Below are 90,537 nucleotides of genomic sequence, written 5' to 3'. Positions count from 1 at the left end.
GTCCTCGCCTCCCCGTATCGGTATTGGTTTCGGTATCCGTTCCCCCCAACCCGTCGAGCACCGCAGGTTGCCTGGAGCGGAGCGGAAGTACCCAGACCATCGGGTCGCCTTTCTTCTGGGTACTTTTCTTTGGCGACGCAAAGAAAAGTGCCTCGCCCGCCGGGGCGAGACCCGGCTTGCCACGCAGACAACAGACTTGACGAGAAACACGAAATGCTAAACGTCAAAAACATCAACCAGTACTACGGCGGCTCCCACATCCTGCGCGACGTGAGCCTGCAAGCCCACCTCGGCAAGGTGACTGTGCTGCTCGGCCGTAACGGCGTCGGCAAGACCACCTTGCTCAAATCGTTGATGGGCCTGGTACCGATCAAGACCGGAACCATCGAGTTCGACGGCAAGGCCATCCAGAATGCCACGCCTTATGAACGCGCGCGTGCCGGCATCGGTTTTGTGCCGCAGGGCCGCGAGATCTTTGCGCGGCTGACGGTGGAGGAAAACCTGCGCATGGGCCTGGCCTACAAAAGCGCGAGTACACCGATCCCGGCGGAGCTGTACGAGTTGTTTCCGGTGCTCAAGCAGATGCTGAACCGGCGCGGCGGCGACCTGTCGGGCGGGCAGCAGCAGCAGCTCGCGATTGCGCGCGCGCTGGCGGCCAAGCCCAAGCTGCTGATCCTGGACGAGCCGACCGAGGGCATCCAGCCCAGCATCATCAAGGACATCGGACGCGTGATCCGCATGCTGGCCGACCGCGGCGACATGGCCATCCTGCTGGTCGAGCAGTACTACGATTTTGCGGAAGAACTGGCCGACGATTACCTGGTGATGGAACGCGGCGAGTTCATCGCGCGCGGCCAGGGCAAGGACATGCAGGCCAACGGCGTGCGGCAGCTGGTGGCGATTTAGGTTTTTGTCATCCCGGACTCGATCCGGGATCCATGCGGCATGAGCCACGGTCGCAAGTGCGCCTGCATGGATGGCGGATCACGTCCGCAATGGCAGATCAGCTACCTACTTCGACCGGAGAATAATCTCCTTCATGCGCTGGAGTTTCGGCGCGACCACCGGCACCGTCAGCATGGTGCTGGCAATCGCCATGAGCAGCAGGGCGGTGAAGGTCTCGTTGGTGATGATGCCTTTGTCCAGCAGGATGTTGACAAAGATGATCATGATCAGCGCCTTGGTTTGCAGCAGCCAGCCGATGATGGAGCTTTCGCCCGGCGCCCACTTGAGCACCTTGCCGGCGATGTGGACGCCGATCAGCTTGCCGGCCACCGAGGCGACCAGCAGCACCGCCGCAGCGATGAACACGGCTTCACCGCCCACCGACCAGTTGGTGCGCAGGCCGGTGCTCAGGAAAAAAACCGGCATCATCACCAGCAACACGTGGTGGCGCAGCAGGTCCATGTGTTCCTGGTTGAACCACTCGCCGTCCATGACCGCGCCCGCCAGGAAGGCGCCCACCATGTAGTGCAGGCCGGCCCAGTCCGCACCAAAGGCGCAGAGGATGAGCCAGACGAGTCCCGCGTACCAGCGGTCGCGTTCGGGCAGCCAGACCATGAGTTTGCGAAACGCGTAAGCAAGGACAGCAAAGGCGGCCAGGAAACCGGCTTGCCGGCCGACGCGCTCCCAGTCCATCAGGATCAGCGCGAGTACGCCCCAGATCGCGATGTCGTCCAGGCTGGCGTAACGCAGGATGCGCTGGCCGATGGGCTGGCGCAGGATGGCGAGCTTTTCCATCAGCAAAATCAGGATGGGCAGGGCGGTGACGGCGCAGGCCATGCCGACACCCATGACAAACTGCCAGCGCATGCCTTGCGGGCCGACCCAACCGTCGTACATCAGCATGCCGGCGGCGGCCACGCAGCCAAACAGCAGCGGTGTGCCCAGCGCCAGGCCTGCGGTGATGGTGCTCTCACGCCGGTGGGCCCAGGCTTTTTTCAGATCCAACTCGATGCCGGCGATCCAGACAAACACCATCACCGCCCACCAGGCGATGCCGTTGAGCGACTGCACAACCGGCGCGCTGAACACGAAGGCGTAGTAGTCGGGGTAGATCTTGCCCAGGATGCCAGGCCCCAGCAGGATGCCGGCAATGATCTGCACTACCACCAGCGGTGCGTAGTAGTCGGTCTTGAAGACGCGCCAGATCAGGTAGGGGACCGTGAAAATGATCGCCATGGCGATCAGGTAGATCTCGGTCGTGGTCATGGCGGCAGGCATGGCTTTCCCCGTGTTGTTGTTGCTGGAGGCGTGCACCGGGCGCGCCGTGCCCGACCTGAAAGCGGTCCCGACGGCGTCAATGTCAGGTCCGGAATGACAAGTTTAGCGGCGCGTCGCCTGGTACAGCGGCATCACCGTGGGCAGCAAGGCCTGGATCTGCTGCACGCGGCTGCTGTCGGTGGGGTGGCTGCTCAGGAAGTCGGCGCCTCCACCGGTGCTGCCTGCACTGGCCATTTTTTGCCACAGGCTGACGCCGGCCTGAGGGTTGTAGCCGGCGCGTGCCGTCAGCTCGAGGCCGATGCGGTCAGCTTCGCTTTCATGCGAACGGCTGAAACGCGTGGCCACCAGCGCTTCATAGGCGGCTTCCGTGAGCTGTGAGGTGCCCCCACCCAGACCCAGCAACTGCGTGCCGATGCCGATGGCGGTCTGTGCGGCCGCGGCCTGGGACACCTGTTCGCGCGAGTGTTCGCGCAGGGCGTGAGCAATTTCGTGGCCCATCACGACGGCAATTTCGTCATCACTGAGGTTGAGTCTGGAAACCAGGCCGGTGTAGAACATGATTTTTCCGCCAGGCATGCAAAAGGCATTGAGCTGGTCGCTGGTGATCAGGTTGACTTCCCACTGCCAGCGCGGCGCATCGGCTCTAAACACCGCGGTTTGCGGCTCGATGCGAGCGGCCACGGCGCGCACGCGGGCCAGCATGGCCGCATTGGTGTTGAGCGTGCCCTTGGCGCTGGCTTCGGCCTTGAGCTTGGCGTAACTTTGGGCCGCCATCTGGTCCAGCTCCGCGGACGACACCAGCAGGAGCTGCGAGCGCGAGGCACCGACGGAGCCGCCCTCGGTGGTGCTGGCGCATCCGGTGAAGAGCAGGGTGATGGCCACCAGGGCAGGGGTCAGGAAGATTTTCATGAGTGTCTCGCAGGTCAATGTTGTAAGGGGCAATGGCGCGTCCGATTTTGCGCCGCTGAGGTTCCGCACCCGGTAGGACGTCCCGCAAACATGGTGTAGGTCGCAGGCGGCAGATGCAGCCTGGCGATCAGGCCGACCAGATGCGCGGGCTGGGTGCGTCTTTTCCCCAGAAGTGCTGGCGCCAGACCTTCCAGACCTGCTTGAGCAGACCCATGGCCGGCTCGACCAGGGGCGCCAGCACCCGCACCACCACCACCTGCGCATCGGGGCTGGTCGCGCCCGCGGCTGCGCTCAGCGGGTGCGCCTCCAGCACCTGCCGCGCCAGATCCAGTGCCAGTTGCCGGCGCCGGCGCTCGAGCTTGCTGCCGGCGGCAAAAAACAGGGTGGCGATACAGCGCTGGCCGGCCAGGCCCAGCGGGCTGTTCAGCAGCAGCAGGTCGTCGGCCCGGATGCGTGCGCGTTCCAGCCAGACGCCGGGCAACTCGATGTGCTGGCAAAAGCTGCCTTGCTCAAAGGGCTGGTTGGCGCTGGGCAGACCCAGTGCGGTGATGTCCCAGCCCAGCAGTTCGGCCCCGGGCGCCAGATCCAGTGTCAGGTGGTTTTCGGCCAGGCAGCCGCTGTAACACAGCGCTTCCATCGGCAGCCACTCGGCGCGGGCCCCGGCCTCCAGGCGCAGGCGCGTGCGCTGCAGGGCGGTGTCGCCCGTCGACCGGTAAAAGCGCGTGGCGCCGGGTGTGGTGATCAGGCCGTGGCTGCCGGCGGCCGCCGTGACCGCGATGTCCAGCGTGTCGCCGCCCACCAGGCCGCCCGGTGGATGCACCAGCACGTTGTGGCACACGGCGTCACCTTCGGGGTACAGGCTTTGCAGAATGCGCAGCGGGCCATCATGGCGGAAGTGGGCGACGGTCTTGCCGGCCTGCAAGGTGTAGTCGAGAGAGAGCGTTGCGTTCCAGGCCATCGATGGAGTTTACCCCGCGGCCCGCGGTGATTCTGCCGCGAGATTGCTACTGAATTTGTAGCTGCTTGCGCCCGTTCTTATTGGGCTGTGGCTATTATTTTCATAAATGCCTGCAGCCTGACGGGCGCGCCTCGATTCAGCTTGGGATGCTGGCCAAGGCGCCAGGGCTGAACCCGCGTTCAGGCCAGCGCGACTTGCTTGAGGTCGCTGTCTTCTTTTACCCGCCTGGCCAGGTGCGCCAGTGCTTCCTGCACCTGGTCCACCAGGATCAGGCACAGGTCGCCCGGCTCCAGGCGGGCCAGGGCGGTGTCGATGGCCAGAAACTCGCCATGGATTTCCTCGATGTGGGTGGTGCGGCTGGCGCCCACCAGGCCTTCGCGCAGCAGGCCCATGACCTCGCCGTCGGCGCGGCCGCGCTGGGCGGCATCCTGGTAAAGAAGCACATCGTCAAAAGCGTGGCCGAGGATGATGGTCTGGTCGCGGATGTCGTTGTCCCGGCGGTCGCCGGCGCCGCTGATGACCACGCTGCGGCGTCTGGCCGGCATTGCTTCCACCGCGCTGACCAGCGCGCGCATGGCGTCGGGGTTGTGGCCGTAGTCGGCAATCACGGTGGCGCCGCGGTAGTCCATCACGTTGAAGCGGCCGGGCGCGTTGTGCGCGTCGTTGACAAAACTGGCGAGCCCGCTTTTGAGGGTTTCCCAGGTCACGCCGACGGCCCAGGCGGCGGCCAGTGCCGCCATGACGTTTTCAACCTGAAAGCCGATGCTGCCGTTGCGCGTCAGCGGGATGTTGTTCAACGGCACACGTTCACGCCACGCGCCTTCGGCCGCGACCAGCGCGTTGCCATCGACGTAGACCGTGCGTTTGCCCTGGGCGCGATGGGTGGCCATCAGCGGGTGGTGCCGGTCGGCGGCGAAAAAGATCACGTTGCCGGGGCAGGTGGGCGCCATGGCCGCGACTATGGGGTCGGCCGCGTTGAGCACGGCGTAGCCGGTCGGTGCGACGTTCTGCACGATCACCCGCTTGAGCACCGCCAGGTCTTCGACCGTGGTGATGTAGTTCAGCCCCAGGTGGTCGCCGGTGCCGACGTTGGTCACCACCGCCACTTCGCAGCGGTCAAAACCCAGGCCCTCACGCAGCACGCCACCGCGCGCCACTTCGAACACGGCCGCATCGACGTCGGGGTGAATCAGCACGTTGCGCGCGCTTTTCGGGCCGCTGCAGTCGCCGCTGTCGGTCTGGCGGCCGTTGACATACACACCGTCGGTGTTGGTCATGCCGCAGCGCAGGCCGCTGGCCGTCAGCAGGTGCGAGATCAGGCGCGTGACGGTGGTCTTGCCGTTGGTACCGGTCACGGCCACCACCGGCACGCGGCCGTCATCGCCAGGCGCAAACAGCTCGTTGATCATCGCGCCACCGACGGCGCGGCCCTTGCCGTAGGACGGCGACAGGTGCATGCGCAGGCCGGGCGCGGCGTTGACTTCGACCACGCCGCCGTTTTGCGCTTCGAGCGGGCGCAGCACGCTTTCGCAGACGATGTCCACGCCGCAGATGTGCAGGCCCACCATCTGCGCGGCGGCCACCGCACGTGCGGCGACGTCGGGGTGCACGTCGCCGGTCACATCAGTGGCGGTGCCGCCGGTGCTGAGGTTGGCGTTGTTGCGCAGGATCACGCGGCGGCCGCGCGCCGGAATCGATTCCGGCGTGAGGTCTTGCGCATGCAGGCGGGCCACGGCGATGTCGTCAAAACGGATCTTGGTCAGCGAGGTGGCATGGCCTTCGCCGCGGCGCGGGTCCTGGTTGACGATGTCGACCAGTTCACGCACCGTGTGCAGGCCATCGCCCAGCACCTGCGGGGGTTCGCGCCGCGAGGCGGCCACCAGCTTGTTGCCGACCACCAGCAGGCGGTAGTCGTTGCCGGGCAGGAATTTTTCCACCATGACGGTGCCGTATTCGGCCGCTGCACGGAAGGCGATGTCGAGGTGGTCACGGTCCACGACGTTGACCGTGACGCCCTTGCCCTGGTTGCCGTCCTGCGGTTTGAGCACCACCGGCAGGCCAATCTGCAGGGCGGCGGCCCAGGCTTCGTCCGGGTCGGCGACAGGCCGGCCCATGGGCACCGGCACACCGGCGGCGAGCAGCAGCTTTTTGGTCAGGTCCTTGTCCTGGGCAATCGATTCGGACACCGCACTCGTGGCATCGAGCTCGGCCGCCTGGATGCGGCGCTGGCGCGAGCCCCAGCCGAACTGCACCAGGCTGCCCTTGGTCAGGCGCTTGTACGGAATGCCGCGGGCGATGGCCGCGTCCACGATGGCGCCGGTGCTGGGTCCGATCCGTTCGTCTTCATCGAGGTCGCGCAACTGGGCAATCGCGGCGTCCATGTCGAAGCCGGTTTCGTGGAGCGCGGCGTGGATCAGCGCCTGGGCCAGCTCCAGCGCCAGGCGGCCGACCGCCTCTTCGCTGTATTCGACCACGGTCTGGTAAACGCCGTCCTCGAGCGTGGCGGCCGTGTGGCTGAAGGTCACCGGGCAACCGGCCTGGGCCTGCAAGGCCAGTGCGGCCGATTCCAGTACATGGGCCAGCGACACGGGCCCCACATAGCCGCCTGGACGCAAGGCGCCGATGGCGGGAAACAGGGAGCGCACGCGCGGCTCAAAGCCGGGCAGGGCGTCGATGGCGCATTCGGCCTGCGTGCAGGTGATGATGGCCTCGAGCGCCGTATGGCGACTCCAGAGGTTGGGGCCGCGCAGCGCACGGATGCGGGTAACTTTCATCGGCGTGTCTTTCCGGGCTGGGGGTCACGGGAGGGACGTGTTGCGAGGGCGTCGGTTTTCAAGGTGTTCAAGGTGTTCATGAGGCGACCTTTTCTTCCCGGGTGGAGCGGTCGGCAGCCGTCTCCAGGTTGAAGGCTTCGATGCCGGCACCGATCAGGTTGAGCGGAATGTCGAGCGCCCACGCCACTGAAATGGCAGCCAGCAGGCTGTCTTCGGCGGTGGGGACATGCCGGCCCTGCCAGACGGCCAGCTTGTCCAGACCGGGCAGGAAGGCTTCGCTGGCGCCGGTGGCCAGCACGACCTGGCCCTGGCGCATGAACACAGCTCGGCCGCCGCCGTCCAGGTGCATGGCGATGGCGGGCAAACCCGGGTCGGCGGCGTAGAAGATCACCTCGCCGTCACACAGGCGGGCCATCTCGACGATGAGCGGATCGGCGGCATGGAGCACGGCCACACCGTCGGACAGCACGACATCGACTTGCGAGCGCATGACCTTGAACATCTGTTCTTCACCTGCCACGTCGAATTCACCCAGCGCCCCGGCACCCCCGAGATCGGTGACCACGCCGACCTGGCAGCGGTCATAGGCCAGGCCGCTGCGCAAAATCGTGGCGGCGCCGTTCTCGAACACGGCGGCCTGCACGGCACGGTTGATCAGCAGGCGCTGGCCGGCCTCCCAGTGTGTGCAGTCACTGGCATCCAGGCGGCGCCCGTCGAGGTACAGGCCGTCGCGACAGGCCAGGCCGGTGTGCCGACCTGACAGCTGCAGCAGCCAGGCCACCAGCCGCGCCACATGGTGCGTGCCGGCCGAACCGGCCACGCCAACCACGGGAATGCGGCCGCTGTGCGTGCCTTCGGGCGCCTCGGGAAACAGGTGGTCGCAGATGGCGCGGCCGACCGGCCGCGGCGCACCTTCGGCCGGCTTCAGGTGCATCAGCAAGCCGGGGCCGGCGTTGACTTCCACAATGGCGCCGCCCTGGGCATGCAGGGGCCTGGAAATATCCTGCGCCACGACATCCACGCCAGCGATGTCCAGACCGACGACGCGGGCAGCCAGCGAGACGATATGGTCGACGTCGGGGTGGATCTCGTCGGTGCAGTCAATCGCCACATTGCCGTTGCGCTGGATCAGCACCTGGCGCCGTGCCTCCGGCACCGAGGCGGGGCTCAGTCCCTGGCGCTGCAGGTCCAGCAGGATGGCTTCGTCCTTGTCGAGTTCGATCAGGCCGAGCGGGAAGTCTTCGGTGGCCCCGCGGCGCGGGTCGGTATTGAGCTGCGCCTCGACCAGTTCGGCCACGCTGGCGCGGCCGTCCCCGCGGACCGTCGCGGTGTCACCGCGTGCCGCGGCGACCACCCGGCCGCCCACCACCAGCAGCCGGTGTTCGTGGCCGCGCACAAAACGCTCGACCATCACTTCGCTGCCCTGCGGCGCCGCCACCTGGAAAGCCGCTTCAACCTGTTCGCGGGTGGTGAGGTCCAGCGACACGCCGCGGCCGTGGTTGCCGTCGGTGGGCTTGACCACCACCGGCAGGCCGATCTCCTGCGCGGCCTCCCAGGCGGCTTCGGCGCTGTCGACGATTTCGCCTTCGGGCACGGGCACGCCGCAGGAAGCCAGCAGGCTTTTGGTCAGGTCCTTGTCGCTGGCGATGCCTTCGGCGATCGCGCTGGTGAGTTCGGTCTCGGCCGTCCAGATGCGGCGCTGGCTGGCGCCGTAGCCCAGCTGGACCAGGTTGCCGTCGTTCAGGCGGATGTGCGGAATGCGGCGCTCGGTGGCGGCTGCGACGATGGAGGCCGTGCTGGGGCCGAGGTAACACTCGTCGACCTTGTCACGCACGCGGCCGACGGCCGCCTGCAGCTCGGCGTCACTGAAGGCCTCGTTGTTGACGGCGGCCATCAGCAGGCGGTGGCCCTCGGCCAGCGCACTGCGCGCCACCTGCTCGTCGCGCGCGCGGACCACCATGCGGTAAATGCCGCGCTTCGAGGTGCTGCGGGTCTGGCCGAAACCGGTGGGCATGCCCGCCAGGTTCAGCAATTCGATGACGACGTGCTCCAGCACATGGCCGGCCCAGGTGCCTTCGTAGAGCCGCTGGATGAAGCCACCGCGCTCGCCGACGCCGCAGTGGTGCTCCAGCAGGGCCGGCAGCAGCGCAACCAGGCGGTCGCTGAAGCCCGGCAACCGGTTGGAGGGGAAGTCCTCCAGGGTGCCGAGGTCCATCCAGACTTCCAGCACAGCGCGGTAAGTCCAGATGTTGGGGCCGCGCAGGTAATTGATGCGCAGAAGCTGGATGTCGTCCTGTTTGCTCATGTTTTTCTGGATTCGGTCAACCGGCCGGGCCGGGGCAACGTTCTTTTCTGAATAAGCGCCCACAACGGGCGTTTCTGTTTGTTCGGGCAGGTTTTCCGGTCCGGTGGCCGAATCTTGCATCAGCCGGCCCGGATTGGGCGAAAATCCCCTATTTGACCCCACTGTTTAGGGGGCACCGGTTTTTACGGCTTCCACATCACAATGCAACATTCTCATCCGGTCGACGCCTCCAGCGAGGCTGGTCCAGCGCAGACAGACCTGCGCGCGCAACTCGCAAACCATGAGAACGTGTTATGTACGGTGCTGGTTGACCTGAATCAGCAACTTCGCTTTTCCCGCGGTTTGCTGGCACTGACCGACCGCCGCCTGATGGCCCGCGACCCGGAAACCGGCCTGTGGGCCAGCTGGCCCTTGCGCCCGGCGGATGCCGCCAGCCAGCTGCCGCCCCTGTCCCTGCGTCATTTCGATCATGCCGGTGTCGGCACGCTGGAACTTCACCAGGGGGCCCAGCGACTGGCCAGCTGGCGCTTTACGCTGGCGGTCAATGTACAGGCGCTGCGGCTGCTGCGCCTGTTCGAGCAGCAATTGGCGCCCGGCGCCGCTGCTGCCGGTGACGACATGGCCCTGTGCCCCTTTTGCGATACCGCGCTGCCGGCGGACAGCGACGAGTGCCCGACCTGTGCCCGCGAACTGCACACGCCGCCGTCCACCTGGGTCTTGCTGCGCCTGTGGCGCTTCGCCCGGCCTTACCAGTGGCAGCTGCTTTCCGGGTTTTTTTTGACCCTGGCCTCCACCGCCGCCACCCTGGTGCCGCCCTACCTGACGATTCCGCTGATGGACGACATCCTGATCCCGTTCCAGAACGGCCAGCAGATCGAGACCTGGAAGGTGCTGGCCATCCTGGGCGGCCTGCTGGCGGCGGCGCTGCTCGGCTGGGCGCTGAACTGGGCGCGCACCTATTTGCTGGCACTGGTGTCCGAACGCATAGGCGCCGACCTGCGTACGGCCACCTTTGACCACCTGCTGGAGCTGTCGCTGGACTATTTCGGCGGCAAACGCACCGGCGACCTGATGAGCCGCATCGGCTCGGAAACCGACCGCATCAATGTCTTCCTGTCGCTGCACGCGCTCGACTTTGCGACCGACGTGCTGATGATCGTGATGACCGCCGCCATCCTGTTCTCGATCAACCCCTGGCTGGCGCTGGTCACCCTCTTGCCGCTGCCCTTCATCGCCTGGATGATCCACACGGTGCGCGACCGCCTGCGCACCGGTTTCGAGAAAATCGACCGGGTCTGGTCCGAGGTGACCAATGTGCTGGCCGACACCATTCCCGGCATCCGCGTGGTCAAGGCCTTTGCCCAGGAAAAGCGTGAAGCCCAGCGCTTTCGGGACGCCAACCGCCACAACCTGCTCGTCAACGACAAGCTCAACAAGGTCTGGTCGCTGTTCACCCCAACGGTGTCGCTGCTGACCGAAATCGGCCTGCTGGTGGTCTGGGCCTTCGGCATCTGGCTGGTGTCCAAGCAGCAGATCACGGTGGGTGTGCTGACGGCGTTTATCGCCTACATCGGCCGTTTTTACACGCGGCTGGACTCCATGAGCCGTATTGTTTCGGTCACGCAGAAAGCGGCGGCCGGCGCCAAGCGCATTTTCGACATTCTCGACCACGCCTCCAATGTGCCGGAGCCGGCCAACCCGGTGCCCATGGCGCCCATGCAGGGCCGCATCGAGATGGCGGGCCTGGGCTTTCGTTACGGCAACCGCGCGGTGATCCGCGGCCTGGACCTGACCATCCAGCCGGGCGAGATGATCGGCCTGGTTGGTCACAGCGGCTCCGGCAAAAGCACCCTGGTCAACCTGATCTGCCGCTTTTACGACGTGACCGACGGCAGCATCAGTGTGGACGGCACCGACATCCGGCGCTTCACCGTGGCCGACTACCGGCGCAACATCGGCCTGGTGCTGCAGGAGCCCTTTCTGTTCTTCGGCACCATCGCCGAAAACATCGCTTACGGCAAGCCGGGCGCCAGCCGCGCCGAGATTGTGGCCGCGGCCCGTGCCGCCCATGCGCACGAGTTCATCCTGCGCCTGCCGCAGGGTTATGACTCGCTGGTCGGCGAGCGCGGCCAGGGCCTGTCGGGCGGCGAACGCCAGCGCATCTCGATTGCGCGGGCGCTGCTGATCGACCCGCGCATCCTGATCCTCGACGAGGCGACCTCCTCGGTGGATACCGAGACCGAGCAGGAAATCCAGAAAGCCCTGGACAACCTGGTGCAGGGCCGCACGACGATTGCCATCGCGCACCGCCTGTCTACCCTGCGCAAGGCCGACCGGCTGGTGGTGATGGACCGCGGCCAGGTGGTCGAGGTCGGACCCCACGACGAACTCATGGCGAAGCAGGGCGCCTACTGGCGGCTCTACGAAGCCCAGGCGCGCCAGGTCGACAGCGAGGGCAATGTCGATGCCGAAGAAGGCCGCATCGCCCTGGCCACCTCGCAGGTGGCCCATACCGCCCAGCACAACGGCCATGTCTGAAGGAGTCCGCATGACCACCACCCCCACTTCAGCCAGCCCCGCCTTTCAGCTGGAGCGGCACGCCTCGGGCCAGCTGCTGCTGGTGGCAGACAACGGTGAGCAGCACCTGGGCGTGGTGCCGGTGCGCGCTTTCCCGATTGCCGCGCCCGATGAAGGCATTTCCCTGATCAGCAGCGAGGGTCATGAACTGGTCTGGCTGGATCGGCTGGAGGAGGTGCCGCAGCCGCAACGCAGCCTGCTCGAGGAAGAACTCGCGCTGCGCGACTTTGTGCCCGAGGTCACGCGACTCATCAGCGTGTCGAGCTTCGGCACACCCAGCACCTGGGTCGTGGACACCGACCGCGGCGAGACCTCGTTTGTGCTCAAGGGCGAGGAAGACATCCGCCGCCTGAACCGCGAGTCGCTGCTGATTGCCGCCGGCCATGGCGTTCACTTCAGTGTGAAGGACATGGGGGCGCTGGACCGGGCGTCGCGGCGGTTGCTGGAACGGTTTCTCTAGGACAGCCCCGGCCTTGGGCTGTCATCCCGGACACGATCCGGGATCCATGTTCGATGACCGCCACCGTTCGGGCTGAGCCTGTCGAAGCCGTGCTTCCTTCAAGCCTTTGGGTCCGCGTATGCCTGTTGGCCGGGGGTTGCCCGGCGGCAAGTAACTTTCTTTTGCTTCGCCAAAAGAAAGTCACCAAAGAAAAGGCGACCCTGCCGTCTGCGTCCCCTTCGCTGCGCTACGGGGCAACCTGCGGTGCTCGTCAAAAGCGGGGTCTTGCTCGAACTCGCTTCGCTCAGACAATCGCAAGCCCTGATCCGCTTTTGCCTGCGCTCCTCGGCGCATACAGAAGGGTGGGGGCTAAAGCCAATACGGGGAACAAAATCCGGAGATGAAGGCGCGTAAAGCGCGCCTTCATCGGGAATTCCAAGAGACGGTCATGTGTTCACACGAGCGCAGCACATGCGGCCAAATGAAGTCCCCCTCCATCGCCCAGCGGGGCGAGGGAGGGGTTAGGGGTGGGAGTGGGGAGTTGGAACTACTGTCCAGAATGACCCGCAGGCACAGCGTGATCCTGACGGCGCTACAAATTCAATAGCTGCTAGCGCAAGCAGGACATGGGCTGGCGACCAATTTGATGCTTAAATTCAGAGGCTGGGCGGCTTCAACCGCCTTGCGTCCCCCGGTGCGCCCAGCCCGTCGTGTGTTTCTCGATGTAGCTGAACAGCTCGTACATGATCATCGCCATCGCGCCGATCACCACCAGCCCGGCAAAAGCCAGCGCCATGCGCTGCTGCGAGCCGGCGCTGAGCATCAGGTAGCCGATGCCGGAGTCGCCAGCGGTCATTTCGGCCAGCACGGTGCCGACAAAGGCCAGCGTGATCGCGATCTTGAGCGAGCCGTAGAAGTAGGGCATGGAGCGCGGCAGGCCGACCTTGACGAGCACGTCCCAGCGCTTGGCGCCGAGCACGCGCAGCACATCTTCCAGCTCCGGCTCCAGCGTGGCCAGGCCGGTCGCCATGTTGACGGTGATCGGGAAAAACGAGATCAGGAAGGCGGTCAGGATGCCGGGGCCGACGCCGATGCCGAACCAGACGATCAGGATGGGCACAATCGCCGCCTTGGGCACGGCATTGAAGGCGACCAGCAGCGGGTACACCGCGGCATAGGCCAGGCGCGAGGAACCGACCAGAAAACCCAGCATCACGCCGACCACGATGGACAGGCCGAAGCCGACCATGGTGACCCAGAAGGTTTTCCAGGCGGCCTGCGCGATCGGGCCGGCGAACTCGGCCATGGACTGGGCGATCGCCAGCGGCGCGGGGAAAATGTATTCGGCGATGCCGAACACCATGACCACCCCTTGCCACAGCGCCAGGATGGCTGCCAGCAGCACAAACGGGGACCAGCGTTCAATCTGTTTTTTGCTCATGCTATGTGCCTTCAGCGGCGGGAACCGGGTTGATGACGGGCGTGCGGATGGCCCCGATGTGGCTGCGCAGCTCGTGCACGATGTCGCCGAAGGCCTGGGTGTAGGTCACCTCGAGGTCGCGCGGGCGCGGCAGGTCGATCTCGCGTTTGACGACAAAACGCCCCGGGCTTTTACTCATCACATACACGGTGTCGGCCAGGAAGACCGACTCGCGCAGGTCGTGTGTGACCAGGATGACGTTGAAACGCTGCTCGGTCCAGAGGTCGCGCAGGATGCACCAGAGCTCCTCGCGTGTAAAGGCGTCGAGTGCGCCGAAGGGCTCGTCGAGCAGCAGCATCTTGGGTTCGTGGATCAGTGCGCGGCAAATGCTCACGCGCTGCTGCATGCCGCCCGACAGCTGCCACGGGAACTTGTCCTCGTAACCACCGAGGCCGACCTTCTGCAGCAGCTTGCGCGCGCGTTCCTCGAATTCCTTGCGTTTGGACTTGAACTGGCTGCGAAAGGGCTCGACGATCTCCAGCGGCAGCAGCACGTTGTCCACCGTGGTTCGCCAGGGCAGCAACGAAGGCGCCTGGAAAGCCATGCCGGAAATCTTCAGCGGGCCGGTGACCGGCTGGCCGTCGATCGTGATGCGGCCTTTCGACGGCATTTTCAGGCCGGTGGTCAGCTTCATGAAGGTGGATTTGCCACAGCCCGAGGGTCCGACGATGGCAATGAACTCGCCCTCGCGCACCTTGAGGTCGATCGCTTCCACGGCGAAGTGGTTTTGCGCCAGCAACTCGTCGTTGTAGGCGAGCCAGACGTCGCTGAAGTCAACAAAATGGCCGTCGGGATGTGCTTGCATGGATCTTTGAATTTTGTGATTCGCTCGGGACACTCAGGAGAACGGCCGGCATTTCAGGGAAACGCCGGCCGTGCCGTTCAAGGTGTCTGCCGGCGCGGGTCGCCGGCAGGCGCCGTACTTTGCAGTTACTTCTTCGCCGCGGGCAGGACGTTGAGTTCGGCCACCGTGGGCAGGAAGGAACCGTTCCACACGCTGTCGGCATTGACGCGCGTCTTGGTGTTGAAGGCGTCGGACACCTGCGAGGCCATCAGTGTCAGGCGCGGGCCCCTGACCTGGCCGAACCCTTCGGCCCGAGCGTCGGGGCTGTTGATCACGGTGTCAATGGCCAGCTGCAGGCGGCGTGTTTCGAGCGCGGTGTTGATGATGCCGTCGCGTGCCTTGACGTCTTCAATGGCGGCCGCCGGTTTGGCGATGACTTCCTTCACGCCCTTGGTGAAGGCCAGCAGGAAGGCTTTCACCGCGGCCGGGTTGTCCTTGATCATTTTCGGCGAGGCGATGATCACGTTGCCGTAGAGCTTGACGCCGTTGTCGGCGTAAGGCAGCACCACCACGTCCTCGGCTTTCACGCCGCGCGCTTCGAGGTTGAGCAGCGAGGTGAAGGTGAAGCCGGTGATGGCATCCACATCGCCGCGCGCCAGCATGGTTTCACGCAGTGGCGGGTCCATGGCGGTCCACTGCACGCCGCTGATGCCGTTGGCCTTGGCAAAAATCGGAAAGGCGCGGCGGCCGGCGTCGAACACCGGGGCGCCGAGTTTTTTGCCGTTCAGGTCGGCGACCGTCTTGATGCCGGACTTTTTCAGCGCCATCACCGAAGCGGGCGTGTTGTTGTAGACCATCATCACCGCGACCGGCTTGTTGGCGGCGTCGGGGTTGTTGGCGTGGAATTCCATCAGCGCGGCCAGGTCGGCAAAACCCATGTCGTAGCTGCCCGACGCGACGCGGGTGACGGTACCGCCCGAGCCGTTGCCGGCGTCAATCGTCACGTCGAGTTTGGCGTCCTTGAAATAACCTTTGGCGGCGGGCGTGACAAACAGCGCGGCCGGGCCCTCGAAGCGCCAGTCCAGCTGGAACTTGATGGGCGTGTTCTGGGCGTAGGCATTGCCGCACACCGCGGTGGCGGCCGTGACGGCCAGGGCGGCGAAGGTCTTGATGAAAGCGCGTTTTGTCATGGGTGCTCCAGGGAATGTTAGGGATGTATCACGTCAAGCAAGAAAAATGCCCGGCTGGTGTCTGGAGGCACCATGTGCACCCCTGATTGTGGGTCGGGTGCACGGCGCAGCCATCGGGATATCCCCTGAACCGGCCCGCACCGTGCAGCATGAGGATGGCTGGCGCGCGCCAGGCGTTCATGGCGGGGGCGCCAGCAGTTCGCGCAGGGTGCGCGCAATCACCTTGGTCGCGCCGCGCAGGTCGTCAAGGACCAGGTGTTCGTCGGCGCGTTTGGCGTTGGACTCGAGCACCGTGCGTGGCCCGGCGCCGTAAATCACGCCGGGTATGCCGGCCTCGGCGTAAAGGCGCACATCGGTGTACAGCGGTGTGCCCATCGCCGGGATGGGTTCACCGAACACGGCCTGGCCATGCTTCTGGATCGCGTCGACCAGCGGCTGGTTGCCCGGCAGGGGCTTGAGCGCGTTGGCCAGCAGCAGGCGCTTGATCTCGACACGGACACCCTCGCACTCTTTAGCGGCCTCGGTGATCACCTTGCGGATCTCGCGTTCCACTTCAACCGGTTTTTCCTCGGGAATCATGCGGCGGTCCAGCTTGAACATCACCTTGCCCGGCACGACGTTGGTGTTGGTGCCGCCTTCGATGCGGCCGACATTCAGATAGGGATGGGTGATGCCCTCGACCCTGGAGCTGATCTTCTGGTACAGCGTGTTCTGCGCATACAGCGCATTGAGGATGTGCACCGCCGCCTGCAGTGCATCCACGCCGGTGTCGGGAATGGCGGCATGGGCCATCTTGCCGTGCACCGCGACTTCCATCTGCAGGCAGCCGTTGTGGGCGGTGACCACTTCATGGCTGAAACCCGCAGCGATCAGCAAGTCCGGCCGGGTGAGCTTGTTCTTGAGCAGCCAGCCGGGACCCATTTCCCCGCCGAACTCCTCGTCGTAGGTGAAATGCAGTTCCACGCTGCCGTGCAGCGGGATGCCCAGTGCCTCCAGCGCGCGGACGGCAAACGTGTAGGTGGCGAAATCGGACTTGCTGACGGCCGAGGCCCGGCCGTAGATCCTGCCGTCCACGACCTTGCCGCCATAGGGTTCCTGGGTCCAGCCTTCACCGGGCGGCACCACGTCGCCGTGGGCGTTCAGGGCGATGGTCCGGCCTTCACCGTAACGGCGGCGCACGATCAGGTTGGTCAGGGACTCCAGGCCATAGGCCTTGACCTCGACCGGCGCAATCTTGTGTTTTTCCGCTTCAAAACCGAAAGCGTGGAGCAGCTCGGCCGTGCGTTCGGCATGCGGGGCATTGTTGCCGGGCGGCGTGGGCGTGGGGACGCGGATCAGTTCCTGCAGAAAACGCACTTCCTCGTCGAAGTGGGCGTCCACCCAGGCATCCAGTTTTTCGTCATCAGTCATGGTGGGGTCCGCACAATTGGTTCAGCAGGTGCTGGAAAGCATGGACGGCCAGGTCGATGTCGTCGCTGGTCGTGCTTTCCAGCGGGTTGTGGCTGATGCCGGAGTTCTGGCCACGCACAAACAGCATGGCCTGCGGCATCACCTCGTGGAGCTTCATCGCGTCGTGGCCCGCGCCGCTGGGCATGCGGTACAGCGGAACGCCCAGGCTGTCCACCGCCTTTTCCCAGAGCTGTTGCCAGTCCGGGGCACTTGGCGCTGCTGCGGCGCGCATGGTTTGTTCGGTGCTGTAGTGGACACCACGGCGGTCGCAGATGGTTTTGAGTTCGGCCAGCACATCGGCCACCATCGCGTCGCGCTGGGCATCGTTGGGCGCGCGCAGGTCCAGCGTGAACTGGCAGCGCCCGGGCACCACGTTGGTCGAGCCGCCGGGTACCGTCCAGATGCCGATGGTGCCGACCGAGTCGCCGTCGCGCGCCGCGCGCTGCTCCACATACAGCGCGAGTTCTGCCACGGCCAAGGCCGCGTCGCGCCGGCGGTTCATGGGGGTGGTGCCGGCGTGGCTGGCCATGCCGGTGACCTCGCAGGTGTAACGCACGCCGCCGTTGATGGAGGTCACGATGCCCAGCGGGATGTCGAGTTCGTTGAGCACCGGGCCCTGCTCGATGTGCACCTCGACAAAACCCAGGTAGTCGGCCGGCTTGCGCTGCAGCGCGCGGATGGCCTCCAGCGTGGCCGGCAGGCCGGCGTGTTGCATGGCTTCGCGCATGCTGATGCCGTCGGCGTCTGTCTGGTCCAGCCAGGCCGGATTGAACTGGCCGATCAATGCGCCGGAGCCGAGAAAAGTGGCCTTGTAGCGCTGGCCTTCTTCTTCGGCAAAGGCAATCACTTCAAAGTCGAAAGGCAGGCGCTTGCCGGCGCGTGAGAGTTCGCCCACACAGGCCACGGGCACAAAAATGCCGAGACGCCCGTCGTACTTGCCGCCGTTGCGCACGGTGTCGTAGTGCGATCCGGTCATCAGGATTTTGGCGCCGGGCACGGCCGCCTTGTAGCGGCCCACCACATTGCCGACCGCGTCCACGTTCACCTCGTCGAAGCCGCTGTCCCGCATGGTCTGTTCAATCAACCGGGCGGCCGCGCGGTGCGCGTCGGTGAGGTAGGTCACCGTGAGCTGGCCTTTTTCCAGGTAGCCCGGGTCGCTGAAAGCGCTCAGTTGTTCCTGCCAGTCCCAGACCTGGTTGCCCAGGCTCGGCTCCACACCGAATTTGTCGTTGAGCCGCAACTCGGCGATGCGGTGGATGTTGCGCAAAGCCTCGGCGAGTTCGAAGTCGGGGTGGTTGGCCAGGCGCTGCTCGAAGGTGGCGATGATCTCCTGCCGGCTCAGCCCGGTGCCGCGCGGGCCCCGCACGGCGAGGATGAAGGGAAAGCCGAACCGCGTGTTGTAGGCGGTGTTAAGCGCCTGGATGCGCGCAAACTCGTCGGGTGTGCAGTCCGTGAGGCCTGCCTTGCCCTGCTCGTTGGTCGACTCGGCGGTCAGTGTTTGGCTGACCATGGCCTTGCCGGCCAGCTCGGGGTGCGCGCAGATCAGCGCGAGCTGGGCCTCGCGGCCGGCTTCGCGGACGATGCCGGCCATCAGATTTTTGAGGTGAGCCAGCGACCGGAAGGGGCGCTGCGCCAGCGCAGCGTCGGCGATCCACGGGGAGTGTTCGTAGAGGCCGGCCAGCCAGACCGCGGCTTCAGGGGCTGGTGCGGCGTTCAGTTGTTCAAGGGTCAGGGACATGGTCATTCTTTGAAGGGGTGGACGTGCTGCCAGTGGCGTGCAATATCGATGCGGCGGCAGATCCAGACATGCTCGTGCTGCTGGACATGGTCGAGAAATTTCTGCAGCGCCACGATGCGGCCGGGCCGGCCCAGCAGGCGGCAGTGCATGCCGATGCTGAGCATCTTGGGCGCGTTCAGGCCGTTCGGGTCACCCTCGGCATACAGCGCATCGAAGCTGTCGCGCAGGTAGGTGAAAAAGTCGTCGCTTTGCGAGAAGCCCTGAGGCAGGGCAAAACGCATGTCGTTGGTGTCCAGCGTGTAGGGCACGACGAGCCGCGGCACCACGGTGCCATCGGTGCGCGCCACTTTCATCCACAGCGGCAGGTCGTCGCCGTAGTAGTCGCTGTCGTAGGCCAGCTGGCCGTCGTCGGCGACCAGCCGCCGCGTGCGCGGGCTGTCGCGGCCGGTGTACCAGCCCAGCGGCCGCTGGCCGGTCATCTGCGTGATGATGTCCAGGCCCAGGCGCATGTGTTCGCGCTCGACCACTTCGTCCACGCCCTGGTAGTTGATCCAGCGCAGGCCGTGGCAGGCGATTTCGTGGCCCAGCTCGACAAACGCGGCGGTCAGCTCGGGGTGGCGCTGCAGGGCCATGCTGACGCCGAACACGGTCAGTGGCAGCTGGCGCTTTTCAAACTCGCGCAGCAGACGCCAGACGCCGGCCCGCGAGCCGTACTCGTAAATGCCTTCCATGCTCAGGTGGCGTTCCGGGTAGCTGGGCGGATTCGCCATCTCGGAGAGAAACTGCTCCGAGCCGGCGTCGCCATGCAGCACGGCGTTTTCGCCGCCCTCCTCGTAGTTCAGCACGAATTGCACGGCAATGCGGGCTTGGCCCGGCCACTGCGCATGCGGCGGCGTGCGGCCGTAGCCCACCAGGTCTCTGGGGTAGGGCAGGGTGGTGTCGTAGGTGGTCATGCTCAGGTTCAGGACAGGGCCATGGAAATATCGTTGGTCGGCATCGGACGGTCAAAGCTGAGGTTTTCCTCGACATGCGTCAGGTGCTCATCCATCAGGCGCACGGCCCGCTCCTCGTCCCTGGCGGCCAGGGCTCTCACGATTTCGGCGTGTTCTTCGTGCGAGTGTTCGGCGGCGCTGGCGCTCTGGTACATGAGTGTGATCAGCGAGCAGCGCGAAATCAGGTCGCCCAGCATCTGCGCCAGCACCTCGTTGCCCATCAGTTCGGCCATGCGCACATGAAAGTCACCCAGCAGTTCGGTACGCCCAGGCGCATCCTGCCGGTCCACCGCCATTTTTTCCTGCGCCACATGTTCTTTCAGGGCCTTGATCCTTGCCGGTGTGACACTGCGCACAAACGCCCGGGTCATCTCGGCCTCCAGCATGCGGCGCACCGCAAACACCTGGCGCGCCTCGTTGACCGAAGGCGCCGCGACAAAGGCGCCGCGCGCGGGTTCTAGCCGGATCAGCTGGTTTTGAGACAGCTGGAACAGGGCCTGGCGCACCAGCGTGCGCGAAACGCCGAAATGGTCGGCCAGTTTCTGTTCGGCCAGCTTGGTGCCCGGGTGCAGCCGGTGCTCCACAATCGCCTTGGTCAGGGCTTCAACAATGGCGCTGGTGGTGGACGATTCCATGGCGCAAATGATAGTCGGAAAGCCCAAAAGTGTATACACTTTCAGTAGACCATCGGGGGGACCGATGCACCGCAAACAAGGAATTGACATGGGCCTGAGCACACACGTGCTGGACACCATGCACGGCACGCCAGCGGCCGGCATGTTCGTCGAGCTGTACACCACCGACGGCGACCAGGCCACGCTGGTGAAAGCCTTCCATTTGAACAGCGACGGCCGCAATCCCGATGGCTTGCTGTATGACAACAGCAGCTTGCAGCGCGGCACTTACCGGCTGGTGTTCGACGTGGCGGGGTATTTTCGAGCCCGCGGCGTGACGCTGCCGGAGCCGAATTTCCTGAACCGGGTAAGCCTGGATTTCGGCGTGGCCGATACCAGCCAGCATTACCACGTGCCGCTGCTGGTCAGCCCCTGGAGTTATTCCACTTACCGCGGGTCCTGAGCCGGCCAATCTCCTCGCCAAGCAGGGGCCGCGGATCCGGCTTTGCCAGTTCGCAGGCGCAGCGCCCCTCGGGGGTCAGCGCAGTACACGCAGCGACAATCGTGGGAGCTTAATCCTGTCCTTCGGTCAGCGTATCGAGCTGGAATTTTCCGCTTTTGTGCCAGAGCCAGGTGTCGGTGTAGACAACCTTGCCAATCCGCACCGGCGCCGGAAAAGGCGATGCAGCCTTGATCATGCGCTCGATCTCGGCAATCACCTCGGGCGCATGGCGCGGGGCCCGCATCCAGTCGAGGCGGGTCACGTTGCCGACCTGGTTGATTTCCACATTCAGCACACCGATGGCGTACAGCAGGGGCGGCATTCTCCCCTTGTAGATGCGGTTGGCATGCAATCCGTAAAGGTGGCTGGCGCCGCTTTGGCGGTAGGCGCGTGCATTCGGTGCCGCCGATTGGCGCGCTGAGCCGGCCGCGCCGGAGATCGGGCCGATCACCGGGGAGGGTGCGGCTGGCTCGGGTGCCGCCGCCGATGGGGGTGCGGACTTGCAGGCCGAAACAAGGGCGCCCGCCACGGTTGAAAGCAAGGCCACAAGCCAGAAGCGGCGGTGTGAAGACTCAGGCATACGTATCCTTGTGTAGTTGCCGGACGGTGGCGGCTGCTATTGTGCAGTCTGGCCGAGGCGCGATGGTGTAACAGAAACCCGCTGCCTCAAAGCTGAATTATGCGTTCTGCGGACCCTCACCGGGGGCCGTGTATCAGAGGGTTTCTACCGTGAGTCAGCTCAAGGATTTGTTTTTGGCCAAGCTGGCGCTGGAGCCGGCCGTGCTGGTCGAGGTGAGCGCCACCGAAGGCTCGGTGCCGCGCGAGGCTGGCACCTGGATGGCGGTTTTTGCCGGCACGGCGGTTGGCACCATAGGCGGCGGCCACCTGGAATACGAAGCGATGGCGAGAGCGCGTGCACGCCTGCAGGGGTTGCCGGGTGAGGCGGTTGGCCGCTTTGTGCTTGGTCCGTCGCTGGGGCAATGCTGCGGCGGGGTGGTCCATCTGCGCTTTGAAGCGGTCGGGGCCGACGACGTGCCGGGCCTGCGCCGCCGGTTGGATACAAATTTACAGCCTGTTGCGCTTTTTGGGGGCGGGCATGTGGGTTTTGCGCTGGTGCAGGTGCTCGCGCGCCTGCCGTTTGCACTGAGCTGGATCGACAGCCGCGACGGCATTTTCCCGGAGGCGCTGCCGGACAACGTGGTGTGTGAACACTCCGACCCGGTGCAGCGCGCAGTGACGGGCCTGGCGCCGCAGTCGCGGGTGCTGATCATGAGTTTCAGCCACGCCGAAGACCTGGACATCGTGGCTGAATGCCTCAGGCGCCAGCGCGAGCGGGGCGACCTGCCTTATATCGGCCTGATCGGCAGCAAGACCAAATGGGCGACCTTCCGGCACCGGCTGGAGGCGCGCGGTTTCAGCGCCGAAGAACTGGGACACGTGACCTGCCCGATCGGCCTGCCCGGCATCCCCGGCAAGGAGCCCGAAGTGATTGCCGTGTCCGTCGCGGCACAGTTGTTGCGTGCCGGCAGGGCATAGATCGCATACACTTTTGCGATTCGGTCGCAGCGGAGCACTTTTTGTTGTTCGTGGCCTTTGTCTGCTTACAGCGCCCGCAGTGGTGAGCAGCTTGCACAAGGCAGCGCCGCGTCGCTGCATAGGTTGAGACATGGAAAGTTACTTTCTCGACTGGGCCAACCTGCTGCTGCGCTGGGTCCACGTCATCACTGCCATCGCCTGGGTCGGCTCCTCGTTTTATTTTGTCTTTCTCGATTCGAGCCTGACGCCGCCGGTTGACGAAGACCTTCAGCGCCAGGGTGTCAGCGGCGAACTCTGGGCCGTGCACGGCGGCGGTTTCTACCACCCGGTCAAGTTTGCGGTCAAGCCGCCCACGCTGCCCGCCCACCTGCACTGGTTTTACTGGGAGAGCTACAGCACCTGGCTCACCGGTTTTGCGCTGTTTACCGTCTCCTACCTCTGGAACGCCGGCACCTACCTGGTCGACAAATCGCTGATGGACTGGTCGCCCGGCGCCGCCATCGGCGTGGCGCTGTCCTTCTTTGTGGTGTTCTGGATGCTTTACGACGGCATCTGCCAGCTGTTCGGCAAACGCAAAAACGGCGATGCCATCGTCGGCGCGCTGGTGTTGCTGCTGGTGTGCGTGGCGTCCTGGCTGGCCTGCCACTGGTTTGCGGGACGCGCCGCTTTTCTGCTGGTGGGCGCCATGATTGCCACCGCCATGAGCGCCAACGTCTTCTTCTGGATCATTCCCGGCCAGCGCAAGGTGGTGGCCAGCATCAAGGCCGGCGAGCCGGTGGACCCGGTGCACGGCCAGCGCGGCAAGCAGCGCAGCGTGCACAACACCTATTTCACCCTGCCGGTGCTGTTTGCGATGCTGAGCAACCACTACAGCTTCACCTGGAGCCACCCGCAGAACTGGCTGGTGCTGATTGTGATGATGCTGGCCGGCGCGCTGATCCGCCAGTTTTTTGTCATGCGCCACGGCTACAAGCTGGGCCGCAACGGCAACCCGCTGCCTTATGCGCTGGTCGGGCTGGCGTTGATCCTCGGCGCCATCGTCTGGATGAAGCCGCCGCCGCAGCCCGCCAGCGCCGGGCTTGCTACGAATTCAATAGCTGGTGGCGCAGGATTGACGGGCGCTGCAGGCCAAAATGACTACATGAATCTGCAGAAAGTGCTGGAACAGCGCTGTTACCTGTGCCACGGTGCGCAGGTGCAGATGAAAAACGTGCGCCTCGACTCGCCGGCGCTGCTCAGGCAGCATGCGCAGGCGGTCTACCAGCAGGTGGTGGTCAGCAAAACCATGCCGATGAACAATTCCACCGGCATCACCGAGGCGGAACGCCTGCTCGTCAAGCAGTGGTTTGAAGCTGGGGCCAAAACCCCATAGCGATCCGCACCACGGGCGGTTCGCACCTGCATCCAGCGTGTGAACCGGCCCCAGCATGCGTTGGCGCGCGCATCACCGCCGAATACCCCCAGGGATCACTCGCGCTGCGCCGATCCAGCTTTCGTGTCTGATGAATCAGCCATACTGGAATGCTTCAAACATCCAGAGCAACGACCATGCTGGCAGACCATCCCTTTCAGAACGGCGCACGGGCCTGGCGCCGTTGGCCCATCGGCGTTACGGCAGGGCTTGTGCTGCTCAGTCTGGTCCTGTTCGCATTGCCCATGACCAGCCACGCCACCGAAGAACCCGACTACCAGGTCATCCAGAAGCTCGGCGATGTCGAGATTCGGGAATATGCCGCCTACACCGTTGCGCAAGTGGTGGTGCCCGGGCCCGCGGCGGAGGCCGGGAACACGGCCTTTCCGATCCTGGCGGGCTATATCTTTGGAAAAAACAAGGGCGAGAGAAAATTTGCCATGACCGCGCCGGTGACACAGGCTGCCGAGCCGGTCAAGCTGGAAATGACCGCGCCCGTCACCCAGACGGCGGCGCCCGGTGGTTTCCGGGTGCAATTCGTTTTACCCAAGGGGGTCACCATGGCCAGCGCGCCCGAACCGCTGGACGCGCGGGTCACGCTGCGGGATATAACGCCCAGCCGCATGGCGGTCATTCGTTATTCCGGCTTCTGGTCTGATGACAACTACACACAGCACCTGAACCAGCTGGAGGCAGCCTTGCGCGGTGCCAACCTGGTCTGGACAGGCGAGCCCATGTACTCCCGCTACAACGCGCCATTTACCCCCTGGTTTTTGCGGCGCAATGAGATCTGGCTACATCTGGCCAGCGCGCCTTGAACCGCCCGGCCAGAAAATCCACAAACGCCCGCACCCGGCCTGACAGATGGTGGCGCTGCGGGTACACGGCATGAATGTCGGCGGGGGGCGTCTGGTAGTTTTCAAGCACTTGCACCAGCCGGCCGCTTTGCAGGTATTTGGCGATGTCCCATTCGGCGCGCATCACGATGCCGTGCCCGGCCAGCGCCCAGTTGACGGCGATTTCGCCGTCGTTGGTGCTCAGGCTGCCTCGTACTTTCACGCTTTCTGTGCGCCGCGCTGACGCCAGGTGCCAGATGCCGTAGGCCTCGTCGCCCTGGCGAATGCCGATGCAGTTGTGCCGCGCCAGATCGTGCGGGGTCTGCGGGGTGCCGTGTTGCGCCAGGTAGGCCGGTGCGGCGCAGATCAGGCGCCGGTTTGACGCAATCAGCCGGGCCATGACCCGCGCGTCGGGCGGCTCGCCAAACCGTATGCAGACATCAAACGCGTCTTCCGTCAGCGCTGGCGGGTTGACGGTCAGCTGCAGCTGCACCTGCACCTCGGGATAAAGCCGGGCAAAGTCCGAGATCAGCGGCGCAATATTGCTGCGCCCAAACCCCAGCGTGGCGTTGACACGCAGCAGGCCCTTGGGCACCGCCACCGCGCTGGACACCAGTTGTTCCATGTCGTCGATCTCGGCCAGGATGCGCCGCGCATGGCTGAGGTAGATCTCGCCTTCGGGCGTGGGGCTGATGCGGCGGGTGGTCCGGTTCAGCAGCTGCACGCCCAGCCGCGCTTCCATGAGCGCCAGGCGTTTGCTGACCGCCGGTGTGGTCACGTCGAGCTCGCGCGCCGTGGCCGAGAAGCTGCCGCTGCGCGCCAGCAGGCTGAAAAACGCCATCTCGGAAGGAGCGGAGGCCGGTGTGCTCATTATTAACTCAAAGTAAACAATGCAATAACTTTAAGGCGTTGTGTTGAATCGGGCAAGCGCTAGAGTCCATCCCTGTTGGTTCAAATTTCAAGGACATGTCATGAAGGTTTACAAGATTGCCTGCATCCCGGGCGACGGTATTGGGAAGGAAGTCGTCCCGGCCGGCCAGCAGGTGCTGCAGGCCCTGGCCGCCACACAGAATTTCGGCTTCGCTTTCACCTCTTTGGGCTGGGGCGGCGACTGGTTCCGTGAACACGGCGTGATGATGCCCGACGACGGCCTGGACGCCCTGCGCGGCCAGGACGCCATCCTGTTCGGCTCGGCGGGTGACCCGCACATTCCCGACCACATCACGCTTTGGGGCCTGCGCCTGAAGATCTGCCAGGGCTTCGACCAGTACGCCAACGTGCGACCCACGCGCATCCTGCCCGGCATCGACGCGCCGCTCAAACGTTGCGCGGCGAAAGACCTGGACTGGGTCATCGTGCGCGAAAACTCCGAGGGCGAATATTCCGGCGTCGGTGGGCGTGCCCACCAGGGCCATCCGATCGAGGTGGCCACCGATGTGTCGATGATGACGCGCGCCGGTGTCGAACGCATCATGCGTTACGCCTTCAAGCTCGCGCAGTCGCGTCCGCGCAAGCTGCTGACCGTGGTCACCAAGTCCAACGCCCAGCGCCACGCCATGGTGATGTGGGACGAGATCGCTCTGCAGATCAGCAAGGAGTTCCCCGATGTGACCTGGGACAAGGAACTGGTGGACGCCTGCACCGCCCGCATGGTGAACCGCCCGGCCTCGCTGGACACCATCGTCGCGACCAATCTGCACGCCGACATCCTGAGCGACCTGGCGGCGGCACTGGCCGGCAGCCTGGGCATTGCGCCAACCGGCAACATCGACCCCGAGCGCCGCTACCCCTCGATGTTCGAGCCCATCCACGGTTCGGCCTTCGACATCATGGGCCAGGGCCTGGCCAATCCGGTCGGCACCTTCTGGAGCTGCGTCATGCTGCTTGAGCACCTCGGTGAACACGTGGCGGCGCAGCAGCTGATGCAGGCTATCGAGGCCGTCACCGCCAACCCGGCCCTGCACACGCGCGACCTCGGCGGCAAGGCCACCACCGCACAGGTCACCGCCGCTGTGTGTGCGCTGCTCGCCCAGGGCGGCACACAACAGCAGGCGCGCGCGGCCTGAACTTTTTTCCCGTGGCATTTCATATAACAAGGAGACAGCAGCATGAAAGTTGACATCAGACAATGGATAGGCATCGCCTGTCTGGCCGCAGCGCCCGCCGTCATGGCGCAGGCCTGCCCGGACAAGAATCTGCAGTACTGGCAGGCGTTTCCGCCTGGCGGCGAGTCGGACCTGTCGGCGCGCCACCAGCAGATGGTGCTGAAAAAGAAGTGCGCGGCGATCGAGACCATCATCCAGTACAAGGCCGGTGCCGGCGGCGCGCTGATGTGGTCGCAGATGAACACCCTGCCCGGCGACGGGCTCAACATCGTGGGCGTGAATCTGCCGCACATCGTGTTCCAGCCGATCGAAGGCCTGGTGCAATACAAGACGCAGGACATCACGCCGGTTTTCTGGTTCCACTACACACCCGACATCCTGGTGGTGCCCGAGCAGAGCCCGATCAAGAATTTCGCTGACTTCATCAAGGCGGCCAAGGCCGACCCCGGCAAGCTCAGTCTGGGCGGCTCGGGCCAGAACTCGGCCAACCATGCGGCGCACGAGCGCATGAATGCGGCCTTCGGCGTCAAGACCATTTATGTGCCGTTCAAGGGCACGGGCGACATGGCCACCTCGGTCATGGGCGCACAGGTGGACGGTGCAATGACTTACACCGCGTTTGCCATCAACAACAAGACCCGGATTCGCCCGCTGGCGGTGGCCATGGACAAGCGCCATCCGCTGATGCCGGATGTGCCGACGTTCAAGGAACTCGGTGTGGACTGGGTGGACGGAGCCTACCGCGGCATCGGTGTGCCCCGCAGCACGCCGCCCGAGACCCGCAAGAAGATTTCGGACATGTGGGCCGCCCTGAACAATGACCCGGAGATGAAGGAGCTTGCCGCCAAAAGCGGTTTCGAGCTGGTCAACGTAGGGGTGGACCAGATGGACGCGTTCATGAAGGAAAAAACGCGGCTGTACACCGAAAGCGCACAGCGGCTGGGGCTGGGCAAGAAGTAAACAGACCGTCGAGCCGCTGGTAGCTGCGCTGTCAGGCAGTGGGTTACCGGCGGGTTACGGCGGCACAATACGGGGCAGGAGACATTGAATGACTGCACCCCATCCTGCTACCCATCCGCGCCAGTTTCTCGAGCATCTTTACCAGGCCGCGGTCACGCGTGCCATGCCGCTTCACAACACGGCCGCCTGCCTGCCGTCACCGCCCAAGGGCAGGACCATTGTCATCGGCGCCGGCAAGGCCGGTGGCTCGATGGCGCAGGCGGTTGAAGCGCTGTGGCCGGCAGATGCGCCGCTCGAAGGGCTGGTCGTCACGCGTTACCACCACATTCCGCCGCGGCCCGAAGGTCTGCCGCGGCGCATCGAGATGGTCGAGGCCTCCCACCCGGTGCCCGACGCGGCCGGCCTGGCCGCCTCGCAGCGCATTCTGGCCATGGTGCAAGGCCTGACCCGCGACGACCTCGTGTTGTGCCTGATCTCCGGTGGCGGCTCGGCCTTGCTCACGCTGCCGGCTGAAGGCTTGAGCCTGGAAGACAAGCAGCGCATCAACAAGGCGCTGCTCAACAGCGGCGCCAACATCGGCGAGATGAACTGCGTGCGCAAACACCTCTCGCGCATCAAGGGCGGTCGCCTGGCCGCGGCCTGCGCGCCGGCGCGTGTGGTCACGCTGACCATCAGCGATGTGCCGGGCGACGGTCCATCCATCATTGCCAGCGGCCCGACCGTTCCCGATGCCAGCAGTTGTGCCGACGCGCTGGTCATCCTGAAACGTTATGGCATCGACGTGCCGGCGGACGTGTTGTCGCGACTGGAAAGCGGGGCGCTGGAAACCCCCAAGCCCGGCGACCCGGCGTTTGACGGCCACGAGGTCCACATGATGGCCACGCCGCAGCAATCGCTCGAGGCCGCCGCGGCCGCGGCGCGCGCGGCGGGCCTGGACGCGCACATCCTCAGCGACGAAATGGAAGGGGAGTCGCGCGAGGTTGGCAAGGTGCATGCGGCGCTGGCGCGTGCGGTGGCGCTCCGGGGCCAACCCTTCAGCAAACCCTGTGTGATCCTGAGCGGCGGCGAAACCACGGTGACGGTCCGGCCCCTGCAGGCGGGTGCGACCAAAGGCCGTGGCGGGCGGGCGGGCGAGTTCTGCCTGGGGCTGGCACTGGCGCTGCAGGGCCAGCCCGGTGTGTACGCGCTGGCGGCGGACACCGACGGCATCGACGGCGTGGAAGACAACGCCGGTGCCTTTGTGGCGCCCGACACGCTGGCGCGCGCGCTGGCGCAGGGCATGAAGATCAACGGCTTCCTGGACCGCAACGACGCCTATGGCTACTTCGAACCGCTCGGCGATCTGGTCGTCACCGGACCGACCCATACCAATGTCAACGATTTCCGGGCGCTATTGATTTTGTAGCTGCTTGCGCTTGATGTGTAAGGGCTGTGGGCAGAAATGGCTGTCATCCCGGACTTGATCCGGGATCCATGTTCGATGATCACCGCCGTTTCGGGCTGAGCCTGTCGAAGCCTTGACAAGCTTGTGTTTCAGTGGGGCTTCCAGCAAGCCGGGTCTCGCCCCGGCGGGCGAGGCACTTTTCTTTGCTTCGCCAAAGAAAAGTACCCAAAAGAAAGGCGACCCGATGGTCTGGGTCCCTCCGCTTCGCTGCGGGCAGCCTCCGGTGCTCGCCGAAAGCGGGGTCGAGCTCGAACTCGCTGCGCTCAGACAATCGCTCGTCCTGATCCGCTTTCGGCTGTGCTCCTCGGCCCAGCCCGACGGGTGGGGAAATGGATGCGGGTTCGGGATCGGATGCGGGGAGACATGATGCGCGCAGCGCGTCATGTCGGAGTCAAGTGGCTGACATGTTTGCACGCGGTTGCAGCACACGTTGTCAAATGAAGTCCCCCTCCATCGCCCAGCGGGGCGAGGGAGGGGTTAGGGGTGGGAGTGGGAGTGGGGAGTCAAGTCCTGCCGCCTGCGGCACGTCCGGGAGCCGCACCTTGCCAACAACAGTGGGCAGTGGGCGCAATGACTCATACGGGGACGCTGGAGGACGCCAGCCCCCGGGCACTACTCGCAGAGGCTGCGAATCTCGGCCGGAATCGGCAGCGCGCGTATGGCTTCCGGGTTGTCGGCCCGCCGGCCGGCGAAGATGCGCACTTCGTCGCATTCCATGATGGCCTCGTCCCCGCGCATGATGCGGTAACGCTGGACAAAACTTTTCTCGCGCCATTCGGGAATGGAGGTATGGATGTCCAGCGTGTCGCCGTAGGTGGCGGTGCGCAGAAAGCGCGAATGCGTGTCCACCAGCGGCGTGCCGATCACGCCGATTGTTTTTTCGGTCTCCTGCCAGGACGGCACACCGCACTGCACAAAAAAATTCCGCGAGGCCGCGTCTATCCAGCGGAAGAAATTGGGAAACCACACAATGCGCGCCGGGTCGCAGTCGCCGAATTCAACGCGGATGGTGTGGGTGATCTGTTTGCTCATGGATGCATTATGTCGATGGAGGAAAAGCAGGCCGCGCGGACCTGCGCAAGGATTCACCTGCCGTGTCATCCCGGACTTGATCCGGGATCCACATCGCATGACCCGCCAGCGCGGGTGTGCCCACATGGATTGCGGATCAAGTCCGCAATGACCAGGGAAGAGCGTGCTGTCCTTGCGGGGGCAGGGGAGCTACACGCAGTGAGCGACCGTGGAGGCTAGTCCCCCTTGATGTTCCGAGCCCGGATCAGCGCGCCGAAACGTGCGCCGTCAATGGCGGCGCGCATGTTGAAGTCGGAGGGCGACATCGGGGCCGGAATGCCGCCTATGGCCATGATGCGGTCTTTCACCGGCTGCGTGGCGAGGATCTTGTTGATCTCCTGGTTCAGGCGGCTCACGACGGCCGGCGGTGTGCCGGCTGGCGCATAAAACCCGAACCAGGTGTCGGCGTCGAAGTTTTTCAGACCGACCTCGTCGAGGGTGGGCACATCCGGAAACAGGGGCGAACGTTTGGCGCTGCCCACGGCCAGCAGCTTGAGCTTGCCGGCCTTCACATGCTGCAGGCCGATGCCCGGATCGAACATGAAGTCGAGCTGGCCACCGAGCAGGTCCTGCATGGCCGGTGCCGCGCCGCGGTAGGGCACGTGCACCGCAAAGCTGTTGGTCTGCGCCTTCAGCATCTCGGCCGCGAGGTGCGGCGAGCTGCCATTGCCCGGTGAGCCGAAGGACAGCTTGCCGGGGTTGGCCTTCAGGTAGGCCAGGAATTCCTTCACGTTGTTGACGGGCAGCGAGGGTTTGACTTCGAGGAACACCAGCACGCGCGCCGCGGCCGCTACCGGCACCAGGTCCTTGGCCGGGTTGAAGGACATCTTGGGGTACAGGTGCGGGTTGACCGACACCATGCCGCCCGAGCTCATGAGCAGGGTGTAGCCGTCGGCAGGCGCCTTCGCCACGGCTTCACCGCCGATGTTGCCGTTGGCACCACCGCGGTTTTCCACCACCACCGGCTGACCCAGGGCTTCGGCCAGCGGCACACCGATGGCGCGGGCCAGCTGGTCGGCCGCGCCGCCGGGCGGGAAGTTGACGATAACCTTGACCGGCTTGGCCGGCCAGGTCTGCGCCTGGGCTGCGGAAAACAGGCTGCTGGCGATCAGCGCCAGGGCCAGCAGGGTGCGGCGGCCGGGTTGGAAGAATGGGCTCATGGTTGTCTCCTCTGGGGTGGGTAAAAAATCAGGTGCTCTTGACGGCACGCGGCTTGCGGTGTGGGTTGGTGACCCACCGGATCGGTTGTGCTTTCACCGGTCGCGCCGGTGCGCCGTGGCTCACCAGTGTCTGGTCCAGCGCCTTGCCGGCTTCATCGAGCAGGGCGGCGTTGCGGGCGGCTGCGATGGCGGCGGCGCGCGCCTCGTTCGATGCAAAGGACGCGCCCGTGGCCAGGTGCTCCAGCACATGCATGAGGTTGTCCTTGCCGCGTTCGTTGGTGCTGCCGTAACCCTTGATCAGGCGGCCGCACAGCGCGATTTCGTGGCCCAGCTGCCAGTGCGCCTGCGTGCCGCGCACCACACCGGCCAGCCATTGCTCGATCAGCGCCTGTTCGGTCGCGAAGCGGCTGCCCCGCACGCGCAGCCACTTCAGGCTGGCCAGCAGGCGCAGCGAGAGCATGCCGAAGACAGAGTGCGTGCCGACCTTGAGCGGCAAGGCCCACGACGCCTTGCCGCGCGCGACGCGCTGGCGGTCCCAACGTGTCACACGCGCGGCCAGGCCCTCCGGCAGCAGGGCCGCGAATTCCGCGGCGCCCGGCTTGAAGTGGTCGTAGACCTGCAGCAGGTCATCCGCGCCCGCCTTGACCTCGCCGTGCACGCGCTGCCAGCGGCTGGCGCTGCTTTTCAGGTCGGCGACGCGCACGATGTCGTCAAACGCCATCCAGAGCGCGAGCCAGCGTGCCATCTCACGCGTGGTGGCGTAACCTTGCGCCGCCGCCGGGTCGGCCAGCTGCTCGGCCTGCAACACCTGCTGCAGGCGCTGCACGTACAGATCGGCGTAGTCGCGGCCCTGGTACTCCAGCATGCGGGCGTGGCCCAGTGCCAGCATGTCATGCACCGGTGGCGGAAAAAATTTAGCCAAATCGGCCGCCAGCCCTTTGGGGGCGGGCGCAAGCAGCTCTTCTTCTGATAGCAGTTTGGCGACCAGTGCCGTCTGCGCCCGTTGCGTGCCGACCTGTTCAAAGGCCTGGGCGAAGCCGCGCAGGCTGGCTTCGGCGCCCTTGCCGCCGTGCCGGATCACCGCCTCGTAGGCATCTCGCGCAAAAGGCAGCAGGCCGCTGCCGGCAATCGCGCCCAGCATCACGGCACTGACCACGGTGCCGCTTGCTTTGGCCATCTCGCCCATGTCGAACACATGGTGCTCACGGCTTTGCGCACGCACCACTTCCAGCAGCGGGGCGCTGTCGGTTCGGCCGTCGCCCGGCTCCATGCGTTCGGCCGTGGTGAAGGTGCGGCTGCTGGAACTGATGACCAGCGTGCGTTGCGGTGAGCTCATGCCGTTGCCGATCTGGCGCGCGGTTTCCAACAGCTCCGACGAGACGATGCCGTCCAGCGCACCGGGCACCGGGTTCAGGCTGAACACCGGCCGCTTGCCCTGCAGGTCGGCCAGCGGCACCGGGAACACTTCGAGGTAATAGGTGGTGGCGCCGGTGCGCTGCGCCACGCCGGGAATCGAAGTGCTCTGCGCGGCATAACCGCTGGCCAGCGCAATGTCGACCAGCCATTCGGTCAACACGCCGCCGCCTTCGCCGCCGAGTGCGCAGATGAGCAGGGTGATCGGTTTTTGTTGATTCATGTTCATGCGGTTTGCATTGCTTTCACGAGCGCCCCGCGCACGCTGCCCAACAACCGTTCGTGCCACTTCGGGTTCTGGATCACTTCGGCGCGGTAAAACGAGGGGCACAGGGTCGCCGCATGCGCGTTGGCGCCGCACAGGCCGCAGCCGACGCAGCCGTCGATCACCGTGGCCACCGGGTCCACCTTGAGCGGGTCGGGGTTGTCCTTGAGTGTCAGCGTCGGGCAGCCCGACAGGCGGATGCAGGCGTGGTCGCCGTTGCAGATGTCTTCATCGACACCGTATTTCACGCGCACCACGCGTTTGCCTTTTTTGAGCAACCCGGCCAGCCATGGCTTGATGCGGCGCTGGCGTTCGAGCTGGCATTCACCCTCGGCGATGATGACCTTGAGGCCGTTGAAGTCGGTCGTGAAGGCCTCGTTGAGCGTCTGTCGCATCTCCTCGACATGGTAGGTGTGCACCGTGCGCAGCCACTGGATGCCCAGGCCCTGCAGGGTGTTTTCAATCGTCTTGTTGGTGTCGGTGAGGCTTTGCAGTTTGTCGCTGGCGTTGAACTTGGCGTCATCACTGGGTGTGGAGATGATGTCCTGGGTGCCGGTGGCCGAGGTGTAGCCGTTCTTGAAGATCAGCAGCACCGCATCGTCGCCGTTGAACAGCGCCGACTGCACACCGGTCAGCAGGCCGTTGTGCCAGAAACCGCCGTCCCCCATGATGGACAGCGTGCGCCGCGCCATCATCGGCGAAACGCCGGCGCGGCTGGCCAGGCTCATGCCGTAGCCGAGGATGGAGTGGCCGAAGGAGAAGGGCGCGAAGGTGCCGAAGGCGTGGCAGCCGATGTCGGCCGCGATGTGCACCGGCCCGACGTCTTGCTGCGCGAGCTTGAGCGCGGAAAACACTGGCCGCTCCGGGCAGCCAATGCAGAACCCGGGCGGACGTACCGGCAGCGCCTGGTTCAGCTGTGCCGCGATCTGTGTGCCCACGGCGCTGCGGCGTTCGATGTTGCCTTGCAGCCAGCCGGTGGCCGACGCCGTATCCACATCGGTGGCGTAACGTGCAACGAAGGCGGCCAGGCCGCTGGCGACCACCTCCACCGAATATTCGCCACCCGAGGGCAACATGTCCTTGCCGTGCAGCGGAGTGTTGATGTCGCGCCGGCGCAAAAAGGTGGCGATCTCCTGCTCGATGTATTCGGGCTGGCCTTCCTCGACCACCAGTACCGCGCGTTTGCCGAGTGCAAATTCGGCCACCTGCTCGGGCACCAGCGGGTAGGTGACATTGAGCACGAGGATGGGAATGTCGGTCTGGCCAAACGCGTCGCACAGGCCGAACTGCTGTAGCGCGCGGACGAGTGAGTTGTAGATGCCGCCCTGCACGATGATGCCGAGGTCCTGACGCGGCCCGTCCATCAGTTCGTTGAGTTGTTGCTCGATGATGTAGCGGCGCGCCGCCGGAATACGTTCCTCGAACTTGAGTTTTTCGTGGCGGAAGGTGACCGGCGGATGCGCGAGCTTGGCGTAGTCGAAAGCGGCGGGTTCTTCCATCAGCTGGCGCGTCGAGATCGCCGGTGGCCGGTTGTCCTTGCATTCGAAACTGCCGCGCACATGGCAGGCGCGTATGCGCAGCTCCAGGATGGCCGGCATGTTGGAGGTCTCGGACAGCCGGAAGCCGTGTTCGACCATGTCCACCATCTTGCCGAGGTCAGGCCGCGGGTCCAGCAGGCACATGGACGACTTGAGTGCGTAGGCATGCGTGCGCTCCTGGATCACGCTGGCGCCTTCGCCGTAGTCCTCGCCGACCACGATCAGCGCGCCGCCGGTGACGCCGGGCGAGGACAGGTTGGACAAGGCGTCGGCCGCTACGTTGGTGCCGACGATGGACTTCCAGGTCACGGCGCCGCGCAGCGGGTAGTGAATGGACGCGCCCAGCATGGCGGCGGCCGAGGCTTCGTTGGAGCAGGCTTCGACGTGCACGCCGAGTTCGTCCATATAGGGCTTGGCCTGCACCATGACGTCGAGCAGGTGCGACACCGGCGCGCCCTGGTAGCCGCCCACATAAGCCACGCCGGACTGCAGCAGGGCCTTGGTGATCGCGAGGATGCCCTCGCCATGGAAAGTTTCGCCGCTTTTCAGCCGCAGCGACTCGATTTCCTTGCTGAATGAAACTTCCAAGGCTGTCTCCGGGTTTTATTTTCGTGGGAAGCCGCGAGTTTGGGCCCCATTCGACTATCCATCAATAAAATAACGAGACTATCTGGTATTCATTCAATGCATATAAAAGACATCGACCTGAATCTGCTGCGGCTGTTTGACGCGGTCTACCGCACGCGCAACGTCAGCCGCGCGGCCGAGCTGATGGACCTGACGCAGCCCGCCGCCAGCCAGGGCCTGACGCGGCTGCGGCTGCTGATCAAGGACCCGTTGTTTGTGCGGGCCGGTGGCGGCGTGCAGCCCACACCCAAGGCCGACAGGCTGGCGGACGCGGTGCGCAGCGCGCTTGCCACGCTGGAGCAGGCGCTCAATGAGTCGGCGCTGTTTGAGCCATTGCTTTCGCGCAAGGTGTTTCGCATCCACATGAGCGACATCGGCGAGGGCCGCTTCCTGCCAGAGCTGATGGCGGCGCTGCGAGAACTCGCGCCCGGGGTGCGCATTGAAACCTCACCGCGGGCCAGCAACGACGTCGCCCCGGCGCTGGACAGCGGGCGCATCGACTTTGCGTTCGGCTTCCTGCCGGCGGTGAAAGACACGCAGCGGGTGCAGCTCTTGAGAGACCGCTATATCGTGCTGCTGCGCGAAGGTCACCCTTTTGCGCGGCGCCGGCGCAGCGGCCAGGCGCTGCTCGACGCCCTTCAGCAGCTGGAGTTCGTGGCGGTGCGTACCCACTCCGACACCTTGCGCATCCTGCAGATGCTGCAGCTCGAAGAGCGCCTGCGGTTGACGACCGAACACTTCATGGTGCTGCCGTCCATCGTGAAGGCCACCGACCTCGCAGTTGTGATGCCGCGCAACATCGCCAATATTTTTGCGGCCGGCGGCGGTTACAGCGTCATCGAGCCGCCGTTTCCGCTTCGCGACTTCACGGTGTCCCTGCACTGGAGCAAACGTTTTGAAGCCGACCCCGGCAACCGCTGGCTGCGCGGGGTGATCGAGGACTTGTTCCGGGAATAGGGCAGCCTCAGCCGCCGTCAAGAAGTTTTAGGGTGCCCGGGTCCGCTTGCCCGGCGAAATACTTGGACAGGGCGCGTTGGATCAAGGGCTCTTGCGGTGCAACTTGTGCAAACAGGGTCAGGCAGGAGTGGAGCTTGAGGCCGTCCGTCGTGCCAAAAATGTCCAGCGCGGTTTTCCCGTCTATGGCCAGCACCTGTTCAATACACTGCCTGAGCCGCGGCCCGAGGACCGGATGCTGCCAATAGGCCTGCGCCTCGGCCCGCGAGGCGATGCCGAAATGCTGCGCGAGGGCGCTGTGGCCCAGGCCTTTGAGCTGCGGAAAGATGAACCACATCCAGTGGCCGGTCTTTTCGCCGGTCGCCAGCTCGGCGCAGACCTGGCGATAAACCGGCGCCTGCGCCGCCACGAAACGCTGCAGCTGGTGCGGGTCGGGCATGCTCAGAGCCCCACGGCGTAGCGGTGCGCGCCCCGGCGCAGGCCGGGCAGCTTGCGCGCGGCATCGAGCATGACACGCGCCGAGAAGGTGTTGGCATCGAAGCGGGCTTCGAGCAGCAGGCTCTGGTGCGGGCCGTGGGCGGTGCTGCCGCGGCGCTCCAGCACCACGCCGAGTGCGTCGCCGTCCTCAAGCTCGGACAGATGCTCCACCTCAAACACCTGGGTGACTTCACCGGCAAACAGCGGGTCGGCCGCGATGGTCGCCTGCACCTGTGCCAGTTCGGCGCCGCGCTCCAGTTCGACATAAACATAGTGCTGCAACTCTCCCTGGTCACCGCGGTAGTCACCGGCCAGTGCACCCTTGACGCCGCGCACAGCCGCCACGGCTGCGCTGTGGTGCAGGTGCAGGCCGGGGTGCCGGTGCAGCGCGGTGTGGCCGCGCGGAATCAGCATCTCGAAAGCGCCGCGCAGCAGCGGCAGCACGCCGGGGTCCCAGCCGGCCCCGACCACTGCGGCTACACGGTGGTTGTCCGCCGCCTCGTGCAGCGCGGCATGGTGCGCCGCCAGTGCCTTGCCTTCGAAAGCGGCGCATTCAATGACGGGAATGCGTGCCTGCAGCAGTTCGCGCGCCACCCCCAGCACGGCATCGGCCGGCACGCAGACCAGTGCGGCGCGAACCCCTTCGAGTTCCCTGACATGCGACGCGACCGGAAAACGCTGCAGGCGGCCAGGCAAGGGAGCCAGCGAACCGGGACGGCGCACCACACCCGCCAGCCCCAGTTCGGTCTCGTCGATCAGGCCTTCGGCACACGCGAGGCCCAGTCGTCCCGCACCGATCACGGCCACCGGCAATTTGCTCATGGCATCTCCTGTTGCCTGTCACTCGCCACCGTGCAGCACCTTTCCGGCGATCCCGTCGAGCTGCAGCATCGGCAGACCTTGTTGCAACGGCCCACGCCCGTTTGACACGACGGTCTTCAGTCGAGCACCACGGGAACAAAAAGGCGCGTCCCGTTGCGGGCGATCAGCAGCGCCACGGCTTTGGGCTTTTTGTCCATGATGCTGCGCACCTGATCGGCCGAGTTGACTGGCTGCCCGTTGATGGCCAGCAGCACATCGCCTGGCACCAGCCCGGCGCGTGCCGACGGCCCTGCGACGTCTTCGACGACCAGGCCGTTGTCGATCTTCAGCTGTACGCGTTCCTCGCGCTTCAGCGGCCGCAGCATCAAGCCGAGTTGTCCGCGCGGCCCCTCGGGGCCCGGTTCTGCCTGCGCGCTGGCACCATCTTCGGCACGGCCGAGTTTGGCGGTCAGCTCACGCGCGCTTCGGTCGCGCCAGATCTTGAGGCGGATGGTGTCTCCGGGGGCTGCCTGGCTGATGCGGCTGCTCAGGTCGCCCGAACGCACGATGGGCTCGCCATTAATCTCCGTCACCACATCACCGGGTTTCAGCCCGGCCGCGGCGGCCGCGCTGTCCGGACTGACGCTCGCGATCAGTGCGCCGTCAGGCCGGCTCAGGCCAAAGGCCTCGGCCAGCGTCTGGTTCAGGTCCTGGACGGTCACGCCCAGCCGTGCGTGGGTGACCTTGCCCTGGCTCACGATCTGGTCCTTGACCCTGAGTGCCACATTGATCGGAATGGCGAACGACAGACCCTGAAAACCGCCCGACCGCGAATAGATCTGGGCGTTGATGCCCACCACGGCACCACTGCCGTCAAACAGGGGGCCGCCTGAGTTGCCGGGGTTGACCGCCGCATCCGTCTGGATGAAGGGGACGGACGAGTCGCCCGGCAGCGATCGCCCCATGGCGCTCACGATGCCCTGGGTGGCACTTTGATCAAAGCCGAAAGGCGAGCCGATGGCCAGCACCGGGTCACCGACCCGCAATTGCTGCGCGTCGCCGAGGCGGACGGCGGGCAGGTTTTTGCTGTCCACCCGCAGTACCGCAATGTCGGTCAGCGGATCGGCCCCCATGACCCGGGCCCTGAATTCGCGCCGGTCGCTGAGCTTGACGGTCACTTCCCTGGCCTCGCGCACCACGTGTGCATTGGTCAGGATCAGGCCGTCGCTGCTGATGATGAAGCCCGAGCCCTGGCTGCGAAACGGCACCGCGTTGCCGCGTTGCGGCAGGCGGAACTGGAAGCCCGGCAGGCCACGGAAGAACTGGAAGAAGGGATCGTCCAGATCCAGCGGCAGCTCCTCGGGCGTCAGCTTGTGGGTTCCAGCCACCGTGACACCGACCACGGCCGGCCCGGCCTGCTGCACGATGGCCCGGTAGTTCGGCGTGACACCAGGGGGGAGGGCGGTCACCGGGGCTGGCGCCACCGGGGTGCTGGCGACCTGCGCCGCGGGGCCGGGGGCCGTTGGCTTGTCCCGGCTGAACCAGGTGGGCGGGTTGAGGTTGAGGGCGGCGGATGTGGTGGCCACGACCAGACCGGCGGCAACCAGCGGCAGGAACAACATTCTCTGTTTCATGGCTCATCCTTTCGGGCAGACGATGCGCAGCTCCACAAAAATGAAATGCTGACACAGCGTGGCGGGCGGCGGCTTGACATAACGCAATGGCGCCCGGCCCCACCGTGGTGGCGTGCTCGATGACGTGAAGCGGGAAAAAGTCTGGCGGCAACCCTTGCCTTCAGGGTAGGCCGCGATGCCCGCAGCGCTGTGGCCATGTTATGGTGGACTCGGGCTGTTCAGGTGCACGGCCGGATACCGCGAGGAGTCTTGTATGCGTCACGCCCGCCGATCTTTTCCTGTTCCAAGCGCGGCCTGTCGGCGCGCTGCGACCGGAGCTGCCCGGTGAGCCGGCAATGAAGAAAAGCATGAAAGCGAAAGCGGCCTGGACGCCGTACGGGTTCAGGCTGGCCGTGGGCATAGGCGTGCTCTACGCCGTCCTGGGGGTGGTCTGGATTTTCGCTTCGGATACTTTCGTCGCCTCACTGTCCTCCGACCCTGCCTGGCTGGCCGCGGCCCAGCGCTACAAGGGGGTGTTTTATGTCATCGGCACCTCTCTGGGACTGATCTTTCTGGTCAATGCGGGCTACCGGCGGATATTCGATGCGCGCGACCGGGCCGATGCCATGGAACTGCATGCCCGCGACCTGTTCGTGCAGCACCCCAAACCGATGTGGGTGTATGACCGGGAGACGCTTCGTTTCCTGGCGGTGAACGAGGCCGCCACGCGGTATTACGGCTATTCGCAGGAAGAGTTCCTGCAGATGACCCTGGGGGACATTCGACCGGCGGAGGACCTGCCGCTCATGTTCAAGGCCAGGCGAGACGCTGTGCCGGGGCACCACGACATCGGTGTGGTCCGGCACCGCAAGAAGTCCGGTGAAATCGTTTTTGTGCATCTCACCCTGCACACCGTCGAGTTTCTACAGCGTGAGGCCGCCATGGTGATGGCCATCGACGTCACGTCGGAGGTGATGTCGAAACGCGCCCTTGAGCGCCAGCAGGCGCAGTTTCGCCAGTTGCACCAGAGCCTGTCCGATGCGCTGTGGATCGCTTCGGCCGATGGCCGGGCCATGCTTTATGTCAGTCCCGCCATTGAGCAGATCTGTGGGTGGACCCCGGAGCAGATGATGGCCAACCCGGACCTCTGGCTCCAGGTGGTTCTCCCGGACGATGTGGACATTGCCAAATCCTCGGGCGCTTCCCTGCAGACCGTGGGTGAGGCACGTTGCGAATACCGGATTCTCGCCAGGTCCGGCGCGATCAAGTGGGTGTTGGACCGCAAACGGCTCATCGTCGATGAGGAGGGGCTGGTGACCATGATGGGCGGCATTCTCAAGGACATCACGGCAGCCAAGGAGGACGAAGCCCGGCGGGCCGAGAGCCACCTGGAGCTGGAACGGCTGGTGGCGCAGCGCACGTCCGAACTGGTGCGTGTCAATGCCGAACTCGACGCTTTTGCACGAACCATTGCACACGACCTGAAGTCACCGCTGGTCTCGGTGGTCGGCTTCACCCAGATCCTCCAGAAGCGCTACGCCCCTGTGCTGGACGAAGACGGCGCCAGGCTGACGGCCCGCATCGAGCGGGCGGCCAAACAGATGGCCAGCCTGGTCAATGACCTGCTGTCCCTGTCGCGGGTGTCCACCACAGTGCTGACGCTCGTGGACGTGGACCTTGTCCCCATTGCGCAGGACATCATGGAGGAGTTCAGGCAACAGGAGCCCGAGCGCAAGCTGCGTTTTGACGCGCCGGCCTCGCTGCATGTCTGTGCGGACGCCGGGCTGATGCGGCCGCTGCTGACCAATTTGCTGGGCAACGCCTGGAAATTTACCGGCAAGCGTGAGGACGCGCACGTTCAGCTCCTGGTGGATGCGGCGGGTCCCGAAGTGATTGTCCGGATTCAGGACAATGGTGTGGGCTTCGATGTGGGCAACGGCGAGCTGCTGTTCCAGCCCTTCCAGCGCTTCCACACGCTCAGCGAGTTCAGCGGAACCGGCATTGGCCTGACGACCTGCCAACGCATCGTCGCCCGCCATCACCAGCGGATATGGGTGGAATCAGTGCCGGGCGAAGGCACATCGGTGTTCATGACGTTTGCGCCCTTGTCGGAAAAGGCCTCTGCGTCCTAGAGCGGCGAACCGGCCACCCCGCGCCAGAAGTTCTCGGCCGCCGGCGGCAGCGCGGTAGTGCTGCGGAACAGCCGGATGTCGAGCTCAATCGCCCACTCGGGGCCGCCGGCGGCGACCAGGCGCCTCTCGGCCAGTTCCCCGGCGATCAGGCTGAGCGGCAACCAGGCCACGCCGCGCCCGTCCAGCGCCATGGTCTTGAGCACCGACGCCAGGTGTGCGGTGAAGACCGGCTCGCTGCGCGATTTTTCCAGGGCGTCGCTGCGCAATGCGCGCACGATGCGGCCCAGCCCGGACTCGTTGCTGTAGGCGAGAAGGGGCGCGCGTTTGCCGCTGGCCGAGAGCAAATGCTGAGGCCTGCCGCCTTTACCCGGGCTGGAGACCGGCACCAGGGTGTCGCCGCCCACCTTCACCGAGCGGTGGTTCGCCGGGTCCAGCCGGCCCGGCACCTGTTCATGCCAGTGACACAGCAGGAACTGGATGCGCCCCTGCAGCATCAGGGCCTCGCATTGCTGCATCACGTCCGAGACGAGCTGGATCGGGCCCATCGGCGAGCCGGCCTCCAGCCCGCGCAGCCAGGTTGGCAGGAAGGTGAAGGACAGCGCGTGGGTGGAGGCAAAGCGCAGGGTGGCGGAGCTGGCGTCGGCCACCGCCCGCGCCTCGTCGGGCACGCGCGCCACACGCGCGAGGATGTCCTGCGCCACCGACTGGAACCACTGCCCGGTTTCGGTCAGCGTGACCGGATGCGTGCTGCGGTCGAACAGCGCCACGCCCAGCCATTCTTCGAGCGCCCGCACGCGGCGGCTGAAGGCCGGCTGTGTCATGTGGCGGTCGCTGGCGGCGCGCGAGAAATTGCCAGAGCTGGCCAGCGCCAGGAAATCCTCGAGCCAGGTCAGGTTCATGGGCGGTGCTTTGCGGGCATGGAACAAGAAAAAACCGGCATTGGACGCCGGGGCGGGAGGCGCCGATGATAGCCCCATCACTCACTCCCACTGCGACGCCACGCCATGAAGATCACCGACATCCGCGAAATCACCCAGCCCATCAAGTCCGACATCCGCAACGCCTACATCGACTTCTCGAAGATGACGCTGAGCCTGGTGGCCGTGGTCACCGACGTCATCCGTGACGGCAAGCCGGTCATCGGTTACGGCTTCAACTCCAACGGGCGTTACGGCCAGGGCGGGCTGATCCGCGAGCGTTTTGCGCCGCGCATCCTGGAAGCCGCGCCGGACAGCCTGCTGGCCGAGAGCGGCAACAACCTCGACCCGCACAAGGTCTGGGCGACGATGATGACCAACGAAAAACCGGGCGGGCACGGCGAACGTTCGGTCGCCGTGGGCACCATCGACATGGCCGTCTGGGACGCCGTGGCCAAGATAGAAGGTGTGCCGCTGTACCAGTTGCTGGCCGAGCGGTATGGCGACGGCACGCCAAAGCGCAAGGTGTTCGTGTACGCCGCCGGCGGTTACTACTACCCGGGCAAGGACGACGCCAAGCTGATGACGGAGATGCGCAGCTACCTGGACCGCGGTTATGCGGTGGTGAAGATGAAGATAGGCGGCGCGTCGCTGGCCGACGACTGCCGGCGCATCGAGGCGGTGCTGGGCATGCTGGCCCCTAGCCAGAAGCTGGCGGTCGATGCGAACGGCCGCTTTGACCTGAAGACCGCGATCGCGTATGCCAAAGCCCTGTCGGCCTACGACCTGTTCTGGTACGAGGAAGCCGGCGATCCGCTGGACTACGCCCTGCAGGCCGAGCTGGCCAACCATTACGTCAAACCGATGGCGACCGGCGAGAACCTGTTTTCCATGCAGGACGCGCGCAACCTGATCCGTTACGGCGGCATGCGCCCGGACCGCGACTGGCTGCAGTTCGACTGCGCGCTCAGCTACGGCCTGGTCGAGTACCTGCGCACGCTGGACATGCTGAAGGAACACGGCTGGTCGCCCACACGCTGCATCCCGCACGGCGGCCACCAGATGTCGCTGGCGATTGCGGCCGGCTTGGGCCTGGGCGGCAACGAGTCCTACCCGGACCTGTTCCAGCCCTATGGCGGCTTCCCCGACGGTGTCAAGGTCGAGAACAGCTACGTCACGTTGCCTGAACTGCCGGGCATTGGTTTCGAGGGCAAGGCCGACCTGTATGCGGTGATGAAGACGCTGGCCAGCTGAGAATGCGGCGAGGCCTGTGCCAAGCAGGCTTCCAGTCCGCAGCAAGGAGGAAGGCGGCTCACGAGCAGTCAGTCGCCTTTTAAAGCCTTCAGCACATGTTCGGCCGTCGCCGGGGCCTCCAGGCGCACCGCACCCGGCCGGGCCGCTGCCACGGCTTCCTTCAGCGCCTCCAGCACACTGATCGCCAGCATGAAAGGCGGCTCGCCGACCGCCTTGCTGCCGAAGACGTTGTCCTCGCGGTTCGGCTCGGGCCACAGATCAATCTTGAAGTGTTCGGGGATGTCGCCGGTCGCCGGGATCTTGTAGGTGCTGGGCGCGTGGGTGCTCAGCAAACCCTTGTCGTTCCAGACCAGCTGCTCGGTGGTCAGCCAGCCCATGCCCTGCACAAAACCGCCTTCGATCTGGCCGATGTCGATGGCCGGGTTGATGCTGGTGCCGACGTCGTGCAGGATGTCGACCTTGAGCACGCGGCTTTCACCGGTGAGCGTGTCGATGGCGACCTCGCTGCAGGCAGCGCCATAGGCAAAGTAATAAAACGGCCGGCCGGTCAGGGTGGTCTTGTCGTAGTGGATTTTCGGCGTGCGGTAAAAACCATCGCTCCAGAGCTGGATGCGGTTGGCGTAGGCCATGCGCACCACCTCCGGGAAGGGCCGGCTGCCTTTGGGCGAGCTGATCAGGCTGCCGGCAAACGACACGGCGCCGGCGCCGCAGCCGTCCAGTCCCGCCACAAACTGCGCCAGATTGTCACGCACGTTGCGCGCGGCGTACTGGGCGGCGCGCGCGTTGAGGTCGGTGCCGGCCGAGGCGGCGGTGGCCGAGGCGTTCGGTATCTTGCTGGTGTCGCTGGCGGTGGCCAGCACGTCCTCGAAAGCCACACCGAGCTCGTCGGCGACGATTTGCGCGACCTTGGTGTTCAGGCCCTGGCCCATCTCGGTGCCGCCGTGGTTGACCTGCACGCTGCCGTCGGTGTACACGTGCACCAGCGCGCCGGCCTGGTTGAACAAGGTGGCGGTGAAGGAGATGCCGAACTTGACCGGAGTGATCGCGATGCCGCGCTTGATCACCGGGCTTTTCGCATTCCATGCCGAAATGGCCTCGCGCCGGCTCCGGTACTGCGCAGACAGCTCCAGTTTTGATAGCAGCGGATCGAGGATGTTGTCTTCGACCTTCATCTGGTAATGGGTGGTGTTCCGGTCTTCCACGCCGTACAGGTTGCGCAAGCGCACATCCAGCGGGTCCAGGGCCAGATGCCGCGCGATGTCGCCGAGGATGGTTTCGATCAGCACCACGCCCTGCGGCCCGCCGAAGCCACGGAAGGCGGTGTGGCTCTGCGTGTTCGTCTTGCAGCGGTAGGACGCGATTTCCACGTCTTCGAGAAAGTAGGCGTTGTCGGTGTGGAAAATCGCACGGTCGGCGACCGGGCCGCTCAGGTCGGCGCTGAAGCCGCAGTTGGCGGCCATCAAAAGTTTGAGGCCGTGCAGGCGGCCGCTGTTATCGAAACCCACGCTGTAGTCATAGGCAAACGGGTGGCGCTTGCCGGTGACCAGAAAGTCGTCGTCGCGGTCCAGCCGCAGCTTGATCGGGCACTGGAACTTGTTCGCGGCAATCGCGGCCCACACCGCCAGGTGGCCGGCCTGCGTTTCCTTGCCGCCGAAGCCGCCGCCCATGCGCCGGCATTCGACCCGCACCGCGTGGTTGCTGATGCCCAGGGCGTGCGAGACCCAGTGCTGCACCTCGCCCGGATGCTGGGTGCTGGAATACACCAGCCACTGGTTCTGCTCCTGCGGCAGCACGTAGGCGATCTGGCCTTCGAGGTAGAAATGTTCCTGGCCGCCAACCTCGAGCTGTCCGGACAGCCGGTGCGGAGCCGAGGCCAGCGCCTGCGCCGCGTCGCCGCGTTTGACAAACACCGGCGGCAACACATAGTTTTCGGCCTTGAGCGCCTCGCGCACGTTCAGGATGGCCGGCAGTTCCTCGATGTCGAGTTTCACCTGGCGTGCGGCGCGCCGCGCCTGCATCACCGAGCCCGCCAGCACCAGGCCGATGACCTGGCCGATGTGTTCCACCGTGTTGATGGCAAACACCGGCTCGTCATGCACAAAGGTGGCCAGCAGCGGGTCGCCGGGCACGTCGCCCGCCAGCACCACACCCCGCACGCCGGGCATGGCCATTGCGGCGGCGGCATCCACGCCGCGCAAGCGGCCGTGCGCCACCGTCGACAGGATGGGCGCGGCATAGAGCGTGCCGCGCACTTCCGGGATGTCGTCCACATAGGTCGCGGCGCCGGCCACCTGGGCGCGGGCGCTTTCGTGTTTGTGTGACTGGCCGGCGGCGCCGCGCGCAGGCCGCGCCTGCGGGGCGGGTGCGGCCACCGGCGGCACAGGCACCTGTGGCACAGACGGATTGTCGGCGCGGCTGACCGGGCCTTCGTCGTGGGTCGTGTCCCGGGCGTTCATGACGCTTCCTCCACCAGGACAAAGGATTCCAGGTTGATCTGCTGCAGGCCCTGGCTTTCGAGCCAGAAGCGCTGCAGCAGGTTGCCCAGCACCTCGCTGCGGTAGGCGCCGGACGCGCGCATGTCGGAGATCGGAGAAAACTCGGCACGCAGGGTGGTGATGGCCTGCTGCACGGTGGCGGCCGTCCAGGGGCGGCCGGTGAGGGCTGCTTCCGTCTGCGCAGCGCGCACTGGCGTGGCGGCGACCCCGCCCGCGCCTATCGAGGCTTTCACCACCTTGCCATTCTCGATCTGCAGGTTCAGTGCCAGGCAGACGGCCGAGATGTCGTCGTCATACCGCTTGGAAATCTTGTAGACCTTGAGCATTTCCCCGGGCACGGGTTTGGGCACCTTGATCCAGGCCAGGATTTCGTCCCTGGCCATCACGTTCTTGCGGTAGCCGGTGTAGAGCTGTTCCAGCGGCAGCTCGCGGTGACCGCGCACACTCATCAGCACGACATTCGCGTCCAGTGCGATCAGCAGCGGCATCGAGTCGCCGATCGGTGAACCGTTGGCCACGTTGCCGCCCAGGGTGCCGGCATTGCGCACTGGCAGGCCGGCAAAGCGCTGGGCAAAGGCCTGCAGCTGTGGCCGGTCGGCCACCAGCGCGGCAAAGGCGTCGGCCAGCGTGACGGCGGCGCCGATGGCAACGTGGTGCGCGTAATGCTCGACCCGCCGGAGTTCTTCCACCCGCGTGACGTCCAGCACCTGGCCGAACTGCATATGCATCTTGGTCACCCAGAGTCCGACGTCGGTGCAACCGGCAACGAGCTGTGCCTCGGGACGGGCGGCGCGGGCGACCAGCAGGCCCGCCAGCGTGCGCGGCGCGTTATAAGCCAAATCGGCCTCCGGCCCTTGCCGGTTCTCCGCCAGCAGCTCCAGTTTTGATAGCACATCGGCTTCGTCCACCGGCACGGCCGGCAGCGAGGCCATCTGCTGCGCCGCATCAAAAATCGGCCGGTAGCCAGTGCAACGGCACAGGTTGCCCGACAGGTCCTGCTGCGCCAGCTCGCGGGTGATGGGTGTTCCGCACGCCAAATGGTTTTGATACATGCCGAACAGGCTCATGACAAAACCGGGGGTGCAGAAGCCGCATTGGGAGCCATGGCACTGCACCATCGCCTCCTGTGCCGGGTGCAGCGTGCCGTCGGCGGCGGCCAGGTCCTCAACGGTCCACAGCGCTTGGCCGTCCACCGAATGCGCGAGCTTGATGCAGCTGTTGACGGCCCGGTAAGACATGCGGCCGCCTTCAGCCTCGCCGACCACCACCGTGCAGGCGCCGCAGTCGCCTTCGCCGCAGCCTTCCTTGGTGCCGGTGCACCCCAGGTCCTCGCGCAGCACCTCCAGCAGCGTGCGGCTGGGTGGTACATTGGCGAGCGCGACCACTTCGCCACCCCGGATGAATTGAATGGTTTTGAGAGGCGATTGAATGTCCATGTTTATGAGGGTAAACCCAATCGCGCGACGCGGGTATATCCATCGCCATATCAGGCCGATGTACAAAAAGGTATGAAAGACCAGGCCTTATTCGACAAGATAGACCTCCATCTCATAAGGGTCTTGAACACCGTGCTGACCGAACGCAGCGTTTCGCGCGCCGCCATCCGCCTGGGAATGTACCAACCCGCCGTCAGCGCGGCGCTCAAGCGCCTGCGCGAGCTGGCCGGGGACCCGTTGCTGGTGCGTTCGGGCGCCGGCATGGTGCCCACCGACGCCGGCCTGCGCATGATCGACCCCTCGGCGCGCATTCTCCGGGCGGCGGAGGTTCTGTTCAGCGACGCGCGCGGCTTTGATCCGGCCACCGCCACCAGCACCTTCAGCCTGGCCTGCAGCGACTACATGGACCCGCAGTTCCTGCCGCAGCTCGTGGCGCAGATCAAGAACCTGGCGCCGCTGTGCCATGTGGACATTCACCCGCTGTCGGGCGCGTCGGACTACCGCACGCGGCTGGCGCAGGGCGAGGTCGACATCGTGGTCGGTAACTGGCCGGCGCCGCCGGGCGACCTGCACATGGCGCGCCTGTTCGGCGACGAGGTGGTGTGTCTGGTGGCCAAAGACCACCCGGCGGTACGCCGCGGCTGGGACAGTGCGAGCTGGCTGGCCGCCGAACACGTGGCGCCGACGCCCACCCACCCGGGCGCCAAGGGGGTGATTGATGAACACCTGGACAAGCTGGGCCTGCAGCGCAACATCACCGTGCGCTGCCCGCACTTCGGGCTGATTCCCGCCATGGTGGCCTCCAGCCTGCTGGTGCTGACGACCGGCCGCCAGTACTGCGAGCGTTACATGGCGACCTTGCCGCTGAAGATCCTGCCGTGCCCGGTAGACTTCCCCCGCATGATGTATTACCAGCTCTGGCATGAGCGCACCCATGCTTCGGCATCGGCCAAATGGCTGCGCGACCGTGTCAAGACGGTGGCGTCGGCGCTACGAAAAGAATAGCTGCTTGCGCATGATGCACAAGGGCTAGAGCCTTAAAACATATAAAAACCAAGAGACAATGTCCGCTTCCACTGTTCCTTCCCCGCCGCCCGGCCCGCCTGCCGCTGCTGCGCCGCGCCTGCGGCTCACCGGCATCACCAAGGCCTACCCGGCGGTGGTGGCCAACAGCGAGGTCTCGCTGACGGTCCAGCCCGGCGAAATCCACGCCGTGCTCGGCGAAAACGGCGCCGGCAAATCGACGCTGATGAAAATCATCTACGGCGCGGTCAAGCCCGACGCCGGCCTGGTCGAGGTCGACGGTCGCCCCGTGGTGATCCGCAACCCGCAGGAGGCGCGCGCGCTCGGCATTGCCATGGTGTTCCAGCATTTCAGCCTGTTCGACACGCTGACCGTGGCCGAAAACGTCTGGCTCGGCCTGGGCAAAAGCCTGAGCCTGGCCGAGGTGTCGCGCCGCATTATTGCCACCACGCAGGAATACGGCCTGCAGCTCGAGCCCACGCGGCCGGTACACACGCTGGGTGTCGGCGAGCGCCAGCGCGTGGAGATTGTCCGTTCGCTGCTGACCGACCCCAAGCTGCTGATTCTGGACGAGCCGACCTCGGTGCTGACGCCGCAGGCGGTGGAGAACCTGTTTGTCACCTTGCGCCAGCTGGCCGCACGCGGCTGCAGCATCCTGTACATCAGCCACAAGCTTCATGAAATCCGCGCGCTGTGCACCGCCTGCACGGTGCTGCGCGGCGGCAAGGTCACCGGCGTCTGCGATCCGCGCGAGGAGTCCAACGCCTCGCTGAGCCGCCTGATGATTGGCGCCGAGCCGCCGGCACTGGAGCATCGCGAGCAGCCGGCCGGCGCCGTGGTGCTGGAAGTGCGCGACCTGAGCCTGGCGCGGGAAGACCAGTTCGGCGTGGACCTGCAGCACATCGCGCTGACGGTGCGTGCCGGCGAGGTCGTCGGCATTGCCGGTGTCTCGGGCAACGGCCAGAAGGAGCTGCTGTATGCGCTGTCGGGTGAAGACACCCGTGCGGCGGACGACAGCATCCAGGTGGGGGGGCAGGGCGTGGGCCGGCTTGGCCCCATGCAGCGCCGTGCGCGCGGCCTGCATTTCCTGCCGGAAGAGCGGCTGGGGCGCGGCGCCGTGCCGACGCTGAGCCTGGCGCACAACCTGCTGCTCACCAGAAGTGATGCGGTGGGCCGCGGCGGCTGGCTCAAGCTCGGTGCCCTGCAGGCGCAGGCGGCCGGCATCATTGCCCGTTACCAGGTCAAGGCCGGCGGCCCGCAGGCTGCGGCGCAGTCGCTGTCAGGCGGCAACCTGCAGAAATTCCTGGTCGGCCGCGAGATCGAGGCCCAACCCACACTGCTGATCGTGTCGCAACCGACCTGGGGCGTGGACGTGGGCGCCTCGGCGCAAATCCGCGGCGAGCTGCTCAAGCTGCGCGACAACGGCTGCGCGGTGCTGGTGGTCAGCGAAGAGCTCGAAGAACTGTTCGACATCTGCGACCGCCTCTACGTGATGGCCAAGGGGCAGATCTCGCCGGCCCTGCCGCGTGCTGACGCGACGGTGGAACTGGTCGGGCAGTGGATGAGCGGACTGTGGACGGACCCTGCCGTGGAGCGCGCCCATGCTCAAGCTTGAAGCCCGGCCGCAGCCCTCGAAATGGTGGAGCCTCGGCTCGCCGCTGCTGGCACTGCTGATCACGGTGGTGATCGGCGTGTTGCTGTTTGCGGCGCTGGGCAAGGACCCGGTGCGCGGCCTGCAGATCTTTTTCTGGGAACCGATCAAGTCGCCGTATGCGCTGAGCGAGCTGATGGTCAAGGCGACACCGCTGCTGATCATTGCGCTGGGCCTGGCCGTGTGTTTTCGCTCCAACGTCTGGAACATCGGCGCCGAGGGCCAGTTTGTCATCGGCGCGGTGGCGGCCGGCGGCGTGGCCCTGCTGGCCGACAAAACCACCGGCCCGTGGATCGTTCCGGCCATCATCGCCGCCGGTGTGCTGGGTGGCATGGCCTGGGCCGGCATCACGGCGCTGCTGCGCGACCGTTTCAACGCTAATGAAATCCTGGTCAGCCTGATGCTGGTTTATGTGGCCGACATGGTGCTCAGCTACCTGGTGTTCGGCCCCTGGAAAGACCCGCAGGGCTACAACTTTCCGCAGACCAAGACCTTCGAGGCGGTGACGCAGATTCCGCGGCTGATGCAGGGCTCGCGGGTCAGCATCGGCCTGTTGATCGGGCTGGCCGGCGCGGTGGCCTTGTGGCTGTTCCTGTTTCGCACCCGCGCTGGTTTTGCCCAGCAGGTCGGCGGCCTGGCGCCCGCCGCGGCGCGTTACGCCGGGTTTTCGTCGCGCAAGGCCTTGTGGGTGGCGCTGCTGACTTCCGGCGGCGCCGCCGGGCTGGCCGGCGCGCTGGAGGTGGCCGGCCCGATCGGCCAGCTCACGCCTTATGTGCCGGCGGGTTATGGTTTTGCCGCCATCATCGTGGCCTTTGTCGGGCGGCTGCACCCGGCCGGCATGGTGTTTTCGGCGATCCTGATGAGCATGTTCTACATCGGCGGCGAACTGGCCCAGTCGCGCCTGGGCCTGCCCAAGTCGCTGACCGGGGTGTTCCAGGGCCTGCTGCTGTTCAGCCTGCTGGCCTGCGATACGCTGATCAGCTACCGCGTGCGCTGGACGGGCCGCGCCAAACCCGTCATGAAAGGCGCCCGCTGATGGACTCCTACGCCTTGCTGCTGGCGGCCACCCTGAGCGCTGGCACCGTGCTGGCCATTGCTTCGCTGGGCCTGTTGATCAACGAAAAAGCCGGCATCGTCAACCTCGGCGCCGAGGGCATGATGCTGTGCGCGGCGATTGCCGGTTTTGCTGCCGTGGTGCACAGCGGCAACATCTGGCTCGGTTTTGCCGCCGGCATGGCGGCCGGTGCCTTGCTGGCCGCCATCTTCGGCGTGCTGGTGATCTGGCTCAACACCAACCAGTACGCGACCGGGCTCGCGCTGAGCCTGTTTGGTGCGGGTTTTTCGGCCTTTGCCGGCATCAAGTACGTGCAGGAGAAGCTCCCCGAGCAGGGCCAGTACGCCTTGCCCTGGCTCGGTGACCTGCCTTTTGTCGGGCCGGCGCTGTTTCGCCAGCACCCCATGGTTTACATCGCCATGGCGCTGACGGTCGGGCTGATCTGGTTTTTGTACCGCACCCGCGCCGGTCTGGTGCTGCGTTCGGTCGGTGAAAGCCCGGAGTCGGCGCATGCCCTCGGTTACCCGGTGCGGCGCATTCGCCTGGCGGCCGTGGTGGCCGGTGGTGCGTTGTGCGGTTTGGCCGGTGCCTATGTCTCGGTGGTGTACACGCCGCTGTGGGTGGAAGGCATGATTGCCGGCAAGGGCTGGATCGCGCTGGCCCTGACCACTTTTGCCACCTGGCGCCCGGCACGGGTGTTGCTTGGTGCTTACCTGTTCGGTGGCGTGACCATGCTGCAGTTTCACCTGCAGGGGCTGGGCGTGGATGTGCCGCCCCAGTTCCTGACCATGCTGCCTTACCTGGCGACCATCGTGGTGCTGGTGCTGATCTCGCGCAATCCGCGCTGGATCAGGCTGAACATGCCGACATCGATTGGAAAGCCTTTCTACCCCGGTTCATGATGTTCCCGGCCCATAATCTGGGGTTTGCCACCTCGCCAACCGTTAATCGCAACCGTTTACCGCAACCGCCCTTACAGGAGAAGACATGACTGACTACCAAAAACGTTCATTGCTCAAGCTGGCTGCCCTTTCCGCAGTCGCTTCCGCCGCTCTCATCGGGTGCGGCAAGAAGGAAGAGGTCGCACCTGCACCGGCCCCCGCACCCGTGGCCGCACCGGCTCCGGCCAAGGTGGAGCCCCTGAAGATTGCCTTTGCCTACGTCGGCCCGGTTGGCGACGGCGGCTGGACTTTTGCGCACGACAACGGCCGCAAGGCGATCGAGAAGGAATTTGGCGACAAGGTGGTCACCAGCTTCGTCGAAAAAGTCCCCGAGTCGGCCGATGCTGAACGCGTGATCCGCGACATGGCCAGCCAGGGCAACAAGCTGATCTTCGGCACGACCTTCGGCTACATGGAGCCCATGCTTAAGGTGGCCGCCGACTTCAAGGACGTGAAGTTCGAACATGCCACCGGCTACAAGACCGCAGACAACCTGCGCACCTATGACAGCCGCACCTACGAAGGCGCCTACATGGCCGGCGTGATCGCCGGCAAGATGAGCAAGACCGGCACGCTGGGCGTGGTCGGCTCGGTGCCGATTCCAGAGGTGGTGCGCAACATCAACAGCTTCACGCTGGGTGCGCAGTCGGTCAATCCCAAGGTCAAGACCAAGGTGGTCTGGGTCAACGAGTGGTTCAACCCGCCGAAAGAAACCGAAGCCGCCACCGCGCTGATCAACGGCGGCGCGGACGTGCTGTTCCAGAACACCGACTCGTCGGCCGTGCTGCAGACCGCCGAGAAGATGAACAAGCGCGCCTTCGGTTGGGACTCGGACATGACCGCCTACGGCCCCAAGGCCCACCTCGGTTCGGCCGTGATCAACTGGGGGCCTTACTACATCAAGGCCGTCAAGGATGCGCTTGATGGCAAGTGGGTGACCGGCCAGACCTGGTGGGGCGTGAAAGAAGGCGCCATCGACATGGTGTCGATTGCCGCCGACGTGCCCGAGGACACCAAGAAACGCGTCGACGAGATCAAGGCCGGCCTCAAGGATGGCAGCTTCTCGATCTGGAAAGGTCCCATCATGGACAACACCGGCAAGGAACTGGTCGCCAAGGACGCCGTGGCCGACGACAAATTCCTCGGTGGCCTGAAGACCTACGTCAAGGGCGTGGAAGGCACAGTCCCGGGCAACTGATGCCGGATACGGTGCGGTACGGCGGCGTCAGGCCGCTGGCCGTGCAGTAGCAAAGCCCAAGCCGCCTCCGGGCGGCTTTTTCTGTTTTTGGAGCCGACATGAATTCCGTCCGACCTGTATCCCCCGACCGCCTGCCCGATTTGCTGCGTGCCATGCCCAAGGCCGAGCTGCACATCCACATCGAAGGTTCCCTCGAGCCCGAGCTGATTTTTGCGCTCGCCCGGCGCAACGGCATCCAGCTGCCGTACGCGAGCGTGGATGACCTGCGCCGCGCCTATGCCTTCACCAACCTGCAGAGTTTCCTGGACATCTATTACGCCGGCGCCAGCGTGCTGATCACCGAGCAGGATTTCTACGACATGACACGAGCCTACCTGTTGCGGGCGGCGCAGGACAACGTGATCCACACCGAAATATTTTTTGACCCGCAGACCCACACGGCGCGCGGGATCGGCATGGAAACCGTGATCAAGGGCCTGCACCGCGCCTGTGTCGATGCGCAGGCCGAGCTCGGCATCAGCGCCGCGCTGATCCTGTGTTTCCTGCGCCATCTCAGCGAGGAAGAAGCTTTCGAGACGCTGGAGCAGGCCCTGCCGTTCCGCGACCTCATCATCGGTGTGGGGCTGGACTCCGGCGAGGTCGGCAACCCGCCCGAGAAGTTTGCGCGTGTGTTTGCACGCTGCCGCGAACTCGGGCTGCACCTGGTGGCGCATGCGGGCGAGGAGGGCCCGCCGGAATACATCTGGACGGCCCTGGACCTGCTCAAGGCCGAGCGCATCGACCATGGGGTGCAGTCGGCCAAGGACCCGTCGTTGATGCAGCGTCTGGCCAAAGACCGCATCGCCCTGACGGTGTGCCCGCTGTCCAACCTCAAGCTGTGTGTGTTTCCGGACCTGGCCAACCACAACCTGCGCCAGTTGCTCGACGCCGGGCTGGCCGCGACCGTCAACTCCGACGACCCGGCCTATTTCGGCGGCTACATGAACGAGAACTTCACGCAGACCTTTGCGGCCACCGGGATGGAGGCGCAGCATGCCTGGACGCTGGCGCGCAACAGTTTCGACGCCAGCTTCGCCGACGCAACGGCCAAACGCGGCCACATCGAGCGGCTGGCCGCCTGTTTCGAGAGTTTCCGCTAAGGCCTGCTAACAGGCCCTGGCCCCGGGCGCTTGCAGCTCAGGACTTGGCGTCCCGGTTGACCCAGGGGCTGGCTGGTGCGCCGGAGGCGGTCGGATCTTCCGGCAGACCCACCACGGTTCTGACTGCGCGCATCAGCGCGTCGGCCTCGAAAGGTTTGGTGACATAACCGTCGGCGCCGCCGGCCAGGCCCTTGATCACGGACTCGCGTGTGGCTTTTCCGGTCAGCATGATGACCGGCACGTTTTTCAGGGCCGGGTGCTGGCGCAGCCGAAGCAGGATGTCAAAACCGTCGGCGTCGGGCAGCATCACGTCGAGAAGAATCAGGTCGGGAATCGGGGGCTTGCGGAATTCGGCCACCACTTCCGCCCGGTTGCCCGCCAGCCGGACCTGGAAACCTTCGAAGGAGAGATAGGTCTGGATGAACTTGGCGAGCATGGGCTCGTCATCCACCACGATGGCCGACAGCATCTCTCCGGGGGCCAGCGTGCGGGCGGGTCCGCGGCCGCGCGCGATGCTGACGTAGTAGCCGGCCTTCTTGAGGGACGCAGCGCCCGAGTCGGCCTCGGCTTCGGCATTGGACAGGGCGAGCTGGTTCAGCTGGATGTTGAACTGTTCGGTGAAGGGATCGGCCTCGGCCTGCGCCAGCAGCCCGCGCTGCAGCAGGCTCTGGAAGGTGTCCGAGAATGTTTCGGCGGAGACGGCGGGCATGCCGGCCTTGATTTGGGCAAAGCTCAGGATGCCGTCGATGCGGATCAGCAGCTCAATCTCGGCCGGCGGCAGCGTGGTCGCGCCGCTGCGCAGCTCCTGCTGGCCCTTGGGCGTGAGTTGGTAAACGTCGTTGTCCCGCATAGTCGCTGGCTTTCCTGTGTATCGCTCCGGCTGCCCGGCGAAAGGGCTCTGTTTTGCCGTTGATTATCGTCGTTTCGGGGCGGGCGGGCGCCGTCGCTGTGCTACCGTACGTGCAGGACAGTACGCCGCTTTGCGGCAGGATCCCTTCCATCGCATGAGCGCACCCATGAAACGCCTGATCACCGCCCTTGCCCTGATGAGCCTGAGTGCCGGCGTTGCCGCGCAATGGACGCCGGTCATGATCGATCCGGTGGTGGTCACCTACATCGATCGCACCACCCTGCGCGGCAAGGGCGGCATGGTCAGGATGTGGTGGCTGATGGATTACCAGGTGGTGCAGATCACCGACGAAAAGGGCTATTTTTCGCGCCTGCACCACAGCGAATTCGACTGCAAGGGCCAGCGCATGCGCCTGCTTTCGGTAGCGCTGCTGTCCGAGCCCATGGGCCACGGTCAGGCGGTGTTCAAGGACCCGTTGCCGCGCAAATGGGAAGCCGTGCACGACGGCTCTTTCCAGGACGCGTTGTGGGACATTGCCTGTATAGCGTATTAGCCCCGTGGATATGGAGCCCCCACGCTCCCCCACTGCGTGTGGGTCGCTGCCCCCCGAGGGGGCGCTGCGCCTGCGGACTGGCTGAGCCAGATCCGCGGCCCCTGCTTGAATGAGGACCGAGACCTCAGTGGCTGCTTCGGCCGCCCGCAGGACTGGACGACCTGAACAGCTAAAATAGCGCTTCACCCGCGCGCTGTCCCGGCGCGCTGGTGTTTTTTTATTCTCCGGGGCCATGTAGAGGACCACCATGTACAAAAACCTCGCTGCCGCGCTCGCGGCCGCCTGTTTTATTTCACCCGTTTTTTCCCAAGCTGCGGCGCCTGCGAAGGAGCCTTTGAAAATCGGCTTCGTCTATGTGGCGCCGCTGACCGACGCCGGCTGGGTGCGCCAGCACGACGACGCCCGCAAGGCCGTCGAGGCGGCGCTCGGCGACCGGGTCAAAACCACCTATGTCGAAAACGTCCCCGAAGGCGCCGATGCCGAGCGTGTGATCCGCGACCTGGCCAGCCAGGGCCACCGGCTCATCTTCACGCCCAGCTTTGGCTACATGGAGCCGACGCTGAAGGTGGCGAAGGACTTTCCGGACGTGAAATTCGAGTCCGTCACCGGCTACAAGACCGCACCGAACGTGGCGGTGGCCAATGCACGGTATTACGAAGGCCGCTACCTGGCCGGCATCGCGGCGGGCCAGCTGGCCAGCAGCGCCGGTTATGTCGCGGGCTTTGCCATTCCCGAAGTGATCCAGGGCATCAACGCCTTCACGCTCGGCATGCGTTCCGTGAACCCGAAAGCCGAGGTGAAGGTGGTCTGGCTGGGCGCCTGGTTTGACCCGCCGCGCGAACGCGAAGCGGCGATGACGCTGTTCAACCAGGGCGTGGACGTGATCGCTTTTCATACTGGCTCCACGGCCGTGATGGCGGCGGCGCAGGAGCGCGGCAAGCTCGCCATTGCCTACCATTCAGACATGCGCAAGGTCGCCCCGGATGCCCAGGTGCTGGCGGTGACCCACCAGTGGGGCGATTACTACACCCGGCGCGCGCGGTCCCTGCTCGACGGCAGCTGGAAAAGCGGTGCCGTGTGGGGCGGGGTGAAGGAGGGCATGATCCGCGTTGACAGCTTCGGCCCGAAAGTGCCGAAGAAAGTGGTGGACGAGGTGCTGGCGCGGCAGAAGGACATCGCTGCGGGCAAGCTGCATCCTTTCCGGGCGGGCACGGCGCTGCTGGACAACGAGGGCCGCGAGGTGCTGGCCACCGGCAAGACGCTGACGGACGAGCAGATCCTGGGCATGAACTTCCTGGTGCAGGGCGTCCAGGGCAAGCTGGCCAAATAAACCTTATGCGGACCGGCATATTGCGCCGCAGCCTGCCTGCGGTACCCTCGTGAAATGAAAGCCTGGCGCGCCTCCCTTCTTTATTTCCCCGAGCCGGCACAAGCTGTGCTGGAGACCGACGGCCTGCTGTTGGTCGGCCCCGACGCCGCTGGTCGTCAGATCGTGTTGGCCGTGGGCAGCTACAGCGAACTGGCGCCGCGTTTTCCCGGTCTGGACATCACCCACCTGCCGGGCCGCATCATCGCGCCCGGTTTTGTGGACATGCACATCCACTACCCGCAGCTCGACGTGATCGGCTCGCCCGCCGAAGGCCTCCTGCCCTGGCTGGAGAATTACACCTTTCCACATGAAAGCCGTTTTTCGGATGCCGCGCACAACAGGGAGGCGGCGGCGTTTTTTGTGGATGAACTGTTGCGCCACGGCGTGACGACGGCGCTGGCCTTTGCCACCTCGCATCCGGCCTCGGTCAATGCACTGCTCGGCGAGGCGCAGCGCCGCAGCCTGCGAATGATCGCCGGCAAGGTGTTGCAGGACCAGAACTCGCCCGATGGCGTGCGCGACGCCACCGAACAAAGCCTGCTCGACACCGAGGCGCTGATCACGCGCTGGCATGGCGTGGACCGGCTCGGCTACGCGATCACGCCGCGTTTTGTGCCCAGTTGCAGCGAAGCGCAGCTGCGCGGCGCCGGCGAGCTGGCCGCCCGCTACGCCGATGTCTGGATCCAGTCGCATGTGGCCGAGAACAAGGACGAGATTGCCTGGGTGCGCGAACTGTACCCGCAGGCGCGCAGCTACCTCAGCGTGTACGAACAGTTTGGCCTGTTGCGTCCGCGCGCTGTGTACGCCCACTGCATCCACATTGACGACGAGGACCGCGCGCTGATGCGCGCCACCGGGACGGCCGCGGCCGTCAGCCCGACCAGCAACCTGTTTCTCGGCAGTGGCTTTTTTGACTATGTCGCCGCCGACCGCACGGGTTTTCTGTACGGACTGGCCAGCGACGTGGGCGGTGGCACCAGCTTCAGCCCCTTTCACACCATGCTTGCCGCCTATTACGTGGGCCGGGAAGGCCAGACCAAGCCCGGCGTGTCGCTCAAGCCGCAGCAACTGTGGTGGCAGCACACCGGCGGCGCGGCGCGTGCGCTGGGCCTGGGCGGTGTGGTCGGCAACCTGCTGCCTGGCTGCGAAGCCGACTTCGTGGTGCTCAACCCTCAGGCGACCCCGCTGCTGGCGCGCAAGACGGCGCAGGCCGGCAGCCTGGACGAGCTGCTGTTTTCGCTGATCGTGCTGGGGGACGACCGTGTGGTGGAGCGCACCGTGATTTCGCAGGCTGGCAGTGCCGGTTAGCCGGATTGTGCAGAATATACGTTGTATCGGCCGCCAGCCCTTTTTGAACGGGCGCAAGCAGCTATTAAATAAATAGCAAGCCTGTTGGCAGCCTGCCCCCGCCGCAGCTTGCCTACAATTGGCGGCAAAGCAAGGAACCTTCCGAATGAGCATCAAAAGCGACAAATGGATACGCCGCATGGCCGAGACCACCGGCATGATCGAACCTTTCGAGCCGGGCCAGATCCGCGAAAGCGAAGGCAGGAAGATCATCAGCTACGGCACCAGCAGCTACGGCTACGACATCCGCTGCGCGCCCGAGTTCAAGGTGTTCACCAACATCCACAGCACGGTGGTTGATCCGAAAAACTTCGATGAAAAGAGTTTTGTCGACTTTCACGGCGACAGCTGCATCATCCCGCCCAACAGCTTCGCGCTGGCGCGCACGCTGGAGTACTTCCGCATCCCGCGCAACGTGTTGACCATCTGCCTGGGCAAAAGCACCTACGCGCGCTGCGGCATCATCGTCAATGTCACGCCGTTCGAGCCCGAATGGGAAGGTTACGTGACGCTGGAGTTCTCCAACACCACGCCGCTTCCGGCGAGAATTTACGCGGGCGAAGGCTGCGCGCAGGTGTTGTTCTTCGAGAGCGATCCCGACGACGTCTGCGAAGTCAGCTACAAGGACCGCGGCGGCAAGTACCAGGGCCAGGTCGGGGTGACGCTGCCCAAGGCTTGAGTCGGCGCTCAAGCTGTGTAGCCGCTCGCGTCAGGCCTGATGCGCTGCAGGCGGCGCGAGAGATGTTTGCAAAACGCAGCCTTTGGATGTACAGGAATACGCGGAGAAGATGGCATGTAACAGCATGCTACATTTCCCGGGCATTTCCAATAACCATATCCAAAGGGGAGCCCAGTGTCCATCCGTTTCTATTCCATCGTTCTCGCGTGTGTTGCCATGACGGGTTGCGCATCCATCGTCAATGATTCGACAAATCCTGTCCGTTTTGAAACCTACAGCGCCAGCGGCGTCGAGATCAAGGATGCCGAATGCAAACTTGAAAATGACTATGGCCAGCAAGTCGTCAAGACGCCTGCAACGGTGAATGTGCGCCGCTCATCGAAGGACTTGCAGGTCACCTGCGTCAAGGCTGGCGAAGCAGACGGACGCGGCGTTGCCATCTCGCGCGCCAATGCCGGCATGGCAGGCAACATCATTTTTGGTGGCGGAATCGGCGCCATCATTGATCACAACAAAGGCACGGCCTATACCTATCCGATGTGGATGCGGGTGGTGATGGGAAAACTCCTCACGTTTGACCGCAGGGCCGACGTTGAAGGCCAGCCCAACCGGGGTGTCGAGATGACCACGCCGGTGGCTGCCAAATAGAAACCAGGAAGCGCTTGCATCAATGAAAAAAGCTGACAGTGTCAGCTTTTTTTGTTTTGTCTGGCGGCGCGTTTTGCGCCCGGCCCTGTTGCAGTCTATTTGACCAGCAGCACCGGAATTTCCGAGTCGGTGACCACGCGCTGGGCCACGCTGCCCATCACGGCGCGGCCGAGAATGCCATGACCGTGTGTGCCCATGACAATCATGTGGGCCTTTTCGCGTTTGGCGGCGCGCGCCACTTCAGCGGCGGGTGAGCCGGCGACCCAGATCGTGCGGTATTGCAGCTTGTGCCGCTTGAGGAAACGCTCGATGGGGTCCAGCACCTTCTTGGCCTCGTCCTCGTAGTAAGCGTTGACGGTGCTCGTGCCTACCATGCCCTTGACGCGCGGAGGAACGGGCGGCTGCACGTTCAGCACCACCACCTCATCCTCGGGGCCGGCCAGGCTTTCATGCGTGACGAGAAAAGCCAGGGCCTTTTTGGTGTATTTGCTGCCGTCAGCGGCGAACAGGACTTTCATTATTTCTCCTTGTGCTGGATACTGGATAAAAAACAGGTTATGAAAACCAGTTTAGCGCAACACCAGCACGGGAACGCTGCTGTGCGTCAGCACATGCTGGGTTTCGCTGCCCAGCAGGACACGTTTGAGCCCCTTGCGGCCATGCGAGGCCATGACGATAAGGTCGCATTTGTGTTTTTTCACGGCCGAGATGATGGACTCGGCCACCAGGTCGGACCGCGCAATGACGGCCTTGGCCTTGAGGCCTTCAGCCTGCGCCTGCAACTGAACGGCATCCACCACGGCCTGGCCCTTGTCGGCCCACTGCTTCTCGGTGCGGGCCACGTCCTGCGCAGAAATCGTGATGCCGCCTTCGAAATAGCTGACCGGGTACCGCGGCACCACATAAAGCGCGACCAGTTCGGCACCCACGACGCCGGCCAGATCAATGGCGCTGCGCACGGCTTTTTTCGAGAGGGTGGAACCATCGGTGGCGACGAGGATGCGTTTGTACATGGCGGGGTCTCCTGGGGTTGATGCGAGGCTTGCAGCTTAGGCTGGCGATAGTCCGGCGCGCTTGATCCATGTCAAGCGGGTGCTACCGGCGGGCGCTAGGCTTGTCCCATGCACACTGCCACCCTCGATACCGGCGCCGCGCGACAGGCCTTGCGCTGGTCCGCTCTGGATGAGCGCGCCGAATGGGAGGGCTTCAGCCGGCCGCTGCCGGGTCGCGCTGACCTGTGGGAGTCCTACCTCGCGATCGAGGGCATGCATTGCGCGGCCTGCTCGCTCACGGTGGAGGAGGTGCTGCAAAAGCTTCCCGGCGTGGACAACGTGCAGGTCAATGGCGCCAGCGCGGTGGCCCGCGTGGCCTGGTCGCCCGGGCAGGGCCGGCCTTCGGCCTGGCTGGCCGCGCTGCAGCGGGCCGGTTACGGGGCGCTGCCCGCCGGCGACATGCTGGCTGCGGCGCCGCGCATCCAGGCCCAGCGCATGATGCTCTGGCGCTGGCTGGTGGCGGGCTTTTGCATGATGCAGGTCATGATGTACGCCTTCCCGGCCTACATCGCCGAGCCGGGTGACATCTCGTCGGAGGCCCAGGGCCTGTTGCGCTGGGCGTCCTGGGTGCTGACGCTGCCGGTCGTGCTGTTTTCCTGCTGGCCGTTTTTTTCTTCAGCACTGCGCGACCTGCGCAACCGGCGTGTCGGCATGGACGTGCCGGTGGCGCTGGGCATCCTGATTGCGTTTGGTGCCAGCTCGGCCGCCACCTTTGACCCGGGGTCGCGCTGGGGCGCCGAGGTCTGGTACGACTCGGTCACCATGTTTGTGTTCTTCCTGCTTTCCGGACGCCTGCTGGAGCAGCGCCTGCGTGACCGCACCGCCGGCGCGCTCGAGGCGCTGATGCGCAGCCTGCCCGACGGCGTGGAGCGGCAGGGAGTGGACGGCACCTTCGAGCGTGTGGCCGTGCGCCGCCTGGTACCGGGCGACGTGATCCGCCTGCTGCCCGGTGACGTGATTCCAGCCGACGGCACGGTGACGGCCGGCGAGAGCCAGGTCGATGAAGCGCTGCTCACCGGCGAGTCCACACCGCTGCAGCGCCGCGTCGGCAGCGCGGTCATTGCCGGCAGCCACAATCTGAGCGGCATGCTGCTGGTGCGGGTGGAGCGCGCAGGTGGCGAGACCCGTTATGCCGCCATGGTGGCGCTGATGGAGCAGGCCTCGGTGCAGAAGCCGCGTCTGGCGCGAATCGCGGACCGCATCGCCGGGCCTTTTGTACTGCTGGTCTTGCTGGCCAGCGCTGCCGCGGCGCTCTGGTGGTGGCCCACCGACCCGGTGCATGCGATCAGCGTGGCCGTGGCGGTGCTGATTGTGACCTGTCCCTGCGCGCTCTCGCTGGCCACACCGGCCGCGACGCTGGCCGCTGCCGGCGCCCTGGCGCGGCGCGGTGTGCTGGTGCGGCGGCTGGAGGCGCTGGAGAGTTGTGCCATGGTGGATACGGTGGTGTTCGACAAGACCGGCACGCTGACCGAAGACCGCATGGCGGTGACCGTCAGCCGCACCCGCGAGGGGACCCCTGCCGCGCAGGCATTGTTGCTGGCGGCTGCGCTGGCGCAGCATTCCATGCATCCTCTGTCGCGTGCCATGGTTCAGGCGGCGGGCACCGTGACGGGATCTGCTGAGGATGTCACTGAAGTTTCCGGCCAGGGGTTGCAGGGCTGTGTCGCTGTCGGCCCTGGCGTGAAGCCGCGTGTCATGCGTCTCGGGTCGGCCGCGTTTTGCGGGTTGTCGCCCGACGACCTGGCCGCGACCGGCCCGCAGGTGTATTTGTCGGATGAACAAGGCTGGCTCGCCAGTTTCGAGATGGACGAGGCCCTGCGGCCCGACGCCAGGCCGGCGGTGGGGGCGTTACACGCCATGGGCCTGCAGGTGCAACTGCTTTCCGGTGATTTGCTGGCCGCCGTCACGCGCCTGGCTGCGCGTGCCGGCATCGACAAGGCGTTCGGCCAGCGCACGCCCGAAGGCAAGCTGGCCCATGTGCGCGAGTTGCAGCAGCAGGGCCGGCGCGTCGCCATGGTGGGCGACGGCATGAACGACGGGCCGGTGCTGGCCTGTGCCGATGTGTCGGTTGCCATGGGCCAGGCCGTGCCGCTCGCGCAGGCCAAATCCGACTTCATCGTGCTGGGGGGGCAACTGGCTGCGGTGTCTGGATTGCTGCAGCATGCGCGCCGTACCCGTGCCATCGTGCGCCAGAACCTGATGTGGGCGGCCCTGTACAACGCCGTGTGTGTGCCCCTGGCCATCCTCGGCTTCATGCCGCCCTGGCTGGCCGGACTCGGCATGGCCGCCAGTTCGCTGCTGGTGGTACTCAATTCAGCCCGGCTGGCCCGCCTGCCGGAATAAAGGACGACGCCATGGACATTCTTTTTTTACTGATTCCCCTGTCGGTGGGGCTGGCGCTGTTGATTATTGTCGCGCTCGCCTGGGCCGTCTGGCGTGGCCAGTTTGACTCCGTGGACGCCGAGGGCGAGCGCATTCTTCGATCGGATTGACTTGCATCAAGCGCCCCCGACATGACAAAAGAGACACTACTTACATATCGACAATAGGTGACTCATGAACGAACCACAAGCTCGCACTGCTTACTACCACGACACGGTCGTGCGGCAGTTTTCCCTGATGGCCGTGGTCTGGGGCGTCGTCGGCATGCTGGTCGGCGTCATCATCGCCTCCCAACTTGCCTGGCCCGAACTCAACTTCGGCATCCCCTGGCTCAGCTATGGCCGGCTCCGGCCGCTGCATACCAATGCGGTGATTTTTGCGTTCGGCGGTTGCGGCCTGTTCGCCACCAGCTATTACGTGGTGCAGCGTACCTGCAGTGTGCCGCTGTTCGCCCCCAAACTGGCCGCGTTCACCTTCTGGGGATGGCAGCTGGTCATCGTGGCGGCAGCGATCAGCCTGCCGTTGGGGTACACCTCGGGCAAGGAGTACGCCGAACTCGAATGGCCCATCGACATCCTGATCACGCTGGTGTGGGTGTCCTACGCCATCGTCTTCTTCGGCACCATTGGCATCCGCAAGGTGCGCCACATCTACGTGGCCAACTGGTTTTTTGGTGCCTTCATCCTGGCCATCGCCCTGCTGCATGTGGTCAACAGCGCCGAGGTGCCTTATAGCTGGATGAAGTCCTACTCCGCCTACGCCGGTGTGCAGGATGCGATGATCCAGTGGTGGTACGGCCACAACGCCGTGGGCTTCTTCCTGACCACCGGCTTCCTGGGCATGATGTACTACTTCATTCCCAAGCAGGCCGAGCGGCCGGTTTACAGCTACCGCCTGTCCATCGTCCACTTCTGGGCGCTGATCTTCACCTACATGTGGGCCGGCCCGCACCACCTGCACTACACGGCGTTGCCGGACTGGACCCAGTCGGTTGGCATGGTGTTCTCACTGATTCTGCTGGCGCCCAGCTGGGGCGGCATGATCAACGGCATCATGACCCTGTCGGGTGCCTGGCACAAGCTGCGCGACGACCCGATCCTGCGCTTCATGATCGTGTCACTGTCCTTCTACGGCATGAGCACCTTCGAAGGGCCCATGATGTCCATCAAGACCGTCAATGCCCTGAGCCATTACACGGACTGGACCATCGGCCACGTGCACTCCGGCGCCCTGGGCTGGGTCGGTCTGATCACGATGGGCTCCTTGTATTACCTGATTCCGCGCATGTTCGGCCAGAAGAAGATGTACTCGGTCAAGGCGATCGAGGTGCACTTCTGGACCGCCACCATTGGCATCGTGTTTTATATCGCCGCGATGTGGATCGCCGGTGTGATGCAGGGTCTGATGTGGCGCGCCCTCAATGCCGACGGCACGCTGACCTACACCTTCGTCGAATCCGTCAAGGCGACCTATCCCTTCTACGTCGTTCGGGTGTTCGGCGGACTGCTGTACCTGTTCGGCATGATGGTGATGGCCTGGAATACCTGGATGACCGTGGCCAATGGCCGCTCCGTCACCGTGGCCGTGCCTGCGCCGCAAGCCGCCTGAGGAAACACACATGAGCGATAACAAAAACACCACCCCCGGCTTCTCGCACGAGAAGGTTGAAACCAACAACTTCCTGATGATCGTGCTGATCCTGCTGGTTGTCGCCGTCGGCGGCCTGGTCGAGATCGTGCCGCTGTTCTTCCAGAAGTCCACCACCGAGCCTGTCACTGGCGTCAAGCCCTACAACACGCTGCAACTGGCCGGGCGCGACGTTTACATCCGCGAGGGCTGCTACAACTGCCACTCGCAGATGATCCGGCCGTTCCGCGCCGAGACGCTGCGTTATGGCCACTATTCGGTGGCTGGCGAATTTGTCTACGACCATCCCTTCCAGTGGGGCAGCAAGCGAACCGGGCCTGACCTGCACCGCGTGGGCGGCAAATACAGCGACGAATGGCACCGTATTCACCTGAACAATCCGCGCGATCTGGTTCCCGAATCGAACATGCCCGCCTATCCATGGCTGGAAAAAAACCTGGTCGATGCCGCCGACATGGCGCCGCGCATGCGTGCACTGCGTGTGGTGGGCGTGCCCTACACCGATGCCGAGATCGCCAAGTCTGCCGAGGACGTCAAGGGCAAGACCGAAATGGACGCCTTGGTCGCCTACCTGCAAGGCATGGGTCTGGCCCTGACCAACAATTTCGCCGGCAAGACCGTGGGGGGCAGCGCGGCCACCGGGGCGCCCGGCGCGTCGGCCCCGCCGGCTGCACCTGCAGCACCCGCTGCCAACTGACAGGAGCCATGCCAATGGACATCACCACCCTGCGAATCCTGGCCACACTGGCCAGCTTCGCCACCTTTCTGGGCATTGCCTGGTGGGCCTACGCCCGCCACAACCGTGACCGCTTCGATGAAGCTGCGCGCATCCCGTTTGAGCAGGATTGATCATGAGCGATTTCACCGGTAATTTCTGGTCGGTCTATGTGGCCGTCCTCACCCTGGTCGGCATCTTTGCCTGCCTGCTGCTGCTCTGGATCACGGCGCGCAAGAAGGTCACCCCCAGCGCCGACAACACCACGGGCCATGTCTGGGACGAGGACCTGCGTGAAATGAACAACCCCATGCCGCGCTGGTGGATGTGGCTGTTTGTGCTGACCATCATTTTTGCCCTGGGTTATCTGGTGGCTTATCCCGGACTGGGCAGCTACAAGGGTGAACTGGGCTGGACCACCCACGGCGAATATACCGACGAGGTTGAAAAGGCCAACAAGGAGCTGGCGCCGCTGTATGCGCAGTTCACCGCGAAGCCGGCCGAAGTGCTGGCCGGCGACCCGGCGGCCATGGCAGTCGGCGAGCGTCTGTTCATGAACAACTGCGCCCAGTGCCACGGCTCGGACGCGCGCGGCAGCAAGGGTTTCCCCAACCTGACCGATGGCGACTGGCTGCATGGCGGTGCGCCTGCCAAGCTTGTCGAGACCATCAATCTGGGCCGGCAGGGCAACATGCCGCCCATGGCCGCGGCTGTGGGGACACCCGACGATGTGAAGAACGTGGCCCATTACGTGCTCAGCTTGTCCGGCAGTCCGCACGACTCGCTGCGGTCCCAGCTCGGCAAGGCCAAGTTCACGGCATGTGCTGCCTGTCATGGCATGGACGGCAAGGGCAACCAGGCCTTGGGTGCGCCCAACCTCACCGACGACATCTGGCTGCATGGCTGGGGCGAACAGGCGATCGTCAGCATGGTTAATAACGGCAAGGTCAACGTCATGCCGGGCCAGGCGGGTAAGCTCACCGAAGCCCAGATCCATGTGCTGTCAGCCTACGTCTGGGGTCTGTCCAACAAGCCAGCGACGCTCGCGACCGCGCGCCCCTGACCACCGAAAGAGTTCACCCCGTGCAGGAATCCCCGGTCCGCAAGATCATCCCCATCGTTCCTGAGGAAGAGGTATCGCTGTACGAGGCGCAGAAGAAGCTGTACCCGCGTTCGGTGACCGGGCTGTTCGCCCGCTGGCGCTGGTTCTTCGTGTTCCTGACCCAGCTGGTGTTTTATGGCTTGCCCTGGCTGGAATGGGGTCAGCGGCAGGCTGTGCTGTTCGACCTGGGTGCCCGTCGCTTCTACCTGTTCGGCGTCGTGCTGTACCCGCAGGACTTTATTTACCTCACCGGTCTGCTGGTGATCAGCGCGTTGTCCCTGTTCCTGTTCACCGCAGTGGCGGGCCGGCTGTGGTGCGGGTTCACCTGCCCACAGACCGTCTATACCGAGATATTCCTGTGGATCGAGCGCAAGGTCGAGGGTGATCGCAGCGCGCGCATGCGGCTGGACGCGGAGCCGGCTTCGGCGCGCAAACTGTTGAAAAAGGGGACCAAGCACTTCCTGTGGATTGCCTTGTCGCTGTGGACCGGCTTCACCTTCGTCGGCTATTTCACGCCGATCCAGACCTTGTGGACCGAGGCCTTCACGCTGTCGTTTGGTCCGTGGGAATGGTTCTGGGTGAACTTCTACGCCATCGCCACCTATGGCAACGCCGGCTTCCTGCGCGAGCAGGTGTGCAAATACATGTGCCCCTATGCGCGCTTCCAGAGCGCCATGTTTGACCGCGACACCTTGATCGTGAGTTACGACACGGCTCGCGGCGAGCCGCGTGGCGCCCGCTCGCGCAAGGCCGATCTGTCCACTCTGGCACTGGGGGCCTGTGTGGATTGCACCCTGTGCGTGCAGGTCTGCCCCACCGGCATCGACATCCGCGAGGGTCTGCAGTACGAATGCATAGGCTGCGCCGCCTGTGTGGATGTGTGCGACACCGTGATGGACAAGATGAACTACCCGCGTGGCCTGATCCGCTTCAGCACCCAGAACGCCATGGCTGGCCAGTGGAGCAAGCCCCAGCTCTGGCGCAGGGTGCGGCGTCCGCGCGTGCTGGTCTACAGTGCGATCCTGCTGGCGCTTTGCGTCGGCCTTTTGTGGAGCCTGCTTGAGCGTACGCCGCTGAAAGTGGATGTGGTGAGGGATCGTGCAGCGCTATCGCGCATCGTCGCCGGCGGCAAACTCGAGAATGTGTATCGGTTGCAGATCATGAATGCCACCGAGCAGCCGCAGCGGTACCGCATCACGGCGTCCGGCCTGGAGGGTCTGGCGCTGGCTTCGGAGTCCGAAGTCGATATCGGCCCGGCCGAATCGCGCTGGGTGCCGGTGCGCTTGCAGATCGGCTACGGGTCGGCCACGCCCGGATCCCACGCGATCGAGTTCAATGTCGGGGACGTTGCCGGCGAGAGCCATGTGAGCGAGAAGTCGATTTTCCTTGTCCCACGATGATGGAGAGCAACATGAAGGAAAACAACATGAACATTGCCCAGGCGCCGCAAGCGGCACCCGCACCCTGGTGGAAATTCGGCTATGTCTGGATGGTGATTGCGGGCCCCGCTGTCGTGGTGGTGGCCGGCTTTGTCACGCTCTGGCTTGCCCTGGTCAACCCGGAATCACTGGTGGCGGAGGACTATTACCGGCAAGGCATCGAGATCAACAAGACACTCGCCGCAGAGCGGGAAAAATCCCTCATGCCGGCCGTGCAGGGTCGCAACCATGCAGCCACGCCGACGGGTGCCACGCCGGTGCCGGCTGGACAGCGCTGAACCACCCCAAAAGACAGACGGAGACAGCCATGTGGAACCAGAAACTGATGTGGATCGTATGGCCGGCGTTCCTGGGTGCTTGCGCGCTTGAGCTGCTTGTCTTTGCGGTGGTCGATCCGGGTGACCTGCACTGGTCTGGCCAGTCGCTGGGTCTTTCGCGGCAGGGCGTGTACACGGTGGCATTTTTTGTATTCTGGATGGTGTGTCTGGTGTCGAGTGCATTGACCGCTCTGCTGGGCATGTCATCCGCCGAGGTCAACCGCTGTCCCATCCCCACAGGTGATCGACCGGACAGTTGCCGACCGCGCTAACACGGATACGGGTTAGCTGGCGCATTACATTTCAGGACGGCATGGTCATGACCACCCTGTTCAAGGATCGCGCCGAAGCCGGTCGTGTTTTGTCCGGCCATCTGCTGGCATATGCGGGACGCGACGATGTCGTCGTGCTGGCCTTGGCACGTGGCGGCGTACCGGTTGCGTGGGAAGTGGCCCGGGCGCTGGCGGCTGAACTGGACTTGCTGGTTGTGCGAAAGCTGGGGGTGCCGGGCCGGCCCGAGCTGGCCCTGGGCGCCATTGCCAGCGGCGGCGCAAGGTACATCGACCCCAAGGTGCTGGCCGCCAGCGGCCTGAGTCCGCAACAGCTCGAAGAGATCATCGCGACCGAGACCCGTGAACTGGCGCGCAGCGATGCGCTGTATCGCGGGTCGCGCAAAGCTGCACGCATCGAAGGGTGCACGGTCATTGTGGTGGATGACGGTGTAGCCACCGGAACCTCGATGTGCGCCGCATTGATGGCTTTGCGAGCGGCCAAGCCAGCGTGGATTGTGGTGGCCGTGCCGGTTGCGCGTCCAGGTGCCCAGGAGTGGATCGGGACCGCGGCTGATGAGTTTGTCTGCGTCCTGAGTCCGCCGGATTTCCGCGGTGTCGGGCACTGTTACAGCGACTTCGGATCGGTGGACGACAAGAAGGTGCGCACCTTGTTGGCCGCATCCTGAGGACGCTCTGCTGCGCCACAGCCAAGTAGGGCTAAGTAGGGCTGGCCCGCCTCAGTGGCCGGCTGGCTTGCTGTCTGAGCGGATCACCAGCACCGGCACCGGGGCGAGCCGGATGACCTGCTCGGCACCGCTGCCCAGCAACACGCGCCCGACGCCGCGCCGACCGTGGGTACCGACGACCACCAGGTCGGCTTTCCATTGCCTGGCGGCCTCGGCCACCGCCTCGGCCAGGCGCTCCCCCAGATTGTCGAAAAGCACCGTATCCGCCTCCACGCCTGCGGCCTGCGCAATGGCCATGGCGTCATTGAGAATCTGCATCCCGGAGTCGCGCATGATCCGGGTCAGATCACCCGAATAGCCGCCAAATTGTTCATATCCGGTCAGATGGCTCAGTTCTTCCAGTACATGAACAAGCCGAACCCGGCCGCCAGCATCCCTGGCGAGTTGCAGCGCCGCTGTCAGGGCCTTGTTGGAGGTATCGCTCCCATCGACGGGAACAAGTATTCGTTGGTACATGATCGACTCCTGGGGGGGATGCGGTAGAGCGGAACCCAGTGTGTAGCGCAGGCGAACGAAGCCCCTTGATGTGGGTCAATGGCATCAGATCCGGGAGCTGGACGTGAAGTCGCTGATAGATAAGTAAAAAGGTTTCATTTCCTGCGTACTGGCTAAAAAATATAAACTTTTGAGCATTGCTACACTGACGTATGGATTTTTCTCCTATCGGTCGCCTGGACACAGCCTCACTGGCTGACAACCCCGGCAGCGCAGCAGCGCTGCTTGCGGGGGTACTGGACTCGGCCATGGATGCCATCATCACGGTGGATGAGCAGCAAAAAATAATTCTGTACAACCGCGCGGCCGAAAAAATCTTCGGATGGCCGCAGCAGGAAGTCTTGCACCAGTCCCTGCAGCGGTTGATTCCCGGCCGTTTTCGGCAGGGGCATGCCGGGCATGTCGAACGCTTCGGAACCACCGGCGTGACATCAAGGCGCATGGGCACGCGCAACGTGGTTTACGGCCTGCGCGCCAATGGGGAGGAGTTTCCCCTGGACGCGTCGATTTCGCAGCTGGATACGCCGGGCGGGAAGCTGTTCACCGTGATCCTGCGCGACATCACCGGCCGGTTGCTGGCGGAAGACGAGCACGCGCGGCTCGCGGCCCTGCTGGACTCCGCGATGGACGGGATCATCACCGTGGACGACAAGCAGCACATCGTGATGTACAACCGGGCGGCTGAAAAAATCTTCGGCTGGCCCAGCGGTCAGGCTTTGGGCCAGCCGCTGAGCGAGCTCATGCCGGAACGCTTTCGCGCCGGGCATGGGGAACATGTCCGCCGGTTTTCGGCAACCGGTGTCACTTCCCGCCGCATGGGCGATGGCTCGGTCATTTACGGGCTGCGTGCCAGCGGGGAGGAGTTCCCGATGGACGCCTCGATCTCGCAGCTCGAAACCGCCGAAGGAAAGCTCTACACCGTGATCCTGCGCGATGTGACCGAGCGGGTCCGGGCCCAGGAGGAGCGAAGTGCCTTTGCGGCGGCCGTCAATGCCGCGCGGGAGGAAGAAAAGACCCGGGTGGCGCGAGAGTTGCACGACGAGCTGGCGCAGTCGCTGACGGCGCTGAAGATGGATACCATCTGGGTGCGCGACAACACGCTGACCGCGCCCGAATTGGCCACCGCCAAGCTGACGGAGATGCTGGCGATGGTGGATGGCATGGTGGCTTCCACGCGCCGTATCGCGGCGGACCTGCGGCCGCTGTTGCTGGACGACCTCGGCCTGCTGGCCGCCATCGAGTGGCTGGTCCACAGCTTCAGCCAGCGCACAGGTGTGGCTTGCACCCTCTCGGCCGACGAGGACCTGGAGCTGCAGGAGCCTTATGCCACCGCCGTTTTCCGCATTGTCCAGGAGGCGCTGGCCAACGTCGCCAAACACGCCGGGGCGACCGAAGTCGCCGTGGTCATCGGCAGCCTGCCGGGCGAGATCACGCTGTCGGTGAGCGACAACGGCAGGGGCTTTGTGACCGGGATGCCGCGCAAGCCGCAGTCGCTCGGGCTGATGGGTTTGCACGAGCGGGCGCAACTGCTCAACGGGCGCGTCAGCATCGACAGTGCGCCGGGACAGGGAACGCGTGTCGGCGTGACCATTCCGCTGCCCGAAGAGGAGGCGGCCCCGTGATCAGGATCGTGATCGCCGATGACCACGCCATTGTTCGTGAAGGTCTCAAACGCATCGTTTCCTCGGCGGATGATCTGCAGGTGGTGGCAGAGGCGGCCAACGGAACCGAAGTCATGCAGCGTGTGCGTGAGTCCGATTTTGAGGTGCTGGTGCTGGACCTGTCCATGCCGGGCCGCAGCGGCATGGAACTGATCAAGCTGGTACGCAGCGAAAAACCGAAAGTGCGGATTCTTGTGCTCAGCATGCACCAGGAGCTTCAGTATGCGGTGCGCGCCATCAAGTCCGGCGCCAGCGGCTACCTGACCAAGGAGAGCGCGCCGGGGCAACTGGAACAGGCCATCCGAAAAATCGCTGCCGGCGGCGCCTTCATCAGCGCCGAAGTCGCCGAGCAGCTGGCCCTGAGTGCCATGCCGGGTGGAAGCTCGGCGCCGCACGAGTCGCTGTCGAACCGCGAATTCGAGGTGTTTCGCCTGATCGCTGCCGGTGTTTCCGTGACGGACATCGCCACGCGCCTGAAACTTTCGGTCAAGACCATCAGCACCCACAAGGCCAACCTGATGCAGAAGATGGGCCTGCAAAACCAGAGCGAGCTGATCCGTTACGCCATCAAGCACGGGGTGTCGGAGCCGCTGGAGCCCTGAGCCGGTTCATGACCGGCGCTTGACCTTCGTCAAGCCGCGCCCGGCGCCCGTCCCCTAAGGTGGCGGGATCGCAATGACCAAGGAGCCGGCCCATGAAAACAACCCTCACCCAGCTGCTCGTTCACCTGGACGCTTCGCCGCAGGCCGGGCAACGTCTCGAGGAGGCGTGCCGCATCGGTCAGGCCCATGGTGCTGCCGTGACCGGCCTTTACGCCGTGACACCCAGTTTCGTGGCGCTGCCTTTCGCGCCCGAGGTCGGCCCGGGCGTGGCCGCAGCCTTGCGCGAGATTGATGACGAGTTGCGCACGCGGGCCCGCACAGCATTCGACCGCGTGCTGGCCAAGCCAGGCATGCAGGCCGCTTGGGCCGAGGTGGGTGACGACCCCATCATGGGTGTCTTTGCCCAGCAGGCCCTGTATGCGGACTTGCTGGTGCTCGGCCAGCACGATCCGGCCAGCACATCGGCGACCGGCGTGCCGGTTGATTTTGCCGAGTCCGTGATGGTCGCCAGCGGCAAACCCGCCCTGATTCTGCCCTACGTCGGCGTGCCGGTGGCCATCGGCGACACGGTGGTGCTTGCCTGGAAGCCGACGCGCGAAGCGGCCCGGGCGGTCAGCGCTGCGCTGCCCATGCTGCAGCGGGCCAGACGCGTGCATGTCCTTTCCTGGTCAGGCGCGGAAGAGTCAGTGAGCGGCCAGCGGCTGGACCTGGACGGTTATCTCAAACTGCACGGTGTTGCGGCGACCTGGCATCGCGAAGCGGGGGAGCCCGAGTTGCTCGGTGAGTTGCTGCTTTCGCGCGCCTTCGACCTCGAGGCCGACCTGCTGGTGATGGGCTGCTACGGCCACAGCCGCGCGCGGGAGTGGGTGCTGGGCGGCACCTCCCGCACGGTGTTGCAGTCCATGACCCTGCCGGTGCTCATGGCGCACTGAGGACGCGGACAAGGCAGGACGGCTGGGAACCGGCCGTAGCCGGGGCGTTTTTCCGCTCGGATTATTCCTAGGCGGCCTAGGCGCTGGGGCCTACTGAATCCGGACGACTCCGAGGCGTGCATTCAGTCGCTGCCTATGGCCGCAAGGCCCGGTTGCGGCCACAGTAGGGCCATGCATTCACATCAGGCCCCCCTCAAGGTTTTTATCGTCGATGACTCGATCCTGATCCGGGACCGCGTCACTGCCATGCTTGAAGCTGGTGCGATGGCCGTCACTGGCTGGGCCGCCACGCCCCAGGGCGCCATCGATGGCATCCTGGCGGCATCGCCCGATGTGGTGGTGCTGGACGTCCAGCTCGAAGGCGGCTCCGGCCTGCAGGTTCTGCGCGCCGTCCGTCAGGCCGCACCGGACATCGCCTTCGTGGTGTTCAGCAGCAATTCCGGCCCCGCCTATCGCAAACGTTATTTCGGGGAGGGCGCCGAAGCTTTCCTCGACAAAAGCACCGAATTTGATCAGCTCGTGCAGACCGTGGCGAAAGCCTCCCGGTATGTCGCGTGCTGACGTCTGAGTCACCCAAGGAGGACCCCATGTCTACAGCCACCCTCGAAGCCGTCGCCGCTCCCATCCGCATCGTGTCCCGTCAAGCCGCTCCGGCCACCGGATCGGTCGCGCCCCTCATGACACATTGCTCCACCTGCCACCTGCGCGACCTGTGCCTGCCCTGCGGCATGACGGGCAGTGACGTGGAGCGTCTGGACAGCCTGATGTTCAGCCGGCGCAAGGTGAAGGCGGCCCAGACGCTGTACCGCGAAGGAGACCGCTTCCAGTTCATCTATGCCGTGCGCAGCGGCACCTTCAAGTCCAGCCTGACGCTGGCCGATGGGCGTGAGCAGGTGGGCGGGTTTTACATGGCCGGTGAACTGATGGGCCTGGACGGCGTCGCCAATGGCGCCCATGCCAGCAGCACCACGGCGCTGGAAGACACCGAGGTCTGCGCCATTCCCTTTGCCCATTTCGCCGAAGTGGCGGCCGGCAACCCGGGCATGCAGCACGTGGTCACTCGCCTGATGAGCCGCGAGATTGTGCGTGAACACAGCCTCATGGTGTTGCTGGGCAGCATGAATGCCGAGGAAAGGCTGGCGGCATTTTTGCTGAACCTGTCGCAGCGCATGAAGGCCCGCGGCTACTCGGCCAGCGAGTTCCACCTGCGCATGTCGCGTGCCGAGATTGGCAGCTACCTCGGCATGACGCTTGAAACGGTGAGCCGGACCTTTTCGGCCTTCCAGCAGCAGCGTCTTCTGGAGGTGGACAAGCGCCACATCCGCATCACCGACCTGGACGGCCTGACCCGGGCTTTTGAAACGCGCGTGCACTGAACGCGTGCTGAGCGGCGGGCCCTGTCATGAAGTACAAGGACTATTACGCCGCGCTGGGTGTGCCGCGTGATGCAGACACCGAGCAGATCAAGAAGGCCTACCGCAAGCTCGCGCGCCAGCACCATCCCGACGTGTCCAAGGCGCCCGATGCGGAGGCCCGCTTCAAGGAAGCGGGGGAGGCCTATGCAACGCTGAAAGACCCCGAAAAACGTGCGGCCTACGACCAGTTGGGCCGCCGCCCTGCCGGGGAGGAGTTTGCGCCGCCTCCGCAGTGGCGTCATGACTTCGGCGCGGACGGCCAGGGGTTTGAGGGTGTTGACCTCGCCGACCTGCTGGCCGCCATGGGGCGGGGGCGCAGGCCGTCCCGCGGACCGGTGCCTATGCACGGCCGGGACTATGAAACCAGCGTCCGCATCACCCTGGAAGACGCGCACCATGGGGCCAGCGTCAAGCTCGACCTGGCCGATGAGGAAGGTGGACGCACGCTGGAAGTCACCATTCCTGCGGGTGTGACCGAAGGCCAGAAGCTGCGGTTGCGCGGCAGGGGCGGAAAGGGGCGCAACGGCGGGACCGATGGCGACATCTACCTTCACATCACGCTCGCGCCGCACCGGGTGTTTCGTCCCGACCACCATGACCTGTACTTCGACCTCGCGCTGGCGCCCTGGGAAGCGGCGCTGGGCGCGGACGTGGAGGTGCCGACGCTGGACGGGCCGGTGCTGCTCACCGTGCCACCAGGGACACATTCGGGCCGCAAGTTGCGCCTGCGGGGGCGGGGCCTGGCCGATGGCCACAGCGGCCGCGGCGACCTGTACGCCACCGTGCGCATCGACGTGCCCGCCACCCTGACCGAGCGGGAGCGCGAGCTTTTCGGGGAGCTGGCGAAGGTCTCGCGTTTCAACCCGCGCGCACCTGCGGGCAAGGAGAAGTTTCATGGAACAACAGCTGCTTGACGTCGCATGGCTCGACGCTCGCGAGGCCGTGACCCTGGCGGAACTCGCGCAAATCTGCGCCCTGAGCATGGACGAGCTGGACGAACTGATGGACTATGGCGCCCTGGCGCCGTTGGAGGAGGTCCGGCAGGAGCGCCTGTTCAGCGCCGAATGTGTGATGCCACTGCGCACCGCCGGCAAGCTGCGCCGGGACTTCGACCTGGACCTGTTCACGGTCGGCCTCCTGCTGGGTTACCTCAATCGCATCGAGGCGCTGGAGCGGCAGGTCCGCTCCCTGCAGGCGCACCTGCCCGGCAACAAGTCCGCGGAACGGCGCTAGCGCTGGCGGGCATCAGCGCTTCTTTTTGCCGGGAACGCTGCAGAACTGGTCATAGAGCACCTTCATCACGTCAAGCGCCTGCGGGCTGTCGATGCGGTAATAAATGGCCTTGCCGTCACGGCGGGTGCTGACCAGGCCTTCGTCGCGCAACACGCCCAACTGCTGTGACAGGGTGGGCTGCAGGATGCCGACCGATTCTTCCAGCTCACCCACACGCATCTCGCCCTGCGCCAGCTGGCACAGCAAGAGCAGGCGATCCGGATTGGAAAGCACTTTCATCAGACGGCAGGCAGCATCGGCAGAACTGCGCAGGCTGCCGAGATCCATCACAGTGTCTGCGGGCATGGGAGGCGCTCCTTTTGATTTGCGACAATGATATTATATTGACTAATATAATGTTTGTAAATATAATGTCAGAATCGAAACTGAACAAGCCGGAAAACAAGACATGACACCCACTGTCACAAGCTTTTTTGACCCCGACACCTGGACCGTCAGCCACGTGGTCCATGAAAAGGAAGGCGGCGCCTGCGCCGTTGTGGATGCCGTGCTTGACTACGACGCAAAGTCCGGCCGCACCCGGACCACATCCGCCGACAAGCTGGCGGCTTTCGTGGAGGATAACAAGCTTCAGGTGGCCTGGATCCTGGAAACCCATGCCCATGCGGATCACCTGTCGGCGGCCCACTACCTGCGCGGCAAGCTGGGTGGAAAAATCGCCATCGGGGCGGCCATCACGCAGGTGCAGACCACCTTCAAGCGCATCTTCAACCTCGAGCCCGGGTTCCCGACCGATGGCCGCCAGTTCGACCGCCTGCTGCAGGACGGCGAGACCTTGGCCATCGGTTCGCTCCAGATCCGGGCTATGTCCGTGCCCGGCCATACGCCGGCCTGCATGGCCTACCTCGTCGCTGACGCCGTGTTTGTGGGCGACACCCTGTTCATGCCCGATGTCGGCACGGCGCGATGCGACTTTCCCGGCGGGGACGCCGCCGCCCTTTACAGGTCGGTGCACAGGCTGCTGAGCCTGCCACCTGAAACCCGCCTGTTCATGTGCCACGACTACCCGCCCGCGGGCCGGTCCCCTGTCTGGGAAACCACGGTGGCCGAGCAGCGCGCCAAAAACATCCATGTCCATGACGGTGTGAGCGAAGACGCGTTCGTGAAGATGCGCACTGCCCGGGATGCCACGCTCGACATGCCCATCCTGATCCTGCCTTCGGTGCAGGTCAACATCCGCGCCGGCGAGCTGCCGCCGGCCGAGGACAACGGGGTGTCCTATCTCAAGATTCCGCTCAATGCGCTGTGATCGGGTACCGGTTTTTCATCCGGGACGGGGCAGCACCCTGCCGGAAATGCAGCAAGAGATTGATATGCAGCAAGTGCAGAAACAGCCCCCGAACCCACTATTGAAAAACAGGCGGCGGATCCGGACGCTGACGCTTCGCAGCCATGGGCATGACAAAGGACAGATGATGAAAAAAGTGCAGTTCCCCGTTTTTCAGGTATTGGCCGTGGTGCTGGGCCTGGCGCTCAGCGCCGGTTCGGTGCGCGCCGTCACAGCCGTTACAGCCGTCGAGGTGCCGGTGGTGCAGATCCGGGCGAAGGCGGTGCCCACGGGCTTCGAGCTCGACGGTGTGGTCCAGCCGGTGCAGCAAAGCACCCTGTCGGCGCAGGCGTCGGGACGGGTGGCGTCGCTGCTGGTTAAGGCGGGTGACCGCGTTCGTGCCGGGCAGTTGCTGGCGACCATCGACGACCGCGAGACCCAGACCGGCGTGCAGCGCAGCCAGGCTCAGGTGGCGCAGGCCGAGGCCGAGTTGCGCAATGCGCGGGCCAACGCCGAGCGTTCGCGGGAGTTGCAGGCCATGGGTTTTGTCAGCAAGGCCGCACTCGACACCGCCAACACGCAGCTCAACGCCGCCCAGGCCGGACGCGACCAGGCCGCCGCGGGTTCCCGCCAGTCGGCACTGGCGCAAGGCTTCACGCGCGTGACCGCTCCGTATGACGGCTGGGTGTTGCAGACCCTGAGCGAAGCGGGTGACCTGGCCATGCCGGGCACGCCGCTGATGACCTTGTACGCGCCGCTGCCCTTGCGTGCCGTGGTGCAGGTGCCGGCCTCGCTGGGCGACATCGCCCGGTCGGCCAGCCAGGTGGAAGTCCAGGGTCCGACCGGCAAGGCCGGCCCGCAGTGGCTGGTGCCGGTGGCGCGCAGCGTGTTGCCTTCGGCGGATCCGGTGTCGCAGACCATCGAATGGCGGCTGGAGCTGCCGACTGCGGGCGCGGGTGGGTTGGTGCCCGGCCAGCAGGTGCGTGTGCGTTTTGTCGGCGGCGCTTCCGAGCGCATGGTGTTGCCGGCCTCGGCCGTGGTCCGGCGCGGTGAGCTGACGGCGGTGTATGTCGTGGCCGGGCAGGGCTTTGCGCTCAGGGCGGTGCGGCTGGGCCCCGACCATGGCGCGGCCGGCGTGGAGGTGCTGGCGGGGCTGACGGCCGGTGACAGCGTGGCGTTGGACCCGGTGCGCGCCGGCCTCTCCGGTGCCCGTCCGCAAACCGCTGCGCGCTGAGGTGGCCATGAACGATCCCACCTCTTCCGGTTCCACCCGCCTCGGCGCCTCAGGCCGCATGGCGGCGGCCTTCCAGTCCAATGCCATCACCCCGCTGCTGGCCCTGATGGCCTTGCTGCTGGGCCTGTTTGCCGTGCTGGTCACGCCGCGCGAGGAAGAGCCGCAGATCAACGTGACCATGGCCAACGTGCTGATCCCGTTTCCCGGGGCCAGCAGCGAAAACGTGCAGAACATGGTAGCCCGACCCGCCGAGCAGGTGCTCAGCCAGATTGCCGATATCGAGCACACCTACTCGGTGGCCCGGCCCGGTCTGGCCGTTCTCACGGTGCAATTCAAGGTGGGCGTGCCGCGCACCGAAGCGCTGGTGCGTCTTTATGACGTGCTCAACGCCAACCAGGACTGGCTGCCGCGTGACCTGGGCACGCTAGCCCCCATCGTCAAGCCCAAGGGCATCGACGACGTGCCGGTGCTCGCCGTCACACTCTGGAGCGGCGATGCGCTGGCTGCCAACGATCTCGAACGGGTGGCGCGCACCCTGGAGATGGAACTCAAACGTGTGCCGGGCGCGCGCGAGGTACAGACCCTGGGCGGCCCGGGCCGGGCCGTGCATGTGTGGCTGGACCCGGTGCGCCTGCGCGAACGCGGGGTCGATGTGCTGGGCCTGAAGCAGACACTGGCTGCTGCCAATTTCGGCATGCCTTCGGGTTCGGTGCTGGACCCTTCGGGCCCATCCCCGCAGATGCTCAGCGTGGAGACCGGCGAATTCCTCTCCTCCGCCGAGGAAATCGGCTCCCTGGTCGTGGGTGTCAGCAATGGCAAGCCGGTTTATCTCAGCGAGGTGGCCCGCATCGAGGCCGGTGCCCAGCTGCCGCAGCGTTATGTGTGGTTCACGCCGGGCGCGGCCGTGACGGGTACCGGCCCGACGGCCGCGACGCCACCGGCTGCGGGCCAGGTCTTTCCGGCGGTGACGCTGACCGTGACCAAGAAGCCGGGTGAAAACGCGGTGGATGTGGCGCGTGCTGCCAATGCCCGCCTGGCGGAGCTGCGCAACACGGTGATCCCCGCCAACATCCAGACCACCGTCACGCGCGACTATGGCGAAACCGCGGCGGAAAAAGCCAACAAGTTGATCCAGAAGCTGGCCTTTGCCACGGGCTCAGTGATTCTGCTGGTGGGCTTCGCCCTGGGACGCCGGGAGGCCGTGATCGTCGGCGCCGCCGTGATCCTGACGCTGATGGCCACGCTGTTTGCCAGCTGGGCCTGGGGCTTCACGCTCAACCGCGTGTCGCTGTTTGCGCTGATTTTTTCCATCGGTATCCTGGTGGACGACGCGATTGTGGTGGTCGAGAACATCCACCGGCACCAGCAGCTCTTTCCGGAAAAGTCGCTGGCCGAGATCATTCCCGGTGCGGTTGACGAGGTCGGTGGGCCGACCATCCTGGCGACCCTCACGGTGATTGCCGCGCTCTTGCCCATGGCTTTTGTGAGCGGCCTGATGGGCCCCTACATGAGCCCGATCCCGATCAACTCCAGCCTCGGCATGGCGATTTCCCTGGCCATTGCCTTCACGGTCACGCCTTGGCTGGCGCTCAAGCTCATGAAATCGCATGCTCCGGGGCACGGCCATGAGACCGCGGCAACCCCTGGCGGGCTCGGCCCCAAGCTGCAGCGCTTTTTCACACGCATCCTCACGCCGCTGCTCGACAGCGCGCGCAAGCGCTGGCTGCTGCTGGCCGGTATTCTGGTGGCCTTGTTGCTGTCGGTGGGGCTGACCATGGTGCAGTGGGTGGTGCTCAAGATGCTGCCCTTTGACAACAAGAGCGAGTTCCAGGTGGTGGTGGACATGCCCGCCGGCACGCCACTGGAAAACACCGCTGCCGCCCTGCACGAGATGGGTGCTTTCCTGGCACAGCAGCCCGAGGTGCGCGACCTGCAGGGTTATGCCGGCACGGCCAGCCCGATCACCTTCAACGGCCTGGTACGCCAGTACTACCTGCGTGCCGAGGCCGAGCAGGGTGACCTGCAGGTCAACCTGGTGGACAAGGCCCACCGCAGCGACAAGAGCCATGTGATCGCCCAGCGTCTGCGCCCGGAGCTGGAAAAAATCGGCGCACGTCATCAGGCCCGGGTCAAGGTGGTGGAAGTGCCGCCCGGCCCGCCGGTCATGAGCCCGCTGGTGGCCGAGGTTTACGGCCCGGACGAGGCCGGCCGCCAGGCATTGGCACGGCGCATTGCCGCTGCCTTCGCGGCCACGCCCGACATCGTGGGCATCGACACCTCGCTCAAGGAAGACGCGCCGCGCGCCCAGCTCACGGTACGGCGCCAGCGCGCCGAGTCGCTGGGCATTCCGGTGGCGGCGATTGCCCAGACCGTGCAAGGTGCGCTCTCGGGTGCGGATGCCGCCTACATGCACGACGGCCAGTCGAAGAACCCGGTGCCGGTTCGCCTGCAGTTGCCGCTGGACAGCCAGGTGGGGCTCGATGCGCTGCTGGCCCTTCCCATGAAGGCCGCCAACGGCCGCATGGTACCGCTGTCGGAGCTCGTTCGCGTGGATCGGGGCGTGATCAACAAGCCGCTGTTCACCAAGGACCTGCAACCGGTCAGCTATGTGTTCGGCGACATGGCCGGCAAGCTCGACTCGCCGCTGTACGGCCTGTTCGGCATCCGGCCCAAGCTGGCGCAGGCGGCTCTGCCCAACACCGGGGAACTGGGCGAATACTGGATCCGCCAGCCCTCCGATCCCTACCGTCAGTACGCGGTCAAGTGGGACGGCGAGTCGCAGATCACCTATGAGACTTTCCGCGACATGGGCACCGCCTACGGTGTGGGCCTGATCCTGATCTACCTGCTCGTGGTGGCGCAGTTCAAGAGTTACCTCGCGCCGCTGGTGATCATGGCGCCCATTCCGCTGACCATCATTGGCGTGATGCCGGGGCACGCGCTGCTCAATGCCCAGTTCACGGCCACCAGCATGATCGGCATGATCGCGCTGGCCGGCATCATTGTGCGCAACTCCATCCTGCTGGTGGACTTCATCGAGCTGCAGGTCGCGCAGGGCATGGCCTTCAAGGAGGCCGTGGTGAGTTCGGCCGCCGTGCGTGCCCAGCCGATCGCGCTGACCGGGCTGGCCGCCATGATCGGCGCCTTTTTCATCCTCGACGATCCCATCTTCAACGGCCTGGCGATTGCGCTGATCTTCGGCATCCTGGTGTCCACGCTGCTGACGCTGGTGGTCATTCCGGTTCTCTATTTCGCGCTGTACCAGCACCGGGTGGCCCCGCTGGCTGCGCGCAGTGAAGCCTGAGCGGCAGACTGATTTTCAACCTGAACCAAGGAGACATGACATGGCTAACATCATCATCATGGGCGCAGGCATAGGCGGCATGCCGGCTGCCTACGAAATGCGCGAACTGCTGCCGCCAGAGCATAAGATCACGGTGGTCAGCGCGGTGGATTACTTCCAGTTCGTGCCCTCCAACCCCTGGGTGGCGGTAGGCTGGCGCAAGCGGGACGACATCGTGCTGAAGATCGCCCCCCTGCTGGAGCGCAAGGGCATTGCCTTTGTGCCCAAGGCCGTCACAACCATCGACGCCGAGGCCAGGCGCCTGACGCTGGAAGGCGGCGAGAGCCTGGCCTACGACTACCTGGTGATCACCACCGGGCCCAAGCTCAGCTTCGACGAGGTTCCCGGCGCCGGCCCCCACGGCGGACACACCCATTCCGTGTGCACCGTGGGACATGCCGAAGCGTTCTGGGCGGAGTACCAGGAGTTCCTCAAGAACCCCGGCCCGGTCGTCATAGGCGCCATGCCGATGGCCAGCTGCTTCGGGCCGGCCTACGAATTCGCCTTCATCCTCGACGCCGACCTGCGCAAGCGCAAGCTGCGCCACCTGGTGCCCATCACCTTTGTGACCAGCGAGCCCTACATCGGCCACCTGGGCCTGGGTGGTGTCGGCGACAGCAAGTCCATGATGGAGTCGGAGATGCGCGGCCACGACATGAAGTGGATCACCAACGCCAAAACCACGCGTGTCGAGGACGGGAAGATGTTTGTGACCCAGGTCGATGAGCTCGGCAATGTGTACAAGGAGCATGAAGTCCCGTTCAGGCTGTCCATGATGCTGCCGGCCTTCAAGGGCGTGGACGCGGTGGCGGCTGTGCCGGGCCTGTGCAACCCGCGCGGCTTTGTGCTGATCGACGAACACCAGCGCAGCAAGGCCTGGCCCAACATCTTTGCGGCCGGCGTCTGCGTGGCCATCCCGCCGGTGGAGGTCACGCCTGTGCCGACGGGTGCGCCCAAGACCGGTTACATGATCGAGACCATGGTGACTGCGATCACCCACAACATCGCCGACGAGATTGCCGGCCGGCCGGTGCAGGCCAAGGCCACCTGGAACGCGATCTGCCTGGCCGACATGGGCGACACGGGCGCGGCGTTTGTGGCCCTGCCGCAGATACCGCCACGCAACGTGAACTGGTTCAAGAAGGGCAAATGGGTGCACCTGGCCAAGATCGCGTTCGAGAAGTATTTCATCCGCAAGATGAAAACCGGCAACTCGGAGCCGGTGTATGAGAAGTACGTGCTCAAGCTCCTGGGCATCGTGCGCCTGAAATAGAAACTACCTTTTTTTAACTCTCTGGAGAATTTCATGACTGTCGAACGTTACATCCGCATCATTGCCGGCCTGTTCATCCTGGTGTCCCTCGCGCTCGGCGTGGAGGGCAGCCCGCTGTTTGTGAGCAAGTGGGCCCTGGCCTTCACCGCCTTCGTGGGCTTCAACCTGTTCCAGTTCGGGTTTACCAACGTGTGCCCGCTCGGCTTCATCCTCAAGAAGCTGGGCGTGCCCGAGTCCCGCGTCTCCTGCGGCGCCTGAGCATGAGCGACACCCTCGTCCAGGTCAGCCTGGTGCAGCAGCACGACTACCGCTTTGACATCCAGTTTGGCGGGGCCATTCCGGTGCTGACCGGTGATGAACCAGCGCCGCTGGGGACCGGGCTCGGCCCCTCGCCGGTGCAACTGCTCAGCGCCGCTGTCGGCAACTGCCTGAGCGATTCGCTGCTGTTTGCGCTGCGCAAGTTCAAGCAGGCCCCGGAGCCGATACGTTGCGACATCACCTCGCAGGTGGGCCGCAACCCGGAAGGGCGCCTGCGTGTGCTGGGCATGACAGCGCAGCTGACGCTGGGTGTGCCTGCTGCCTCGCTGCAGCACCTGGACCGCGTGCTCGAGCAGTTCGAGGCGTTCTGCACCATCACCCAGAGTGTGGGGCAGGGCATCCCGATCACCATCGAGATTTCCGACAGCACCGGCCAGCGCCTGAAATAAAACGTGCCGGTCTTCCACGCCCGCCATGTCCAGGTGCAGGTCCCTGTGTATGGATTTCTCATGAAATCAGGCTCCAGCCCTTGTTGGTACGGCGCAGACAGCTATCAAAACGGTAGTATCCGGGCATGACTTCCAGCCTGTCTTCCTCTGCTGCTGCTTCTTGCGCTGCGTCCTTCGCCTTGCTGCCACCCGACGATGAACAGCGTGCCGTGCTGCACAACGAGCTGCATGCGCGGCCGTCGGCGCGCGTGCGGCTGCCGGCACTCATCATTTATGTGGCGGTGCTCAACGCTGGCGTGACGCGCGAGCAGGAGTGGGTGCACCTGCGCCAACTGCCGGGCCAGCAGGCGTTGCCGCTGGACAGCCTGCATGGCAACTTTCTGAGCCTGCGCTGCGACGGCTACACCGTGCAGTGGGAGCGACACACCGAGTTCACGCGTTACGCCGTCGTGCAGCCGCTGCCCGCCGGCGCAGGGCTGGGTGCCGCCGAGCCGTCCCTGCTGTCGGCGCCGGTGGTGGCGCCGGGCTGGCTGCCCGGCATTCCGGGGCGCACGGTGGCGGCCATCCAGCTGGCCATGGTTCATGGCGATCTTTCCGGCGAGGGGGCGCTGATGGCGCAGGCGCTGGCCTGGTTCGGCGGCCGGGCCGTGGTGGCTTCACAGCTGGGCAACGGCCACTCGTGGGCGGTGACCGAATTTCACCTGGCCGCCGACGGCTTCGAACGCATGCTGGTGATTGCGCCGCCGGGCACGACCGACATGCGCGCCGGCCGCATTTCCCAGCGCCTGCTGGAACTGGAGACCTACCGCCTGATGGCGCTGCGCGGCCTGCCGGTGGCCAAGGCGCTGGGCCCCATGCTGGCCGAGGCCGAGGGGCAACTGGCCGACATCACGGCGCGGCTCGAAAACAAGTCGGCCTCCGACCAGGACCTGCTGGACACGCTGGTGTCGCTGGCAGCCCGCGTGGAGCGCGCCACGGCCGAGCACAGCTACCGCTTTTCGGCCACGCGGGCCTACAGTGCGCTGGTTGGTCAGCGCATCACCGAGCTGCGCGAAAAACCCATTCCTGGCACCCAGCTCCTCGGTGAATTCATGCAGCGCCGTCTGTCGCCGGCCATGGCCACCGTGGCGGCGACGGCGCAGCGGCTGGCTTCCCTGTCCGAGCGGGTGTCGCGCACCAGCGCGCTGCTGCGCACGCGTGTGGACATCGCCACCGAGGTGCAGAACCAGCAACTGCTGGAAAAACTCACGCGCGGGCAGGAACTGCAACTGCGCCTGCAATCTACGGTGGAAGGCCTGTCGATTGCGGCCATCTCGTATTACGTGGTGAGCCTGCTGCTGTATGTGGGCAAGGCGTTCAAGGCCGCCGGTGCGCCCGTCAACCCGGAGATCGCCGCCGGGGCCCTGATCCCGCTGGTGTTGTGGGGCGTGTGGCGCACCACGCGCCGCATCCACGAAAAAATCCGCGCACCCTGAACTTCCGGTGTCCGGCGCAAGCGCCGGGTGCCTGCTGACCGACTTGTTCCCCCATCCGATTCTTCACTTTGTCACCAGGAGCTATCCCATGAAAACCGCCCATGATCTCGTCGCCGCAGCCAAAACCCGCGTGCAGGAAATTACCGTGTCAGATGCCGAAGCCGCCCTGCGCGATGCCGACGTGCTGGTGGACGTGCGCGAAGCCGACGAATACGCCGCCGGCCATCTGGCGGGCGCGGTCCTCGTTCCGCGTGGCCTGCTCGAATTCAAGTTCAGCAGCACCCCGGCGCTGCAGCCGCGCGACCTGAAGATCGTGCTGTACTGCAAGACCAGCGGCCGCGCCGCCCTGAGTGGTGCGGCCCTGCACGAGATGGGCTACCTGAACGTGCAATCGATTGCCGGTGGCATCGATGGCTGGGTGGCGGCAGGCAAGCCGGTGGTCAAGCCGGAGGCACCGTCCTTTGAGTGATCTCCTGCACGTTTGCCCGCGTGGCCCGCAGCCGCTGCAGCGAGTCTGGCCATGAGGTGGCTGGACCGCATTCCTCTGGTCTGGCTGGTTGTCCTGGCGCTCTGGATGGCCGTGGCGCCGATCACGCCAGAGCCACACCTGATTGAAAAATTGCGGATGCTGGGCCAGGGCACGCTGTCCCGACCCCTGGACATCTTCGACCTGTTCATTCACGCCATGCCCCTGGTGCTGCTGGTGCTGCGACTCTGGCGCCGGTTGATGGCCACACGCGCCGGCGCCGGAGAGTCCTGAACCCCCGGCAGGCGCCAGAATTTTATGAAAAGTGCTTCCGGCCATTGCTGGTTGTGCGCTGACAGCTATAAAAACAGGAGCGTTCGGAAAGACTGCCGGCGCTCCCTTCAGTGCGCGGCAGCCGGAAACCCGACCGTCTGCGACAGCAGGACCTGCTGGTCGTGGCTCAGCCCCAGCGCGTCGGCGATGGCCGTGCGGTCTATCCAGGCGCGTATCACCGTGGCCAGGCCGCTGCTGGCCGCGAACAGGTAAACGTTCTGCGTGATGGCGCCGGCGGCGACATGGGCGAAGGCTTCGCGCTGTGCGGCCGGCACCAGCGACATGCGCGGGTGGTTGGCGACGTAGACCAGGTCCATCGGCGCCGCATCGACAAAATCCTGGTAGCCGGTGACACGCCGCAGGTCGGCGCCGGCGACCAGCTGCAGCTGATGGGAGGCGGCGTCGTAGCGGTAGGCGCCTTCGGGCAAGGCCACATAAATGTCGATTTCCTGCGCATTGAGGGCCGACGGTGCGGTGCGTCCGCCATCGGTCCGGTTGACGCCGCAGGCGGCCCAGAGCAGGCCGGACAGCAGCGCCAGTGGCAGCGGGTCCGGCTTGTAGTCGCGGCGCGACTGGCGCTGGGCCAGCGCCTGCATCAGCGGCAGCCCGGCCTGCCGGTCGGGTGGCGGCAGGCTGATCAGGGCCGCCGCGTTGCCCAGCGCCGGTTGCGGCCGCAGTTTGCCCATCATGCCGAGGGCGAGCTTGGTCAGGGTGGTCATGTCGTTTCTCCTTGTGGTGGTTCTGCCTAGACCGCTTTGGTCATGTAGCCCATCCACGGCCAGTAGGTCAGCGCGAAGACGACCAGCAGCGCCATGGCGGCCAGCGTGATGACCAGGCCGGTGCGCACGAAGTCGCGCGCATCAAAGGTGTCCGTGCCGTAGGCGATCATGTTCTGCGGCGCGTTGACCGGCAGGATGAAGCCGAAACTCACCACGAACTGAAGCAGCATGGTCATGCCGATCACATTGATGCCCGGCGTCTGCACCGCCGTCAGCACGCTGATGATGATGGGGATCATGGTCGAGGCGAGCGCCGTGGCGCTGGCAAAGCCGAGGTGGATCACGATCAGGAACAGCGACAGCAGCATCAGGATGACAAATGCGCTGGCCTGCTGCAGCCCCAGGTGCTGGACGATCAGGTTGGCCAGCCAGCCGGCGGCGTTGGTTTTCAGCAGGGCGGTGCCGACGCTGATGCCGACCGCAAACAGGATCACCGTGCCCCAGGGGAAACCGCGCTGCGACTCCTTCCAGTCCATCACGCCCAGGCGCGGCACCAGCATCAGCGCGATGGCCGCAATGGTGGTCGACGAGGTGTCGAAGTTGTGCAGCACCTTTTCGGTGGCCCAGAAGCCCAGCAGCACCAGCACGATGACCAGCAGTTTCCACTGCCGCAGCGTCATTGGCCCGATCGCTTCGAGCTGTTGCCGGATGGTGGCCTGGCCGCCGGCGATTTCCTTCATCTCCGGTTTCATCAGACGGGTCATGATGAAGTACACCGCCACGCTCAGCACGGCCGAAAACGGCGCGCCGGCAATGAACCACTCGGTCCAGCTGATGCTGGTGCCGAACTGTTTCTCGATGAAGCCGATGGCCACCATGTTCTGCGCCGCCGCCGTCTTGATGCCGATGTTCCAGACGCTGGCGGTCTGCGCCGCGGTGATCACCAGCAGGCCGGCAAAGCGGCTGCGCCTGTCGACCTTGAAGGCCAGGATGAAACCCATCATGATGGGCACCAGGCAGGCCACGCGCGCCGTGGTGCTGGGCACGATGAAGGAGAGCAGGAAACCCGTGACCATGGCGCCGATCACGATGTGGTTGGTGCCCGCATCCACCTTCGAGAGTACCGACAGCGCGATGCGCCGGTCCAGCCCGGTGGCGGACATCGCCGCGGCAATGAAGCAGGCCGCCGCCACCAGCGCCACGGCACTGTTGGAAAAGCCGGACAGCGCCAGGGCGAGTGCCGCGCCGGTGCCCATGTCGGGGCCGGCCGGCTTGGCGGCGTCGGGCGCGTAAGCCAGCAGGAAGATCATGAGCGCGCCTATGACCACCGAACTCACCGCATAGTCAAGCGCCTCGGTCATCCAGACGATCACGGCAAAGGCCAGGATGGCCAGCATGACCTGACCGGCGGCGGGCAGTCCCTGCAGGGCCGGCATCCAGACAATGGCCAGCAGGGCCGCCAGCGCGGCGAGCAGGCCGACCCGCTTGACGATGTCGCTACCGGGCTTGCCGGGCGGGGGGGCAATGGGTGGCGTAAGGGTTGGCGCCATGGGTGCAGGGTTCATCGGAGTCTTTCCTGAGTGGATGGAATGGATGGAGTGGGTGGAGTGGGTGGGTTGGCCATTCATGCCTTGTGGATCTCATTGAGCGCGTTGTCCGAGCCGCCGCAGTTTGGCCAGCCAGCGCTTGCCGTCGTCCGCCTTGAAGTCGCCGACCATGCCAACCAATGTGGTGTGGACCGGGGCGATGCCGATGAAACCCAGAATGTTGCGCTCCAGCGACTTGACGCTGTGGGCGCGGAAATACCAGCGGTACACCAGGGCCGGCATGCCCATGGTCACCACCACCCGGGCCGATCGGCCGGTCAGCCCTTTTTTCGTGAAAGTCGCGCGGCCCGCTTCGTGTTCGAAAGCAAAGCCGGGCCGTGCCACTTGCTCGAGAAATCCCTTGAGCAGGGCGGGCATGCCGCCCAGCCAGAGCGGGAAGAACAGCACGATGTGTTCGGCCCAGCGGATGTCGGTCTGCGCCTGCTGCAAGCCGGCGGGCAGGGCACCTTCCTCCCAGGCCTGCTGGCTGTGCAGCAGCGGGAAATCGATTTCAGCGACCTGGATCCAGCGCACGGTGTGCCCGGCCTCTTCCGCGCCGGCGGCGTACGCGGCCGCCAGTGCGTGACACAGGTGGGGCACGGCGGTGTCGGGATGGCCCTGGATCAGGACAATGCGTTTGACCGTCATGGTTTGGCCTCCTTGGTGGCTGCGCTGAGTTGGCGTACGGCGCGGGCCAGCAGCGGGGCCATGCGGATCGCATTGGTCGGGTGGGTGATGGTGTCGCAGGTCAGCACACGCGTGGCGCCGGCTTCGAGCAGCTCGCGCTGGGCCTCGGCGTCGAAGAGGGCGTGCACGCCGATGCACAGCGGCGCACCCAGGCCGGCCTTGTTCAGGAGCCGCGTGGCGGCCAGCATGGTGTGCCCGGTGGAAATGATGTCGTCGAGCAGCACCGGTGTCCGCTCCGGCCAGCGTTCGCGGCTGACCAGCCGGACCCCCACCTCGCGGTCGCCGCGCCGCGTCTTGGCCAGCACGGTCCAGGGGGCGCCGGCCAGGCCGGCCACCTCGGCGACCCATTGTTCGCTTTCCTGATCGGGTCCGATCAGCCACGGCGCTTCCACGTGACTGCGCAGCCAGCGCGCGATCAGCGGCGCGGCCGGGATGACCTGCGTACGGATGCTGTACACCTCGGCCAGGCTATGGATGCGGTGCAGGTGCGGATCCACGGTGACCAGAAAGTCCAGAGAAGCAGACAACAGCCGGGCGTAGCTGCGGGCGGTCACCGCTTCGCCAGGCTGGAAGCGTTTGTCCTGCCGCATGTAGGCCAGGTAGGGCGCGACCAGTCCGACCTGCCTGGCCCCCAGTTCACGCGCCGCGTCGGCGGCAAAAATCAGCGGCAGGGTCTTGCTGTCGGGCTGGTCCAGGCTGCCGGCGAGGACCACGCAGCGGCCCGTGACCGGCGCGTCGATGCGCACGCCGGTTTCGCCGTCGGGAAAACGGTGCAGTTGCAGGCTGGCGCCGTCGCAGCGCAGGCGGCTGGCGAGGCCGGCCGCAAGCTGCTCGCCACCGGGGAGGGCCAGGACCAGCATCAGGCCTCTTCCATCACATGCACCGCTTCGGCCTGGGTGGTGGCGTACTCCAGGGCATAGGCGAGCTCACCCGGCGTTGCCGCATGCAGCGTGAACAGCGGCTGGCCGCGTTCGACCACGGTGCCGAGCTGCACATTCATGTCGATGCCGGCACACGCCGCCGACGGGGCGCCGGCGAGTTTGGCAATGCGCGCCAGGCGCCGGTTGTCGATGGCGATCACGGTGCCGCTGTGCCGGGCCCGCACGGCTTGCTGGTGGGTGGCCACCGGCGGCTCGCGCAAGCCGCCCTGCGCCTCGCAGATCTCCTGGAATTTCTGCCAGGCGCGGCCGTCTTCCAGTACCGCGGTGGCCTGGGCCAGGCCGGCCCCGACGGGCGCCGCGCCACCGAACTCGAGAATCTGTCCGGCCAGCTGCAGCGCACGCAGCGCCAGGTCGGCCGGAGCCCGCGTTTCGCGGCGCAACACGGCCAGCACGTCGCGCGCCTCCAGCGCGGGGCCGATGCCGCGCCCCACCGGCGCCACGCCGTCGGTCTGCACCACACGCACCTGCATGCCCAGCGCCTGGCCGACCTGTTCAAGCTGTTGCCCCAGCAGGTTGGCTGCATGCGCGCTGCGGACCTTGGCCGTCAACCCGACCGGCATGTCGATCAGCACATGGGTCGCGCCGGCTGCCGCCTTCTTGGACAG

At 65.2% G+C, this 90,537-nt stretch carries 84 protein-coding genes (1 of these 84 cut by a window edge); 50 read left to right on the top strand and 34 right to left on the bottom strand.

Annotated features, from left to right (window positions below; all coding sequences use genetic code 11):
- Positions 1–213 precede the first annotated feature (213 nt).
- The gene (urtE, locus tag AAG813_RS01460) at positions 214–906 is read left to right on the top strand and encodes an urea ABC transporter ATP-binding subunit UrtE (RefSeq protein WP_341911075.1); all 693 of its coding nucleotides are present in this window, start codon (positions 214–216) and stop codon (positions 904–906) included.
- A 105-nt stretch (positions 907–1,011) separates the two neighbouring features.
- Here the strand turns inward: urtE and AAG813_RS01455 are convergent, their stop codons facing one another.
- The 5 genes from AAG813_RS01455 to cphA (AAG813_RS01435) all read right to left on the bottom strand — a co-directional run bounded on the left by AAG813_RS01455 (position 1,012) and on the right by cphA (AAG813_RS01435) (position 9,169).
- Positions 1,012–2,223, bottom strand: a complete 1,212-nt coding sequence (locus AAG813_RS01455) for a cation:proton antiporter (protein WP_341911073.1) — start codon at positions 2,221–2,223, stop codon at positions 1,012–1,014.
- Between the two features lie 102 nt (positions 2,224–2,325).
- Positions 2,326–3,132 (bottom strand): M48 family metallopeptidase, encoded by an 807-nt coding sequence (locus tag AAG813_RS01450; RefSeq protein WP_341911071.1) that lies wholly within the window; start codon positions 3,130–3,132, stop codon positions 2,326–2,328.
- A gap of 127 nt (positions 3,133–3,259) precedes the next feature.
- Complete coding sequence (locus AAG813_RS01445) at positions 3,260–4,090, bottom strand: urease accessory protein UreD (RefSeq protein WP_341911069.1); 831 nt, start codon at positions 4,088–4,090, stop codon at positions 3,260–3,262.
- Between the two features lie 179 nt (positions 4,091–4,269).
- Positions 4,270–6,864, bottom strand: coding sequence for a cyanophycin synthetase (gene cphA, locus AAG813_RS01440; RefSeq protein ID WP_341911067.1), 2,595 nt, complete (start codon positions 6,862–6,864; stop codon positions 4,270–4,272).
- A 76-nt stretch (positions 6,865–6,940) separates the two neighbouring features.
- Positions 6,941–9,169 (bottom strand): cyanophycin synthetase, encoded by a 2,229-nt coding sequence (gene cphA / locus AAG813_RS01435; protein ID WP_341911064.1) that lies wholly within the window; start codon positions 9,167–9,169, stop codon positions 6,941–6,943.
- 201 nt (positions 9,170–9,370) lie between these two features.
- Between cphA (AAG813_RS01435) and AAG813_RS01430 the strand changes: the two genes are divergently transcribed.
- On the top strand, positions 9,371–11,707 hold the full coding sequence (locus tag AAG813_RS01430; protein ID WP_341911062.1) for an ABC transporter ATP-binding protein: 2,337 nt from the start codon (positions 9,371–9,373) through the stop codon (positions 11,705–11,707).
- Positions 11,708–11,717: 10 nt separating this feature from the next.
- A complete protein-coding gene (locus tag AAG813_RS01425) occupies positions 11,718–12,206 on the top strand; it encodes a DUF1854 domain-containing protein (protein ID WP_341911060.1) in 489 nt (162 codons plus the stop codon).
- Positions 12,207–12,858: 652 nt separating this feature from the next.
- On the opposite strand, the gene AAG813_RS01420 is transcribed toward AAG813_RS01425, so the two are convergent.
- From AAG813_RS01420 to AAG813_RS01390, 7 genes are all read right to left on the bottom strand, one after another.
- Complete coding sequence (locus tag AAG813_RS01420; RefSeq protein WP_341911058.1) at positions 12,859–13,626, bottom strand: ABC transporter permease; 768 nt, start codon at positions 13,624–13,626, stop codon at positions 12,859–12,861.
- A gap of 1 nt (position 13,627) precedes the next feature.
- The gene (locus AAG813_RS01415; protein WP_341911056.1) at positions 13,628–14,470 is read right to left on the bottom strand and encodes an ABC transporter ATP-binding protein; all 843 of its coding nucleotides are present in this window, start codon (positions 14,468–14,470) and stop codon (positions 13,628–13,630) included.
- Positions 14,471–14,595: 125 nt separating this feature from the next.
- On the bottom strand, positions 14,596–15,639 hold the full coding sequence (locus tag AAG813_RS01410; protein WP_341911054.1) for an ABC transporter substrate-binding protein: 1,044 nt from the start codon (positions 15,637–15,639) through the stop codon (positions 14,596–14,598).
- Positions 15,640–15,816: 177 nt separating this feature from the next.
- Positions 15,817–17,049 (bottom strand): ArgE/DapE family deacylase, encoded by a 1,233-nt coding sequence (locus tag AAG813_RS01405; protein ID WP_341911051.1) that lies wholly within the window; start codon positions 17,047–17,049, stop codon positions 15,817–15,819.
- A complete protein-coding gene (gene uraD / locus AAG813_RS01400; protein ID WP_341911049.1) occupies positions 17,042–18,826 on the bottom strand; it encodes a 2-oxo-4-hydroxy-4-carboxy-5-ureidoimidazoline decarboxylase in 1,785 nt (594 codons plus the stop codon). The genes AAG813_RS01405 and uraD overlap by 8 nt, the downstream gene beginning before the upstream one ends.
- Positions 18,827–18,828: 2 nt before the next feature.
- Complete coding sequence (gene puuE, locus AAG813_RS01395) at positions 18,829–19,779, bottom strand: allantoinase PuuE (protein ID WP_341911047.1); 951 nt, start codon at positions 19,777–19,779, stop codon at positions 18,829–18,831.
- Positions 19,780–19,787: 8 nt separating this feature from the next.
- The gene (locus AAG813_RS01390) at positions 19,788–20,453 is read right to left on the bottom strand and encodes a GntR family transcriptional regulator (protein WP_341911045.1); all 666 of its coding nucleotides are present in this window, start codon (positions 20,451–20,453) and stop codon (positions 19,788–19,790) included.
- An 88-nt stretch (positions 20,454–20,541) separates the two neighbouring features.
- Here AAG813_RS01390 and uraH point away from each other — a divergent pair, with 88 nt between their 5' ends.
- Positions 20,542–20,895 (top strand): hydroxyisourate hydrolase, encoded by a 354-nt coding sequence (gene uraH / locus AAG813_RS01385; protein ID WP_341911043.1) that lies wholly within the window; start codon positions 20,542–20,544, stop codon positions 20,893–20,895.
- A 109-nt stretch (positions 20,896–21,004) separates the two neighbouring features.
- Here uraH and AAG813_RS01380 read toward each other — a convergent pair whose 3' ends face one another.
- On the bottom strand, positions 21,005–21,514 hold the full coding sequence (locus AAG813_RS01380; RefSeq protein ID WP_341911041.1) for a hypothetical protein: 510 nt from the start codon (positions 21,512–21,514) through the stop codon (positions 21,005–21,007).
- 149 nt (positions 21,515–21,663) lie between these two features.
- Between AAG813_RS01380 and xdhC the strand changes: the two genes are divergently transcribed.
- From xdhC to AAG813_RS01365, 3 genes are all read left to right on the top strand, one after another.
- The gene (xdhC, locus tag AAG813_RS01375; RefSeq protein WP_341911039.1) at positions 21,664–22,470 is read left to right on the top strand and encodes a xanthine dehydrogenase accessory protein XdhC; all 807 of its coding nucleotides are present in this window, start codon (positions 21,664–21,666) and stop codon (positions 22,468–22,470) included.
- 130 nt (positions 22,471–22,600) lie between these two features.
- Entirely contained in the window at positions 22,601–23,842 is a 1,242-nt protein-coding gene (locus AAG813_RS01370) for a urate hydroxylase PuuD (protein WP_341911037.1), read from the top strand.
- Positions 23,843–24,018: 176 nt separating this feature from the next.
- Positions 24,019–24,699, top strand: coding sequence for a heme-binding protein (locus tag AAG813_RS01365; RefSeq protein WP_341911035.1), 681 nt, complete (start codon positions 24,019–24,021; stop codon positions 24,697–24,699).
- Here the strand turns inward: AAG813_RS01365 and AAG813_RS01360 are convergent.
- A complete protein-coding gene (locus AAG813_RS01360; protein ID WP_341911033.1) occupies positions 24,641–25,588 on the bottom strand; it encodes a LysR family transcriptional regulator in 948 nt (315 codons plus the stop codon). The genes AAG813_RS01365 and AAG813_RS01360 overlap by 59 nt on opposite strands.
- Positions 25,589–25,688: 100 nt before the next feature.
- On the opposite strand from AAG813_RS01360, the gene AAG813_RS01355 reads away from it, so the two are divergent.
- The 3 genes from AAG813_RS01355 (at position 25,689) to AAG813_RS01345 (ending at position 29,187) form a co-directional block, all read left to right on the top strand.
- Positions 25,689–26,783 (top strand): tartrate dehydrogenase, encoded by a 1,095-nt coding sequence (locus AAG813_RS01355; RefSeq protein ID WP_341911030.1) that lies wholly within the window; start codon positions 25,689–25,691, stop codon positions 26,781–26,783.
- A 42-nt stretch (positions 26,784–26,825) separates the two neighbouring features.
- On the top strand, positions 26,826–27,782 hold the full coding sequence (locus AAG813_RS01350; protein ID WP_341911028.1) for a tripartite tricarboxylate transporter substrate binding protein: 957 nt from the start codon (positions 26,826–26,828) through the stop codon (positions 27,780–27,782).
- 88 nt (positions 27,783–27,870) lie between these two features.
- Positions 27,871–29,187 (top strand): glycerate kinase, encoded by a 1,317-nt coding sequence (locus AAG813_RS01345; RefSeq protein WP_341911026.1) that lies wholly within the window; start codon positions 27,871–27,873, stop codon positions 29,185–29,187.
- 651 nt (positions 29,188–29,838) lie between these two features.
- Here AAG813_RS01345 and AAG813_RS01340 read toward each other — a convergent pair.
- The 4 genes from AAG813_RS01340 to AAG813_RS01325 all read right to left on the bottom strand — a co-directional run bounded on the left by AAG813_RS01340 (position 29,839) and on the right by AAG813_RS01325 (position 35,261).
- The gene (locus tag AAG813_RS01340; RefSeq protein WP_341911024.1) at positions 29,839–30,258 is read right to left on the bottom strand and encodes an acyl-CoA thioesterase; all 420 of its coding nucleotides are present in this window, start codon (positions 30,256–30,258) and stop codon (positions 29,839–29,841) included.
- A gap of 215 nt (positions 30,259–30,473) precedes the next feature.
- Positions 30,474–31,457 (bottom strand): tripartite tricarboxylate transporter substrate binding protein, encoded by a 984-nt coding sequence (locus tag AAG813_RS01335; RefSeq protein WP_341911022.1) that lies wholly within the window; start codon positions 31,455–31,457, stop codon positions 30,474–30,476.
- Positions 31,458–31,485: 28 nt separating this feature from the next.
- Positions 31,486–33,093, bottom strand: a complete 1,608-nt coding sequence (locus AAG813_RS01330) for an indolepyruvate oxidoreductase subunit beta family protein (RefSeq protein ID WP_341911097.1) — start codon at positions 33,091–33,093, stop codon at positions 31,486–31,488.
- A 2-nt stretch (positions 33,094–33,095) separates the two neighbouring features.
- Positions 33,096–35,261: an indolepyruvate ferredoxin oxidoreductase subunit alpha gene (locus tag AAG813_RS01325; protein WP_341911019.1), complete on the bottom strand. Its 2,166-nt coding sequence runs from the start codon at positions 35,259–35,261 to the stop codon at positions 33,096–33,098.
- Between the two features lie 96 nt (positions 35,262–35,357).
- On the opposite strand from AAG813_RS01325, the gene AAG813_RS01320 reads away from it, so the two are divergent.
- The gene (locus AAG813_RS01320; RefSeq protein ID WP_341911017.1) at positions 35,358–36,257 is read left to right on the top strand and encodes a LysR family transcriptional regulator; all 900 of its coding nucleotides are present in this window, start codon (positions 35,358–35,360) and stop codon (positions 36,255–36,257) included.
- Positions 36,258–36,264: 7 nt separating this feature from the next.
- On the opposite strand, the gene AAG813_RS01315 is transcribed toward AAG813_RS01320, so the two are convergent.
- The 3 genes from AAG813_RS01315 to AAG813_RS01305 form a co-directional block, all read right to left on the bottom strand.
- Entirely contained in the window at positions 36,265–36,693 is a 429-nt protein-coding gene (locus AAG813_RS01315) for a DUF1810 domain-containing protein (RefSeq protein ID WP_341911015.1), read from the bottom strand.
- 2 nt (positions 36,694–36,695) lie between these two features.
- Positions 36,696–37,553 carry a hypothetical protein gene (locus AAG813_RS01310; protein ID WP_341911013.1) on the bottom strand — a complete coding sequence of 286 codons (858 nt, stop codon included), beginning with the start codon at positions 37,551–37,553 and terminating at the stop codon, positions 36,696–36,698.
- A gap of 116 nt (positions 37,554–37,669) precedes the next feature.
- Positions 37,670–39,166 (bottom strand): Do family serine endopeptidase, encoded by a 1,497-nt coding sequence (locus AAG813_RS01305; RefSeq protein WP_341911011.1) that lies wholly within the window; start codon positions 39,164–39,166, stop codon positions 37,670–37,672.
- Between the two features lie 347 nt (positions 39,167–39,513).
- Between AAG813_RS01305 and AAG813_RS01300 the strand changes: the two genes are divergently transcribed.
- Positions 39,514–41,277: a PAS domain S-box protein gene (locus tag AAG813_RS01300; RefSeq protein ID WP_341911009.1), complete on the top strand. Its 1,764-nt coding sequence runs from the start codon at positions 39,514–39,516 to the stop codon at positions 41,275–41,277.
- On the opposite strand, the gene AAG813_RS01295 is transcribed toward AAG813_RS01300, so the two are convergent.
- A complete protein-coding gene (locus AAG813_RS01295; RefSeq protein ID WP_341911007.1) occupies positions 41,274–42,176 on the bottom strand; it encodes a LysR family transcriptional regulator in 903 nt (300 codons plus the stop codon). The genes AAG813_RS01300 and AAG813_RS01295 overlap by 4 nt on opposite strands.
- Before the next feature lie 105 nt (positions 42,177–42,281).
- On the opposite strand from AAG813_RS01295, the gene AAG813_RS01290 reads away from it, so the two are divergent.
- Positions 42,282–43,448 carry a mandelate racemase/muconate lactonizing enzyme family protein gene (locus tag AAG813_RS01290; protein WP_341911005.1) on the top strand — a complete coding sequence of 389 codons (1,167 nt, stop codon included), beginning with the start codon at positions 42,282–42,284 and terminating at the stop codon, positions 43,446–43,448.
- 68 nt (positions 43,449–43,516) lie between these two features.
- Here the strand turns inward: AAG813_RS01290 and xdhB are convergent, their stop codons facing one another.
- Entirely contained in the window at positions 43,517–45,904 is a 2,388-nt protein-coding gene (xdhB, locus tag AAG813_RS01285; protein ID WP_341911003.1) for a xanthine dehydrogenase molybdopterin binding subunit, read from the bottom strand.
- Positions 45,901–47,379, bottom strand: coding sequence for a xanthine dehydrogenase small subunit (gene xdhA, locus AAG813_RS01280; RefSeq protein ID WP_341911001.1), 1,479 nt, complete (start codon positions 47,377–47,379; stop codon positions 45,901–45,903). Before xdhA ends, xdhB begins: the two co-directional genes overlap by 4 nt.
- A 72-nt stretch (positions 47,380–47,451) precedes the next feature.
- On the opposite strand from xdhA, the gene AAG813_RS01275 reads away from it, so the two are divergent.
- The 6 genes from AAG813_RS01275 (at position 47,452) to AAG813_RS01250 (ending at position 54,385) form a co-directional block, all read left to right on the top strand.
- A complete protein-coding gene (locus tag AAG813_RS01275; protein WP_341910999.1) occupies positions 47,452–48,384 on the top strand; it encodes a LysR family transcriptional regulator in 933 nt (310 codons plus the stop codon).
- 58 nt (positions 48,385–48,442) lie between these two features.
- A complete protein-coding gene (locus AAG813_RS01270; RefSeq protein ID WP_341910997.1) occupies positions 48,443–50,017 on the top strand; it encodes an ABC transporter ATP-binding protein in 1,575 nt (524 codons plus the stop codon).
- The gene (locus AAG813_RS01265; protein WP_341910994.1) at positions 50,004–51,089 is read left to right on the top strand and encodes an ABC transporter permease; all 1,086 of its coding nucleotides are present in this window, start codon (positions 50,004–50,006) and stop codon (positions 51,087–51,089) included. Before AAG813_RS01270 ends, AAG813_RS01265 begins: the two co-directional genes overlap by 14 nt.
- Positions 51,089–52,009, top strand: a complete 921-nt coding sequence (locus AAG813_RS01260; protein ID WP_293592839.1) for an ABC transporter permease — start codon at positions 51,089–51,091, stop codon at positions 52,007–52,009. The genes AAG813_RS01265 and AAG813_RS01260 overlap by 1 nt, the downstream gene beginning before the upstream one ends.
- 85 nt (positions 52,010–52,094) lie before the next feature.
- Positions 52,095–53,246: a BMP family ABC transporter substrate-binding protein gene (locus AAG813_RS01255; protein ID WP_341910990.1), complete on the top strand. Its 1,152-nt coding sequence runs from the start codon at positions 52,095–52,097 to the stop codon at positions 53,244–53,246.
- A 98-nt stretch (positions 53,247–53,344) separates the two neighbouring features.
- Positions 53,345–54,385 carry an adenosine deaminase gene (locus AAG813_RS01250; protein WP_341910988.1) on the top strand — a complete coding sequence of 347 codons (1,041 nt, stop codon included), beginning with the start codon at positions 53,345–53,347 and terminating at the stop codon, positions 54,383–54,385.
- Between the two features lie 37 nt (positions 54,386–54,422).
- Here AAG813_RS01250 and AAG813_RS01245 read toward each other — a convergent pair whose 3' ends face one another.
- The gene (locus AAG813_RS01245; RefSeq protein ID WP_341910986.1) at positions 54,423–55,235 is read right to left on the bottom strand and encodes a response regulator; all 813 of its coding nucleotides are present in this window, start codon (positions 55,233–55,235) and stop codon (positions 54,423–54,425) included.
- A 166-nt stretch (positions 55,236–55,401) separates the two neighbouring features.
- Here AAG813_RS01245 and AAG813_RS01240 point away from each other — a divergent pair, with 166 nt between their 5' ends.
- The 5 genes from AAG813_RS01240 (at position 55,402) to AAG813_RS01220 (ending at position 59,831) form a co-directional block, all read left to right on the top strand.
- Entirely contained in the window at positions 55,402–55,788 is a 387-nt protein-coding gene (locus AAG813_RS01240) for a surface-adhesin E family protein (RefSeq protein WP_341910984.1), read from the top strand.
- A 247-nt stretch (positions 55,789–56,035) separates the two neighbouring features.
- Positions 56,036–57,118: a BMP family ABC transporter substrate-binding protein gene (locus AAG813_RS01235; protein WP_341910982.1), complete on the top strand. Its 1,083-nt coding sequence runs from the start codon at positions 56,036–56,038 to the stop codon at positions 57,116–57,118.
- A 54-nt stretch (positions 57,119–57,172) separates the two neighbouring features.
- The gene (gene guaD / locus AAG813_RS01230) at positions 57,173–58,465 is read left to right on the top strand and encodes a guanine deaminase (protein WP_341910980.1); all 1,293 of its coding nucleotides are present in this window, start codon (positions 57,173–57,175) and stop codon (positions 58,463–58,465) included.
- Between the two features lie 145 nt (positions 58,466–58,610).
- Positions 58,611–59,183: a dCTP deaminase gene (dcd, locus tag AAG813_RS01225; RefSeq protein ID WP_096663150.1), complete on the top strand. Its 573-nt coding sequence runs from the start codon at positions 58,611–58,613 to the stop codon at positions 59,181–59,183.
- Between the two features lie 174 nt (positions 59,184–59,357).
- Positions 59,358–59,831 carry a hypothetical protein gene (locus tag AAG813_RS01220; protein WP_341910978.1) on the top strand — a complete coding sequence of 158 codons (474 nt, stop codon included), beginning with the start codon at positions 59,358–59,360 and terminating at the stop codon, positions 59,829–59,831.
- 95 nt (positions 59,832–59,926) lie between these two features.
- Here AAG813_RS01220 and AAG813_RS01215 read toward each other — a convergent pair whose 3' ends face one another.
- Together AAG813_RS01215 and AAG813_RS01210 are read right to left on the bottom strand one after the other, a co-directional pair.
- Positions 59,927–60,349 carry a universal stress protein gene (locus AAG813_RS01215; RefSeq protein ID WP_341910976.1) on the bottom strand — a complete coding sequence of 141 codons (423 nt, stop codon included), beginning with the start codon at positions 60,347–60,349 and terminating at the stop codon, positions 59,927–59,929.
- Between the two features lie 51 nt (positions 60,350–60,400).
- The gene (locus tag AAG813_RS01210; RefSeq protein WP_341910973.1) at positions 60,401–60,844 is read right to left on the bottom strand and encodes a universal stress protein; all 444 of its coding nucleotides are present in this window, start codon (positions 60,842–60,844) and stop codon (positions 60,401–60,403) included.
- Positions 60,845–60,952: 108 nt separating this feature from the next.
- On the opposite strand from AAG813_RS01210, the gene AAG813_RS01205 reads away from it, so the two are divergent.
- From AAG813_RS01205 to AAG813_RS01160, 10 genes are all read left to right on the top strand, one after another.
- Complete coding sequence (locus AAG813_RS01205) at positions 60,953–63,226, top strand: cation-translocating P-type ATPase (protein WP_341910971.1); 2,274 nt, start codon at positions 60,953–60,955, stop codon at positions 63,224–63,226.
- 11 nt (positions 63,227–63,237) lie between these two features.
- Positions 63,238–63,375, top strand: coding sequence for a cbb3-type cytochrome oxidase assembly protein CcoS (gene ccoS, locus AAG813_RS01200; RefSeq protein WP_096663165.1), 138 nt, complete (start codon positions 63,238–63,240; stop codon positions 63,373–63,375).
- Between the two features lie 64 nt (positions 63,376–63,439).
- Complete coding sequence (gene ccoN / locus AAG813_RS01195; protein WP_341910968.1) at positions 63,440–64,873, top strand: cytochrome-c oxidase, cbb3-type subunit I; 1,434 nt, start codon at positions 63,440–63,442, stop codon at positions 64,871–64,873.
- Positions 64,874–64,883: 10 nt separating this feature from the next.
- Positions 64,884–65,609: a cytochrome-c oxidase, cbb3-type subunit II gene (gene ccoO, locus AAG813_RS01190; RefSeq protein WP_341910966.1), complete on the top strand. Its 726-nt coding sequence runs from the start codon at positions 64,884–64,886 to the stop codon at positions 65,607–65,609.
- A gap of 14 nt (positions 65,610–65,623) precedes the next feature.
- Positions 65,624–65,761, top strand: coding sequence for a CcoQ/FixQ family Cbb3-type cytochrome c oxidase assembly chaperone (locus AAG813_RS01185; RefSeq protein ID WP_096663174.1), 138 nt, complete (start codon positions 65,624–65,626; stop codon positions 65,759–65,761).
- Positions 65,762–65,763: 2 nt separating this feature from the next.
- Entirely contained in the window at positions 65,764–66,690 is a 927-nt protein-coding gene (gene ccoP, locus AAG813_RS01180) for a cytochrome-c oxidase, cbb3-type subunit III (RefSeq protein ID WP_341910962.1), read from the top strand.
- Positions 66,691–66,710: 20 nt separating this feature from the next.
- Positions 66,711–68,129: a cytochrome c oxidase accessory protein CcoG gene (gene ccoG / locus AAG813_RS01175; protein WP_341910958.1), complete on the top strand. Its 1,419-nt coding sequence runs from the start codon at positions 66,711–66,713 to the stop codon at positions 68,127–68,129.
- A gap of 11 nt (positions 68,130–68,140) precedes the next feature.
- Positions 68,141–68,446, top strand: coding sequence for a FixH family protein (locus AAG813_RS01170; protein ID WP_341910955.1), 306 nt, complete (start codon positions 68,141–68,143; stop codon positions 68,444–68,446).
- 29 nt (positions 68,447–68,475) lie between these two features.
- A complete protein-coding gene (locus tag AAG813_RS01165; protein ID WP_341910952.1) occupies positions 68,476–68,757 on the top strand; it encodes a hypothetical protein in 282 nt (93 codons plus the stop codon).
- A 47-nt stretch (positions 68,758–68,804) separates the two neighbouring features.
- Positions 68,805–69,443 carry a phosphoribosyltransferase family protein gene (locus tag AAG813_RS01160; RefSeq protein ID WP_341910949.1) on the top strand — a complete coding sequence of 213 codons (639 nt, stop codon included), beginning with the start codon at positions 68,805–68,807 and terminating at the stop codon, positions 69,441–69,443.
- Positions 69,444–69,494: 51 nt separating this feature from the next.
- Here the strand turns inward: AAG813_RS01160 and AAG813_RS01155 are convergent, their stop codons facing one another.
- Positions 69,495–69,959 carry a universal stress protein gene (locus tag AAG813_RS01155; RefSeq protein WP_341910947.1) on the bottom strand — a complete coding sequence of 155 codons (465 nt, stop codon included), beginning with the start codon at positions 69,957–69,959 and terminating at the stop codon, positions 69,495–69,497.
- Positions 69,960–70,150: 191 nt separating this feature from the next.
- Between AAG813_RS01155 and AAG813_RS01150 the strand changes: the two genes are divergently transcribed.
- The 7 genes from AAG813_RS01150 to AAG813_RS01120 all read left to right on the top strand — a co-directional run bounded on the left by AAG813_RS01150 (position 70,151) and on the right by AAG813_RS01120 (position 75,841).
- On the top strand, positions 70,151–71,620 hold the full coding sequence (locus AAG813_RS01150) for a PAS domain-containing sensor histidine kinase (RefSeq protein WP_341910944.1): 1,470 nt from the start codon (positions 70,151–70,153) through the stop codon (positions 71,618–71,620).
- Positions 71,617–72,261: a response regulator transcription factor gene (locus AAG813_RS01145; protein ID WP_341910942.1), complete on the top strand. Its 645-nt coding sequence runs from the start codon at positions 71,617–71,619 to the stop codon at positions 72,259–72,261. The genes AAG813_RS01150 and AAG813_RS01145 overlap by 4 nt, the downstream gene beginning before the upstream one ends.
- 92 nt (positions 72,262–72,353) lie before the next feature.
- Positions 72,354–73,193, top strand: coding sequence for a universal stress protein (locus AAG813_RS01140; protein WP_341910940.1), 840 nt, complete (start codon positions 72,354–72,356; stop codon positions 73,191–73,193).
- Between the two features lie 171 nt (positions 73,194–73,364).
- A complete protein-coding gene (locus AAG813_RS01135) occupies positions 73,365–73,754 on the top strand; it encodes a response regulator (protein ID WP_341910938.1) in 390 nt (129 codons plus the stop codon).
- A gap of 116 nt (positions 73,755–73,870) precedes the next feature.
- Positions 73,871–74,569 carry a helix-turn-helix domain-containing protein gene (locus AAG813_RS01130; RefSeq protein WP_341911095.1) on the top strand — a complete coding sequence of 233 codons (699 nt, stop codon included), beginning with the start codon at positions 73,871–73,873 and terminating at the stop codon, positions 74,567–74,569.
- A gap of 26 nt (positions 74,570–74,595) precedes the next feature.
- Positions 74,596–75,522, top strand: a complete 927-nt coding sequence (locus AAG813_RS01125; RefSeq protein ID WP_341910936.1) for a J domain-containing protein — start codon at positions 74,596–74,598, stop codon at positions 75,520–75,522.
- Positions 75,503–75,841 carry a chaperone modulator CbpM gene (locus AAG813_RS01120; protein ID WP_341910934.1) on the top strand — a complete coding sequence of 113 codons (339 nt, stop codon included), beginning with the start codon at positions 75,503–75,505 and terminating at the stop codon, positions 75,839–75,841. Before AAG813_RS01125 ends, AAG813_RS01120 begins: the two co-directional genes overlap by 20 nt.
- 12 nt (positions 75,842–75,853) lie before the next feature.
- Here AAG813_RS01120 and AAG813_RS01115 read toward each other — a convergent pair whose 3' ends face one another.
- A complete protein-coding gene (locus AAG813_RS01115; protein WP_096663213.1) occupies positions 75,854–76,186 on the bottom strand; it encodes a metalloregulator ArsR/SmtB family transcription factor in 333 nt (110 codons plus the stop codon).
- 103 nt (positions 76,187–76,289) lie between these two features.
- On the opposite strand from AAG813_RS01115, the gene AAG813_RS01110 reads away from it, so the two are divergent.
- The 9 genes from AAG813_RS01110 (at position 76,290) to AAG813_RS01070 (ending at position 85,960) form a co-directional block, all read left to right on the top strand.
- Positions 76,290–77,150, top strand: coding sequence for an MBL fold metallo-hydrolase (locus AAG813_RS01110; RefSeq protein WP_341910931.1), 861 nt, complete (start codon positions 76,290–76,292; stop codon positions 77,148–77,150).
- Positions 77,151–77,316: 166 nt separating this feature from the next.
- On the top strand, positions 77,317–78,402 hold the full coding sequence (locus AAG813_RS01105) for an efflux RND transporter periplasmic adaptor subunit (RefSeq protein ID WP_341910929.1): 1,086 nt from the start codon (positions 77,317–77,319) through the stop codon (positions 78,400–78,402).
- A 7-nt stretch (positions 78,403–78,409) separates the two neighbouring features.
- Positions 78,410–81,706 (top strand): efflux RND transporter permease subunit, encoded by a 3,297-nt coding sequence (locus AAG813_RS01100; protein WP_341910927.1) that lies wholly within the window; start codon positions 78,410–78,412, stop codon positions 81,704–81,706.
- 40 nt (positions 81,707–81,746) lie between these two features.
- Complete coding sequence (locus AAG813_RS01095; protein WP_341910925.1) at positions 81,747–83,018, top strand: FAD/NAD(P)-binding oxidoreductase; 1,272 nt, start codon at positions 81,747–81,749, stop codon at positions 83,016–83,018.
- Positions 83,019–83,051: 33 nt separating this feature from the next.
- A complete protein-coding gene (locus AAG813_RS01090; RefSeq protein ID WP_096663225.1) occupies positions 83,052–83,276 on the top strand; it encodes a DUF2892 domain-containing protein in 225 nt (74 codons plus the stop codon).
- Between the two features lie 2 nt (positions 83,277–83,278).
- Positions 83,279–83,725, top strand: coding sequence for an OsmC family protein (locus tag AAG813_RS01085; RefSeq protein ID WP_341910922.1), 447 nt, complete (start codon positions 83,279–83,281; stop codon positions 83,723–83,725).
- 125 nt (positions 83,726–83,850) lie between these two features.
- Positions 83,851–85,200: a DUF3422 domain-containing protein gene (locus AAG813_RS01080; RefSeq protein ID WP_341910921.1), complete on the top strand. Its 1,350-nt coding sequence runs from the start codon at positions 83,851–83,853 to the stop codon at positions 85,198–85,200.
- 88 nt (positions 85,201–85,288) lie between these two features.
- Positions 85,289–85,669: a rhodanese-like domain-containing protein gene (locus tag AAG813_RS01075; RefSeq protein ID WP_341910919.1), complete on the top strand. Its 381-nt coding sequence runs from the start codon at positions 85,289–85,291 to the stop codon at positions 85,667–85,669.
- Positions 85,670–85,720: 51 nt separating this feature from the next.
- Positions 85,721–85,960: a hypothetical protein gene (locus tag AAG813_RS01070; RefSeq protein ID WP_341910917.1), complete on the top strand. Its 240-nt coding sequence runs from the start codon at positions 85,721–85,723 to the stop codon at positions 85,958–85,960.
- A 107-nt stretch (positions 85,961–86,067) separates the two neighbouring features.
- Here the strand turns inward: AAG813_RS01070 and AAG813_RS01065 are convergent, their stop codons facing one another.
- The 5 genes from AAG813_RS01065 to AAG813_RS01045 all read right to left on the bottom strand — a co-directional run.
- A complete protein-coding gene (locus AAG813_RS01065; protein ID WP_341910913.1) occupies positions 86,068–86,718 on the bottom strand; it encodes a SagB/ThcOx family dehydrogenase in 651 nt (216 codons plus the stop codon).
- Positions 86,719–86,744: 26 nt separating this feature from the next.
- On the bottom strand, positions 86,745–88,268 hold the full coding sequence (locus AAG813_RS01060; RefSeq protein WP_341911093.1) for a DASS family sodium-coupled anion symporter: 1,524 nt from the start codon (positions 88,266–88,268) through the stop codon (positions 86,745–86,747).
- 90 nt (positions 88,269–88,358) lie between these two features.
- The gene (locus AAG813_RS01055) at positions 88,359–88,952 is read right to left on the bottom strand and encodes an NAD(P)H-dependent oxidoreductase (protein WP_341910910.1); all 594 of its coding nucleotides are present in this window, start codon (positions 88,950–88,952) and stop codon (positions 88,359–88,361) included.
- The gene (locus tag AAG813_RS01050) at positions 88,949–89,851 is read right to left on the bottom strand and encodes a ribose-phosphate pyrophosphokinase (protein WP_341910906.1); all 903 of its coding nucleotides are present in this window, start codon (positions 89,849–89,851) and stop codon (positions 88,949–88,951) included. The genes AAG813_RS01055 and AAG813_RS01050 overlap by 4 nt, the downstream gene beginning before the upstream one ends.
- Positions 89,851–90,537: the 3' end of a thymidine phosphorylase family protein gene (locus AAG813_RS01045; protein WP_341910903.1), read on the bottom strand. Its footprint extends 846 nt past the window's final position; 687 of the gene's 1,533 nt are visible here — the last part of the coding sequence; the start codon falls outside the window, past its right edge — the gene reads right to left on this strand; the stop codon is at positions 89,851–89,853. The genes AAG813_RS01050 and AAG813_RS01045 overlap by 1 nt, the downstream gene beginning before the upstream one ends.

The sequence above is a fragment of the Polaromonas sp. YR568 genome, from assembly GCF_943371715.1.
In the GTDB taxonomy this organism is placed as follows: Bacteria; Pseudomonadota; Gammaproteobacteria; order Burkholderiales; family Burkholderiaceae_C; genus Polaromonas.
This window is presented reverse-complemented; position numbering and strand designations above follow the sequence as displayed.

Bases quoted from the DNA above. Each gene is read 5' to 3' on its own strand.
- ccoS (WP_096663165.1), top strand. From the start codon at position 63,238: ATGGACATTCTTTTTTTACTGATTCCCCTGTCGGTGGGGCTGGCGCTG.
- AAG813_RS01320 (WP_341911017.1), top strand. From the start codon at position 35,358: ATGCATATAAAAGACATCGACCTGAATCTGCTGCGGCTGTTTGACGCG.
- AAG813_RS01125 (WP_341910936.1), top strand. From the start codon at position 74,596: ATGAAGTACAAGGACTATTACGCCGCGCTGGGTGTGCCGCGTGATGCA.
- AAG813_RS01110 (WP_341910931.1), top strand. From the start codon at position 76,290: ATGACACCCACTGTCACAAGCTTTTTTGACCCCGACACCTGGACCGTC.
- AAG813_RS01065 (WP_341910913.1), bottom strand. From the start codon at position 86,718: ATGACCACCCTGACCAAGCTCGCCCTCGGCATGATGGGCAAACTGCGG.
- AAG813_RS01330 (WP_341911097.1), bottom strand. From the start codon at position 33,093: ATGAATCAACAAAAACCGATCACCCTGCTCATCTGCGCACTCGGCGGC.
- AAG813_RS01050 (WP_341910906.1), bottom strand. From the start codon at position 89,851: ATGCTGGTCCTGGCCCTCCCCGGTGGCGAGCAGCTTGCGGCCGGCCTC.
- AAG813_RS01335 (WP_341911022.1), bottom strand. From the start codon at position 31,457: ATGAGCCCATTCTTCCAACCCGGCCGCCGCACCCTGCTGGCCCTGGCG.
- AAG813_RS01090 (WP_096663225.1), top strand. From the start codon at position 83,052: ATGACTGTCGAACGTTACATCCGCATCATTGCCGGCCTGTTCATCCTG.
- AAG813_RS01270 (WP_341910997.1), top strand. From the start codon at position 48,443: ATGTCCGCTTCCACTGTTCCTTCCCCGCCGCCCGGCCCGCCTGCCGCT.
- cphA (WP_341911067.1), bottom strand. From the start codon at position 6,864: ATGAAAGTTACCCGCATCCGTGCGCTGCGCGGCCCCAACCTCTGGAGT.
- AAG813_RS01235 (WP_341910982.1), top strand. From the start codon at position 56,036: ATGTACAAAAACCTCGCTGCCGCGCTCGCGGCCGCCTGTTTTATTTCA.
- AAG813_RS01290 (WP_341911005.1), top strand. From the start codon at position 42,282: ATGAAGATCACCGACATCCGCGAAATCACCCAGCCCATCAAGTCCGAC.
- AAG813_RS01415 (WP_341911056.1), bottom strand. From the start codon at position 14,470: ATGCAAGCACATCCCGACGGCCATTTTGTTGACTTCAGCGACGTCTGG.
- AAG813_RS01185 (WP_096663174.1), top strand. From the start codon at position 65,624: ATGGACATCACCACCCTGCGAATCCTGGCCACACTGGCCAGCTTCGCC.
- AAG813_RS01450 (WP_341911071.1), bottom strand. From the start codon at position 3,132: ATGAAAATCTTCCTGACCCCTGCCCTGGTGGCCATCACCCTGCTCTTC.
- AAG813_RS01170 (WP_341910955.1), top strand. From the start codon at position 68,141: ATGAAGGAAAACAACATGAACATTGCCCAGGCGCCGCAAGCGGCACCC.
- AAG813_RS01405 (WP_341911051.1), bottom strand. From the start codon at position 17,049: ATGACTGATGACGAAAAACTGGATGCCTGGGTGGACGCCCACTTCGAC.
- uraD (WP_341911049.1), bottom strand. From the start codon at position 18,826: ATGTCCCTGACCCTTGAACAACTGAACGCCGCACCAGCCCCTGAAGCC.
- AAG813_RS01295 (WP_341911007.1), bottom strand. From the start codon at position 42,176: ATGAACCTGACCTGGCTCGAGGATTTCCTGGCGCTGGCCAGCTCTGGC.
- AAG813_RS01370 (WP_341911037.1), top strand. From the start codon at position 22,601: ATGGAAAGTTACTTTCTCGACTGGGCCAACCTGCTGCTGCGCTGGGTC.
- AAG813_RS01345 (WP_341911026.1), top strand. From the start codon at position 27,871: ATGACTGCACCCCATCCTGCTACCCATCCGCGCCAGTTTCTCGAGCAT.
- AAG813_RS01420 (WP_341911058.1), bottom strand. From the start codon at position 13,626: ATGAGCAAAAAACAGATTGAACGCTGGTCCCCGTTTGTGCTGCTGGCA.
- AAG813_RS01350 (WP_341911028.1), top strand. From the start codon at position 26,826: ATGAAAGTTGACATCAGACAATGGATAGGCATCGCCTGTCTGGCCGCA.
- AAG813_RS01250 (WP_341910988.1), top strand. From the start codon at position 53,345: ATGAATTCCGTCCGACCTGTATCCCCCGACCGCCTGCCCGATTTGCTG.
- xdhA (WP_341911001.1), bottom strand. From the start codon at position 47,379: ATGGACATTCAATCGCCTCTCAAAACCATTCAATTCATCCGGGGTGGC.
- AAG813_RS01255 (WP_341910990.1), top strand. From the start codon at position 52,095: ATGACTGACTACCAAAAACGTTCATTGCTCAAGCTGGCTGCCCTTTCC.
- AAG813_RS01365 (WP_341911035.1), top strand. From the start codon at position 24,019: ATGCTGGCAGACCATCCCTTTCAGAACGGCGCACGGGCCTGGCGCCGT.
- urtE (WP_341911075.1), top strand. From the start codon at position 214: ATGCTAAACGTCAAAAACATCAACCAGTACTACGGCGGCTCCCACATC.
- AAG813_RS01300 (WP_341911009.1), top strand. From the start codon at position 39,514: ATGAAAGCGAAAGCGGCCTGGACGCCGTACGGGTTCAGGCTGGCCGTG.
- AAG813_RS01105 (WP_341910929.1), top strand. From the start codon at position 77,317: ATGAAAAAAGTGCAGTTCCCCGTTTTTCAGGTATTGGCCGTGGTGCTG.
- AAG813_RS01085 (WP_341910922.1), top strand. From the start codon at position 83,279: ATGAGCGACACCCTCGTCCAGGTCAGCCTGGTGCAGCAGCACGACTAC.
- cphA (WP_341911064.1), bottom strand. From the start codon at position 9,169: ATGAGCAAACAGGACGACATCCAGCTTCTGCGCATCAATTACCTGCGC.
- AAG813_RS01380 (WP_341911041.1), bottom strand. From the start codon at position 21,514: ATGCCTGAGTCTTCACACCGCCGCTTCTGGCTTGTGGCCTTGCTTTCA.
- AAG813_RS01315 (WP_341911015.1), bottom strand. From the start codon at position 36,693: ATGCCCGACCCGCACCAGCTGCAGCGTTTCGTGGCGGCGCAGGCGCCG.
- AAG813_RS01455 (WP_341911073.1), bottom strand. From the start codon at position 2,223: ATGCCTGCCGCCATGACCACGACCGAGATCTACCTGATCGCCATGGCG.
- AAG813_RS01445 (WP_341911069.1), bottom strand. From the start codon at position 4,090: ATGGCCTGGAACGCAACGCTCTCTCTCGACTACACCTTGCAGGCCGGC.
- AAG813_RS01150 (WP_341910944.1), top strand. From the start codon at position 70,151: ATGGATTTTTCTCCTATCGGTCGCCTGGACACAGCCTCACTGGCTGAC.
- AAG813_RS01055 (WP_341910910.1), bottom strand. From the start codon at position 88,952: ATGACGGTCAAACGCATTGTCCTGATCCAGGGCCATCCCGACACCGCC.
- AAG813_RS01245 (WP_341910986.1), bottom strand. From the start codon at position 55,235: ATGCGGGACAACGACGTTTACCAACTCACGCCCAAGGGCCAGCAGGAG.
- AAG813_RS01360 (WP_341911033.1), bottom strand. From the start codon at position 25,588: ATGAGCACACCGGCCTCCGCTCCTTCCGAGATGGCGTTTTTCAGCCTG.
- AAG813_RS01430 (WP_341911062.1), top strand. From the start codon at position 9,371: ATGCAACATTCTCATCCGGTCGACGCCTCCAGCGAGGCTGGTCCAGCG.
- ccoN (WP_341910968.1), top strand. From the start codon at position 63,440: ATGAACGAACCACAAGCTCGCACTGCTTACTACCACGACACGGTCGTG.
- AAG813_RS01135 (WP_341910938.1), top strand. From the start codon at position 73,365: ATGCATTCACATCAGGCCCCCCTCAAGGTTTTTATCGTCGATGACTCG.
- AAG813_RS01140 (WP_341910940.1), top strand. From the start codon at position 72,354: ATGAAAACAACCCTCACCCAGCTGCTCGTTCACCTGGACGCTTCGCCG.
- AAG813_RS01060 (WP_341911093.1), bottom strand. From the start codon at position 88,268: ATGGCGCCAACCCTTACGCCACCCATTGCCCCCCCGCCCGGCAAGCCC.
- dcd (WP_096663150.1), top strand. From the start codon at position 58,611: ATGAGCATCAAAAGCGACAAATGGATACGCCGCATGGCCGAGACCACC.
- puuE (WP_341911047.1), bottom strand. From the start codon at position 19,779: ATGACCACCTACGACACCACCCTGCCCTACCCCAGAGACCTGGTGGGC.
- AAG813_RS01260 (WP_293592839.1), top strand. From the start codon at position 51,089: ATGGACTCCTACGCCTTGCTGCTGGCGGCCACCCTGAGCGCTGGCACC.
- xdhB (WP_341911003.1), bottom strand. From the start codon at position 45,904: ATGAACGCCCGGGACACGACCCACGACGAAGGCCCGGTCAGCCGCGCC.
- AAG813_RS01160 (WP_341910949.1), top strand. From the start codon at position 68,805: ATGACCACCCTGTTCAAGGATCGCGCCGAAGCCGGTCGTGTTTTGTCC.
- AAG813_RS01070 (WP_341910917.1), top strand. From the start codon at position 85,721: ATGAGGTGGCTGGACCGCATTCCTCTGGTCTGGCTGGTTGTCCTGGCG.
- AAG813_RS01340 (WP_341911024.1), bottom strand. From the start codon at position 30,258: ATGAGCAAACAGATCACCCACACCATCCGCGTTGAATTCGGCGACTGC.
- AAG813_RS01100 (WP_341910927.1), top strand. From the start codon at position 78,410: ATGAACGATCCCACCTCTTCCGGTTCCACCCGCCTCGGCGCCTCAGGC.
- AAG813_RS01075 (WP_341910919.1), top strand. From the start codon at position 85,289: ATGAAAACCGCCCATGATCTCGTCGCCGCAGCCAAAACCCGCGTGCAG.
- AAG813_RS01115 (WP_096663213.1), bottom strand. From the start codon at position 76,186: ATGCCCGCAGACACTGTGATGGATCTCGGCAGCCTGCGCAGTTCTGCC.
- AAG813_RS01275 (WP_341910999.1), top strand. From the start codon at position 47,452: ATGAAAGACCAGGCCTTATTCGACAAGATAGACCTCCATCTCATAAGG.
- AAG813_RS01215 (WP_341910976.1), bottom strand. From the start codon at position 60,349: ATGAAAGTCCTGTTCGCCGCTGACGGCAGCAAATACACCAAAAAGGCC.
- ccoP (WP_341910962.1), top strand. From the start codon at position 65,764: ATGAGCGATTTCACCGGTAATTTCTGGTCGGTCTATGTGGCCGTCCTC.
- AAG813_RS01130 (WP_341911095.1), top strand. From the start codon at position 73,871: ATGACACATTGCTCCACCTGCCACCTGCGCGACCTGTGCCTGCCCTGC.
- AAG813_RS01310 (WP_341911013.1), bottom strand. From the start codon at position 37,553: ATGAGCAAATTGCCGGTGGCCGTGATCGGTGCGGGACGACTGGGCCTC.
- AAG813_RS01410 (WP_341911054.1), bottom strand. From the start codon at position 15,639: ATGACAAAACGCGCTTTCATCAAGACCTTCGCCGCCCTGGCCGTCACG.
- AAG813_RS01425 (WP_341911060.1), top strand. From the start codon at position 11,718: ATGACCACCACCCCCACTTCAGCCAGCCCCGCCTTTCAGCTGGAGCGG.
- AAG813_RS01240 (WP_341910984.1), top strand. From the start codon at position 55,402: ATGAAACGCCTGATCACCGCCCTTGCCCTGATGAGCCTGAGTGCCGGC.
- AAG813_RS01095 (WP_341910925.1), top strand. From the start codon at position 81,747: ATGGCTAACATCATCATCATGGGCGCAGGCATAGGCGGCATGCCGGCT.
- AAG813_RS01305 (WP_341911011.1), bottom strand. From the start codon at position 39,166: ATGAAACAGAGAATGTTGTTCCTGCCGCTGGTTGCCGCCGGTCTGGTC.
- AAG813_RS01355 (WP_341911030.1), top strand. From the start codon at position 25,689: ATGAAGGTTTACAAGATTGCCTGCATCCCGGGCGACGGTATTGGGAAG.
- guaD (WP_341910980.1), top strand. From the start codon at position 57,173: ATGAAAGCCTGGCGCGCCTCCCTTCTTTATTTCCCCGAGCCGGCACAA.
- AAG813_RS01210 (WP_341910973.1), bottom strand. From the start codon at position 60,844: ATGTACAAACGCATCCTCGTCGCCACCGATGGTTCCACCCTCTCGAAA.
- uraH (WP_341911043.1), top strand. From the start codon at position 20,542: ATGGGCCTGAGCACACACGTGCTGGACACCATGCACGGCACGCCAGCG.
- AAG813_RS01390 (WP_341911045.1), bottom strand. From the start codon at position 20,453: ATGGAATCGTCCACCACCAGCGCCATTGTTGAAGCCCTGACCAAGGCG.
- AAG813_RS01205 (WP_341910971.1), top strand. From the start codon at position 60,953: ATGCACACTGCCACCCTCGATACCGGCGCCGCGCGACAGGCCTTGCGC.
- AAG813_RS01265 (WP_341910994.1), top strand. From the start codon at position 50,004: ATGCTCAAGCTTGAAGCCCGGCCGCAGCCCTCGAAATGGTGGAGCCTC.
- AAG813_RS01155 (WP_341910947.1), bottom strand. From the start codon at position 69,959: ATGTACCAACGAATACTTGTTCCCGTCGATGGGAGCGATACCTCCAAC.
- AAG813_RS01080 (WP_341910921.1), top strand. From the start codon at position 83,851: ATGACTTCCAGCCTGTCTTCCTCTGCTGCTGCTTCTTGCGCTGCGTCC.
- ccoO (WP_341910966.1), top strand. From the start codon at position 64,884: ATGAGCGATAACAAAAACACCACCCCCGGCTTCTCGCACGAGAAGGTT.
- AAG813_RS01120 (WP_341910934.1), top strand. From the start codon at position 75,503: ATGGAACAACAGCTGCTTGACGTCGCATGGCTCGACGCTCGCGAGGCC.
- AAG813_RS01165 (WP_341910952.1), top strand. From the start codon at position 68,476: ATGTGGAACCAGAAACTGATGTGGATCGTATGGCCGGCGTTCCTGGGT.